The organism is Luteimonas salinilitoris (assembly GCF_041300785.1).
Taxonomy (GTDB): domain Bacteria; phylum Pseudomonadota; class Gammaproteobacteria; order Xanthomonadales; family Xanthomonadaceae; genus Luteimonas; species Luteimonas salinilitoris.
This window is the reverse complement of sequence record NZ_JBFWIB010000014.1, coordinates 1-92,928: the sequence shown is the minus strand read 5'-3', so window position 1 is coordinate 92,928 and position 92,928 is coordinate 1. Positions and strand designations below refer to the sequence as shown.

Here is a 92,928-nt window from a genome sequence, read left to right as displayed (position 1 = left end):
CTGGGGGGGTTCCCCCCCCCCCCCCCCCCCCACTCCCACAAGAGCAGGGGTGCGACGAGGACCGGGGAGCAGGCCAAAAAAAAGCCGGGGCGAGCCCCGGCTTCCGGATCGTATGGACGCCGCAGGGTCAGCCGACGGCGGCCCGGTAGCGCCGCTCGACCTCGTTCCAGTCGATGACGTTGAAGAACGCCGAGATGTAGTCCGGACGGCGGTTCTGGTACTTCAGGTAGTAGGCGTGCTCCCACACGTCCAGGCCCAGGATCGGCGTGCTGCCGGAGCCGATGCCCTTCATCAGCGGGTTGTCCTGGTTGGCGGTGTCCTCGACGGCGAGCTTGCCGTCCTTGCCGACCACCAGCCACGCCCAGCCGCTACCGAAGCGACCCTTCGCGGCATTGGTGAAGGCGTCCTTGAAGGCCTCGAAACCGCCCAGGTCGCTCTCGATGCGCGCAGCCACCTCGCCGCCCGGCTTGCCGCCGCCGTCGGTGGACATCACCGTCCAGAACAGCGAATGGTTGGCATGGCCGCCGCCGTGGTTGCGCACCGCCTTGCGGATCTTCTCCGGCAGCGCATCGATGTCGGCGATCAGCGCCTCGACCGGCGTGTCGGCGTAGTCGGTGTCCTTGACCGCATCGTTGAGGCTGTTGACATAGGTCTGGTGGTGCTTGCTGTGATGGATCTCCATCGTCTGCGCGTCGATGTGCGGCTCGAGCGCGTCGTAGGCGTACGGCAGTTCGGGGAGGGTGTGGGCCATTGCGGTCTCCGGTCCGGTGGAAGAAGTCGGTCATTGTGCTACGGATGGAGTAAAAACAGCATCAAGCCCGCGGGAACGGTCCATTGCACCGCGGACATGCAGGCCCGCTGTCGGCCGGTAGCGCCGGTGCGGCCATGCCGCCCGGACCTGCGACCACCGCTCCGGTCGACGGCAAGGCCGCTTCACGACGCGCACCCTTCGACGCACAGGGCCTGGCCGAGCGCGTCCGCCGCCGCACGCGGGCGGCGACATAGGGAAGCGCGTGCCGCATCGGCGGACGATCACCCGATGCCCTTCCGTAGGAGCGCGCCATGCGCGCGATAACGCGGGTACTTCGCCGCCACGGGATTCCGGGCACCGACGCGCCTTCCGGCTCGCGCAGGAACCGCCGATGGCCGACACCGGAAGCGCCCGCGGCATCGCGCGCATGGCGCGCTCCTACACGCCGTCCCGATCGCATTCGGGACGAACGCCACCCGCGATCCTGGATCCTAGTGCGGCACGTTCGGGCTCGGCTCGTCGCCAACCCCTTTGCTCCGGTCGCCGCGCGGAATCGGCGACAGCCGGTTTTCGACGCCCTCCACGCCCCGCATCGCCGACACGGCCCGCACCGCCTCCTCGAGCTCCGCTTCCGACACCTCGCCGCTCAACACCACGCGGCCGTCGTGCACCTTCACCTCCACGGCGCCGGATTGGTCGATCACATGGCCGAGCTTGGCGCGCACCCGCTCCTGCAAGCGATCGTCGTCGACCGGCTGCGCGGCCATCCTCGAGCGCGTCTCGGCGAGCACGCCGTGCACGCGATCGGCCGCGCGCTTGGACTTGGCGCGCGCGAAGTGCTCGGCGTCATGGCAGGCGGACACCGCCTGGTCGCGCGCCAGGGCGCGCCGGCGGCGGCCGACGGTGGGATCGAGGTAGTACATCGCGGCCGCACCGGCGGCGAAGGTGGCGACCAGTCTGAATACGGTATTCATGAATGTCTCTCCGATCGGAATGAATGGCACCGGCGAGCGGTCATCCATCGGCGGCGCAGGCATCTTGGATCGGCAAGCCCGCACCCGAGGCCGGCAATGACCGCACGTGCGACACGATCTTGCCAGCCGGTCCGAAAAAGCCGCGCGAAGATCGCTGCACCCGATCCCAGCGCAATGCGCACCAGGGTTTCCTAAACACGCCCTCCTCTCCTCCCGTCGCGTCGATAAACGGACGGCCGCCACATCCCGACCCTTCACCCCACGTTGTTGCGGCCGGGACTTAGATGACCATCGTCGACGACCCTGTGGAGGCCTCATGGCGAAGATCACTGGCGGTTTCCGACGCGGTTTGCCGGCGCTCGCGCTGCTGCCGCTGCTCTGGCTGGGCGAGGCGCTGGCCGAGCCCTCAAACAAGTGGCGGATCGAGATCAGCGGCGGCGCCCATTCCAACGGCGCGATCGTGCTGCGCGTGGCCCCGGTGGGCGGCGTGCCCACCGATATTGAGATCCTGATCCCCAGGATCGCCGGCGAGAACGAGGTCGCAGAGCTGATCCGCGACGGCCTGTATGCGCGGCTCGGCGAAGGCTATCGCGTCGAAAGCGACGACGGCGAAGACGTGCTGGTGAAGCGGCGCCGCGAGACGCCCTATTTCGACCTCATCCTCGTCAGCAACAGCGTCGAGGGTGTGAGCATGCGCCTGCAGCACGAATGAGCCGACGCGGCTATCCCGTCATCTCGACGGGTTCGCCCGTCAGGGTGAGGTAGCGCCCCATCGCGTCCGCGGTGAGACACGAGTGCACCGGCAGGAACAACAACGTCTCGCCGGGACGGGTGCGAGCGATCACCTCGTCGGGCGCAGCGACGATGCCGTGCTCCTGCGACAGCCGGACCAGCCGGATCTCGGGGCGCAGCGCGCCCCAGCCGTCGGGCGCGGCCTCCACCGCCAGGCCGAAGATGCGTTGCCCGTCGAAGTCCATCGCGTCCTTGGAAAAATGCACCGCGCCACCATGGACCACCAGCTCGCCGCGGGCCGGATGGCGCGCCACCACCGGACAGGCCATCGCCACGGCGATGTCCTCCACCGCGCAGGCGCCGATCTGCCACTGCGACAGATCGTAGAAGACGTAGTTGCCGGGGCGGATCTCGTCCACCCCCGGGAAAGCGCCGACCGTGGAACAGGTGGGCGTATCGCCCACGGACAGTTCCAGCGGGCCGGAAATGTCGGCCAGGTCATCGCGCAGGCGGCCGAGCAGGCCCAGCGTCTCGGCATGCACGGCGGCGATCGCCTGCCCGCCGCGCGCGTCGTAACTGTGGCCGGCATGGGCGAGCAGGCCGCGCAGGCGGATGTCGTCGCGCCCGGCGAGCGCCGCGGCCAGGTCACGCAGGACGTCGAGGTCCTCGGGATCGAAACCGGTGCGGCGGCTGCCGACGTCGATCTTCAGCCACGCGTCCACGCGCGTGGAAAATCGCACACCGTCCAACGCCTGCGGATCGGCCAGGACGATCCCGAATGCGGTGCGCGGGGCCAGCGCATCGACCCGATCGCGCATCCCCGGATGGAACGGAAACGCCAGCGTGATGTCGCGCCAGCCGTCGGCGACGAAGTATTCCGCCATGGACAGGGAGGAGACGGTGATCGCCTCGACCCCAAGCTCGCGGAACCAGCGGCCAACCGTATGGCTCTGGTGCGTCTTGAAATGCGGCCGAAGGCGGACCCCGGCAGCGGCGGCACGCTCGGCCATGCGCTTCAGGTTGTGGCGAACGCGCGCTTCGTCGAGCAGGAGAACCGGCTCGGACAGTGAGGACGGGAACGACATGGCCATGGCCATCTGCGGCGGCGGAGTGCAGAGTTTCACATACGTCGACGACGCATGTAGTCGCATAGGTCGGGACGGGCGCAGAGAACCCCGATACCGCGCCAACTCGCGCGATATCAGCTACGTGCGGCTTCTATCCACCATCGCGACGATGGTTGCGAAGAGTTCGTCCTTCGCCTGCTCGGCCGTGATCTCTCCGGCCGCGGCCGCATAGGACAGGGCCTCGGCCGCACCGAGCATCGCCCGCAGGCCCGCCGTTGCGATCGCCCCCGTCCCGGTGAACGGAGCGAGGACGGCCCGGCACTTGTCCATGAATCCAGTTTCCCATTCCCGCTTGACCCGTTCCAGTTCCGGCGAACCGGCCAGTGCCGCGGTCACGCCCGGGATTTCGCGGCCCTGGAGAAGCACGCAATCGACATAGGAAGACGCGATGACCCCTGCCCTGCTCGCCAGGGTCGGTTCGCTCGCGTGGAGCGCGGCGTCCATGAGCGCCGTCTGGCTTGCGTCGAACTCCAGGTAAAGCGCCGCCAGCAGGCCGGATCGTGTCTGGAAGTGGTCGTACACCACGGGCTTGGTCACCCCCGCCAGTTCGGCCAGCCGACCCAAGGTCAAGGCATCCGTGCCTTTCTCCCGGATCAACCGCCACGCCATGTCCAGGAGCTGGCGGTGCCGTTCCTCCCTGGACAGGCGGCGGCGCGGCGGCGGGTTCGCGGGGTGTTGTTTGTCCTGGGCGCTTGACACGATAACCTACTAAACGTAACTTACTATTGGTATACAAGCTTCGCGCTTGGCCCGCCATCCGTCAACAGGAGTCGCCCCGCATGCACGCGCTTATCGTTGTCGCTCACCCCGAACCCGCATCGCTCAGCCATGGCATCGCCGCGCAGATTGCCGAAGGCGTGTCGTTGTCCGGCCCCGGCCATTCCTATGAGATCGCGGACCTCGCGGCGGAAGGCTTCGACCCGAGGTTCACCGCGGCGGATCTCGCCGTCCACCGCAGCCAGGCGCTGCCGCCCGCCGACGTCGCTGCCGAGCAGGCGAGGATCGACCGGGCGGATGCCCTGGTGCTGGTCTACCCCGTCTACTGGTGGTCGATGCCGGGGCTTCTGAAGGGATGGATCGATCGCGTGTTCGCCAATGGCTGGGCTTTCGATTTCGGCCCGGAGACCGGGCTGGTGAAAAAGCTTCGCCACCTGCGGGTCGACCTCGTCGCCATCGCGGGGGCCGACGCGCGGACCTATGCGCGGCACGGCTATTCCGGCGCCATGAAGACGCAGATCGATCACGGGATATTCGACTACTGCGGCGCGTGCGTCGCAACGTCCGAACTCCTGCTCGAGTCCGAGACACAGGATCCGCGCGCGCATCTGGACGCCGCACGCACCATCGGACGTCGTCTCTTCAATGCACCCAGGCAATGCGAAGCAGCCTGAGAGCGGCGACACGTTGGGTACGCTGCGCTCACCCCAACCTGCACGCTCTCGCGGCGTTGCCGGAACCGGTCAGTTCGCCTCGGCGACCTCCACCCCGTCCAAGCCCTGCGACAGCGTGCGCGCGTCGCCGCCCTGGGCGAGCTTGATGCGCAGGCGGACCTCGTTGGCGGAGTCGGCGTAGCGCAGGGCGTCCTCGTAGGAGATCTCGCCGGCCTGGTAGAGCTCGAACAGGGCCTGGTCGAAGGTCTTCATGCCGAGGTTGGTGGACTCCTTCATGATGTCCTTGAGCTTGTGGATCTCGCCGTCGCGGATGTAGTCCTGCACCAGCGGGGTGCCGAGCATGATCTCCATGGCGACGCGGCGGGCCTTGCCGTCCGGGGTCGGGATCAGCTGCTGGGCGACGACGCCCTTGAGGTTGAGCGAGAGGTCCATCAGCAGCTGGCCGCGGCGGTCCTCGGGGAAGAAGTTGATGATGCGGTCCATCGCCTGGTTGGCGTTGTTGGCATGCAGGGTGCACAGCACCAGGTGGCCGGTCTCGGCGAAGGCGATGGCGTGATCCATGCCCTCGCGGGTGCGCACCTCGCCGATCATGATCACGTCCGGCGCCTGGCGCAGGGTGTTCTTGAGCGCGTTCTCCCAGCTGTCGGTGTCGATGCCGACCTCGCGCTGGGTGATGATGCAGCCCTCGTGCTTGTGCACGAACTCGATCGGGTCCTCGATGGTGATGATGTGGCCGGTCGAGTTCTGGTTGCGGTAGCCGATCATCGACGCCAGCGAGGTCGACTTGCCGGTGCCGGTGGCGCCGACGAAGATGATGATGCCGCGCTTGGTCATCGCCAGGGTCTTGATGATCGGCGGCAGGTTGAGCTCCTCGATGGTCGGGATCTTGGTCTCGATCCGGCGCAGCACCATGCCGACCTGGTTGCGCTGGTAGAAGCACGACACGCGGAACCTGCCCACGCCGGACACGCCGATGGCGAAGTTGCACTCGTGGGTCTTCTCGAACTCCTCGCGCTGCGGCGGCGACATCACGTTGAGCACCAGGTCGCGCGACTGCTGCGGCGTGAGCGGGTTCTGGGTGATCGGCGAGATCTTGCCGTGGACCTTGATCGACGGCGGCATGCCGGCGGTGATGAACAGGTCCGACGCCTTCTGGTGCGCCATCAGCTTGAGGAACGAGGTGAAATCGATGCTGCTCATGGAGTGCTCCTGCGGAGCCGGGAATCGGGAATGGAGAATCGGGAATCGTAAGAGCGGGAGCCCGGGATAGCGGAGGAAGGAAGGGCTACTGTTGCAGTTGCTTCAACCATTCCCGATTCCCCACTCCCGATTCCCGCGTCTTTTCGATCACTCGAAAAGACGCTTGTCCTTCGCATAGTCCTTGGCCTGCGCGCGCGTGACCAGGCCGCGCTTGACCAGGTCCTGCAGGTGCTGGTCGAGGGTCATCATGCCCATCTGCTGGCCGGTCTGGATGGCCGAGTACATCTGCGCCACCTTGTCCTCGCGGATCAGGTTGCGGATGGCCGGGGTGCCGACCATGATCTCCCAGGCCGCGGTGCGGCCGCCGCCGACCTTCTTCAGCAGGGCCTGGCTGATCACCGCGCGCAGCGACTCGGACAGCATCGAGCGCACCATCGGCTTCTCGCCGGCGGGGAACACGTCGATGATGCGGTCGATGGTCTTGGCCGCGCTCGAGGTATGCAGGGTGGCGAACACCAGGTGGCCGGTCTCGGCGGCGGTCAGCGCCAGGCGGATGGTCTCGATGTCGCGCATCTCGCCGACCAGGATGTAGTCGGGATCCTCGCGCAGCGCCGAGCGCAGCGCCTCGTTGAAGCCGTGGGTGTCGCGGTGCACTTCGCGCTGGTTGATCAGGCACTTCTGCGCGGTGTGCACGAACTCGATCGGGTCCTCGATGGTCAGCAGGTGCCCGTATTCGCTCTTGTTGATGTGGTCGACCATCGCCGCGAGCGTGGTCGACTTGCCCGAGCCGGTCGGGCCGGTCACCAGGATCAGGCCCTGCGGCTGGTCGATCAGCTGCCGGAACACCGGCGGGCAGCCGAGGTCCTCCAGCGTCAGCACTTCCGAGGGCACGGTGCGGAACACCGCCCCGGCGCCGCGGTTCTGGTTGAAGGCATTGACGCGGAAACGCGCCAGGCCGGGAATCTCGAACGAGAAATCGACCTCGAGGAATTCCTCGTAGTCGCGGCGCTGCTTGTCCGACATGATGTCGTACACCAGCGCGTGCACCTGCTTGTGGTCGAGCGCCGGGATGTTGATGCGGCGTACGTCGCCATCGACGCGGATCATCGGCGGAAGTCCCGCCGACAGATGCAGGTCCGATGCCTTGTTCTTGACCGAGAACGCCAACAGTTCGGCGATATCCATGCGTGTCCCCTGCACAGCAACTGTATCGATGAAGCCCGGACCAGCGCCAAGGCTGGCCCAGCCTACCCCCGGGCGGCAGTATAGCCCTCTACTCGCGTCACAAATCCAGCCCGCAAACAACTGGCCGGCCGCACGCCGGCACTCCCGCCGATGCCCCAGGACACCGAACTCGCCCAGCGGCTACAGGCCGTGACTCTCAGGATCGTCAACGCCGCCCGCCGTGCGGACCGGCCAGCGCCGGCGCTGCTGGCGGTCGGCAAGACCCGCGACGCCGGCGAGATCGACGCGCTGTGTGCGCTGCGTATGGCGCGGGGCGAGCCGCGTCCGGGCTTCGGCGAGAACTACGTACAGGAAGCGGCCGGCAAGATCCAAGCGCTCGCCGGCCGGCCGATCGAGTGGCACCTGATCGGCCATCTGCAGTCGAACAAGGCGAAGCAGGCGGCCGAGCTGTTCGACTGGGTACAGACGATCGACCGGCCGAAGCTGGCCGCCGCGCTGGCGCGCCATCGCCCGCCGCAGCACGCGCCGCTGAATGCGCTGGTGCAGGTCAACATCGACGATGAGGACAGCAAGCACGGCTGCCGCCCGGAGGACGTGCCGGCTCTGGCCGCCACGATCGCCGCCGAATCGGGACTGGCGCTGCGCGGGCTGATGGCGATCCCGGCGCCGCACCCGGATCCGGAGCGCCGCCGCGCCGCCTTCGCACGGATGAGGGCGTTGTTCGGTGCGCTGGCCGCAACGCATTCAGGCGTCGACACGCTGTCGATGGGCATGAGCGATGATCTCGAACAGGCGGTCGCCGAGGGCGCGACCCTGGTGCGGGTGGGGACGGCGCTGTTCGGGCCGCGTGGGAACGGCCGCACACGGTGAATCGCACCCGGCCCTCGTAGGAGCGCGCCATGCGCGCGATGCCGCGGGTGCCGGCAGGATCCGGTGGATGCCGCGCTTCTGGACCGGCAGGCGCGCCGGTCACCGGAATCCGCGGACGAAGACATGCCCGCGGTATCGCGCGCATGGCGCGCTCCTACGAAACGACCGGCGGTGTGCGTTCCCGCGGTCGGTCAGGCATTCTAGGCGGTCGGCACGTACCGGATCGCACTCCATGTCCACAGCAACCGACCACCGCCCTTCGCCCGCCGCGCCCGGCACCGTCGCCTTCATCGGCGGCGGCAACATGGCCCGCAGCCTGATCGGTGGATTGATCGCCAACGGCGCGGCGCCGGCGACGGTCCGCGTCGCCGAACCGAACGAGGCCACTCGCCAGGGCCTGGCCGCCGATTTCGGCGTGTCGGTGTTCGCCGATGCCGGCACGGCGGTCGACGGCGCCGACGCCTGGGTGTTCGCGGTCAAGCCGCAGGTGATGCGCGAGGTCTGCGCGACGCTGGGCGACAAGGCCCGCGCCGAGCGGCCGCTGGCGATCTCGATCGCCGCAGGCATCACCTCGGCGCAGCTCGACCGCTGGCTCGGCGGCGACATGGCCGTGGTGCGCACCATGCCCAACACCCCCGCCCTGCTCGGCGCCGGTGTCACCGGGCTGTATGCCAATCCGCTGGTCGATGCCGCGGGCCGCGCGCGGGCCGAGGCGCTGCTGGCGTCCGCCGGCACCACCGTCTGGATCGACGACGAAGCGAAGATGGACGCCGTGACCGCGGTCTCCGGCAGCGGCCCGGCCTACGTGTTCCTGCTGGCCGAGGCGATGGAAGAGGCGGCGAAGGCCGAAGGCCTGCCCGCCGACGCCGCCCGCACACTGGTGCTGCAGACGGTGCTCGGCGCCGCGCGCATGCTCACCGAGTCCGGCGAGTCGCCGGCCGAGCTGCGCCGCCGCGTGACCTCGCCCGGCGGCACCACCCACGCCGCGGTGGAGACGTTCGAGGCCGGCGGCCTGCGCGCGCTTGCGGCGCAGGCGATCCGTAATGCGACTGTCCGCGGCGGCGAGCTGTCGGCGGCCAATGACTGAGCTGAGCCGCGGTCGCATCGCAGCGATCAACACCGCTCTCGTAGGAGCGCGCCATGCGCGCGATGCCGCGCCAGGCAGCCTTCTCCGTTGCGGTGAGACAATCCCCGTCGCCACGGGCGGTGCAAATGAATAGCCAAGCTCGATGGACCAGAATCTCACCCGTTGGTTCGAAGTGCGGGCTATTCACCGACACCGCCCGTGGCGACGGCCCATGCTTCACTGCGGCGGAAAGGGCTGCCTGGCGCGGCATCGCGCGCATGGCGCGCTCCTACGGATCGGCGGCGGCGATCGGCCGAGTTGCGGTGGCCGCGATGCTGCTGGCGATGGCGCTGTCCGCCTGCGGCGTCGCGCCGGGGCCGCCTGACGATCGCGCTGCGCAGAGCCGCCGGGAGGCGGTGGTGCGCGCCGGCGACGTCACCGTCCGTGCCAGCGTGGTGCCCACGGCGACGTTGAACGAGGCCGTGGCACGACAGTACGGCATCGAACGCAGCCCGCGCAGCGTGTTGCTGCTGGTCGGCGTGCGCGAGGGGCCGGAGCGCCAGGAAACGGCGCTGCCGGCGCGGATCCGGGGCAACGTCATCGACCTCCGCGGCGTGCGCCAGCCGCTGGAGCTGCGCGAGGTGCGCAGCGGCGACGCCGGGTCGGATCCGGAACAGGTGCTGCTCGACTACGTCGGCATCGTCCGCGTTACCCCGCCGGATACCCTGCGCTTCGACCTGGAGATCGTGACCGAGGACGGCGTGCGCTCGGAGCTGCGCTTCAGCCGCGACGTCTATCCGCAATGAACGGACACGCGGCGGGTTCGCTCGACTGATCTGGAGCCGGGGGCTGGAGCAGCGGAGCAAGCTCCGCTCTACGCGCGGGCCGCCGTGACCGGCAAGCATCGATCCAAATCGGACCGAGCGGTCCGCGGCGCGGCCCGGGCGGCGTCAGCGCGCGTTGACCGAGAAGCGCCCGGGCCCCAGCAGCGCGACCGTGACCGCGGCGACCAGGAACATGGCCTGCAGTTCCAGCGCCCAGCCGCCCTGGGCGTTCAGCTGGCCGAGCTGTCCCAAGTGCACCAGCCAAAGCGCGAACAGCATGTGCAGCGCCACCAGCACCGCGCCGATGCGGGCATGGAAGCCGACGATCAGCATCAGCGGCGCCAGCACCTCGCCGACCAGTGCGCCGTAGGCGAAGAACGTCGGCCAGCCGTGCATCCGCAGCAGCGACTCGATCTGCTCGAGCCCGTTCTGCAGCTTGGCGATGCCGTGCAACAGGATCAACGCGCCCAGCGTAATGCGCAACAACAGCTTGGCCAGATCCTGCATTGCCGCCTGGTTCATCGCATCGCTCCGGGAAAGGAAGCGGCGATGATCGCAGGCGTGCCGGTCGATGGGAACTGCCTTGCGCGTCGGGCGGCCTGGGAATCGCAGGCAGGAGCCGGCAAGATTGCCCGCCATCCCGGCACGAGCTGGGGTCCATCCGTCTTTCCTGCCCAACAGGCACATTGATCTCAAGTGGACTCGAGGTCCTAAGCTGCGCACCTGTCTTTCCCGAGGTGCCGAATGCAGACGCAGGATGATGTCGAGGTGCCGGCGCCAGACGGCGCAGCCGCTCTCGGACGACCGGAAGGCGTGCTGTCGCCGCGCTACCGGACGTTGACGATCGGCATGGTAGCCCTGGTGTCGCTGGTGGCGTTCGAGGCGCTGGCGGTCGCCACCGCGATGCCGACCGTGGCCCAGGCGCTGGACGGACTGCCGCTGTATGCGCTCGCGTTCGGCGGCACGCTGGCGGCGAGCGTGGTCGGCATGGTCACCGCCGGACGCGGTGCCGATGCGCGCGGTCCGGCACCGGTGCTGTGGCGCGGGGTGGCCTGGTTCGTCGCCGGCCTGCTGATCGCCGGGCTGTCGGCGAACATGGCGATGCTGCTGGCCGGCCGGATCGTGCAGGGCTTCGGCGCCGGCGCGCTGTCGGTCGCGGTCTACGTGGTGGTCGGACGGACCTATCCGGTCGCACTGCGGCCGCGCGTATTCGCGGCGTTCTCGGCAGCCTGGGTGGTGCCGTCGCTGATCGGCCCGGCCATCAGCGGGCTGATGGTCCAGCACCTGGGCTGGCGCTGGGTGTTCCTGGCGGTGCCGCTGCTGGCGGTACCGGCGGCATGGTTGATGCGACCAGGGCTGCGCGGGCTGGCTGCCGCGCAGGCGGCCGATGCGCCGGACGGCGGCCGTCGCCTGCAATGGGCGGTGCTCGCGGCCGTCAGCGCCTGCATCCTGCACCTGGCGGCGCAGCGCCACGATGCGTTCGGCTTCGCCCTGCTGGCGCTGTCCCTCGGCGGGCTGCTGCTCGCGGCGCGGCGGCTGCTGCCGGCCGGCAGCTTCGGCCTGCGGCGTGGGCTGCCCAGCGTGATCGCGCTGCGCGCGCTGGCCAGCGCGGCGTTCTTCGGCACCGAGGTATTCATCCCGCTGATGCTGTCGCGCGAGTTCGGGCTGTCGCCGGCGTGGGCCGGGGTGGGTCTGAGCGTGGGTGCCCTGGGTTGGTCGCTGGGTTCCTGGTACCAGGGCCACACGACGCGGCCGTGGACGCGCGCCGCGCTGCTGCGGGTCGGCCTGGCACTGATGGCCGCCGGCATCGCACTGGTGCCGCTGGGACTGGTACTGCCCGGCGGCGTGGCACTGGCCCTCATGGGCTGGACGCTGACCGGCCTGGGCATGGGGGTGACCTACCCCAGCCTGTCGGTGCTCACTCTGGCGCTGTCGGCGCCGGCGGAACAGGGCCGCAACAGTTCCGCCCTGCAGCTGGCCGATGCGCTGGCCATCGCCACGGTGCTGGCGGTGAGCGGTTCGGTGGTGGCGACATTGCTCACGCGCGCGCCGGCGCTGGCATTCGGCCTGAGTTTCGCGCTGACCTGCGCGCTGGCGGCCGTCGGCGCCGCGCTCGCCGGGCGCACTCGCGCGCCGGCCTGATCAGCGCGCGCGGCGCGCGGCCCAGGCCTGCACGATGGCGGCGATCGCGCGCACGCCGTCGGTCAGCGCCGCCGGGCCGGGCTGCAGGATCAGCGGCGACTTGATCTCGTGCAGCTCGCCGTCGCGCACCGCCGGCACCGCCGCCCAGCCCGGCCGCGCGGCCACCTTCTCCGGCCGGAAACGCTTGCCGCACCACGACCCGAGCACGATGTCCGGCGCGCGCCGGGCCGCCTCGGCGCCGTCGGCGAGGATGCGCTGCTTCGCCAGCGGCTCGGCCGCCAGTTCCGGGAACACGTCGTCGCCGCCGGCGATGCGGATCAGTTCGGCGACCCAGCGGATACCGGTGATCGGCGGCTCGTCCCATTCCTCGAAGTACACCTTCGGCCGCCGCGGCAGACGCGCCGACTCCGCCGCGACCGCATCGAGTCCGCGCCGCAGTTCGTCCGCGTAGGCATCGGCGCGCGGCCCGGCCCCGACCAGCGCCCCGAGCCGGCGCACGTAGTCGAGGATGCCCTCGACGCTGCGGTGGTTGCTGATCCACACCTCAACGCCGTTGCGCACCAGCTCGGCGGCGATGTCGGCCTGGATGTCGGAGAACCCGATCGCCAGGTCCGGCCGCAGCTTCAGGATCTCGTCGATCCTGGCGCTGGTGAACGCGCTGACCTTCGGCTTTTCCTTCCGCGCCCGGGGCGGACGCACGGTGAAGCCGCTGATGCCGACGATGCGGTCCTGCTCGCCGAGCGCATACAGCGTCTCGGTCGGCTCCTCGGTCAGGCAGACGATGCGGCGCGGCCCTGCGGGCCGCCGGGATTCGGGATTGGGGATTCGGGATGGGGCAAGAGCGGAGCCTTCCGCATCCGGCCCTGCCACAGGCCGCCCGGACGACGCGCCGACGACCGGCCTCCCCCGCCTTTGCGAATCCCGAATCCCCAATCCCGACTCCCGGCTCTTCATGGATACAGCATCCGCTTGGACCACTCGCCGGCACGGTCGCAGACGTACAGCTGGCGCTCGTGCAGGCGGTACGCGCCGGCGTACCAGAATTCGATCCGCTGCGGGCGGACGCGCAGGCCGCTCCAGCGCGGCGGACGCGGCACCGCGCGGCCGTCGAATTCGCGCGTGCGGTCGGCCAGCTGCCGCTCGAACACCTCGCGCGTGTCCAGCGCTTCCGACTGTTTCGAGGCCCAGGCGCCGAGCTGGCTGCCGCGCGGGCGTTCGGCGAAATAGGCATCGGCTTCGGCGTCGTCGACCAGCGCCACCGTCCCCTCGATCCGCACCTGCACGCCGCCGCGCACGCGCGGCCAGTAGAACAGCAGCGCCGCGTGCGGGTTGGCCTGCAGCTCGAGCCCCTTGCGTCCGTCGAGGTGGGTGTAGAACACGAAGCCCCGCGCATCGTGCGCCTTCAGCAGCACGATCCGCGCCGACGGCCGGGCGTCGAGCGTGGCCGTGGCGAGGGTCATCGCGGTGCGGTCGGGCTCACCCGCGGCCTGCGCCTGGTCGAACAGCGCATCGAAGGTGGACAGCGCTTCGGCGTAGAGGTCGGCATCGGTCATTGCGCTATTGTGGCGCGATGGCGCCGTCCCCGCACCCGACGTCCGGCAACGGTTTCGCCGATGCCTTCGTGGCGCGGGTGCTCGACGACGCGCTGGCGTCCGGCGCCCGCATCTACGGCATCTGCGGACTGCAGGGCAGCGGCAAGTCGACGCTCGCCGCGCAGGTGACGGCACGGGCGCAGGCGCGCGGGATCCGCACGGCGACGGTCTCGCTCGACGACTTCTATCTCGACCGCGACGCCCGCGCCGCCCTCGCCCGCGATGTCCACCCCCTACTCGCCACCCGCGGCCCGCCGGGCACGCACGATCTCGCCCTGGCCTGCGCGACCCTGGACGCACTGCGCGCTGGCGCCGAGGTCGCACTCCCGCGATTCGACAAGATCGCCGACGCGCGCCTGCCGCGGGGCGACTGGCCATGCGTCGAGGGAGCGAGGCTGACGATCTTCGAGGGATGGTGCCTGGGCACGCCGGCCGAAGACGACGCGGCTTTGGCGGAACCGGTCAACGGGCTGGAACGCAACGAGGATCGCGACGGCGTCTGGCGGCGCCACTGCAACCGCGCGCTCGCACGCGACTATCCGCGGCTATGGCGCCGCATCGACCGCCTCCTGTTCCTGCGGCCGCCCGGCTTCGACATCGTGCCGGAGTGGCGGTGGCAGCAGGAACGGGCACTGCAAGCTGCGCAACCGCGGCGCCGGGCGATGTCGCGCGCGGAGGTCGAACGTTTCGTGCAGCACTACGAGCGCGTCAGCCGCCAGGCGCTGCGCACGCTGCCGACGATCGCGCAGTGGACGGTCGGGCTATCGGCCGACCGCGTCCCCAATGTCGCACCGTAGGAGCGCGCCGCGCCAGGCAGCCTCCTCCGTTGCGGTGAGACTAGCCCCGTCGCCACGGGCGGTGTCAATCAATAGCCAAGCCCTTCACGATGAGCCAAAACCTCACCCGTTGGCTCGAGGTGCGAGCTATTCACCGACACCGCCCGTGGCGACGGCCCATGCTTCGCTGCGGCGGAAAGGGCTGCCTGGCGCGGCGCTCACTCCACCACGAAGGTAATGCGCAGGTTCACCCGCCACTCCTCGATGTCGCCGTTGTCGCCGACTGCCGCCTTGATCTCGCTGACCCAGACGCCGCGGATGCGTTTCACTGACTCGGACGTCTTCTTCAGTCCCTGCTTGACGGCATCCTCGATGCTGGTGGCGGATGCGGCATTGATCTCGATGACTTTCGCAACAGACATGCGTCCTCCCGAACCGGATGTTGGCGGCGCCGGGCGCCAGAACAACCAAAGTGCACGCGCGTTCGTAACCATGGCGCGAATACGACGTGACGGCGACGCTAAAGTGTCCGCACGCTGCTAGCATCGCCTTCATGAACCCCGCTCCCAATCTCGTTCTGGTCGGGCCGATGGGCGCCGGAAAGTCCTCGGTCGGCCGACGGCTGGCCAGCCGCTTCGGCCTGGCCTTCGTCGACCTCGACCACGAAATCGAGGAACGCACCGGCGCCAGCGTCACCATGATCTTCGACTGCGAGGGCGAGGACGGCTTTCGCGAACGCGAGCGCGCCGCGCTGGCGGCGGTGCTCGAACGCGCCGGACTGGTGCTGGCCACCGGCGGCGGCGCGGTGCTCGATGCCGGCAACCGTGCCCTGATGCGCGAACGCGGCTTCGTGGTGCACCTGCACGCCGGGGTCGAGCGGCAGCTCGAGCGCCTGGCGCGCGACCGCTCGCGGCCGCTGCTGGCCGGTGACGATCGCGAGGACGTGCTGCGGCGCCTGGCCGGGATCCGCGAACCGCTGTACCGCGAGATCGCCGACCTGCGCTTCGACACCGAAACCCTGGAAGCCACCGCCGCGGTGTCGAAACTCGGGCGCCTGCTGCAGCAGCGCTGGCAGCGGCCCGACGCGCGCGACGGCCGGTCCCGGGCAGGGTCGGCATGAGCACTTCGGCACCCGGCAGGATCGAGGTGGAGGTCGCGGGCGCGCAGCCGTACCGCATCACCATCGCGCCCGGCCTGCTCGACGACGGCGCCGCGCTGGCGGCGCAGGTGCGCGGGCGCCAGGCGCTGGTGCTCAGCGACGACACGGTGGCGCCGCTGTACGCCGCCCGCGTGGCCGGGGCGCTGCGCGCGGCGAGGCCGGAACTCTCGCTGGCGCATTTCGCGCTGCCGGCCGGCGAATCCTCCAAGACGCTGCACTGGTTCGGCCGCGCGATCGACGCGTTGGCGGCGCTCGGCGCACGCCGCGACGCCTGCGTGCTGGCGCTCGGCGGCGGCGTGGTCGGCGACCTGGCCGGTTTCGCCGCGGCCTGCTGGATGCGTGGCATCGACTGCGTGCAGCTGCCGACCACGTTGCTGGCGATGGTGGATTCCTCGGTGGGCGGCAAGACCGCGGTCGACCTGCCGCAGGGCAAGAACCTGGTCGGCGCCTTCCACCCGCCGCGTGCGGTGCTGGCCGACACCGGCGTGCTGCGCACGTTGCCGCCGCGCGAGCTGCGCGCGGGCCTGGCGGAAGTGGTGAAGTACGGCGCGATCGTCGATGCGCCGTTCCTCGACTGGCTCGACGCCCACGCCGACGCGCTGCTGGCGATGGACGACGACGCCCTGGCCGCCGCCGTCGCCCGCAGCTGCGCGCACAAGGCGGCGATCGTGGAACGCGACCCGTTCGAGCACGGCGAACGTGCGCTGCTGAATTTCGGCCACACCTTCGGCCATGCGATCGAGACCGAGCAGGGCTACGGCGGCCTCAATCACGGCGAGGCGGTCGCGGTCGGCATGGTGCTGGCGGCGCGGCTGTCGGAGACGCTGGGGCTGTCGCGGCCCGAGGACGGCGAACGCCTGCGCGCGCTGTTGACGCGGTTCGGCCTGCCGGTGGCGCTTCCCGCCGGTCTCGACGCGGAATCCCTGCTCGCGCACATGCGCCTGGACAAGAAGGCCCAGGCCGGCGGGCTGCGCTTCATCGTCTGGGAGCGCGCCGGCCGCGCGCGGGTGCTGTCGGACGTGCCGGAGAGCACCGTGCTCGCCGCATTGCGCAGCTAACCGCACCTCCGTAGGAGCGCGCCATGCGCGCGATGCCGCGCCAGGCAGCCTTCTCCGTTACGACGAGACAAGGCCCGTCGCCACGGGCGGTACAAATCAATAGCCAAGCCCTTCACGATGGACCAAAACCTCACCCGTTGGCGCGAGGTGCGGGCTATTTCACTGACACCGCCCGTGGCGACGGCCCATTCTTCACTGCAGCGGATAGGACTGCTTGGCGCGGCATCGCGCGCATGACGCGCTCCTACGAGGGGAAGACCTTCATGACGACGCAGCGCACGCCGGGCACCTTACAATTGCGCCCATGCGCCTGCTGCTGCAACAACCCGCCGAAGGTCACGAAGCCCCGCGCTTCGTGCAGCTGATGCTGCAGCCGGACCTGCTGGGCGGCTGGACGCTGATCCGCGAGTCCGGGCAGATCGGCGGCCGCAGCCAGCTGCGGCGCGAGCAGTTCCTGGACCAGGCCAGCGCGGCGGCCGCGCTGGAGCAGGCGCGCGATACGCAACTCAAGCGCGGCTATCGCCTGGTCTATGCCAAGGGCGCCGACGCGCCGAAACCCTGATTCCCTGCCCGTCCCGTCGCCCGCGGCGCCCCGGCACGCGTCCGGCGGCACGCCTTGACCCGAGGAAAACCGTCTTGTCCGCACCGCTGAAGAACGAACGCCTGTTGCGCGCGCTGCGCCGCGAACCCGTCGACCGCACCCCGGTCTGGCTGATGCGCCAGGCCGGGCGCTACCTACCGGAGTACCGCGAGACCCGCCGCAAGGCCGGCAGCTTCCTGGCGATGGCCAAGAACCCCGAGATCGCCTGCGAGATCACCCTGCAGCCGCTGCGCCGGTTCCCGCTCGACGCCGCGATCCTGTTCTCCGACATCCTCACCATTCCCGATGCGATGGGCCTGGCGCTGTACTTCGTCGAGGGCGAGGGGCCGAAGTTCCGGCACCCGGTGCGCGACGCCGCGGCGATCGCGAAGCTCGGCGTGCCGGACATGGAGACCGAACTGCGCTACGTGATGGACGCGGTGCGCACCGTCCGCCGCGAACTCGACGGCAATGTTCCGCTGATCGGCTTCTCCGGCAGCCCGTGGACGCTGGCCTGCTACATGGTCGAGGGCGGCGGCAGCAAGGACTTCGGCCGCATCAAGGCGATGGCCCTGAACGAGCCGCAGGCGCTGCACGCGCTGCTGTCGGTCAACACCGACGCGGTGATCGCGTATCTCGCCGCGCAACGGGCGGCCGGCGCACAGGCGCTGCAGGTGTTCGATACCTGGGGCGGGGTGCTGTCGCCGGCGATGTACCGGGAGTTCTCGCTGCCGTACCTGACCCGGATCGCCCGCGAACTCGAGCGCGGCGACGACGCCCAGCGCACGCCGCTGATCCTGTTCGGCAAGGGCAACGCCGCCCACCTGGAAGCGCTGGCGGACTCCGGCGCCGAGGGCGTCGGCGTGGACTGGCTGGTCGGCCTGGAAGAAGCCGCGCGTCGTACCGGCGGCAAGGTCGCGCTGCAGGGCAATCTCGATCCCGCAGTCGTGTACGGATCGCCCGAGGCGATCCGCCGCGAGGTCGCCGTGGTGCTGGACGCCTACGCCGCCGGCAACGGCGGCTCGCGCGAGGGCCATGTCTTCAATCTCGGCCACGGCATGTCGCCGGACATGGACCCGGAGCACGTGGCGGTGCTGGTCGACGCGGTGCATACCCACAGCGCGCGCTGAACCCGAACCTGCGGGCGCGGCGCTTTCGCGCCAATGGCGGTGGCATGCCGCCGCCGGGAAGTCGCGACTCCGCGGGCGGCCCGTCGCGACTTCCGTCGCTCCCACAAGGGGGCCACCGGGCTTCGGCAAGCGCTTCGACTACCCTGGAGTCTCCCGGCGATCCCGCAGATCGAGCATCTCGCGAATGGTCGCCGCGAGCGCCTCGCCGGTGACCGGCTTGCGCAGGAAGGCATCGAAGCCGGCGGCGCGCGCCAGCGGCTCGGCCTCGGCGTCGGCGCGCGCGGTGACCGCGATCAACGGCCGTTCGAAGCCCTGCGCGCGTAACTGCCGCGCCAGCGCCAGGCCGTCGATGCCCGGCAGGTCCAGGTCCAGCAGCGCCAGGTCGAAATCGCCGGCGGCCACTTCGGCCAGGGCCGCCAGGCCATGGACGGCATGGGTCACCCGATGGCCCTGCAGGCGCAGCAGTCCGCCGATCACCTCGGCGACGATGGCGTCGTCCTCGACCAGCAGCAGCTCGCATCCCTGGGGCGCACATGTCGCCTCCGGTGCGGTTGCGGCACGCGCCGTCGCCGGCGGCAGCGGCAACTCCACCGTGAACCGCGTGCCCTCCCCCGGCGCGCTGTCCACCTCGATCCGCCCCTCCATCGCCGCCGCCAGCTCCTGGCAGATCGCCAGCCCCAACCCGCTGCCGCCGTAGCGCGCCGCCGTGCGCGCCCCCTCCGCCTGCTCGAATCGCCGGAACAACCGCTGCTTCTGCTCCGCGTTCAGGCCCGGGCCGGTATCCGACACCACGAACCGCACCAAACCTTCCCCCGGCTCCACCCGCAGCCCCACCTGCCCCTGCTCGGTGAACTTGATCGCATTGCCCAGCAGGTTCAGCAGGATCTGCCGGACACGGCCGGCGTCGCCGCGCACCCACTGCGGCACCCCCCGCACCACCTGCTCCCGGTAGTCCAGGCCGCGCTGCCGCGCCAGCGGCGCCATCAGCCCGCTCACGTCGTCCAGCAGCCCGCGCAGGTCGAACGGCTGCGGGTCCAGCTGCAGCTTGCCGGCCTCGATCCGCGCCAGGTCCAGGGCGTCGTTCACCAGCCGCATCAGGTGCTCGCCGGCGCGCCGGATCGACTCGGTGTAGCCGCGCTGGCGCCCGTCCAGCGCCGTCTCCAGCAGCAGCTCGCTCATCCCCAGCACCCCGGTCATCGGCGTACGCACCTCGTGCCCCAGCGTCGCCAGGAAACGCGTCTTCGCCTCCGACGCCTGCTCGGCCAGCTCGCGCTTGTGCTGCACCAGCTGCCAGGCGTTGCGCCGCCGCAGCCGCGTGCGGTACGCCGTCGCCGCCCACCACGCCAGCAGCAGGCCCGCCGCCACGAACAGCGCCAGCGCCCACGGCGTCTTCCACCATGGCGGCCTCACCTCGAACGACAGTTCGTGCGTCCGCGACCAGATGTTGTCGGCATTCCGTGCCCGCACCTGCAACGTATAGCGGCCCGGCGCCAGCTGCGAAAAGATCCGCTCCCCGGTCGCGGCCGCCTCCACCCAGTCCTCGTCGTGGCCATCGAGCCGGAACGCATAGACGTTGGCGGCGGTGTTGCGGAACGACAGCAACCGTGCAACCACCCGCAGGTCGCGATCGTCGTGGTCGATCGCGAACGGCCGCTCCGGCGCGAACCGGACCGCCCCGTCGCGCCCGCGCACGTCGATACGCTCGATGACCAGGCTGGGGGTGCCTCCGGAGATGGACATGCGGGCCGGATCGAACACCACCAGCCCGTCGGGGGTGGCGGCCAGGATGCGGCCATCGACCGGCCAGGCGACCGGCGAATGCACGAACTCCTGCCCCGGCAGCCCGTCCCAGGCGCTGAAGATGCGCACCGCGCGCGCCTCCGGATCCACGCGCACCAGTCCGCGGACGCTGGTCAGCCACGCGATGCCGTCCGCATCGACCGCCATGCCGCCGAACATCAAGCGCGGCAGGCCATCGTCCGGGCCCAGCCCCGGCTCGCAATCCAGCGCCCGGCCGTCCCAGCGGCACCGCTGCAGGGTGCCGACCCCGGACAGCCAGACGCGTTCCGCATCGAGCACCGCCAAGTCGGTGCGGACGTCGGAACCGGCGCCCGGCACCGGCGCCCAGCGCCCGTCCGCCGGCAGCAGGCGTTTCAAGCCCAACGTGGTGGCGAGCCAGGGGGCGCCGTCCGGTCCCAGGCGCATGTGCCTGATGATCTCGCCCGGTTCCAGGCCGTCGTCGGCACCGGGCAGGTATTCGCGCCGCACCCGGCCTTCCGCATCGCGCGCCTGTACCACGCCGCTTTCGAACGCCAGCCACAGCAGGCCATCACCGGTCTCGACGAAGAATTGCGCCTCGCCGCGCGCGGCATCCGCCGGCTGGCGACTGCTCCAGCGGCGGATGCGCCGGGTCCGCGGTTCGATCCGCGCCAGCCCGCCGCGCCAGCCGACCCATACCCTGCCGTGGCGATCCTCGTGCACGCCGCCGAGGAACATGCCCTGGCCCACGTCGGTCATGACATGCCGGATCGCACCGCTTTCCGGATCGAACCAGTCCAGCACGCCGCCCGACCCGACCAGCCACATGCCGCCATCGGACGCCGCCGCGATCGCACGCACGTGGGCGTTTGCCAGCGTGTCCGGATCGTCGAGTCGCCGGCTCAGCACCGCGAACTGGCTCCAGTGGGCCGGCTGGTACCACAGGCCGTGGCTGTTGCTCACCAGCCAGACGCCGCCCTCCCGATCCTCGTGGGCTGCGGTCCATTGCGGCCGCACCAGGCCCTGCGCCGTCTCGCTGTAGAGCGGCACGTTGCTCACCCGGCCGGCGCTGACGTGGCCGAGCCCCTTCGGCACGTCCAGCCAGCAGTCGCCGCGCGAATCGTGCAACAACACCTGAAACACCCGCAGATCGGGATCGGCCGCATCCCACGGCGCCGGCGACAGATGCCCGTCGGCATGCCGCACTACCACGCCGGCGGGCGTACCGACCCATAGCGTGCCGTCGTCGTCGACATGGAGATGGTTGACGCGGCCGGCGGCAGGGCCGTCGTTCGCCAGGCGTTCGAATCCGCTGCCGGTCCAGCGCGCCACGCCGCCGGTCGTACCGACCCACAGCGTGCCGTCGGGCGCGGCCGCCAGCGCGATCACGCCTTCGCCCGGCAGGCTGCGGTCGTCGCCCTGGCGCGGCATGAAGCGCGTCATGCGACCGTCCGGCGTCAGGCGATGCAGCCCGCCGGTCGCGGTGCCGATCCAGGCGGTGCCGTCGGGCATCACCGCCAGTGACCAGATCTCGCCATTGCCCAATCCGGGGGTGTTGGCGCGGTTGATGTAGCGGAAGCGATCCTCCTCCGGCTCGTACACCGCCAGTCCGCCGTACATGGTGCCGATCCAGAGCCGGCCCGCGGCGTCCAGCGCCAGCGACCAGACGAAGTTGTCGGGCAGTCCCTGCTCCTCGCGCCAGATGCGGAAACCGGTGCCATCGTAGCGGGCCAGGCCGTCGCTTGTGGCGATCCACAGGTAGCCGTGGCGGTCCTCCACCAGCGCGTTGATGCGGTTCGAGGGCAGCCCGTCGGCGACGGTGAACTGCCGCGGCCGCGGCGTATCGGGCAGGGCCGCGGCGGCGACCAGCGGCACCAGCCACAGCAGCAGCGCCAGGCAACCGACGCCGAGATCACGCAGACCCGTCATGTTCCCCACGAACCCCTCACCGCTTCCCGGACACGCAGGTTCGCCGGAATCAGGGCTGCAGGCAATGCATGCGATTCGGACCGCTCACGCCGCGGACACCGGCGCATCGCGCTGATCCAGCGCCACCTCGATCGCCGTGGCGAGCATCGTCCCGGTGACCGGCTTGCGCAGGAAGGCATCGAAGCCGGCGGCGCGCGCCAGCGGCTCGGCCTCGGCGTCGGCACGTGCGGTGACCGCGACCAACGGCCGCTCGAAGCCCTGTGCGCGCAACTGCCGCGCCAGCGCCAGGCCGTCGATGCCCGGCAGGTCCAGGTCCAGCAGCGCCAGGTCGAAATCGTCGCGTGCGACCTCCGTCAGCGCCGCCAGGCCATGCGCGACCGCGGTGACCCGGTGGTCGTGCATGCGCAGCAGGTCGGCGATGACCTCGGCGACGGTCGGGTCGTCCTCGACCAGCAGCAGGCGGCGACCCGTGGTCGTCCGCGACGCCTGTGCGTGAGAGGTGCCGGGGACCGCGGTCACCGGCGGCAGCGGCAGCGCCACCGTGAACCGCGTGCCCTCCCCCGGCGCGCTGTCCACCTCGATCCGCCCCTCCATCGCCGCCGCCAGCTCCTGGCAGATCGCCAGCCCCAACCCGCTGCCGCCGTAGCGCGCCGCCGTGCGCGCCCCCTCCGCCTGCTCGAATCGCCGGAACAACCGCTGCTTCTGCTCCGCGTTCAGGCCCGGGCCGGTATCCGACACCACGAACCGCACCAAACCTTCCCCCGGCTCCACCCGCAGCCCCACCTGCCCCTGCTCGGTGAACTTGATCGCATTGCCCAGCAGGTTCAGCAGGATCTGCCGGACACGGCCGGCGTCGCCGCGCACCCACTGCGGCACCCCCCGCACCACCTGCTCCCGGTAGTCCAGGCCGCGCTGCCGCGCCAGCGGCGCCATCAGCCCGCTCACGTCGTCCAGCAGCCCGCGCAGGTCGAACGGCTGCGGGTCCAGCTGCAGCTTGCCGGCCTCGATCCGCGCCAGGTCCAGGGCGTCGTTCACCAGCCGCATCAGGTGCTCGCCGGCGCGCCGGATCGACTCGGTGTAGCCGCGCTGGCGCCCGTCCAGCGCCGTCTCCAGCAGCAGCTCGCTCATCCCCAGCACCCCGGTCATCGGCGTACGCACCTCGTGCCCCAGCGTCGCCAGGAAACGCGTCTTCGCCTCCGACGCCTGCTCGGCCAGCTCGCGCTTGTGCTGCACCAGCTGCCAGGCGTTGCGCCGCCGCAGCCGCGTGCGGTACGCCGCCGCCGCCCACCACGCCAGCAGCAGGCTCGCCGCCACGAACAGCGCCAGCGCCCACGGCGTCTTCCACCACGGCGGATGCACCAGGATCCGCAGTTGCCGCCCGGGCGCCAGCGCGCCGCCGGCGGCGAGCCCCCGCAGGTGCAGCAGGTAGTCCCCGGCCGGCAATCCCGCGAACACCCGCTCGCCGCTCGCACCCTGCGACACCCAGTCGCTGTCGATGCCGTCGAGCTTCGACCAGTAGCGGTTCGCCAACGGGTCGTCGTAGGCCAGCAGGCGCGTCTTGATGCGGAACTCGCGCTGATCGCTGGCCAGTTCGATGCGGTCGGACTGCGCGACCGCCTGCCAGCGGCCCTCGCGCCGTACTTCGAAAGCGTCGAAGTCCAGGGTCGGCGACGACGGCGACGGATCCGGCGCCTCGGTGTCGATCATGATCACGCTGCCGTCCGCGGCGGCGGCCACCAGCATGTCGCGCTCGCTCAGCGCCAGCGCGCGATCGACGAACTCCTGGCTGCTGAAGCCGTTCTGGACGCCGTAGTGGCGCAGCGTGCGCGCCTGCGGATCCCAGCGATACAGCCCGCGCAGCGTCGACAGCCAGACCCGCCCGCGGCCGTCGACCCGCAGCGCGCTGGCGCCGATCGCCGGCACCCCTTCGGCGGCGCCGACGCGCGCGGTCAGCCGCCAGCCGTCGTCATCGCGCTGGTAGCGCGCCAGTCCCTCCATGCGCTGCAGCCACAACGCGTCCGCGCTTTCGAACGCGAGCGCGAACACGCGTCCGCCGCGGGTCGCTTCCACCAGCGTGAACACCGCCCGCTCCGGATCCAGGCGCGAGAGGCCTTCGTGCCCCGCCACCCACACGCCGCCGTCCGGCGCGATCGCCAGGTCCTCGATGTCGCCGGTGTTCAGGCCCGTCTCTGGGCGCGCCGGGATATTCGTCAGCACCGCGCCGCTGGCCGGATCGCGCTGCTGCACGCCCGCGCCCTGCATCGACGCCCATACGCTGCCGTCGGGCGCGATGCGGAGATGATCGGTCCAGCCGGGCAGGGTCGGCGCCCGCGCGTCGTCGGCGCGCCAGCCATCGACCGCGCCGGCGCCGGTGATCCGCAGCAGGCCGTTGGACAAGCCGAGCCAGAGATTGCCGATCCGATCCTCGGCCGCGGCATAGATGCGGCGGCCGGCGAGCGCGTCGTCGATGGCCTGCTCGAAGCGTTCGACGGTGCCGTCGACGCCGAGCCAGTTGAGCGCGCCGTTGTGCCCGCCCAGCCACACGCCACCGTCGCCCGCCGCGGCCACGGCGCGATAGATGTCGTCCGACAGGCCGTTCTCCTCGCCCCTGAACTGCGCCACCTGGCGCCAGTCCGAACGCAGGTAGCCCAACCCGATCCCGGGCATCGGCACCCACAGCGCGCCATCGTCCTGCAGCACCAGTGCGTGCAGGACCTGCTGCTTCATGGCCGATCCGAGCGCGACCGGCCTGGGCGCCTGCCCGGGCAGCCCGCGCCAGAGACTGCGCTGGCTGGCGATCCACAAGCCGCCGTCGACGTCGCGCGCGATCGCCATGACCGCGTTGGGATGTTCGAACATCGACGACCATGGCGGCTGCCGCCAGTCGCCGTCGCCGTCGCCGACGAACACGCCGGCCGCGGTGCCGATCCAGAGCTCCGGGCCGATCACGGTAATCGAGAAGATCCGCGGCGCCGGCTGCCCGCCCGGCAGGGCGATCCGCTGGATCTTTCCGTCCTCGAACTTCGCCAGGCCGCCGAAGCTGCCGATCCACAACCGTCCGGCGTCGTCGGCGGCCAGCGCGAACACGAGGCCCGGCGGCAGGCTCGCCGGATCGTCCGGATCGTGCGCGAACACGGTGATGGCGCCATCCGGCGACAACCGGTGCAGGCTGCCTTCGTAGGTGCCGAACCAGATCTCGTCGCCGCGATGGGTCAGCGAGAACACGTTGTCGCTGTCGATCCGCGGATCGGTCGCCTTGCGATAGTGGCGAAAGCCGCCGCTGTCGCGGTCGAGCATGCTGATGCCGAACTCGCCGGTCGCCACCCACACCCGATCGCGGCCGTCGACGTGGACCGCCTGCACGAAGCTCTCGCCGAGCGAATCCGGATCGTCCGGATCGTGGCGCCAGACCCGCGTGCCGCTGCCGTCATAGCGCGCCAGTCCGTCCGCGGTCGCGATCCAGAGATAGCCGGTGCGGTCGCGGGCGAGCCCGAGGATGTCGGTCGAAGGCAGCCCTTCGGCGACGCCGACGGCGCGGAACCGCGGCGTCTCCGGCACGCTGGCCGCGGCCGGCAGCGCGAGCAACAGCGCCAGCAACCCCGGCAACACCGGCTTGATCTCCATGTCCAGTCTCCCCGCTGTCCCTGCGCAGCCAGATGAATCCTCGCAACGCTGCGTTGCCGGCGCAAGCACGTCGCGGCGGCATCCGCGCGTCCGCGTGGCCTAGAATCGTGGCACCTCCATTGTATGGCCGATCATGTCGCGATCCGCGCCACGCCTGCCCGTTCCAGCGCTCGTACTGCTCGCCGGCCTCGCCTGCGGCGGCCATGTCCGCGCGCAGGCGCAGGCCTACGCGCTCGACCCGGTACATACGCGGGTGGTGTTCGCGGTCGATCATGCCGGGTTCTCCAGGGCCGTCGGCACCGTGTCGGGCAGCCGGGGCACGCTGCTGTTCGATCCCCACGACTGGACCAGCGCACGGCTCGAGGCGCTGGTGCCGATCGCCGCGCTCGACCTGGGCGACGAACGCTGGAACCGCGCCGTGCTCGCGCGCGGCCTGCTGGACGCCGAGCGCTACCCGGCGGCATGGTTCGTCTCCGAACGCGTCGAGCCGCTGGACGCCGACCGCGCCGCCGTCCACGGCAGCCTCACCCTGGCCGGGGTGACGCGGCCGGCCACCCTCGAGGTCACGTTCAACGCGCTCAAGCGCCACCCGATGCCGCCGTTCCGCCGCACCGTCGGCTTCTCGGCGACCACCACCCTCAGCCGTGCCGAGTTCGGCATCGACGCGTGGCGGTCGATGATCGGAGATACGGTCGAGCTGCGGATCGAGGCCGAGGCGACGCGTATCCGCGGCGGCTCCGGGCGCGCCATGCCCCCGCCCGCGGCGGCCCCCGGTGCGACCGTAGTGCCGGTGTCGCCCGGCGACCTGCCGCTGCCGCCACCGCCCGAACCCGAACCGGACCCGAATCCATGAGCTGGAAGAACAGCGAACACCGCTGGGGCGGCGTCAGCCAGCTGCTGCACTGGCTGATCGTGCTGCTGATCCTCGGCCAGGGGACGGTGGGGCTGCTGATGGTCGACATGCTCAACAGTCCGGACAAGATCCGCATCTACGCGCTGCACAAGTCGTTCGGCCTCACCATCCTGGCGCTCGTGGCGCTGCGGCTGCTCTGGCGCCTGTTCACCGGGGCGCCGCGCCCGGTGCCGGGCATGCCCCGATGGCAGGAGCGCGCCGCCGCATTCACGCACTGGCTGCTGTACGCGCTGCTGTTCGCGATCCCGCTCAGCGGCTGGCTGTTCAATTCCGCCGCCGGATATCCGCTGCAGTGGTTCGGTCTGTTCAACCTGCCGCCGCTCGCGGGCAAGGACGAAGCGCTGCGCGAAGCGGCCGTCGCCGCGCACGCATGGCTGTTCTGGCTGCTGGTCACGGTGGCGCTGGTACACGCGGCGGCCGCCTTCTACCACCATCTGTTCCAGCGCGACGCCACCCTGGCGCGGATGCTGCCGCGCGGCTGGCTGCGCACCGATGCCATCGACCCTGTCTCCACGCCCCCTGCCTCCACTCCCAAGGATCCTCGTGATGCGTAACGCCCTCCTGCTCGCCGCCGCTCTCCTGTTCAGCGCGCCGGCGCTCGCCGCCGACTACGTGCAGGCGCCGGGTTCGAGCCTGGTCTTCGCCGGCACCTACCAGGGCGAGGTCTTCAGCGGCCGCTTCCCGGGCTTCCGCACCACCTTCGCGTTCGATCCGGACGATCTCGCCGATGCGAGGCTCGATGTCGTCATCCCGCTGGCGAGCGCGACCACCGGCAACGCCGACTACGACGGCGAACTGCGCGGCCCCACGTTCTTCGACAGCGTGAAGTTCGCGCAGGCGCGCTACAGCGCGGATACCTTCCGCGCGCTCGACGACGGCCGCTACGCCGCCGACGGCACCCTGAGCCTGCGCGGCGTCGGCCGGCCGGTCACCCTGACCTTCACCTGGACGCCGGGCGAGCAGCCGGTGCTGACCGGCAGGGCCACGGTGAACCGGCTCGAGTTCGGCGTCGGCAGCGGCGACTGGGAGGACACCTCGGTGATCCCGGACGCGATCGCGATCAGCACCAAGGTGGTGTTCCAACCGGCGGAATGACGCCCTAAGCGAGATCCCAGCAGGCGCGTTCGCCGCGCGCGCCGTGCAGGCACAGCTCGTCGTCGGCGATGGCGAAGCCGTAGATGGCGCCCGAGCGCATCAGCAGCAGTCCTTCCCAGGTCGCGTTCTCGCTGCCGATGCGCAGCAGCGCCGGACGCAGGCGGCGCCCCGCGTGCCCGGCCCCTGCCGCCGCCGCCAGGAAGCGGCGCACGTTGGCCAGGTCGAGATCGCCGGGCGCGCTGGTGATCGCGCGGGTCAGGACGACGCGCTCCACCGCGCCCGCGTCCAGCACCTCCGGCAACGGCCGTCCGAGCCACGCCCCCGCCTCCGTTTGCGGCGCCGTCGCCTTGGCCAGGTTGAGATCGGCCTCGCCGGCATGCGCCGCCACGGCCGTCCACGGCAACACGGCGGCGACCAGCAGCGGCGACAGCCAGCGACGCACCGCATCGCTGTCGAACGGCCAGTCCAGTTCCGTGCCGCGGCGCGCATCGCGCAGCACCGGCACCCGCTCGCCGTAACGCGCCTCGAGCCCGGCGTCGCCGTCGATGAAGACGCTGTCGAACTCCGGCACGCGTGCCGCCGCCAGTTCGGCCAGCGCCAGGTCGCACAGGTGGCAGTCGTCGCGCTGGTACAGGATCAGGCTGGACATGCGGCGGACAGGGAGCGTGCGGGCGGGCGCGTAGAATAGCCCGATGGCCGTCAGCACCTTCGACCTCTACAAGATCGGCATCGGGCCGAGCTCCTCGCACACGGTGGGGCCGATGCGCGCCGCTGCGCGTTTCGTCGAGCGCTGGCTGGTGGAGGCCGGCCACCTGCGCGACGTGGCGCGGGTGCGTGCCGAGGTGTTCGGCTCGCTGGCGCTGACCGGGCGCGGCCACGGCACCGACAAGGCGGTGATGATGGGGCTGGAGGGCCAGCTGCCGAACCGGATCGATCCGGACGTCATTCCCGGCGCGCTCGAGCGCATCCGCGGCAGCGGGCGCATCCGCCTGCACGGCGAGCACGAGATCGCGTTCGAGGAAAAGCGCGACCTGGTGATGAACAAGCGGCAGAAGCTGCCCTACCACACCAACGGCATGCGCTTCGCCGCCTTCGACGCCGACGGCAACGAGATCGCCAGCCGCGACTACTACTCGGTCGGCGGCGGCTTCGTGGTCAACCAGGACGAGGCCGCCGAGGACCGCATCGTCGCCGACACCACCCAGGTGCCGTATCCGTTCTCCAGCGGCGACGAACTGCTGCGGCGCGCCCGCGACAACGGCCTCACCATCGCACAGCTGATGTTCGCCAACGAACAGTGCTGGCGCAGCGCCGACGAGATCCGCGACGGCCTGCGCGAGCTCTGGGCCGCGATGCAGTCCAGCGTGCAGCGCGGCATCCGCCAGACCGGCACCCTGCCCGGCGGCCTGCACGTGACCCGGCGCGCGCCGATCCTGTACGGCGAACTGTCCTCGCGCCCGGAAGCGGCGATGCGCGATCCGCTGAGCGTGCTCGACTGGGTCAACCTGTACGCGCTGGCGGTCAATGAGGAAAACGCCGCCGGCGGCCGCGTGGTGACCGCGCCGACCAATGGCGCGGCCGGCATCATGCCCGCGGTGCTGCACTACTACGACCGCTTCTGTCCCAAGTCCGACGAACAGGGCGTGTTCGACTTCCTGCTCACCGCGGCCGCGGTCGGGATCCTGTACAAGGAGAACGCCTCGATCTCCGGCGCCGAGGTCGGCTGCCAGGGCGAGGTCGGCGTCGCCTGCTCGATGGCGGCGGCCGGCCTGACCGCCGCGCTCGGCGGCGACCCGAGCCAGATCGAGAACGCCGCCGAGATCGGCATGGAGCACAACCTGGGGCTGACCTGCGACCCGATCGGCGGCCTGGTGCAGATCCCGTGCATCGAACGCAACGCGATGGGATCGGTGAAGGCGATCAACGCCTCGCGCATGGCGCTGCGCGGCGACGGCAAGCACAAGGTCAGCCTCGACAAGGTGATCAAGACCATGCGCGACACCGGCCGCGACATGCGCGACAAGTACAAGGAAACCTCGCGCGGCGGGCTGGCGGTCAACGTCATCGAGTGCTGATCGTCCGCCCGTACATGCGCTGATCCTGCCCGGCATGGCGGGCTGCCGACCGATTTCGCCGCAGCCGGACCGATCCTGTCCCGGCCACGTCCGTGCGCAACGCCGCACGGACCGCCGCAGAGTCCCGCCTGACCGCACTTGCCTCCGCACGAGACACGTCGCGTCCTTCTCCTGGCGTGTTTCGCGCCCCGCACGGACTCGTCCCGACCCGCGTGCGTGGCGGGAGTCATCGTTGTCACCGACATGTGTGATTCTCCTCTCACATCGCACAATTTCCCTTTGACAACGATGTCATCGGGCACGACCGTCTGCGCAGCCACCTTATTCGTGCGCGCCGTCTGCACCCGGTTTCCGATGCAGGCGGAACGCGACCTCCGCATCGGCCCTGCCAACGCCTCCCCCACCAGGCTGCACCACCGATCCGTCGGACAACCTGCATGCAGTGACGGACGACCGGCGTCTGCGGTCGCCCCGCTGCTTTCAGCTGCGGGATGACCGCTGGCGACCGTCCGATCCTTCGCCTTCATCGAGGCGCCGAATCCAAGGAGAGTCCGTCATGTATCGCAAGCACGCAAAACTGCTGCTGTGTTTCCTGCTCGCGTCCGCGTGGATCGCACCTGTCCAGGCACAGAGCGCGAGCTGCGCCGGGGTTCCGGCCTGGAACGCCGCCACGGTCTACGATCCGGGAGACCGGCTGGTCTACGAGAACCGGCTCTACCAGGCCCTGGTTCCGATCTGGAACGCACCGCCGACCCATTGCCCGTCCTGCGGCTGGTATCAGGACCTGGGCGCCTGCGGGACCGGCGGCGGCGAGAACCAGCCGCCGTCGGTGTCGCTGACCGCGCCGGCCAGCGGCGCGAGTTTCACGGCAGGCGGCACGATCGCCCTGGCCGCCGATGCGACGGACGGCGACGGCAGCATCGGCCAGGTCGAGTTCTTCAACGGCCAGGCGTCGCTGGGGATCGACACCACCGCGCCCTACGGCATCGACTGGCAGGGCGTTGCGGCCGGCAACTACGCGCTCGGCGCCGTGGCCACCGACGACGACGGCGACAGCACCGCCTCGGCAACCGTTTCGATCACCGTCACCGACCTGCCCGTCGACGACGACACCCCGCCGAGCGTCCCGACCGGCCTGCGTTCGCCCAGCCAGACCGCGAGCAGCATCACCCTCGCCTGGGACGCGTCGACCGACAACGCCGGCGGCAGCGGCGTGGCGGGTTACGACGTCTACCGCGATGGCACGCTGGTCGGATCGCCGGCGACCACCGGCTATACCGACAGCGCGTTGACGGCCGATAGCACCTACGCCTACCGGGTGCGCGCCCGCGATCACGCCGGCAACCCTTCCGGACTGAGCCCGCAGATCAGCGCCGGCACGTTGCCCGGCGGCGGAGGCGGCGGCAAGCACGTGATCGGCTATTTCACCCAGTGGGGCATCTACGGCCGCAACTACCAGGTGAAGGACATCGACACCAGCGGCTCGGCCGCCAGGTTGACGCACATCAACTATGCGTTCGGCAACGTTCGCAACAACCGCTGCGAGGTCGGCGTCACCCAGCCCTCGAATCCCAACACCGGCGCCGGCGGCGATGCCTTCGCCGACTACACCAAGTCGTTCGGCGCGGCGCAGAGCGTCGACGACGTCGGCGACACCTGGGACCAGCCGCTACGCGGCAACTGGAACCAGCTGAAAAAGCTCAAGGCCAGGCATCCCGGGCTGAAGGTGCTGATCTCGCTCGGCGGCTGGACCTGGTCGCGCGGATTCTCCGCGGCGGCGCGACCGGAAAACCGCGAAGCCTTCGTCGCCTCCTGCATCGACGCCTACATCCACGGCAACCTGCCGGTCACCGACGGCGCCGGCGGTCCGGGCGCGGCGGCGGGCGTGTTCGACGGCATCGACATCGACTGGGAGTACCCGGTCGCCTGCGGGCTGAGCTGCGGGACGCCGGAGGACCGCGCCAACTTCACCGCCCTGCTGGCCGAATTCCGCCGCCAGCTCGATGCGGTGCGTCCGGGGCTGCTGCTCACCGTGGCGGTCGGCGCGGGCATCGACAAGATTCGCGTCACCGACCCGGACCAGTACCACCCGTACCTGGATTTCATCAACGTCATGACCTACGACTTCCATGGCGCCTGGGATCCGCAGACCAACCACCACTCGGCGCTGTTCGACTCGCCGAACGACCCGTCCACCGGCGATCAGGCGCGGTACAACAGCAACGACGCGATCCAGGCCTTCCTCGACCGCGGGGTGCCGGCGTCCAAGCTCAACCTGGGCATCGGCTTCTACGGTCGCGGCTGGACCGGCGTGGCCGGCGCCGACAACGGCCTGTACCAAGGCGGCAGCGCCGCGCCTGGCACCTACGAGGCCGGCATTGAGGACTACAAGGTACTCAAGGACCGGCCCGGCAGCGTGCACACCGATCCGCAGGCGCGCGCCACCTGGAAGTACGACGGCAACACCTTCTGGTCGTACGACACCCCGGCGATGGTCGCCGAGAAGATGGAGTACGTGAAGGTGCAGGGCCTGGGCGGCGCGTTCTTCTGGGAGTTCAGCGGCGACGACGCGCAGGGTTCGCTGGTGGACGCGATCGGCGACGGGCTGGAGTAACCCGTCCCGCCAAACGCATCCGATGATCGGACGGGCGCCGGCCGCATGGCCGGCGCCTGCGATGTCGCCGCGAGTCGCGACTTGACTCACCGCTCCGCGGCTCGCTCTTCGAGCCGGCTTCGCCGTTAACTCGCTACGCTCGTTTCGTCGCTCCCACATGCAACGGCTGCCCATGATGCCGCAGGAGATGCATCGCGCTAGGATCGTGACGTCTCCCGCCTCCACGGACTTCCGATGCGCCGATTCCTCGTCATTGCACTCCTTGCCGCAGGCACGGCCCTGTCCGTGTCGGCCGCGGAGCGGCCGACCTACGGCCCGCAGCTGGAAGGCTTCGACTATCCGCACCCGGTCCGGCGATACGACCTCGATTCGCAACGGCAATCGCTGTCGATGGCCTATCTCGATGTGGCCCCGCGGGGCGAAGCGAACGGCCGCAGCGTGGTACTCCTGCACGGCAAGAACTTCTGCGCCGCCACCTGGGAATCGGCGATCGAGACGCTGACCGGCGCCGGCTACCGCGTCATCGCGCCGGACCAGATCGGCTTCTGCAAGTCGGACAAGCCGGAGCGCTACCAATTCTCGTTCGCGCAGCTGGCGGCGAACACGCAGGCGCTGCTGGCGTCGCTCGGAATCGAACGCGCCGCGGTCGTCGGCCACTCCATGGGCGGCATGCTGGCCGCGCGCTACGCGCTGCAGTATCCGGACGCGGTCGAGCGGCTGCTGCTGGTCAATCCGATCGGGCTGGAGGACTGGAAGGCCGAGGGCGCGCCCTGGCGGGACGTCGACGCCTGGTACGCCGGCGAGCTGAAAACCGATTTCGATTCGATCAAGCGCTACCAGCGCGAGGTGTACTACAGCGGCCGGTGGAAGCCGGCGTACGAACGCTGGGTCGAGATGCTGGCCGGCATGTACGCCGGGCCTGGCAAGCAGCAGGTGGCATGGAACCAGGCGCTGGCCTCGGACATGGTGTTCAACCAGCCGGTGGTGCACGAGTTCGGCGGCATCCGCGTGCCGACGACGCTGTTCGTCGGCCAGCGCGACCGCACCGCCATCGGCAGGGACCGCGCGCCGCCGGAGCTCGCGGCGCGGCTGGGCGACTATCCCGCCCTCGGCAAGCGCGCTGCCGCGGCCATCCCGGGGGCGCGCCTGGTCGAGTTCGACGATCTCGGCCATTCACCGCAGGTGGAGGCGCCGGCGCGCTTCAACGCTGCGCTGCTGCAGGCGCTGGAGGCGCGCTGAGGGAATGGAGGCATGACGATGGCCGCCGCGCTCGAGGCCCTGCAGGCCGACATCACCACGCTGCGGCTCGACGCCATCGTCAACGCCGCCAGCACGTCGCTGCTCGGCGGCGGCGGCGTGGACGGCGCGATCCACCGCGCGGCCGGTCCGGAGCTGCTGGCCGAATGCCGCACGCTCGACGGCTGCGACACCGGCGACGCCAAGCTCACCGGCGGCTATCGGTTGCCGGCCCGCCATGTCATCCACACCGTTGGCCCGGTCTGGCGCGGCGGCGACAGCCGCGAACCGGAGCTGTTGGCCTCGTGCTATCGGCGCTCGCTGGAAGTGGCGGACGCCCATGGACTGCGCAGCATGGCCTTCCCGTGCATCAGTACCGGCATCTACGGCTATCCGGCCGATGCCGCGGTGAATCTCGCGGTGACGACCGTGCGCGAGACCACGACGCGCCTGGACGGTATCGAGCGCGTGGTGTTCTGCTGCTTTTCGCCGGGAGACCTGCGGATCTACCAGCGCCTGTTGCAGGCGGAATGAGCCGGTCGCGCGCGCCGCGGCCGAAATCGCGACGGAGCGCGCTCCGCGCTGCGAACGACGGAGGTCACGCCGCTGCGCGCGCGATGCGCAGCACGTCATCGAGCAAAGCCGCCGCGGTGACCTCGGCACCGGCGCCGGGGCCGCGGATCACCAGCGGCTGCTCGCGATAGCGGCAGCTCCCGATCGCGACCAGGTTGTCGGTCCCACGGCCGGCGCACAGCGGATGCGCGTCGGGCAGCGCGCGCAGCCCGACGCTGATGCCGTCGTCGTCGAAACGGCCGACGAACCGCAACTGCGCGCCGTCGGCACAGGCCTGGCGCCGGCGTTCGGCGAGGTCGGCGTCGAGCAGGACGAGCCGTTCGTCCACCTGCGCGGGTGTGGCCTGCGCCAGCGCCTCGGGCAGCAGCGACTCGACCTGCACCGCATGCGGCTCCAGCGGCACGCCGGCGGCGCGCGCCAGGATCAGCAGCTTGCGGCGCACGTCCTCGCCGCCCAGGTCGTCGCGCGGGTCCGGCTCGGTGAAGCCGGCGTCGCGCGCCTCGCGCACCAGTTCCGAGAACGCGCGCGACCCGTCGTAGCGGTCGAACAGCCAGGCCAGCGATCCCGAAAGCACGCCTTCGATCATGCGGATGCGGTCGCCGCCGGCGACTAGCTCGCGGATGCTGCGCAGCAGCGGCAGCCCGGCGCCGACGGTGGCGCTGTCGCCGTAGTGCACGCCAGGGCGCTCGCGCTGCGCCGCGGCGATGGCCTGGGCGCGGGCGAGATCGGCGCCGTTGCCGAGCTTGTTGGCGGTGACCATATGGATGCCGCGCGCCAGCCACTCGCTGTGCCAGCCGGCGACGCCGTCGCTGGCGGTGGCGTCGATGACGATGTCGTCGCTGCGCAGGCCTTCGTTCTCCACCCACGGCGGCCGCCCGCCGGCGCGCGCGGGCGCCGCCCGCGCCTCCTCGACCGCACGTCGCGGATCGCCCTCGCCATTCACCAGCACGCGCGAATTCGACAGCCAGGCGAACGCAGGCAATGCCATGCCCTGCGCGCGCAGGCGCTCGCAGCGAGCGACGAAGGCACTGCCGACGGTGCCGGTGCCGAGCAACGCCAGCCGCGGCGCAGGCCGCTGCACCGGCGAACGCGCACCGCGCCGCGCCGGCAACGGCAGGCTGACGACCGTGCTCATGCATCCACCCGTTTGCGCGTGGCACTGCGCTGCGCGGCTTCGGCGCGCACCAGCGCCGCGGACAGGTCGGCCTGCAGGTCCTCGACCGCCTCGATCCCCACCGACAGCCGCAGCAGCCCGTCGGAGATGCCCGCCTGCGCCCGCGCTTCCGGCGTCATCGCCGCATGGGTCATGGTCGCCGGATGCGCGATCAGGCTTTCCACGCCGCCGAGCGATTCGGCCAGCGTGAAGCACTGCAGCCCGTCGACGAAGGCGCGTACCGCCTGCTCCTGCACGGCCTGCCCCTGCATGGCGTGTCCCTGCGCGGCGCTGCCGTCGCCGGCGAGCTCGAGGCTCAGCATCGCGCCGAAGCCCTTCTGCTGCCGCGCCGCGACCGCGTGACCCGGGTGCGACGCCAGGCCCGGCCAGTACACGCGCGCGACCGCGGGATGCGCGTCGAGCTGGGCGGCGATCGCGGCGGTGTTCTCCTGGTGCACGCGCAGCCGCGCGTCCAGCGTCCGCAACCCGCGCAGGGTGAGGAAGCTGTCGAACGGCGCGCCGGTGATGCCGAGCGCATTGGCCCACCAGGCGAACTGCTCGTGCAGCTCCGGCGTCGCCGCCACCAGCGCGCCGCCGACCACGTCGCTGTGGCCGTTGATGTACTTGGTGGTCGAGTGCAGCACCGCATCGGCGCCGAACGCGGCGATCGGATTCTGCAGCGCCGGCGACAGGAAGGTGTTGTCGACCGCGACCAGCGCCCCGGCGCGGTGCGCGGCGTCGATCACGAAACGCAGGTCGGTGATCCGCAGCAGCGGGTTGGAGGGCGTCTCGACCAGCACCAGCTTCGGCGCCTGCGCCAGTGCGTCGGCGAACGCGCGCGGATCGGTCAGGTCGGCGGTGACCAGCTCGAAATGGCCCTTGCGCGAAAGCGCATCGAACAGCCGCCAGCTGCCGCCATAGGCATCGTGCGGCACCACCAGGCGATCGCCAGGCTGCAGCAGCGCATGCAGCAGCAGGGTGATCGCCGACATCCCGGTCGAGGTGATCACGCCGCCGGCGCCGCCCTCGAGCTCGGCCAGCGCGTCGCCGAGCAGGTCTCTGGTGGGATTGCCGCTGCGGGTGTAGTCGTATTCGCGCTTGGCCGCGAAGCCGGCGAAGCTGAAATTCGACGACAGCACCAGCGGCGGCGTCACCGCGCCCCAGGCCGGATCGCGATCGATGCCGGCGCGCACCGCGCGGGTAGCGGCGCCCGGACAGGCGTTTGCGGGAGCGGTGTCTTCGATGATGCTCATGCGGCGTCTCCTTCGTTGTGCAGCGCCGATCGCAGCAGCGCGTCGATGCGGTCGGTTTCTTTCAGGAATGCGTCGTGGCCGTAGGGCGAGCGCAGCACGCGCAGCCGGCCGCGCCGGCCCAGCCCCTCCACCAGCGCCACCGAATCGGACAGCGGCACCAGGCGGTCGCCTTCCACGGCGACCACGGTGGTCGGCACGCGCACCGCGGCGGGGTCGATGCGATGCAGGTCGATCGATTCGGACAGCCGCAGCCACGCGGTCACGGGGGTGCGCGCCACGTACTGCGCACCGGCCGCGTCGAGGTAGTCCTCGGCGGCCACGCGCACGCGGCCGTTGACGATCTCCGGCGGCGCGTCGAAGCGCTCGCCGAATTCTTCCTCGGTGCGGTAGCTCAGCATCGCGAACTGCCGCGCCAGCGACAGCCCCTGCAGGTCGGCGCACTGCAGCTGCCCGAGCGCGACCGCGCGCCGTTGCAGCGCGCGCCAGGCGGCAGCGTAAGGATGGGCCCGGTGCGCACCGCTGACCGCGACCAAGCGCTCGAGACGCCTCGGATGACGTGCCGCCAGTTGCAACCCGACCAGCGCCCCATACGAGTAGCCGACGAACGCCTGCAGGCGGGGAATCCGCAGCGCGTCGAGCAGCACGGCGACCGCATCGGCCTGGTCGGCGGTGTCGATCGGCGCATCGAGGCGGCCGTCGGCGCCGACGTAGTCGAAGGCGAGGATGCGGCAATGCGCCGGATCGAGCGCGCGCCCGGCCGCGGCCAGGCCCTGCACCCAGCCCCGTTCCGGAAAGGTGGCGCTGGAGGCGACGTGGCGATGCGCCGAGATGCCGCCGGCGACCAGGACCACCGGCGCTTCGGCCGCGCCCTGGATCTCCCAGGCCAGGCGCACCCGCTGCGAACCGGCATGGCGCAACGCGAGTTCGACCTCGACGCTGCCGCGCACGGCATCGCCCGCCGGCGCGGCGGGTTCGGCCGACACGGGAAAACGTTGCAGGGGTTCGGGGGTGGAGACCGCGGGTTCGACCAGGCTCATGGCGCCTTCCGGAAGTGGAGGAGCCATCGATGCCTGCAGGGAGCCGGTCGGCGGAATTGCGCCCGCCGTGGGGGAGGCGGTTCGCAACCATCTTCCGGTGGACGCTCAGGTCCCCGCAGGACTTGGCACCTTTCACCCGGAGCCGCAATGCGGCTCCGGGTGAGGTTGCCCCGGCATCAAAGGGCCTGTCCCTCCGCCGGTCTCGATGGATAGATCGCAGGTTGCCAGCGGTTTTCCGCAATGTCAATCGCTTCATGCGGATTGAGAGATGAAATTTCTGTGACAGTCGCACCACATCCGGCACGCCCGTTTCGCGCACCGCTCCGCCATACTTCCGCGATGCCGACCGTCCGCCGCCTCGCCCTGCTGCTTTCCTGCAGCCTGCTTGCCGCCTGCGCCACCCTCGCGCCTTCGCCACAGCCGGAGTCAGACGAGCGCGTCATCGGCACGGCCCGCGACGCGGTCACCGTCGGGGAGGTCTTCGTCACGGAGGAGAATCACGCCGACGAGCTCGACTCGCTGACCACCTGGGCCCATCCGGACGGCGCCACCTGGGTGATCGCCACCGCCAAGTCGAGCCATCGGCTGGTCCTGTTCGACGGCGACAGCGGCGAGCGCCTGCGCACCGTCGGCGGCAAGGGCAAGGCGCTGGGCGAGTTCACCCGCCCGAACGGGCTGCTGGTCTATGGTGACCGGGCGTTCGTGGTCGAACGCGACGTGCCGCGTGCGCAGGTGCTGCGGCTTCCGGACTTCCGCCCGCTCGGCAGCTTCGGCGAGCAGCAGCTTCGCAGCCCCTACGGCCTGTGGCTGCACGAGGCGGCGCCCGGCGAACTGCAGGCCTACATCACCGACAGCTTCATGTACGGCGAGCGCTTCGACGTGGTGCCCCCGCGCGAGGAACTCGACCAGCGGGTTCGACGATACCGCCTGCAGTTCGACGACGACGGGACGTTCGAGGCCGAGTACCTGGGCGCGTTCGGCGATACCGGCGAGCGCGGCGCGCTGCGCATGGTCGAGTCGATCGCCGGCGATCCGCTGCACGACCGCCTGCTGATCGCCGATGAGGACCGCCGCAACGTCTCGACCCTGCGCGAGTACACGCTCGACGGCCGCTACACCGGCATCAGCCTTCCGGACGACAGCTTCGTCGGCGAGGCCGAGGGCATGGCGCTGTGGTCCTGCCGCGCCGACGACGGCTACTGGATCGCGGTCGACCAGCTCACGCCGCTGACCACCTTCCACGTCTTCGATCGCGCCGATCTCGCCCCGCGCGGCAGCTTCAGCGGTCGCCTGACCGCGAACACCGACGGCATCGCCCTGCATGCCGCGGCCACGCCGCGGTTTCCCGCCGGCGCGCTGTACGCGGTGCACGACGATCGCGCCGTGACCGCGTTCGACCTGCAGGATGTGGTGCAGGCGCTGCAGCTCGACCCCGGCTGCCTGCGCTGACCCGATGCGCCCGCGCGCACACCCGGCCGCGCTGCTGTTCGCGGCGCTGTTGACGGCGACATCCGCGCAGGCCGCGCGGGTCTATCGCTGGGTCGGCGCCGACGGCGTGGTGCACTACGGCGACCGCGTCGGCGAGGACGTCCGCGACCCCGGGATCACGGTCGTACCCATGGAAGTCGCGCCCGGTCCGGTCGCGCGGCTGCGACTGGAGCAGCGCGAAGGCGTCGTCCTCGCCTGGGCCGACAACCCGCTCGACGGTCCGATCGAGGTGATGCTGCACGCCACCGGTGATGCACGACCGCAGTCGGAACCGGCATTGCCGGCCCGCGCCACCGTCCCTGCGCGCGACAGCACGCTGGTCGCCCGGATCGCCGGCGACGCGTCCGGCCGTGCCGAGCTGCGCCTGGAGGCGGTGCCCGGCCACCCCAGCGCGCGCCCGCGGGATGTCGAATACGCCTGGCCGCTGCAGACCCGGCAGCTGTACGTCGAGCAGGGCTGGGGCGGCGCCTTCAGCCACGCCGACATCGAGAACCGGCACGCGGTCGATTTCGCGGTGGACGTCGGCACCCCGGTGCTGGCTGCGCGCGACGGCGCGGTGATGCAGGTCGAATCCGGATTCCGCGACGCCGGCACCGAGGACCGCTACGACACCCGCGCCAACTTCGTGCGGATCCTGCACGACGACGGCAGCATGGCGGTGTATGCGCACCTCGACGCCGACCGCGTGTTCGTGCGCGCCGGCGAGCACGTGCGCCGCGGCCAGCGCATCGCGCTGTCCGGTAACACCGGCTTCAGCAGCGGACCGCACCTGCACTTCGTGGTGCAGGTCAACCGCGGCATGCGCCTGCAGTCGATCCCGTTCCGCATGTTCGGCCCGCGCGGGATCCTGCGCTTCCGAGATCCGCGCCAGGCAGTTCCTTCCGCCGCGACGATGCAAAGCCCCGTCGCCACGGGTGACGTCACTGAATAGCTGCGTCAAACAGTTCCTTCTTCCATCTTGTTCCGGCCCGAGCGCAGTTGGCTCCGAAGCCCGCGCACCCCTGATCAAGAGCGACTTCGGTATAGCGCGCAGGGCGTGAGCCGCGCCGCGGGGATTGCTCCGCCCTTCGGTCCGGCCATCCATGGCCGGACTCAGGGCCGCTGCACATCCCTGTGCAGCTCTCCGCGATCCCCACGACACGTCTCCCGCTCCAACCCTCGTCGGCTTCGGTAGGAGGGCTTCCGCGCATCCGAAAGCGAATTGCCGGTGCGGCGCCCGGGCTGGGGTATGCGGAGAGCAGGCCATGGATGGCCTGCGGCGGCGAGTCCGCCATGGATGGCGGACCGAGCCGGGGAGCATGCCCCGGCCCGGGCGCCGCTCGTTCCGAAGCCGAAGATCTCTTCCGGAACCAGCATGACAACGGGGCTTGCCTGGTTGCGACGGCTGCCTGGAGCGGCTATTCACTGGGTGCCGCCCGTGGCGACGGGGCTACTTCGTCGCCACGGAAGGAACTGCCTGGCGCGGCCTGCGGCGGCGAGTCCGCCATGGATGGCGGACCGAGCCGGGGAGCATGCCCCGGCCCGGGCGCCGCTGTACCCGAAGCCCGCAAATCCAAGCACCGCCCCGGATGTCCGCCTTCAGCCATTGTCAAAAGCGCCCCGCTGCGCTGCATCCGGGCTACGCACTACAGCGCAGAACAACGGAGGAACTCTTATAATTGCGTCTTTCCGCCTCCCGAACGGCGCCCCTCGGCGCTACTCCCCATGTCCGACGTTTCCACAGAAGCCGCGCGCCGCCGCACCTTCGCCATCATCTCGCACCCCGACGCCGGCAAGACGACGCTGACCGAGAAGCTGCTGCTGTTCGGCGGCGCGATCCAGATGGCCGGCTCGGTAAAGGGCCGCAAGGCCGCGCGCCACGCCACCTCGGACTGGATGGCGCTGGAGAAGGAGCGCGGGATCTCCGTCACCAGCTCGGTGATGCAGTTCCCGTACGAAGGCTGCATCGTCAACCTGCTCGACACGCCCGGCCATGCCGACTTCGGCGAGGACACCTACCGCGTGCTGACCGCGGTCGACTCCGCATTGATGGTGATCGACGTCGCCAAGGGCGTCGAGGAACGCACCATCAAGCTGATGGAGGTCTGCCGGCTGCGCGACACGCCGATCATGACCTTCATCAACAAGCTCGACCGCGAGGGCCGCGATCCGATCGACCTGCTCGACGAGGTCGAATCCGTGCTCGGCGTCCAGTGCGCGCCGGTCACCTGGCCGATCGGCATGGGCCAGCGCCTCAAGGGCGTGGTGCACCTGGTCAGCGGAGAGGTGCACCTGTACGAACCGGGCCGCAACTTCACCCGCCAGGACTCGACCATCTTCGCCTCGATCGACGATCCCGCCCTGGAGGCGCGCATTGGCGCCGGAATGCTGGCCGAGCTGCGCGACGAACTCGAGCTCGTCCAGGGGGCGTCGCACCCGTTCGACGCCGAAGCCTACCTGGCCGGCCGGCAGACACCGGTGTTCTTCGGCTCGGCGGTGAACAACTTCGGCGTGCAGCCGCTGCTGGACTTCTTCGTGCAGCACGCGCCGTCGCCGCAGCCGCGCGCCACTACCACCCGCACCGTGCAGCCGGCCGAGGAGAAGCTGACCGGTTTCGTGTTCAAGATCCAGGCCAACATGGACCCGCAGCACCGCGACCGCGTCGCCTTCATGCGCGTGTGCTCGGGCCGGTTCGTCGCCGGCATGAAGGCCTTCCACGTGCGCAGCGGCAAGGAGCAGAAACTCGCCAACGCGCTGACCTTCATGGCCAGCGATCGCGAGATCGCCGCCGAGGCCTGGCCGGGCGACGTGATCGGCATCCACAACCACGGCACCATCTCGATCGGCGACACCTTCACCGAAGGCGAGGCGCTGGCCTTCACCGGCATTCCCAACTTCGCCCCGGAACTGTTCCGTCGCGCGCGCCTGCGCGATCCGCTCAAGCTCAAGCAGCTGCAGAAGGGCCTGGCGCAGCTGTCGGAGGAAGGCGCAACCCAGTTCTTCCGCCCGCTCATGTCCAACGACCTGATCCTGGGCGCGGTCGGCGTGCTGCAGTTCGACGTCGCCGCCTACCGGCTCAAGGACGAATACGGCGTCGACGCCGGCTTCGAGCCGGTCGGCGTGGTCACCACCCGCTGGGTGCGCTGCGACGACCCGAAGAAGCTGGAGGAGTTCCGCGAGAAGAACGCCTCCAACCTCGGCATCGACGCCGCCGGCCAGCTGGTCTACCTGGCGCCGACGCGGGTCAACCTGCAGCTGACGACGGAGCGCTGGCCCGACGTGCGGCTGCTGGCCACCCGCGAGCATGCGCACGCGGTGGCCGTGGACTGACGGCATCGCCATCACCTGCCGTTGCCGGCGGCGCCGCTAGGCTCCGCGCTTGCCCACGCACGGGAGCGAGCAATGAACGAAAAGCGGCATGCCGTGCTCTGCGCGACGCTGGTCCTGTCATGCGTCGCCTGCCAGCCGCGAGAGCCCTCCGGCGCCGAGGGCGCGACGGCCGACATCGAGACCGCGCCCGACGCGATCGCCCCGGTGGACCCGCCGGTCGCGGCCGACGACATCGCCGTCCGCTATCGCTGCGACGACGGCAGCGAGCTGCGCATCTCCTATGCCGGCGCCATCGCCGACGTCACCCTGCCCGACGGCCGCACCATCGCCCTGCCGCGTGCGGAGTCCGCCTCGCAGGGCGGCGACGACGCGTACGTCGGCGAAGCACTGAGCCTGATGGTCGAAGACCCGAACGTGCAACTGCACCAGGATGAGGGCCCGACACGGAACTGCAGCAAATTGTGATCCCCGCGACGACTGGGCCCATGGGCAACACCTGCGGTCGTGGCTGCGATCACGACCGGATCCGGTGATGCCTGCCATCGCAACGATGGCTTCTCCAGTCTGCCGTTTCCGCGTACGTCGCGAAAACCGAGCAATTGCTCCACGCGTCCCGCCGAAGGTGTCGCCATGATCCTGACCGCCGAACTGCGTGCGCAACGCGAGGAACTGGCGAGCGCGTTGACCCACGGCGTCGGCGCGGCCGCCGCGCTCGCCGGCGGCGCGGTGCTGATCACACTGGCGGCGCTGCACGGCAACGCCTGGCAGCTGGGCACATCGATCGTGTTCGGCCTCTGCCTGCTGCTGCTCTATCTCGCCTCCACCCTGTACCACGCCGTCGCCCATCCGGTGCTCAAGGGCCGGCTCAAGGTGTTCGACCATTGCGCGATCTACCTGCTGATCGCCGGCACCTACACCCCGTTCACCCTGATCCCCCTGCGCGGCACGCTGGGCTGGTCGCTGTTCGCCGCGATCTGGACGCTGGCCCTCGCCGGCGTGATCTTCAAGCTGTTCTTCACCGGGCGTTTCAAGCGGCTGTCGACGCTGATCTACATCGCCATGGGCTGGCTGGTACTGGTCGCGATCAAGCCGGTGGTCGCGGCGCTGGATGCGTGGACGTTCGGCTGGCTGATGGCCGGCGGCATCGCCTATACCCTGGGCACGTACTTCTACCACCGCGAGTCGGTGCCGTTCTCCCATGCCATCTGGCACCTGTTCTGCATCGCCGGCAGCGTCTGCCACTACATCGCGGTGATGGCCCAGGTGATCGCGCCCGTTTGACGCCGGATGTTTATCATCGGCGTCCGGCCATCCCGCGCCCGGAGGCGAACTCCCCATGACCAGACCCCTCTTCTGTCTCGCATTCGGCCTGTCGCTGCTCGCGACCTCCTGCCGGCAGCAGGTCGACGAAGCGCCTGCCGCCGCCGATGCCGCACCGGAGCCCGAACCGGCGACCGTGGCCGCGGTCGCAGACGAAGCCATCGACGCGCGCTACCGCTGCGACGGCGGCAATCGTGTCGACCTGGTCCGCGACGGGCACAGCGCCCGGGTCAGCATGAGCGACGGTCGCGTGGTCAACTTGGGCGCGATCACGGGCAGCAAGCCGAGTACCTGGTCCGACGTCGGCCTGCGCTTCGTCGTCGACGGCGACTATGCCGCGCTGAGCCAGGACGACACCGGCCGCACGCTGCGCTGCGAGCGGGCGGGCGAATAAGCCGGCCGCGGGAGGCTGCCTGGCCTCCCGCCGGGGCACGGGCGGCACAACCGCCGCGTCGCCGCGATTGAACCGGCGCCGACTGCATTCACTCCCGCTTGACCGGCGCATGCCGATGGTGCGGGAAACTCGAGCGCTGCGACCAAGCCCATGACGCCCGCTCCCCGACATCGGCCGCGACACCTCGCCGCGGTCGTCGATCATCCCTGGTGGACCGCGCTTGCCGCGGTGATGCTGGCCCTGATCGTGCTGTTCGCGCTATGGGACTGGAACTGGTTCAAGGGCCCGGTCGAGCGCGCCGTGGAGGCGCGCACCGGCCGCAGCTTCGAGATCGAAAGGCTCGACGTCGGCCTCGGCCGGGTTGCAACGGTCCGCGCCGACGCACTGCGGCTCGGCAACGCCGACTGGTCCGAACAGCCGCTGATGGCGAGCACGGAGCGGCTGGAGTTCGGCCTCGACGTGCCGTCGCTGCTGTTCCGCGGCGAGATCCTGATTCCGGACATCCGGCTGGCGAAGCCGCGCCTGCGCCTGGAGACCGGGCCCGAGGGCGGCAACTGGGAATTTGGGGAGAGCGACGACGACGGCACGCCGCCGCGACTCGGCCGGCTCTGGGTCGAGGACGGCCAGCTGCTGTTCGTCGATGCGGCGCGGGACACCGAGATCGAGGTCGACATCGCAAGCCGCGCGCCGCGCCGCGCGCATGCCGCGCCACCGGTCGTGCTCGACGGCGGCGGCCGCTGGCGAGGCAGCGATTTCCGCCTGCGCGGGCGCGCGGAGTCGCCGCTCGGCCTGCGGGACATCGGGCAGCCATATCGCATCGACCTGCGTGCGAGCGCCGGCGCAACACATGCGCATGCCCGCGGCGCGCTGGTAAACGTGTTCCGGCTGCGGGATTTCGATCTGAGCCTGGCCCTGTCGGGCGACGATCTCGAAGACCTCTACCCCCTGCTCGGCATCGCGCTGCCGCCGACGCCGCCGTATTCGCTGGACGGCCGCTTCCGCCGCGACGGCGACACCTGGCGCTACGACGGATTCACCGGGAAGGTCGGCGACAGCGATCTCGGCGGCGACGCCAGCGTCACCGTCGGCGGCGAGCGTCCGTTCTTCCGTGCGCAGCTGACCTCGAAACTGCTCGACTTCGACGACCTTGCCGGTTTCATCGGCGGCGACCCCCAGGCAGATGACGAGGGAACCGGGCAGCAGGCGCGGCAAGCCGCCGATGGCCGCGTGCTTCCGGACACGCCCTATCGGCTCGAAAAGCTGAACGCGATGAATGCCGACGTGCGCCTGCGCGCGCAGCGCATCGAGTCCCCGGCATTGCCGCTGGACGACATGGACGGCCGCCTGCTGCTCGAGGACGGCCTGGTGCGCCTGGAGCCGCTGAACTTCGGCGCCGCCGGTGGCGAGATCCGTTCCAGCATCCGCATGAACGCCCGCGACCAGCCGATCCGCACACGCATGGATGCCGAACTGCGCGGGCTCGACCTGGGCCGCCTGTTTCCGGATGCGGAACTGGCGCAGGAGGCGACGGGCGATATCGCCGGCCACGTGGCGATCGCCGGCAGCGGCAACTCGATCGCACGGATGCTCGGCAGCGCCGACGGCGACATCGCCATCGGCATGGGCCGCGGCAAGATCAGCAACCTGCTGCTGGAACTGGCCGGCATCGACATCGCCGAAGCGCTGGCCTTCCTGCTGACCGGCGACCGCGTCATCCCGGTCCGCTGCGCGTTCGGCGACTTCACGGTCCAGGACGGCGTGATGGAAGCGCGCGCGCTGGCGTTCGACACCACCGACACCATCATCGTCGGCGAAGGCCGCATCAGCCTGCGCGAGGAAACGCTGGACCTGCTGCTGCGGCCGCGCCCCAAGGACCGCAGCATCCTCACCCTGCGCTCGCCGCTGGTGGTGGACGGAACGTTCGCCGATCCCGACATCCGCCCCGACCTCGGCCGGCTCGGACTGCGCGGCGCGCTGGCGGTGACGCTGGGCAGCATCGCGCCGCCGGCGGCGCTGCTGGCGACCATCGAGATGGGCGGCGGCGAGGACAGCGACTGCGGCGGCGAATACGCGAAATAGGCGGGCAGTCCCGGATTCCGGCCTTCGGGCTGCAAGTTATCGCCTTGTAGGAGTGGCGGCGGCATGCCGCCGCCGGGAAGTCGCGACGGCTTTCCCTGTCGCGACTTCCGTCGCTCTCACACTACAGCCCACGTGCGTCCCGTTAGGACGAGATGTAGCGCTGCAGCTGGTCGAGTTCGAGCTGCTGGTCCTCGATCACCGCCTTGACCAGGTCGCCGATCGAGACCACGCCGAGCACGTTGCCGGTGGCATCGGCCACCGGCAGGTGGCGGATGCGCTCGCGGGTGACGATCTGCATGCAGCGCTGCACGTTGTCCTCCAGCCGCACCGTGATCACCTCGGCGGTCATGATGTCGCGCACCGGGGTGTCCTTCGAGGAGCGGCCCTCCAGCACGATCTTGCGCGCGTAGTCGCGCTCGGACAGGATTCCGGCCAGGCGGCCGCCCTGCATCACCAGCACCGCGCCGATGTGCTTCTGCGCCATCAGCCGGATCGCCTCGAGCACGGGAACGTCCGGCCCGACGGCGAAGATCTCAGGCGCCTTCGCTTCCAGCAGCTGTCTCACCGTACGCATGATGCTCGCCTCCGCTCGGCTGGACCTGGCGCGAGGATACTCCGGTCGCCGGCAGCCAGGTGTCGACGAGATACAGCGGCCGCTGCTTCGACTCGTCGTACAGGCGCCCGAGGTACTCGCCGATCATTCCCAGCGCGATCAATTGCACGCCGCCGAGGAACAGGATCACCGTCATCATCGTCGGCCAGCCGGCGACGCGGTCGCCCAGGAACAGGGCCTTGATCACGATCCACACGGCGTACACGAACGCCAGCGCCGCGGTTCCCAGGCCGACATAGGTCGCCAGCCGCAGCGGCGCGGTGGAGAAGCTGGTGATGCCTTCCAGGGCGAAGTTCCACAACCGCCAGAAGCCGAACTTGCTGGCGCCCGCCAGCCGCGGCTCGCGGAGATAGGGAATCGCCACCCGCTTGTACCCGACCCAGCCGAACAGTCCCTTCATGAACCGGTGGCGCTCGCGCAGCTGCCGCAACGCCGCCAGTGCCCGCGGCGATAGCAGGCGGAAATCGCCGGTGTCGACCGGGATCGGCGTCTTCGACAGCCGTTGCATCAGCCGATAGAAGACGTGCGCGGAGGCGCGCTTGAGCCAGCCTTCCCCTTCGCGCTGGAGCCGGGTGCCGTGGACGTCGTCGTAGCCTTCGCGCCAGCGCGCCACGAACTGCGGGATCAGCTCCGGCGGATCCTGCCCGTCGGCGTCGAGGATCAGCGCCGCGCCCTCCTCCACCAGGTCCAGGCCGGCGGTCAGCGCCGCTTCCTTGCCGAAGTTGCGCGACAGCCGCAGCAGCGACACGCGCGGGTCGGCGGCTGCGATTTCCCGCAGCACCTCCCAGGTGCGGTCGCGGCTGCCATCGTCGACGTAGAGCACGCGGCTGTCCACGCAATCGGCCGCCAGCGTATCGAGCGCCGCCGCGATCCGCGCCTGCAACACGGGCAACGCTTCGGCCTCGTTGTAGGCGACGACGACGACGGTCAGCTGGTCACGGGGCATTTTCACATCCTAACCCGCCTCCCCGGCATCGGCCCCCTCCTGTAGGAGCGGCTTCAGCCGCGACCGCGCCAGGCATGCCCTCAAGGCAGCTGCCATGATGAACGCGCCGCCGCGCGTTGCGACGGAGAACAACGACGACGGCTGTTCGTTGCCGCCTGTCGTGGTGATCTGGGAAGATCATGGCGCGCGCGGTCGCGGCTGAAGCCGCTCCTACAAAAGGCGGGGATCCCGGCTGCGAACATCGGCCTTCTCACTCCAGCTGCTCGAGATGCGCCACGCCCCCGATCTGCCGCATCTGCCGCTGGATCGCCTGCGTGCGGCGCTGCACATAGGGGCCGGGCCGGGCCGCACTGTAGCCCTTGGGATTGGGCAGCACCGCCGCCAGGCGCGCGCTTTCGGCGGTCCCGAGCGCGTCCGCGTCCTTGCCGAAGAAGGTCCGTGCCGCCGCCTGCGCACCGTAGACGCCGTCGCCGAACTCGGCGACGTTGACGTAGACCTCCAGGATCCGCTGCTTCGGCCACATCAGCTCCATCAGCAGCGTGTACCAGGCCTCCAGGCCCTTGCGCACCCAGCTGCGACCGTTCCACAGGAACAGGTTCTTCGCCACCTGCTGGCTGATCGTGCTGGCGCCGCGCAGCCGCCCGCCACCGGCGTTGTGCTCGCGCGCCTTCTCGATCGCCTCCAGGTCGAAACCGTGGTGCGCAGCGAAGTTCTGGTCTTCGGCGGCGATCGCCGCCAGCGGCAGCGTCGGCGCGATGCGATCGAAGTCGCGCCAGCGATAGGCGACGCGGAAGTCGCCGTCGCCCGCGGTCCAGGCCCGCAGCTGCCGCGCCACCATGAACATCGAGAACGGCGGGTCGACGAAGCGCAGTGCCAGCACCTGAAGGATGCTGAGCAGCACCAGCACCAGCGGCAACATCAGCAAGCGCCTGCGCCAGCGCCGCCACCGCGGCGCGCGAGCGCGTGCGCTCATCGCCAAGCCCCGGGCTTGCGCCTCGCGACCGCAGCCCCATCTATCACGTTCGTCTCTCCATTCTTGTCCTGCGTATCGCGCATTATCCGACATGATGGCGGTTCCGCCCCGCATCCTTCGTCCCGAGCATGACCGCACCCCGACCCGACAGCGACTGCCTGACCCGTTTCCTGCTGCCCGACGCCGGCGTGCGCGGCGTGCGCGTGCACCTGCGCGACACCTGGAGCGACATCCGGACACGCGACGACTACCCCGCCGCGGCCGCGGAACTGCTGGGAGAAGCGAGCGCCGCCGCCGCGCTGTTCACCGGCCACGCCAAGATCGACGGGCGCCTGTCGGTGCAGCTGCGCGGCGAGGGCGCCCTGCGCACCTTGTTCTCCGAGTGCACAGCGGCCGGCACGCTGCGCGGGATCGTGCGCCTCGCCGAAGACGCCACGACCCTCTCGCACGGCCTGCGCGAGGCGGGCGAAGGCGCCACCCTCGCCATCACCATCGAGAACCCGCGCGCCGGCGACCGCGAGCCGCAGCGCTACCAGGGGTTGGTGGCGCTCGCCTCGGACTCGCTGGCGGTCGCCTTCGAGGATTACTTCCGCCAATCCGAACAACTGCCGACGCGCGTGGCGCTGGCGGCCGACGATACCGCGGCCGCGGGACTGATGCTGCAGAAGCTGCCGGGCGACGACGGCGACGCCGACGGCTGGAATCGCGCCAGCGCCCTGTTCGACACCCTGACGGCACCGGAACTGCTCGCCTGCCCCACCTCCACCCTGCTGCAGCGGCTGTTCCACCAGGAGTCGCCGCAACTCCTGGATCGGCGGCCGCTGCGTTTCGGCTGCTCCTGCTCCCGCGATCGGGTGGCCGCGGTGCTGCAGTCGCTGGGACAGGACGAGGCCCGGGCCGCGCTGGTCGACGGCCGCGTCCACGTCCGCTGCGAATTCTGCGGCCAGAGCTACGCTTTCGACCACGCCGCCATTGACGCCTTGTTCACCGCCGGACCGGTTCCAATGTCGGCTCCGACGCGGTTGCAGTAGCCCCCGGCGGGGACCATCTCGACGGGAGCAGGGGATTGTTAAATAAACATAAACCGCGTAGAGTCGGATCCCGCCGTTCCGGGGAACTTCCGACTTCGTCTTCGAGTCGACCGTCCGCCATGTCTCTGCGTCCCGCAAAGCTCGCGCTCGCCGCTCTGCTCGCCTTTGGCGTTGCGGCGGGTGCGCACGCGCAGAACCAGCCCAAGCGTGACGATCAGACCGTGCTGCCGATCTGGAACAACGCCAGCGGCCAGTTGGAGGCGTTGCTGGTGCTCGAGCCCACCGACGACGATGCCGCCCGCTCCGGCGCCCGGCTCCGCTTCGGCGGCAACCGGCTCGATGTCGCGTTCGGCCTGGAAGCCGGCGATTCGCTGGCCCTGCTTTGCGATCACCAGAACGGCCTGTCGCATGCGCTGGGCAATCTCGCCAACAACTGCCTGCTGGCGTCGCTGGACGACGGTATCGGTGGTGACGGCGGCGCACGCCGCAACACCGCGACCGCCGCACTCAGCCGCCCCGGCGGGAGCGTCGGCGTATCGGTCGGCGAGAGCAGCGGCAGCCTGCCGCCCTGGCTGACGTCCAGTGGCGCCGCGCGTGGCGGCGGTGGCCAGGTGGACGGCAACGACCTCACCGTCTTCGTGCAGAAGAATATCCGCGACCAGGGCTATGTCTCGATCGCCGGCACGGTCGCCAAGGCCCGGCTCATTCCCTTTACCCAGGCTCCCGACGGGCTGGCCGACCGCTGGGACAGCAAATCGCTGAGCGTCGGCGGCGGCTTCGGCGACTTCGGCGCCAACGTCATCGGCCAGGTCATCGACACGCCCGGCCAGCCGCGCTGGGAAGGCCTGGGACTTGGCCTGACCTGGCGCACGCCCTGGAGCGGCCAGCTGACCGTGGGCGCCGAGAACGTCGTCACCCGCGGCAGGAACCCGTTCTCACCGCGTGGCGAGAACGGCGAGGACGAAGGCACCGTGCCTTACGTCCGCTACGAGCAAGACCTCTGACCGAGGCTGCTTTCCGCACTCGAAATGGCGTGAAGTTCCCGCTGTCCGCTCGCGTGTTAACGACACTTTAATTTTTCTCCAAGGGGGGCTACCATCGGCCCCGGCCTTGCCGAATTAGGCGTCTCGTTTGACGCCAACGGCGGGTTCCCATGGGAATTTCCCAAGACTCACTTGGAGAGAGAGATGACACTGAAGACCACCAAGCTCCGCGAGGCGATTACCTTCGCGCTCGCGGCGGGCGCGACCGCCCTCGGCGGTACGGGCATTGCGTTTGCCCAGGAAAGCGAGGCTCCTACCACCCTCGACCGCATCGAAGTCACCGGCTCGCGTATCCGCTCGGTCGACGCCGAGACCTCGCAGCCTGTTCTCGTCCTGGATCGCGCTCATATCGAAAAGACCGGCCTGACCTCGGTCGCTGAAATCCTGCAACGCATTTCCGCAAACGGATCGGCAATCAACCGCAGCTTCAACAATGGTGGTGACGGTTCGTCGGAGATCGCACTGCGCAATCTCGGCTCGTCCCGCACCCTGGTGCTGGTCGATGGTCGCCGCTGGGTTTCCACCCTCACCGGCTCCGTCGACCTCAACACGATCCCCGCTGCGATCGTCGAGCGCATCGAGGTCCTGAAGGACGGCGCTTCGTCCATCTATGGTTCCGACGCCATCGCCGGCGTGGTCAACATCATCACCCGCAGCAACTTCGAGGGCTTCGAGGCGCGGGCCCACTACGGGCAGTTCGGCCAGGGTGACGGCGAGCGCTCCTCGGTCGACGCAACGATCGGTGCCAGCAACGACCGCGGCAACGTGGTAGTCAGCCTGTCGCGCGTCGAGGAAAACGAAGTCATGGCGGGCCACCGCACCATCTCTCGTGACCCCGTCATCGGGCTTGGAGCTTCGCAGTACAGCGGCTATTCCAATAACGGTCGGATCTGGAATGCCGGCCCGAATGGCGAAATCGTCTCGCGAATCGTGCCCCCAGGCGCCACTGCTTCTGGCGTGCCAGGCGATCCTCGCTATGGTCTCGACCAGACCGTCCCCATGTCCCCCGAGTACACGTACAACTACGCCGTCGATAACTATCTGCTCACACCGCAGACGCGTACCTCGTTGTACATGAAGGGTCGCTACGACATCACCGACAGCATCAGTTTCCGTGCCGACGCGATGTACAACGAGCGGCGTTCGGAACAGCAGCTGGCTGGCTTCCCGCTCAATGGCGGCGTCAGCAATAATTTCCTCATGAGCGGCGACAGCTACTACAACCCGTATAACACCATTTATGGTGGCGACGGCCGGGACGTGATCTGGAGCCACCGCCTGACCGAACAGCCCCGCGTCTATCAGCAGAACGTCAAGACCTTCCACACCTATGTCGGTCTCGAAGGCGCGTTCGAATTCGGCAACCGCTTCTTCAACTGGGACGTCGGCTACAACTTCAACAAGTCGGACCAGGAAGATGCGCAGATCGGCGACGCCAATATGCTGAACGTGGCTGCCGGTATCGGTCCGTCGGAAGTTCGCGATGGCCGCGTCGTCTGCGTCGACGCGCCGGGCGGCGAAATCATCGACGGCTGCGTGCCGTTCAATCCGCTGTCGCCGGCCGGCGGCGTGACCCAGGAAATGCTGGACTACATCCTGTTTACCGCGCAGGACGCTTTCCAGGGCCGTAGCGAATCCTTCACGGCCAATATCAGCGGCGAGCTGTTCGAGCTTCCGGGTGGCATGATGGGCTTTGCGACCGGTATCGAGTCGCGCAAGGAGAGTGGCTTCGACCGTCCGGACGCGTTCGTAGCGGCCGGTTTTACTTCCGGCAACTCCCGCCAGCCGACCGAAGGTGCCTATGATCTCGACGAGATCTACGCCGAACTCGCGATTCCGCTGCTGGCCGATGTGACCGGTGCACAGTTGCTCGAGTTCTCGCTGGCGTCCCGCTACTCGGACTACAGCAACTTCGGCGACACCTTGAACAGCAAGTTCGGCTTCAAGTGGAAGCCAATCGACGATCTGCTCGTCCGCGGCAACTGGTCGCAAGGTTTCCGCGCCCCGCCGATCCAGACGCTGTTCCGCGGCCAGACCGACACCTTCACCCAGTTCGGCGACATCTGCTCCGAGGATTACGGCGGACGCAATGCCACCATCGCCGCCAATTGCGCGGCCGGTGGCGTACCTGCCGGATTCATCCAGCAGACCAACCAAGGCATGGGCTATTTCGGCCAGACCATCTTTCCATTCACACTGGGTGGCAACCCGAACGCTGGCCCGGAAAGCTCCACCAGCAAGACGCTCGGCTTCGTCTACAGCCCGTCGTTCGTGGACAACCTGGACATCTCGCTTGACTGGTGGAATGTCGAGATCGAGGACGCCCTCAACACTCCGTCGGCCGCGGACATCCTCAGGAAGTGCTATGAGGAAGGCGCCCAGGGGTTCTGTGACCTCCTGACCCGTCGTGCGGACGGCCTGATCGTCGACATGCAGCTCGTGCCGGCGAACTTCAGCATCATTGAAGTGGAAGGCTGGGACTTCAACGCCAGCTACCGCATGCCCGACACCGCCTACGGCAGCTTCAGCTTCGTCTTGGACAGCTCCTATACGTCTAAGTGGGAAGAGACCTTCGCGCCCGGGGACGAGCCCGAGAGCCTGGTCGGCCAATACCTGCAGTCGGATCCGTACTGGCGTCTGCGCGCCAATGCCACGATCGATTGGACGATGGGTGACATCGGTGTGGCATGGACGGCCCGCTATAACTCCGGCCTGACCGAGGACTGCCCGTTCATTGCTGACCCGGGTGAGCCGGCGGTCGGGCTTTGCTCGGACGAGTTCCGCCGCAATGACGCAGGTCCCGACGGACGCAACCGCCTGGGCGCGACCACCTACCACGACGTTCAGTTCCGCTATGAACTGCCGTGGAACGGTACGGTCAAGCTGGGTGCGAACAACGTGTTCGCGAAGGAACCGCCGGTCGCTTTCAATGCGTTTGCCAACAACTTCGACCCGCAGTACGACATTCCGGGCCGTTACACGTACATGGAGTACGTGCAGCGCTTCTGATCGGCATGTAACCAAGCAATACTACTGCGGCCCCGAAAGGGGCCGCAGTTTTTTGGTTAGAAGTGGTTCCAAGATTCGGCTTCAATTCGCGGCAATTTCCGAGAGTTGGAGGGCGACCTGATGACGAATCCCGCCGTGCGATTCCACCCAGATCGACCGCTTCTGCCGGGTGTTGGGCGAAGCGGGGAAGAAGAATTTCTGACCATGACGGTCGAAACTGCGATCGCCATCGAAACAGTGAAGCCGGAGAAGTTCGGGCAGGTATTGGTGTCGACACCACGGTGCGGGAGAAGGTCATCGCCTATCCGACTGGCGACCGCTTTCTGGAGGTGGCCCGCGCGAAGATCGCGCTGCTGGCCAAATGCGCCGCGAACTCAAGCAGACCTACGCCAAAGAGAGCAAGCAGCTACGCTGCCAAGCTGGTGGCTATGCGCATGCGGAGCAATTCAAGCGCCTGCGTCGGGTGCTCAAAAGGCAACGCACCCCTGAAGTCAATGTCCATCGTGATCGCGACCCGCCGAGCCATCATCTTGCGGCTGTACCAGTCGATCACCGCGGCCAGGTAGACGAACACGGGCCATCGGGACGTCACTGATATCGATGGTCTCGACCCGACTGGGCCGGTCGATCTTCAAGTGGCGCAGCACCCGGCTGCCGGGAAAGGGGCTTCCAGATGGAATTCGTCGACCCGGCGCATCAGTGCCAGATCCTCCGGCGAGGCCGGGTGGCAGACAGTACATGCTGCTGCGGATGATGCCACCGTCTGCCGGGCCAGTCTCAGTATTATTTGAGACGAACTCCGTGACCAGAGCAGCGAAGTTCCGTTCTTCAAGATGAGCCGTTTAACGAGGCTTTAATTTTCGTCAGGCCGAGACTACTATCGAGACGGCTTGCCGAATTTGGCGCCTGAATTGACTCCGTCGGCGAGCTTACTTGGGGGGACCTCAAACCACATTTCGGAGAGAGAAGAGAGATGACACTCAAGACCACCAAGCTCCGTGACGCGATCGTCTTCGCACTCGCCGTGGGCGCCACGACCATGGCCGGCACCGGCGTCGCCATTGCGCAGGACCAGCAGGAACAGACCGACCCCACCGTGGCCGAACTCGACCGGATCACCGTCACGGGCACCCGTATCCAGAGCCAGACGATCACCGCCTCGTCCCCTGTGGCCGAGATCCAGAAAGAGGAGTTCCAGTTCGCAGGCGCCACGCGTGTCGACGACCTGGTCAACCAGTATCCACAGTTGTCTCCGGTCTTCGACTCGTTCGAGAACAATGGCGCTACCGGCTATCCCACCGTCGATCTGCGCGGCCTCGGACCGCAGCGCACCCTCACCCTGGTCAACGGCCATCGCCTGCCGCCAGGCGGCCTGAACGTCGGATTCCGTGACATCAGCATCATCCCGGCCGCGCTGGTGAACCGGGTGGACATCCTGACCGGCGGCGCCTCGGCCGTGTACGGGTCGGACGCCATCGCCGGCGTGGTCAACTTCGTCCTCGACACCGAGTTCGAGGGCGTCAGCCTCACCGCCGGCCACAGCGCTTACCAGCACAGCAACGACAACGAGTACATCCAGGGGCTCATGGATGCACGCGACTTCGACTATCCCACGGGCAGCTCCGGCTTCGACGGCGCCTCCAACAACATCGACATCGCCATCGGCAGCAGCTTTGCCGACGGCGCCGGCCATGCGATGGCCTGGCTGACCTGGCGCAAGAACGATGCGCTGTTCCACGGAGAGCGCGACTATTCCTCCTGCGCCCTGACCGCCAACGGTTCCGGCTGCGGCGGCTCCGATACCAATGCCACCGGCAACTTCTACTTCTTCCAGACCGAAGATTTCCTCAACACGACCCCGGCCAGCCTCAATCCCGACGGCAGCTACACCAATGCCTATGGCGCACCCTACAACTATGCGCCTCCGAACTATTACCAGCGTCCTGACGAGCGCTACACCTTCGGCTCCTCGCTGAAGTACGAGGTCAACGAGCACTTCCGTCCCTACCTGGAGACCATGTACGTCAACAAGCAGGACTCGATACAGATCGCGGAGTCCGGCGCTTTCTTCACCCTCGTTGACGGGCTGGACTGCACTACCCCGTTTCTCGGCAGCGCATGCGCCGACCTCGGCCTCGATCCCGACCTTCCGGTCGGCGTCTATGTCGCCAAGCGCAATGTCGAAGGCGGCCCGCGCATCTTCGATAGCGAAACTTCCGCCTTTACCGTGATGGCGGGCGCCGAAGGCGACATCAACGACAACTGGTCCTACAACGCATCCTACTTGATCGGCCACAACAGCACGGACACGCAGGGCTTCAACGACTTGCTGAGCGACCGCATCGTCGACGCCCTGGTCGGCTGCCCGCCGGACGCGTTCAACGGTTGCATTCCCTACAATGTCTGGGAGCCCGACAGCGTGACGCCCGAGGCTGCGGCGGCGCTGGCGGGCGTCAGCCTGCTCAAAGTCAGCACCGACCTGAAGGTGGTCAACGCCTACGTCACCGGCGATCTCGGCTTCGGCTTCGGTTCGGCGAAGGGAGACACCGTGTCCCTGGTCGGCGGCGTGGAATGGCGCGAGGAGAGAATCGACGTCACCCCCGATAGCGACAGCCAGGCCGGCAACTTCGCCGGATCGGGCGGACCGACGCTGCCGGTCGGCGGCAAGATCAGCGTGACCGAACTGTTCCTGGAGAGCATCGTGCCGCTGGTCAAGGATGCCGGCTTCATCGACAACCTCAACCTGGATCTCGGCTACCGGCTGTCCGATTACAGGGACTCCGAAACGGCCAACACCTACAAGATCGGGTTCAGCATGACCATGCTGGAGAACTATCGACTCCGCGGCGGCTACAACCGCGCCATCCGCGAACCCGGCATCAACGACCTGTTCGCCATTCAGCAGCTCGCGCTGTTCGCCGGCCCCGACCCCTGCGCTGGTGCCACTCCCGAGTTCACGCAGGAACAGTGTGCCAATACCGGCGTGAGCCCCGGCCGCTACGGCTCGGTCCCGGCCGCCACGGCGGATCAGTACAACCAGTTCATCGGCGGCAATCTCGAGCTCGAGCCCGAAACGGCCGACACCTGGACCCTGGGCTTCGTGGCCACCCCGCTCGACAACCTGCAATTCAGCGTCGATTACTACGATGTCAAGATCACGGACACGATCGACCCGATCGGCGCCATCACCATCCTGCGTTTCTGCGGCCTGACGGGCGACCCGTTCCTGTGCGACAAGGTGCAACGCAACGCGGCCACCGGCGATCTCTGGCGCGGCAGCGATCCGAACAGCTCCGGCTTTGTCGAGAACCTGACCGACAACTTCGGCGAGCGGCGCGTCCGCGGCATCGACCTGGGCGCCTCCTATCGCTGGGACATGCTCGGCGGCCGGGTGTCGGCCTCGCTCATGGGTTCTCACGTACTGGAGAATGAGTTCAATCCGCTACCCGGCGTGAACGACGATGCCATCTACGACTGCGCGGGCAGGATCAACGTGGATTGCCAGACCCCGGAATGGCGCCATATTGCCAATCTCCGCTATGCCCGCGACATCTACACCGCAAACCTGCGCTGGCGCTATGTCGGTGAGATGGATTATGTCGACCATGACGGCAACCGGCTGGACACCGATGTCCTGCTGCGCGACAAGGGCAAGCTGGGCGCCCAGAACTACATCGACCTCTCGGGATCGATCCTGTTCGGCCAAACGGCGGAGGTGACGCTCGGCGTCAACAACATCTTCGATCGCGAACCGCCGATGGTCGGCGCCTCGCTGGCGCTGAACGCCAATGCACCGGGCGGCTACGACCAGGCGGGCCGTTTCGTCTTCACCAACATCACGTTCCGGTTCTAAGCAGGACACTGACGCGCGACTTCGAGCGGCGGGCTACGGCCCGCCGCTTTTTTTTGCCCCCACGTTGCGCGCCTGCGAGAATCTCGCGAAGCCTTCGGCAAGAATTGAAGGCTGACCAGTTCGTCGTCCGAACCGCACCTGCGTTCTTTTGCCCTCGGCAGTGTTGACGGCGCATCATGGGAATCGACCGCGCACCCCGCTTCGTGTGACGTGAACGGCCATGGGCAAAAGCACCCCCAGAGTCGGCATGGACGCATGCAAAGCACTTGATTACGTCGATGAACTGCGTAATTCTCCGGGAAAAGGGGGCATCGGATATGCCGTCCGTCAACCTCACCAGGGGAGTGTGTCGATGAACGTACGTATTCTGGTTTCGATTTGCCTGTTGGCGTTTCCTTTCGCCAGCAATGTCCAGTGCGCAGAGCCCGACGACGCGGCCGAAGCGGCGGAACCTGCCACGGCACATGCCGAACGCATCACCGACACGGGTGCGTATATTGCGGAAATCGAAGACTCCCTGGTGCTGGCGCGAAACGGCGACTACGGCCGACTCAAGCGTGGTTCCATGGGTCGTCTGGAGTCTTCGCGGGACCGTATCGTCGACCTTCTGGACGGTCATGAAAGCGCGCGGGAACTGCCGACCGAAGACCGCATCGCGCTTTACAAGGCCCAGGAACAGATCAGTTCGATCCTGCGCAACAACGACAAGGACCGCGTGGTTTGCAAACGCATAACCACGACCGGTTCCCGTGTTCCGGTTAACGAGTGCCTGACCGTGGCCGAGCGCGAAGTGCGTGCCCAGGTTGCGCGCGAAAACACCGAAAAGCTGATTCGCAACGTCTGCACCCCGGGCGAAGGCCAGTCTTGCGACTGAATTCGCCTATGTCCGGCCCGTACTGATCCCCGCCCGCATCAGTTGGTCCGCGAGCGGACGGAGGCCGGCCTCGTACCGACGCCATTTGCCGACGGAACTCGTGTAGACCGGTTCCCGGACCTGCGCGGCGCTGGCAGTGGTCGAGGGCGCATCGCTTTTCGCCGGCGACAGCACCTCGGGCCGCCAGTCCAGGCCGCACCAGGCGAGGAGGCGGCGGGCCTGTCCTTCGGTGTCGGTCACTAGGTCCTCGTAGCGCACGTCGAGGATGGCATCCGGCATGACGGCATGCCAATGCCGCATCAGCCGATGGTAGGTGATGTAGTACGCCCCCAGTTCCGCGAGGTCGTACGAAAAGTGGTACGCCTGGTTGAACAGCGTCTTGTACACCGCGTAGCAGCTGTCCATGGGATCGCGCACCAGGTGGATGATCCGCGCCTTCGGCAGCGCTCTCCTGATCAGGCCGCAATACATGAAATTGATGGGCATCTTGTCGATGAACATGCGGCTGCCGGGAGCCGCCTCGCGCGCGCTGCGCATGTAGTCGCGCCCGAGCGCGGCGAAATCCAGTAGCAGCGAAGCCTCGACCATGGTCTTGCCGGGATGGGCCGAGAGGCGCTCATGCGCCGCGGCCGCCAGCGCCTGGCCGTAATCCGGCAGCTCACCGGCCGAGGCCACTTCACCGTGTCGTCCCAGCAGGCGTTCCACCAGCGTCGTGCCGGTGCGTGGCATGCCGACGATGAAGATGGCGCCTTCCTCGCCATGGCCTGGAATCTCCGCCCGCATCGCCTCGGCGGTATAGGTCGCGCGAATGCCGTCGATCGCGGTGCGTTCGGCCGCGGCGTCGTAGCGGAGCGTCCGGCGCTTGAGCGCGGCGGCTTCGGTCAGAACGGTGAAGGAACGATCGGCATGGCCCAGGTCCTCGAGCTCCTTGGCGAGCGCATACAGGCAGGCAGCGCGCCTGGTCGCATCGGGAAATCCCGCCGTCAGTCGCGCCTGCAGGTCGTCGACGTGGTTGCGAACGTCCGTCTGCCGGCGCAGGGTGGAGCGCAGGTACAGCGCGTGCCCGATCGCGGGCGAGTCTGTCGGGAGCGCTCCGAGGCTCTTTTCCGCACCGGCGAAATCGCCGGTGAAGAACTGGGCAGTGGCAAGGTCGTACAGAAGATCCGGACTGCCGCACCCGACGGCGAGCGCCTGCTCGTACAGTTCGCGCGCACGCGCCGGATCGTTGCAGCCGCCGTAGATCTTGCCGATCGACCACAGTGCGCGCCCGTCGTCACCAGCGAGAGCAGCAGCCTCTGCAGCCACCTGCCGTGCCTCCGCCCGGCGCCTGAGCTGCAGCAGGATGCGGGCCTTTTTCAGCAGAAGCGCCACCTCGCCGCGCATGACGCCGATCGCTGCATCGATCAAGCCAAGCGCCGTCTCGGCATCACCGCCGGCAAGTCGGACTTCGCTGGCGAACAACAACACCTGGGGATCGCGCGTATGCGCCGCGAGCAGGCTTTCGCTCAATCGTGCGGCGTCTTCCATCCGATCCTGGCGCAGCAGTTCGAAGCCTTGTCCGATCTGCTGTCGTAGCGTGGCGCTTGCCGCAGTACTGCTCATCCGAGCGTCGATCATGCTGTGCCTCTACCTGTTTTCTTGCGCTTCCGGGCCGATGGGCCATCGCCTGTGGCGGCGGCTCCGTGGTCAAGAGCAGCCGAGCAAGCTCGGCTCTACGGCCCGTGAGTCCCTTGCGGCCTGCCGTCGGGTCGCTACCTGATTCTTCAGGCCTGTCCATGGAACTCGCGCGCCGCCGCGGACAAGGTCTTGACCATATCGCGCTCGCCCGGGGAAAGCAGCGGGTTCCATACGTCGAAGATCAGCACCACGCGCAGTTCGTCGCTGTCGTTGCGGGCCTCGTGCTCGATGCTGTCGTCGAAGATCAGCACCTCGCCGACTTTCCACCGCCGCTGCTCGAAGCCGACCCGGTAGAAGCAGCCCTCCGGCACGACCAGCGGCAGATGCACGATCACCCGGGCATTGGTCTCGCCCTGGTGCGGCGGGATCCGGGTATGCGGCGCGAGGGCGGAAAACATCGCATTCGGGCACAGGCCCCCGATGTCGGCCATGTCGACGGCCGCCAGCGCCTGCGCGGTCTGCGGACAGCGTTGCTGGTGTTCGGCAAGCGGCTCCCCGTTCTGCCACAGGAAGTAGCTGCTCCAGCGCCGGGAATGGTTGAGCTCCTGCCACTGGTTGACCGGGGCGCCCGGCTCGTAGGCCACGTAGGGCTTGAAGGCCTCCCGTTCCTGCGCCAGCACGACGTCCAGTTCCGATGCGATCGCACCGGTTTGCGCCTCCAATGCCTCGACCCAGTCGAAGGCGTCGCGCTCGAAGAACGGAATCGCCGGCAGCCGCGGGACATGAAGCCGGTTGCACTGCGACGGATACGGTCGCGACTGCCCGCTCAGGATCGCGCCGGCCTCGCGCCAGCGCTGGGCTTCGAACGGCGTGAGGGCCGCCAGTTGCGTGCCGGCCCGATCCGCCAGGAACGCGGCCAGCGCCCGCCCGTAACCCTGGACCTGGCTGTGCGCATGCGCCAGCTGACCGCGCAGCGCCGGCGGCCATTGCGGCTCGGACGGCGCCACCTGCAACGCATTACGGTAGACGGTCGCCGCCATCTTGGGCCGGCCGTGCCGTTCCAGGTGGTCGGCCTTGGCGAGCAGTCCGGGAAGAAAATACTGATCGGCGGCGAGCGCAGCGTCGAGCGCCTTCAGTTCACCGGCGCTGTCGCCCTGTTCGCGCAGGATCACGCTCTTGGACAGCAGCACCATCGGATCGCGCGGCGCCGCGGCATGCGCGGCCTCGACCAGCTGAAGCGCCTCGGCCAGTTCGCCGCGCCTGAACGCATGCACGCCCAGGCTGTGCAGCGCCTGCGGATGCCGGGGATCCCGGGCGCGAACTTGCTTCCACAACCGCTCCGCCTCGTCCCAGCGGCCCTGGCTGGCGGCGGTTCCGGCTGCATGGGCCAGCGACTTGAGCGTGTCGTTCATCGAAAGCTCCCGGACGTCCGAAGGAAATGGGCGTCCCCGGCCCGGCAAGAATACCGTGCAGCGAAGCGGGACCACCCGCTGGCCTCGTCATGTCGTCGTAGAGCGGAGCTTGCTCCGCTGCCGTCCGAGCAAGCGCAGCCGAGCAAGCTCAGCTCTACACCCGGACATCCCTCGCGGCTTGCCGCGATGCCATTTAGCGTTTGCCGTCGTGCGGGATCATGTCGAAAGCGATGGTGATGCGCGGCTGCTCGTCCTGGAACGGGACGGTACCGTGCCAGAGATAGGACGGGAACAGCGCCAGCTTGCCGGGTTCCGGCCGGATCAACCGCCGCGGCGCCAGCTCCAGCCCCAGCTCCAGCGGCGGCTGGCCGAACTGGATGCACCCGGCATCCCCGTCGTCCACCGCCGGCGCCCTGACCGACGGCGGCAACGAGACGTAATAGGCCGAACTCATCCAGCCCTCGGAATGGATATGGTTGACGTGGTTTCCGGACGACCACAGCCTGACCGACCACGAGCCGACGATGCGCACGCCGTCGGCCTTGCGCATCAGGAACGGGTGGCGGGGATCGGAAGGCAGCGTCGCCACCCAGCGTTCGACCGCCCGCAGCAGCGATGACCGCGCAGCCTCCAGCAGCGGATCCCGCCGGCCGAACAGGCGACCCGGCGTCTGCGAACCGCCGCGCAGGCTTTGCTGGACGGGTTCGCGTCCGGCCTGGTGCATCGGCGCCAGGGTCGCCGTCAGCGCATCCAGGAAGTCCGGCTGGCCGACGAACCCCGCGGGCGGCTCCACCTCGACCAGGGCGACCAGGCGCTCGTAGTCGCACAGCCAGAACTCGCGCGGGTCGTCCAGCAGTCGCCAGGCGGTCGCCAGGTGGGCCCAGGCCTGTTGGTTGGCCGGATCGATCCGGGTCGCCTCCGCAGCCCGCCCGGCCGCCGCATCCCATTTGCCGCGCCTGAGCAGGTGGCGCGTGTAGGCGTTGAGGAAATCGGCATCGCGGCCGCCCAGGGCACGGTGCACCCCGGCATACAGCGCACCGGCCTGCTCCGCGCGGTCCAGGGCTTCCAGCGCTTCGGCTTCCAGCCACGCGAACAGCGGGCGGTCATCCTGCGCACGCAGCATCCGGATCTCGTCCAGCGCCTCGTCCGCGCGGCGCGCCGACAGCAGGAATCGCGCGAACGCCGACCGCAGCGGGCCATTGCGCGGCTGGCTGCGCACAGCCGCGCGGAACCCGGCGACCGGATCCTCGTCCGACGCGAGCGCCGGGCCGTATTCCCACAACAGATGCGCGAGGGTGGTATGCCCGGGGACGAACCCCGGGTGTTCCCGGACGACACGCCGCGCCTGCTCCAGCGCTTCGCCGGGCCGGCCGTCGTCCAGCAGTACCCCGGCGCGCGCGTCGGACAGTTCGGCGCCGGCCTGTCCCGATTCGGCAGCCCGGTCGAAGCAGGCGATCGCTTCGCCGGACCGGCCGAGCAGCCGCAGGACCGCACCGAGATTGACCCAGGCCGATCCGTATCCCGGAACCAGCGCAAGCGCCTTCCGGAACGCCTCCTCCGCGGCCTCGAACTCGCCATCCGCGCGGCGCGCGTTGCCGAGCGCGTGCCAGGCGAGTGCGGAGCCCGGCTGCAACTGCACGGCGCGTTCGAGCGCCTTCAGCGCCTGCCGGCGCTGCCCGGCCCCGAGCGCGGTCATCCCCAGCTCGGTCCAGGCCTTGGCGAAGTCCGGCGCCGCATCGACGGCGCGCCGGAAGGTCGACAGTGCCTCTTCCGTCCGCCCGGCCTTGCGCAGCAGCGTCGCGTAGTTGACCAGGATCAGCGGATGCTCCGGCGCGAGTTCGAGCGCGCGCCGGAATGCCTGTTCGGCCGCCGCGACATCCCCCGCTTCGGCATGGCACATGCCCAGCAGTTGCTGGGCGTCCGGGGCAAGGGTCGCCTCTGCGGCGACGCGGCGACCGATCGCCAGGGCGTCGCTGGTGTTGCCGGCCTTGAGCAGCCGGAGCGCAGTCTCCAGTTGCCGGGCCTGTCCCGCGTCGAGAGCCTGGACGACGGTACGCGGCGCTGCCATGTCGCTACTGGATGCGCCGCGCCCGCAGCGCCCCCCGGCGTCCCGGGGGAACCAGGAGGTATGTTCCCAGGGCGGCCCTGCGGATGGTCACCCGGTCGCCCTTCTCGAGATGACCCCTGGACGTCACCTCGGGCAGCAGCCAGACCTGGCCGTTGTCCAGGGTGACTACGCGCCCGCCGGACGAGCGATGGATGACGTTCGCCAGCGTGGCCTCGATCCGGTCGAGCGCAGCGTCGCGCTGGCCTTCGGGCGCGCGGGCGCGCAGCTGCGTCCGGCTGAGGCCGAACTCCTGCTGCGCCGCGTCCCGTTCGGATTCATTGGCAGCGGCCGTCGTTGAAGCACCGGTCGCGGGCGGAAAGGCGACGTCGTAGCAGGCCAGGCGTTCGGCGGAATCCGCCACGGCGGCACAGGGGTGGGATCCCTCCGCCGGTTCGGCGGCCGACACGGCAATGGCCGCCCCCGCGATCAGCACGACTCCCGCGACGGCACGCAACAATGAGATCGACATGCGTCGCTCCTTACCCAAAGGTTGCAGGCATCGGCCACGCCGCCGGCGCATTCCATCGCCGCACCTGCACCGTGATAATCTTCTTCGCCCCTTCAGGAACATGCAAGCATTGAGCCGGGAGCCGTGGGAAACCTACTACCGCGGGGGCGCAATCGCGACCTGCCCGACGGCGCCGGACGGAGGTTACGACCTCGAGGTGCGCCAGGCGTGGGTCGAATTCTTCTCCACGCTGGCCGACGGCGCGCGGATCCTGGATGTGGGCACGGGCAATGGCGTGGTGGCGTTGATCGCATCGGAAACGGCTTCGGCAACCGGCCGGCACTGGGAAATCCACGGCACCGACCTGGCGCAGATCGATCCGCCGCGGCATGTCCCCGACGGCGCGCGCCGCTTTGCCGGGATCACCTTCCACGCCGGCGTGGCGACCGAGCGCCTGCCGTTCGAAGCGCAAGGCTTCGATGCGGTCTCCGGCCACTACGCGCTCGAATACACCGATACCGCCGCCGCGCTCGCCGAGATCCGGCGGGTGCTCAAGCCCGGCAGCGAAGCGCAGTTCATCATGCATCACGCGGATTCGGCGCTGGTGCATAGCGCGCGCTTGTCGCTGCGCGAATCGGAATTCGTGCTGAAGCGGACCAAGATCTACCGGCGGCTGCACCGGCTGGTCACCATGGAGCAGGTGACGCCAGGCACCACCGAACGCGTCACGGCGGAACTGCGTGCCGCGATCCAGGCACTGAAGCAGGCTCTGCAGCAGGCCAGGCAGGCGGGCGCGGGACAGGTGCTGAGCGTGGCCCTCGACGCCGTCCAGAAGCTGCTGGTCGCCAGGCGGGAGATGAAGCCGCAGGCGGCCGGGTTGGAAGTCGATCGCGCGGAAGCCGAGCTGCACGCCTCGGCCCGGCGCCTGAACGACCTCATCGCCCATGCCCGCAACGAAACGGACATGGCGGCCATCGAGCAGCAGGCGGCGACGGCGGGCTTCACCCGAATCGAGCGCCTCCCCCAGTTCCACGACGGCAGCAACCTCGTCGGCTGGCAACTCCTGCTCCATCGCCCATGACCGGCCCGAATGATGCGATGACCGATCAGCCCGAAGAACTGCTGCGCCAGGCGGCCAAGTTGCACCGCGAGGGCCGTCGCCCGGAAGCCATCGAACTCTTCCGGCAGGTGCTGGCCACCCGTCCGCAGGTGGCCGAGGGCTGGTACGAACTCGGCTACCTGCTCAAGGCCGAAGGCCGGCACGAGGAGGCGCTCGAGGCCTACGGCGAGGCGCTGGCGCGCGGCATCGGGCGGCCGCAGGAGGTGCACCTGAACCGGGCGGTGATCTATTCGGACCACCTGCGCCGCGACCAGGACGCGGAGCGCGAGCTCCGTGTGGCGCTGGCGATCGATCCCGACTACGTGCCGGCGCTGCTGAACCTCGGCAACCTGCACGAGGAGCGCGGCCGGCTGCAGGACGCCCTCGTCTGTTACGACCGCCTGCTCGCCGGCACGGACCAGCCCGATCGCCCATACCAGGATCTTCGCGGCGAGGCGCTGGCGCGCAGCGCGAACCTGCGTCCGCCCGCCGGCGTCGACGACCCGCTGTTCCACCGGCTGCGCGAGGCGGCCGCGATCCAGCCGAACAAGACCATGCGGGCCAACCTGCTGTTCGCGCTCGGACGCGCCTACGACAGGCTGGGGCAGTTCGATCCGGCGTTCGACGCCTGGGCCAAGGCCAACCGCTGCCTGCAGCGACAGGCGGGCCGCACCTACGAGCCTGCACGTGCCGCCGCATGGATCGACGACATGATCCGGACCTTCACGCCCGCCGGGCAGGAAAGCCCGGCTGCCATCGACGGCGGCAGCGCGGAACCGCTGTTCATCTGCGGCATGTTCCGCTCCGGTTCCACCCTGATCGAACAGGTGCTGGCCGCCCATCCGCAGGTGAGCGCCGGCGGCGAGCTCGACTACCTGCTGCGGCTCGCGTTCGGCTCGCTCGCGCCCTACCCCGCGTCGATGGCCACGCCCGATCCGGAGCGCGAGGCCAGGCTTGCCGACGGCTACCGCGCACACATGGCCAACCTGTTTCCCGAGGGCATCGCCGGCCGCTACATCACCGACAAGCGCCCCGACAATTTCCTGCTGATCGGCCTCATCAAGCGCCTGTTCCCGACAGCGAAGATCATCCACACCTGCCGTCACCCGCTCGACACCGGCCTTTCGGTGTTCATGCACCACCTCGACCTGCGCGTGGCCGGCTACTCGTGCGACCTGGGCGACATCGGCCATTTCTACGGCCAGTACCGCCGCCTGATGGCGCACTGGCATTCGCTCTACGGCGACACCATCCTCGATTTCGACTACGACGACTTCGTGCGCGCGCCGAAACCGGCGCTGGAGCGGCTGCTCGCCTTCCTCGGCCTCGACTGGGACGATCGCTGCCTGGAATTCCACCGGCTCGGCAACACGGTGAAGACCGCGAGCTACTGGCAGATCCGGCAGCCGCTGTCGGACCGCGCCTCAGGGCGCTGGCGCAACTACTCTTCGCACCTGGAGCCCTTGCGGCAGGCGTTACAGGAGGCCGGTGTCGATTTTGGAGGAAGCCAGAAGAACATGCTGTGAGGTATCCTGTTCTGGTTTGTTGCTTACGGCTCAAACGTAGGACGTTTGATAGAAGAAAGTGCACTCTGACTCCTGTTTTCCAGCAACAACTGCTGGGCTTGATCGACACCTTCATCACCGCAGAACAGAACCGACAGGGAACCAAGCCATGAAGCTCAAGAAGATCCTCACCATCGGCTACGAGGCTGCGGATTTCGGCGACTTCCTGGAGACCCTCAATGCCCTCGGCGTCAACACGCTGCTCGACATCCGTGAACTGCCGATCTCGCGTCGTCGCGGCTTCGCCAAGACCGCCCTGCGCGAGGGACTGGCCAGCGTCGGCATCGACTACCGCCACGAGCCACGCCTCGGGTCGCCGAAGGCCATCCGCCACCAATTGCGCGATGACGGCGACTACAAGAAGTTCTTCCGCGATTTCGACCGCTATCTCGACAAGCAGAACGACCTGCTCGAACAACTGGCCGAAGAGCTGAGCGGTACCGTGGCGCTGCTGTGCTACGAACGCGACCACACCACCTGCCACCGCCGCTCGGTGGCCGACGCACTCAGCAAGCTCTCGGGGATCACGCCCAAGCACCAGGGGGTACAGGGACATGCTCAGCGGCAAGCAGCAACGCGTGCGCGCGCGCATCTTGGTCAAGGCCTACCCGCAACCTAGCCACAAGTACGAAGAGACCGTCTGCGTGGCGGCCGCCAGCGAGGACGGCCGCGAGATGCTGCGGCTCTATCCGGTCCGCTACCGGCACCTGTCCAAGGATCGGCAGTTCGAACGTTTCGACCTGATCGAGATGGACGCCGGGCGGCCTCGCGACGATCACCGGCCCGAGAGCCGGCACGTGGACGAGGATTCCATCCGCATCGTCGGCCACGGCCGCGACCTGAGCGACGCCGCCAAAGTGCGGTTGTGGAAGCCGTTCATCGCGCCCAGCCTCAAGGCCCTCCACGAAGACAACAAGATCGCCAGCCGCAGCTTCGGCATCGTCAAGCCCGATCCGGGCAGCATGCAGTTCTTCCATAAGCCGGTAAGGCAGACCAGCGAACAGGAACAGGCGCTCAGCAGCTCGCTGTTCCAGCAGAACGCGCTCTTCCAGGATCCGCTCAAGCCGCTCGACAAGCCCGAGTATTCCTTCGGCTACCGCTTTACCTCCGGCGGCCACGCGCACACCCACCTGGTCCACGACTGGGAAGTGCAGGCAGCTTATTTCGCCTACCGTAAGCGCTACGGGGACAAGGCGCTGAACATGCTGCAGCAGGAGTACGGCGAGCGCATTCCCACCCGCAACCCGCACTTCATCATGGGCACCATGAAGGCCCACCCGCAGACGTTCATCGTCATCGGCATCCTACGCTCGGGCCTCGATCCTGCCGATCTCGACAGGCAAGCGGGCTTGTTCTGATGACCGACTACCACTACACCATCGAACCGATCCGCCGGGAACGGGACGACGATCCAGTGATCACACGTGTGATGGAAGAGGCTTGGCAAACGACATGCATGGAACCGGAACCGCTGGCGCCGATTGAGCCGCCAGTGATCGGTTGGCAGCTCACGCTGCGCCTCGATGGCGAGGCGGTCGAACAGCGCAAGTTCGCCGGTGGCGAAGATGCCTATGCAGCGGCGCAGGGCGCAGACTGCGCGTGGCTGGAGCAACATGGATGGGATTGCGTGCACACGTTCACCGCACGTGCCATCCAGGTCTGGCAACGCATGGCGTGGGGTCAGAGGCGCAAACGGAACTGGATGCCTTCGAGGCCGACTGGGGCGGCAAGTACCGTGCCGTGGTGCGATTGTGGCGCGGGAACTGGGACAGCATTATTCCGTTCTTCCAGTTCCTGCCGGAGATCCGCAAGGTGATCTACACGACCAACGCGATCGAATCGTTGAACATGGTCATGCGCAAGTACACCCGCAACCGCCGCATCTTCCCGAACGACGAGGCAGCGCTCAAGGGACTGTTCCTGGCGATCCGGGAGGCATCGAAGAACTGGAAATCGATCCATCACTGGAAGCCGGCCTTGCAGAGCTTCCAGCTGATGTTCGGCGAGGAGCGCGTGCCGCTGGATGCGCTGTGAAAACTGAGGTTACACAGTTCGTTTGACAGACCCAACTCAGTTACACAGTTCGTTTGACAGACCCGAAACTCGGTCGCCCAGATACTCCGCCAGTTCCTCGGTATCGCGCCTGACCGCCTGGCGTGCGCGTTGCAGGCGCAGCCGCAATGCCGTCGGCCATTGCGACTCGGGCGGCGGGCTTTCAAAGTGTCCCGAAATACCTTCGCCGCCGCCCTGGACTTGCGGTTCCTCTGGAAGAACCCGTCCTTGCCCAGCAGGGCGGGCAGAAAGTACGGATTGATCGCCAAAGTGGCGATGATCGCGTTCCCCTCCCGGCCGGGCTGCCCTGACTCGCGATGAAACCCGGCCAATGGTCAACGGGACCATCGGTTCGCGCGGCGCCTGCAGGCGCGCCGTCTCGAGCAGCTCCAGCGCACCGACGGAATCGCCGCGCTGGAAGGAGTGCACTCCCGAGCTGAATAATGCTTGCAGATGGCTTGGATCCAGTTGCGGATCCGGGTCCATATGCGTTCGGCTTCCTGCCAGCGGCCCTCCGCCGCTGCCGCAGCCGTCACGTTCACCAGCGCTGTCAGTTCCCCGCTCACCTGCAATTTCCCTTGCGACGCCCGTGGAGCCCAATCTTCAAAACCAGTGTCTCCAGGAGGTACGCGCGCGACAAAGCGGCTCGGCGGAGTATCCGCCGAGCCGCGCATAACATCACAAAACTCGCACCATTAAGAAACCAAAAGAAACAAAGCTGCCTAAAGCCGCCATGACTGCGCCAGATACTGACAGAGTTCTTTTGGTAGCAACATGCCCCTCTGCTAGCTCGTTCTTCAACGCAAGATACGACAGAACGAAAGCGGACACAGCCAGTAATCCAGTTAGCGCTAGCGCCATATGTGGAATGAGTGGCACAACAACAATTCCCTCAGGCGTGTCAGATATCGTACCAGTCGCGGAAACCGTAGACAATCCAAAAAGTAAAGAAAAAAAGCCGCATACTAATGACCAGACGGCCTTTGTCATATCAATTAAAGCCTTTGGTACATGTAATCCAGACACGGCCGTTCCTTTCCCCACCCTCGCACCTATAGGTTACGTTACCAGTTCCAATTAACGTGGAACCTGCCCCAAGATCTCCTGCATAGCCAATAAAGCGATACATTCCTCTCTCCCCTTGGAATCTCCATATTTTACTTGGAATTTCCTTAGCTTCCTCAGGAAGCTCATACCCACCACAAAGCTTCGCTGTTCCCGGGGTGACCTCAAGGTCCCGCTTGGCATAGTCATAGTGAAATCGTATGCTACTGCCATCGAGGAATACCCTGTGATTGCCCGTGTTCAAATAACGGTAATCTAGGCTGAATAATCCACCCACGAACGCCATTGCCGGCAGGGAATCGTAATAGAATCTATTTAGCCAATCAATTCTAGTCATTGAACCTTTTATTTCTGAGACCAACTGATTCTTGTACGCAGAATCTCTTATTACGTCGTATGCAGTCCTGACCGTGTCAGGAACATCTCGACAGTCGGGCTCTGAAGAGATCACTCCGTCTGCGAGAGTGTAGTTACTCCCCCCATCGGCTGGAGGAATATATCCATTCTCATCAAACATAAATTCTAGAGAGTTTCCGTTTCTCTGATATGCAGTTCGTGCGGCCGCAAAAGCATTTACAATGGCCGTTGGTGTGGTTCCTTTTTGAACAAACCAACGATACGGCCTACCCTCTTGGCCAGTTGCATACCAACCCACATAGTAGACATCAACCTTGTTGCCGTTGAAATCATAAACGGCGACATCGAAGTAGTCACCTGGGCGTGGGTAGGGCTTCAGAGCCTGCGCAACCTGCTTAGCTCTAGTTTCTTTTACGGTTTCACTGCAGCCTATGCATTCTGCGCTTGGCATAGGGTCTGCGTAAGCCGAAAACGCGGGGAACGCCGCAACAAAGAAAGAACAAAGATAAGGCAGGAAGCGCCGTTGGAAGCGAGGCGTTTCCACCTTTGCCATGTCATGTGACATATAATTCTCCTTACGTCCGAATGTAATTGAGAAGTAAACAGCCTGGCGTCGCCGAGGCCACTTTCATATATAGTCATGTACAGCTTTCATGTCAAATTCATAAAAGAACTGATCAAAAAGGATCCTGGGCCAGAGCAGAAGTGCGAATGCTTGCGGCACCTAGTCGAGGTACACGCACAGCCGCTGCGCCGATCCTGTGACTGCGTCGGGTTTTGCGGCGGCGTGGTAACGGCGCCGCTGGACGTGCCCCGCAGCCTTTCGAAATGGAACGATCGTCGACCAAGTACGGCGTGTGCTGGGAACCCATGCAACGCATGGTCTTCCGGATAACTCGACGGCGGGGTGCTCTGAGATGTAATTCGCAACCCGTGGTGCATGAGCGATCCCGGCATAGACCATCATCGGCACAGCCGACCACTTCGGTTCCGCAGCTAGGCATCCGAATGCAGTAGGTCCGCAGAAATACGCATGTGCTCTTCGGACAGCTCCCGTGGCAGCCGGGCGCCATAGCCCTCGAGATGCACGGCGAAGCCCTTGAGCTCGACGACCCAATCACCGTGATCCAAGCTCAGCAGCCGCTCCAGATTGATGGCTTCAAGCGGAAGCCCACCCAGATACAGATCCGTCGTGTCCGGCAACACACCTATCGGCGTCTGTACGCCTTCCGCCCGGCCCTCCACCCGGCCGATGATCCACTCCAGCACCCGCAGGTTCTCGCTGAAGCCGGGCCACAGGAACCTGCCATCCGCGTCCTTGCGGAACCAGTTGACGTGGAAGATCTTCGGCAGCTTGGCGCCCGGCTTGTCGAACGAGAGCCAGTGGGCGAAGTAGTCGCCGAAGTGATAGCCGCAGAACGGCTTCATCGCCATCGGGTCGCGACGGACGACGCCGGTCTTGCCGGCGGCGGCGGCGGTGGTCTCGGAGGCCATCGCGGCGCCGACCAGGACGCCGTGGGTCCAGTCGCGGGCTTCGAATACCAGCGGCACCAGCGAGGCGCGGCGGCCGCCGAACACGATCGCCGAGATCGGCACGCCCTGCGGATCCTCCGCATGCGGGGAGTACGTCGGACACTGCTTCGCCGAAACGGTGAAGCGCGAGTTCGGATGCGCGGCCGGGCCGTTGGCCGGATCGTACGGCCGCCCCTGCCAGTCCAGCGCCGGCACGCGATCGTCCAGGCCTTCCCACCACGGCTGGTTGTCGTCGGTGACGGCGACGTTGGTGAAGATGGTGTCGCGCGCGATCGTGGCGAGCGCGTTCGGATTCGACCTGGCCGAGGTGCCCGGCGCGACGCCGAAGAAGCCCGCCTCCGGGTTGATCGCCCACAGCCGGCCGTCCTCGCCCGGCCGCATCCAGCAGATGTCGTCGCCCACGGTCCAGACCTTCCAGTCGGCCTCGCGGTAGCGCTCCGGCGGGATCAGCATCGCCAGGTTGGTCTTGCCGCAGGCGCTGGGGAATGCGGCAGCGATGTAGTGCGTCTCGCCCTGCGGATTCTCGATGCCGACGATCAGCATGTGCTCGGCCAGCCAGCCTTCCTGCCGCGCCTGCCAGGAGGCAATGCGCAAGGCGTGGCACTTCTTGCCAAGCAGCGCGTTGCCGCCGTAGCCCGAACCGTAGGACTTGATCGCCAGCTCCTCCGGGAAATGCATGATGAAGCGCCGCTCCGGATCGAGCTCGCCGAGCGAATGCAGTCCCTTGACGAACGTGTCCGTCCGCTCGCCGCGAGCGGCCCCCTCGCGCTCGATCCGCGCCAGCGCCGCGGCGCCCATGCGGGTCATGATGCGCATGTTGGCGACCACGTACGGCGAGTCGGTGATCTCCACACCGCAGCGCGCCAGTGGCGAATCGATCGGGCCCATGCAATACGGCACCACGTACAACGTGCGCCCGCGCATGCAGCCCTCGAACAACGCGTCGATCTTCGCGTGCGCCTCGGTCGGCGCCATCCAGTGGTTGTTGGGGCCGGCGTCGTCGCGCTCGCGAGTGCAGACGAAGGTCAGGTGTTCGACGCGGGCGACATCGTCCGGATCGGAGCGATGCAGCCAGCAGTTCGGGTGCGTCTCCCGGTTCAACGGCGACAGGGTGCCGTCGGCCTGCATCCGCGCCAGCAGCGCGTCGTATTCCGCCTGGCTGCCATCGCACCAGTGGATGCGCTCCGGACGGGTCAGCGCCGCCACCTCCTCCACCCAGCGGTTCAGCGCCTCCAGGCGACTGCCGCGCGCAGGATCGGTGTCGTGCAACGGCGTGACTGCGTTCATGCGCCCTCCCAGGCGGTATTGTCCCGGGACATTCTAGGGATCGCCGCCGGCCGGGTCTTGCTGCACCTGCACCAGCGGCTGAACGAAGGGGCGACCGCAGCGCCCACGCCAAGCGACGCGCCGTGCGGGCGCACCCAGCCTGCCCCGAAAAAGCCGCGTCCGCGCGAGCCGGCATCGACACGGCCCGCGTATGGACGCCATGAAGACGTCAGCGCGTCAGCGAGGGATCAGCGTCGCCATCACGTGTTCGATGTACTCGTCGAACGTGTCGTGGTCGAGCCGCGACTGCGGCAATTGCAGCGACAGCTGCAGGAAGCCGACATACGCGGTGTAGGCGAGACGGGCACGGTGCTGGGCCGCGCTGCGGCCGAAGCCCACCTGGCGGAACGAGGCGGTGAGATATTCCAGCCGGCGCTCGGAAACGCGGCCGATCACCGGCTGCACGATCGGATGGTCCAGCGCCTGCAGCATGGCGCTGTAGATCACGTGCGACTTGATCTCGTGCGCGACCATGTGGATCAGCGCACGCAGCCGCTCGTGCGGATCGGAGATCTTCTCCAGTTCGCCGAACACCGCTTCCTGCTCCACGTTCTCCCAGCGCTCCAGCGCCGCCTGCAGCAGCGCGTCGCGCGAGGGGAAATGCCAGTAGAAGCTGCCCTTGGTCACGCCCAGGCGCCGCGCCAGCGGCTCCACCGCGACGGCGGCTACGCCCTGCTCGGCGATCAGGTCCAGGGCCGCCTGTGCCCAGTCCTCGGCGCTGAGGCGGCCGCTGCGTTCCGGCGGTTTCGGGGTCGGCTTGCCGGAAGCCGGGGCGGCGGCGGATGTCATGCCGATCAGTGTATCCATACGCCGGCGTGCGCAAAAGGTTCGTCATGCGCCGGGGACGTCCCGTCCGGCATCATTGACAGGATCGGACGGGCTTACCATACTTGAGCGTATGGTCAATGCCGCCCGCGCACGCCGGGGCGGCCACGACTCCATCCACCGAGCCTCGCCGTCCCTGGAGTGCCACATGAGCGTCGCGATTCCCTTCCTCGCCTTTCTCCTCGCCGGCGCCTTCGCCGCCTACCACCGGCTGCGGCTGGCGGTGTGGGCCGCGATCACCGCCACCCTGCTGGTCGCCTGCTGGCTGCTCGGCGCCAATGCGGTCGCAATCGCGATCGCGGCCGTGGTGGTCGCGCTGATCGCGATCCCGCTGCTGATCCCGGGCATCCGCCGGCCGCTGATCACCAAGCCGCTGCTGGGCTTCTACCTGAAGATCCTGCCGCCGCTGTCGGAGACCGAGCGCACCGCGCTGGAAGCGGGCACCGTCGGCTTCGAGGGCGAACTGTTTTCCGGCAAGCCCGACTGGCAGGTGCTGCTCGACCAGCCCAATGCGCTGCTGAGCGCCGAGGAGCAGGCGTTCGTGGACGGGCCCACCGAGGAACTGTGCCGGATGACCAACGACTGGGAGATCACCCACGTCGACGCCGACCTGCCACCGGCGATGTGGGCGTTCATCAAGAAGAACAAGTTCTTCGGCATGATCATCCCGAAGGAGTACGGCGGGCTCGGCTTCACCGCGCTGGCCAACCACAAGGTCATCCAGAAGCTGGCCTCGATCTCCAGCGTGGTCAGCTCCACCGTCGGCGTGCCCAACTCGCTCGGCCCCGGCGAGCTGTTGATGCACTACGGCACCCAGGAACAGAAGGAACATTACCTGCCGCGCCTGGCCGACGGACGCGAGGTGCCGTGCTTCGCCCTGACCGGTCCGTTTGCCGGCTCCGACGCCACCTCGATCCCGGACTACGGCATCGTCGCCATGGGCGAGTGGAACGGCGCGCGCGTGGTCGGGATCAAGCTCACCTTCGACAAGCGCTACATCACCCTCGCGCCGGTCGCCACCCTGATCGGCCTGGCCTTCCGCATGTACGACCCGGAGGGCCTGCTCGGCGAGAAGAAGGACATCGGCATCACCCTGGCGCTGGTGCCGCGCGAGACGCCCGGCATCGAGATCGGCCGCCGCCATTTCCCGCTCAACAGCCCGTTCCAGAACGGCCCGATCCGCGGCAAGGAGGTCTTCATCCCGCTCAGCCAGCTGATCGGCGGCGAGGCCTACGCCGGCAAGGGCTGGCAGATGCTGGTCGAGTGCCTGTCGATCGGCCGTTCGATCACCCTGCCGTCCTCGGGCAGCGGCGGCGCCAAGATGGGCGCGATCGTCACCGGCGCCTACGCCCGCATCCGCAAGCAGTTCGGGCTGTCGGTCGGACGCTTCGAGGGCGTGGAGGAGGCACTGGCACGCATCGGCGGCCGCGCCTTCGCGATCAGCGCACTGGCGCAGGCGACCGCGGCCGCGGTCGCGCGCGGCGAGAACCCCGCCGTGCCCTCCACCATCGCCAAGTACCACTGCACCGAGATGGCGCGCGAGGTCTCGCGCGACGTGATGGACATCCATGGCGGCAAGGGCATCATCCTCGGCCCGCGCAACTACGCCGGGCGCAACTGGCAGGCGGTGCCGATCATGATCACGGTGGAGGGTGCCAACATCATGACCCGCAGCCTGATGATCTTCGGCCAGGGCGCGATCCTCTGCCATCCGTGGGTGCTCAAGGAAATGAAGGCCGCGCAACTCGAGGACGCGCACGAGCGCCTGCACGAGTTCGACCGCAACCTGTTCGGCCATATCGGCTTCGCCATCTCCAACGCCGTGCGCAGCCTGTGGTTCGGCCTGACCGGCGCCAAGTTCGGCGACGCCCCAGGCGACGCCTACACCCGTCGCTACTACCGCAAGCTCAACCGCTACTCGGCGGCGCTGGCGTTGATGGCCGATACCTCGATGCTGCTGCTCGGCGGCAAGCTCAAGTTCAAGGAGTCGCTGTCCGGCCGCCTGGGCGACGTGCTCAGCCAGCTCTACATCGCCAGCAGCATGCTCAAGCGCTACGAGGACCAGGAGCGTCCCGTCGGCGACCAGCCGCTGCTGGCGTGGGCGTTCCACGACTGCGTGCACAAGATCGAGATGGCGCTCTCCGGAGCGCTGCGCAACTTCCCGATCCGTCCGGTCGGCTGGCTGCTGTGGGCGCTGATCTTCCCGTTCGGCCGCCGCGCAGTGGCGCCGAGCGACCGCCTCGGGCACCGCGTCGCCTCGCTGCTGATGAATCCCAACGACGCCCGCGACCGCCTGGCCGAGGACGTGTTCACCACGCCTTGCGCCAACAACCCTGCCGGTCGCATCAACAGCTACCTGGTCAAGGCGATCCAGGCCGAGCCGGTCGAGCGCAAGTTCCTCAAGGCGCTCAAGAACAGCGACATCGAGGCGCTGGACTTCGACACCCAGCTCGACGAGGGCGTGCGCGAGGGCTGGATCACCGCCGACGAGCGCGTGCTGCTGGAAGAGCTGCGCGAACTCACGCTCGACACCATCAGCGTCGACGATTTCGATCCGCACGAACTGGTCGCCGCGAGCCACTACGACCGGGCGCAGGGCAAGGGCTCGTCGCGCGAAGCGGCCTGAACCCATCCGCTGCGTGCTCATGGGCATGCCTTACGTCGTTACCTTGATTGCACGCCCCGCCACCATGGCGGGGCCTGAATGGAGCCAGCGTCGTGGGGGCATCGGTGCTGTCGCTCTACCGCAGGTTCGAGCGACAGCCGCTGGGGCGGTGGCTGTTCTCGCGGCTGGTGTGCTGGAAGGCGCCGTACTTCGCCGGCATCCGCCCCGCGCTGGTGTCGCTGGAACCCGGCCGCGGCGTGGCGACCATCCGCCACCGCCGCCACGTCACCAACCACCTGGGCACGGTGCACGCGATCGCGCTGTGCAACCTGGCCGAGTTCATCGGCGGGCTGACCACCGACGCCAGCATCCCGGCCGGCATGCGCTGGATTCCCAAGGGCATGCAGGTCGAATACCTGAAGAAGGCGCGCGGCACGATGCGTGCGGTCGCCACGCCCGGCTTCCCGCCGCACGCGGCAGATGCGGGCTACGAGCTTCCGGTGCAGGTGGTCGTCGGCGATCCGCAAGACGACGTGGTGTTCCGCGCCCGGATCTCCATGTGGGTCTCGCCGCGTGCCGCCGCGGGCGAAAGCGCCGCAACCACCGGATAGCGGAGGTCGCGCGATGTCGAACGAACGGTTGATCCTGCTCTGCGGGCTGCACAGCCTCGGCTTCGCGCTGTTCCACCTGGCGTTCTGGAAGCTGTTCGACTGGAAACACGAGTTGCGCAAGGTCGGCCTGCCCACCCGTGCGATCACCCAGATCCTCAACCTGCGCCTGGTCTATGTGTTCGCCGGCATCGCCGCGATCTGCTTCCTGTTTCCTGCCGAGCTGTACGGTACGCCGCTCGGGCGCGCGCTGCTGCTGTTCATGGCGCTGTTCTGGGCCGGCCGCACGATCGAGCAGTTCGTGTTCCTGCGCGTCAACCGGCCGATGGTGCATGTACTGACCGGGCTGTTCGTGCTCGGCGCAGTGCTGTTCACGCTGCCGCTGTTCGGATAAACGATCCGCTGCAAGCCACGGAACTTCCGCCCCGTAGAGCGGAGCTTGCTCCGCTGCTTTCGGCTCCGCTGCCGTGGTCGCGCGGCGTCCGGCTCCGGTGGGTTGCGCAGCCGAGCAAGCTCGGCTCTACGGGTGTGGGTCCAGACGGATACGGTGCGGTGCGGAGGGTGTGCGTGCGATGCCGGCATGCGGCGGGATGCATGACATTGCTTCACGTCGCTTCCGGTCATGCCTCCAGTCACGCCTCCGGCGCTGTCTCGCGCGCATGCCAGGCACGCAGCACCTCGGCCTCGCGCTCGGCCGACAGCCCGGCTTTCAGCCCCGCCCGCCGCTCCTCCGGCAGCGACCGCCACCACGCCAGTGCGGCACTCACGGTCTCGTCCAGCGGGCGGTGGCGCAGGCCGGCCTGCTGCGCCCGCTCGGTGCTGGTGCTGCCGAACCCGGCGTAGTCGCCCACGGCCGGGATCCACACTGGCATGTCCTGCCACGGGCTGACCGACTGCGCGGCCAGGAACTCCACCGGCACCCAGGTCAGCGTCGAATCGTGCCCGGCCGGCTGCGGGCACGGTGCGCGCACGCAGTTGATCGTGTTGGCGCGCCTGGCCGCCGCCTGGCAGCTGGCCAGCAGCGCGCCCATGGTCAGCGCGTCGGCCGGCGCATCGGCGTTGAAGACATCCACGGTGCCGGACTCGATCAGGTGCAGCATGAAGGCCGCCAGGTCGCGCACGTCGATGAACTGCGTGGGCTCCCCGGCGCCGCCCGGCGCCAGGATCTCGCCGCCGCGGTCGGCGCGTGCCGGCCAGTAGGTGAAGCGGTCGGTGGGATCCCCCGGCCCGACGATCAGACCCGGTCTCACCACCGTCACGCGTCCCGGCATGGCGGTCTCGGCGGCGCGTTCGCACAGGGCCTTGAGCCCGCCGTAGGTCTCGCCGGTGACCTCGGTCACCGTGGGATCTGCAAGCGTCGCGAGCGGGCTGTCCTCGTCGTTGGCGATGTCGTTGCGGGCATAGACCGACACCGTCGAGATGATCTGGTAGTGCTTCACGCGCGATGCCAGCAGCTCGGCGCTGCGGGTGACGTCGGCGGGGATGTAGGCCGAGGTGTCCAGCACCGCGTCCCACTCGCGATCGCCCTCCAGCGCCGACAGGTCGCTCTTGCGATCGCCGCGCAGCTGTTCTATGTCGCCGAATTCGGCGCCGTCGAACCGCGCCGGGTTGGTCTTGCCGCGGTTGAACAGCGTCAGCCGGTGCCCGCGCGCACGCGCCGCCTCGACGAAGTGCGGGCCGAGGAAGCCGGTGCCGCCGAGGACCAGGATGCGCAGCGGTTCGGCGGCGCGCCCGGAGGCGCTCCAGACTGAGGCCGGCAACGCGAACAGGCCGGCGGCGGACAGACCGGCGGACAGGAACTCACGACGACTCTGCATGGCGGCGGACCTCGCTGGCGTGTTCCGGCAGCCTGCGCTGCTCCCGCACCACCCGCCATGCGCCGAAGGTCATGCCTGCGGCGACCCCCAGGCCCGCCAGGAACACCACGCTGGAGCCGAACCCGGCCAGCAGCTTGTGCACCCAGACGAAGGTGACGTCGCCGCCACGGTAGACCGCGGTGTCGATCACCGCCTTGGCCTTGTAGCGCGATTCGCGCGCCATGCGCGTGTACAGGGTCTCGCGCGCGGGCTTGTTGAGCGAGAACTCGCTGGCCCGGGTGACCACCTGTACCACCGCCACCAGCAGCGGCAACGGCGAGGCCGACAGCAGCGAGAAACCGACCAGGATCGCCACCGCCGGCAGCAGCAACAACGGCGCCACGCCGTAGCGACGCAGCAGCCAGCGGGTCAGCAGCACCTGGACCACGATGGTGAGCGTGTTCACCGCCCAGTCGATGGTGGAGTAGTAGCGGGTCGCGGCCTCGGCGGTGGGATAGAACTCGCGCACGATCGCCGCCTGCTCGTTGTACAGCAGCGTGCCGACCCCGACGCCGAAGAACATCAGGATCGACAGCGCGCGCAGCAGCGGATCCTGCCAGGCCAGGCGCAACCCGGCCCAGACCGAGCCTCCCATCGGCCGTTCGCCGCTCTGCTCGTGGTGGGACCGCTCGCGGCGGACCGCCCAGGGCCGCAGCTTGACGATGCACAGCAGGCAGAGCGCCATGAATCCCGCCGACACCAGCAGCAGGTTGGCCACGCCCAGCGGCTCGACCAGCATCCGGGTGAGGGCCGGCCCCGACAACGCGCCGAGGGTGCCGCCGGCGCCGATGTAGCCGTAGACCTGCTTGGCCTGGTCGTTGTCGAACACGTCGGCCATGAAGCTCCAGAACACCGTCACCGCGAACAGGTTGAACACCGCGATGTACACGAAGAACAGCGCGCCGCGGCCCGACGCATCGGTGTCGAACGCCCACCAGAAGCCGCCGAGGCAGGCGATGAACACCAGGTACACCACCGGCAGGAACACCCGCCGCGGGAACCGCGCCACCAGCGCGCCGTACACCGGCTGCAGCAGCAGCATCGCGAAGAAGGTCCCGGTGAACAGGATCTGCAGCGTGTAGTCGCCGAGCGCGATGCCGCGCGCGCCGGCCAGGTCCAGCAGCCAGCGCGGGAACACGGCCGTCGCATCGCTCGAAGCGCCCATGGCGTCGCGCACCGGCCGCAGCACGTAGTAGCCGCACAGCAACGAGAAGAAGTACAGCAGCGCCCACCACAACGCGGGCGAGGCGACGAGTGCGGCGCGGAAGCGCGCGATGCGCTGCTTCGGGACTTCGGCGGTCATGAACGTGGCTGCGCGGCAGATGCCCCGGGAGCATTCCGCGGCACGTTAGCCGATGCCTGCCGCTTGCGCCAGCAATCCGAGCAACGCGCAGGCGGCCAGGGTCTTCAGCAGGCTGACCCTGAAGCGCAGCATCGCCAGCATCGCGAAGGCGCCGAGCGCCAACGCCGCAACGTCCAGCGAGGAAACGACCGGGAACGGCAGGCACAGGCCCCAGCCCTGCCAGCGGCCGACCTCGGCGAACAGCACGTGGACCGCGAACCACAGCGACAGGTTCACGATGACGCCGACCACCGCCGCGGTGATCCCGGTCAACGCGGCCGAGAGCAGGCGGCGGTTGCGCAGGCGTTCGATGTAGGGCGCGCCGAGGAAGATCCACAGGAAGCAAGGAACGAACGTGACCCAGGTGGACAGCGACGCGCCGAGCACGCCGGCAAGCAACGGATGCAGTGCGCCAGGGTCGCCGTAGGCGCCGAGGAAGCCGACGAAGGTGATCACCAGGATCAACGGCCCCGGCGTCGTTTCCGCCAGCGCCAGGCCCTGCACCATTTCGGTCGGGCCGATCCAGCCATAGCGCTCCACCGCCTGCTGGGTCATGTAGGCCAGCACCGCGTAGGCACCGCCGAACGTCACCAGCGCCATCTTGCTGAAGAACAAGGCCTCGTCGGCGAAGACATGACCGACGCCGAGCGTCGCCAGCAGCAACAACAGCGGCAGGCCCCACAGCGCCGCGCCGCTCAGCAGCACCCGCAGCGTCCAGCCCGCCGACGGATGCGCCTGCTGCGGAAGCATCGCCTCATCCGCCCCACCGGGCTGCGCCGGCAGGAACACCGCCGGACGCAGCCACGCGCCGGCGACGCCGGCGAGCGCGGCGCCAAGGATCACCAGGGGAAACGGCACGCCGAAGGCGAAAATCGCCAGGAACGACAACGCGGCGATGCCCCACAGCAGTCGATGCTTCAGCGCCTTCCGGCCGATCCGCAGCACCGCCTCGACCACGATCGCCAGGGTGGCGGCCTGCATGCCGAACAGCAGTCCCCGGATCACGCCCACGTCCCCGTACAGGACATACACGCCGGCGATGCCGAGCATCAGCACGAAACCGGGAAGCACGAACAGGATCCCGGCCGCCAGTCCGCCGCGGGTCCGGTGCAACAGCCATCCGATGTAGGTCGCCAGCTGCTGCGCCTCCGGCCCCGGCAGCAGCATGCAGTAGTTCAGCGCATGCAGGAAACGCGCCTCGCTGACCCATCGCTTCTCCTCGACGATCAGCCGGTGCATGAGCGCGATCTGCCCCGCCGGTCCGCCGAAACTGACCAGGCCGATCTTGAGCCAGACGCGAAGGGCGTCCTTGAACGAAGGCTGCATGCGTCGGCCGGTCACGGGAGTCCAGCGGAATCTGGACCGAACGTCCCCGCGCGTCAACGCCGACTGCGCAACGCCTGCCGATCGACACGGCGCCCGGCGGGTGCGGCTACCGGCCCGGCTCCGCGGCCATTCTTCGAACAGCCGGAAAGCCGGCGTCGGACGCCTGCGCCGGCAAGAGCATATGCTCTAGCGCCGCCGCTTAGCGTCGCACGATGCCCGTCCGTTCCGCCGCGCCCGCCTACGACTACATCATCATCGGCGCCGGTTCCGCGGGCTGCGTGCTCGCCAACCGGTTGAGCGAGGATCCCGACGTCCGCGTGCTGTTGCTGGAGGCCGGCCCGCGCGACTGGCATCCCTTCATCCACATGCCCGCGGGGCTGGCCAAGCTGGTCAACCGCAAGGGCGTGAACTGGGACTACGACACCGCGCCCGAGCCGCAGCTGGACAATCGCACGCTGTGGTGGCCGCGCGGCAAGGTGCTCGGCGGGTCCAGTTCGATCAACGCGATGTGCTACATCCGCGGCGTGCCGGCCGACTACGACGACTGGGCCGCGCGCGGCGCGACCGGCTGGCACTGGGACAACGTGCTGCCCTACTTCCGGCGCTCGGAAGGCAACGGCCGCGGCACGGATGCGCTGCACGGCGGCGACGGACCGCTGGCCGTCTCCGACCTGCGCCACGTCAATCCGCTGTCGCGAACCTTCATCGAGGCCGCGCAGCAGGCCGGATTGACACGCAACGACGACTTCAACGGCCCGCGGCAGGCCGGCGTCGGCCTGTACCAGGTCACGCAGAAGGACGGCGCGCGCTGCTCGGCCGCGGTGGCCTACCTGCGCCCGGCACGCGAACGCCCCAACCTTACCGTCGAGACCGGTGCACTGGTCAACCGCATCACCTTCGAAGGCGGGCGCGCCAGCGGCGTGGTGTACGGCGCCCGCGGCCACGCTTTCCACCAACCCGCCACGCGCGAGGTGCTGCTGTGCGGCGGCGCGATCAACTCACCGCAGCTGCTGATGCTTTCCGGCATCGGCCCGGCGGAGGAACTGCGCGCCCATGGCATCGCGGTGCAGGTCGACGCGACGGACGTCGGTGGCAACCTGCAGGACCATCTCGACATCTGCACGCTGTACCACGCCACCCAGCGCGTCACCTACGATCGCATCAGCGATGCGCGCATCGCCTGGGACTACTACCTGCGCAACCGCTCCGGCGCCGGCACCAGCAACATCGCAGAGGCCGGCGGCTTCGTGCGCTCGCGCCTGGCGCCCGACGACCGCGCCGACATCCAGTTCCACTTCGTCCCGGCGATGCTCGACGACCACGGCCGCAACCGCCTGGCCGGCGACGGCTACACCCTGCACGCCTGCTTCCTGCACCCGCGCAGCCGCGGCCGCATCCGCCTGGCGAGCGCCCGCGCCAGCGACAAGGCGCGCATCGAGGCGAACTACCTCAGCGATGCCGATGGCTTCGATCTGAAGATGATGGTCGAGTGCGCGCGCATCTCGCGCGAGATCCTGAAGCAGCCGGCATTCGCCCCATATCGCGGAGCACCGATCCATCCGGCGCGCGAGAACCTGTCCGACCGCGAGCTGGAAGCCTTCATCCGCGCCAAGGCCGAGAGCGTCTACCACCCCGCCGGCAGCTGCCGCATGGGCGAGGACGCGGCCTCGGTGGTGGACCCGCAACTGCGCGTGCGCGGCGTCGACGGCCTGCGCGTGATCGACGCCTCGGTGATGCCGGTCCTGCCCGGCGGCAACACCAATGCGCCGGTGATCATGATCGCCGAGCGCGCCGCGGACCTGATCCGCGGCCGCATTTCCTGACGCACCATCTCCTTTTCCGGCCGCTCAACGCTTCCGTGTACAGGCGAGACTCGCGGCGCCCCCGCTCTTCAGCCCCCTTGACTCAAGGGGGCGGCATCGGCGCGCAGCGCCGATGCGGGGGTTGTGGAAGCATGTCGCAAGCGCGCTTTGCAAAGCCAAAGCGCGCGCCCCTCCGGAGCCGCAACCCGGCAAGCACGCCACAAAGCCCCGAGTGGAGCGGGTGAAGGGAATCGAACCCTCGTCAGTAGCTTGGGAAGCTACAGCTCTACCATTGAGCTACACCCGCGCGTAGCGGAAGTCTAGGGCCGCGGGGGCCAATTTGCCAAGGCCCGACGCCCACGTCCGATGCCGCCGCAGACCGCGGCAGCACCGCATCCCGTAGAGCGGAGCTTGCTCCGCTGCCTTGGGCTCCGGAGCCGGGAGCAGCGGAGCAAGCTCCGCTCTACGCCCGGTTCGGCCCCGCGTCTAGAAGCCCTTGCCGAAGGTCGCGTGCACGGTCGTGTTGCCGTTGTCAGCGTGCGACAGCGTGGTGCTCAGGCCGAAGTTGGCGTCCAGGCCGAACAGGGTGGTGCGCGCGCCGAGCGCGACCGTGGCGTAGCTGTCGTCGTAGGCCATGCCGGGCACCGCGAACCAGTCCGTTCCCGGGATCGACTGCGCACGCGCGAACGCCTCTTCCGGCGCGTCCTCGAATTCCCGGTCCCAGGTCAGGCGCGCGTACGGGCGCAGGTGCCCCTCTGCCACCGCAAGCTGCCAACCGACGCTGCCGATCAGCGAGTCGAAGTTCTGGTCCGGGTACGCCAGCGAGGTGGACAGGTCGGCATCGCTCTCGGCGAAGCCGTCGACGTCGATCCGCTGCGAGACCAGGCCCAGCACCGGGCCATGGCGCAGGTTGCCGTGCTCGAAGTCCCAGCCGGCATTGACCGCAATGGTCAGGTTGTCGCCGTCGGCCGAGCCGTGGTGGGTGCGCCGTGCCGGGCCCAGCCAGACGTCGCGGTCGCTGTCGAAGTCGAGCCGCGAGTAGCTCACCTGGCCGTTGATCCAGCCGCCGCGCTCGCCGTACCAGCCGGCGAAGCCGCCGAGGGTGACGTCCGAATGCTCGAAGCTGCCGCGGCGGTTGCCCCAGTCCTGCTTGGTCACGCCGTAGCCGCCGAACACGCCGAACACCAGGTTGCCGCGGGTCCAGTCGACGCCGCCGGTCAATGCCGGCGCGAGTCCGTCGTAGGCATCGCCGTCGTCGTAGCGCTGGTAATCGCCGCGCAGGTCGACCCACCAGTTGGCGCCGTCGCCGGCAGGCTTGCCGTCCAGGTGCCAGGCGACGCGGTCGGCGCGGGCGCGCCCGATCACCGCCGCCGACTGCGGCAGCACCGCGATCTGCGCCGGCGCCTCGAGCACCGAGATCGCGAAGTCCGCCATCACCGCATGGCCGGCATCGCTCGGGTGCACGCCGTCGGCGAACAGGTAGGTCTTCGCCGCATCCGGCGTGACGTAGCTGGACGGGTTGCAGGTCAGCGACTGCGCGGTGATCTGCGGCTGGCAGGCGGTGCCGGTAACGTTGCCGAAGCCGTACAGCCCCGGATCGGCGACCACTTCCTGCAGGAAGCTGAAGGTGTCGAGCGGGATCACCCGCAGCCCGGCGCCGGCGATACCGCCGAACAGCGCGTCGTTGTAGGCCGTCGCCAGTGCGGTCAGCTGCGCCTGCGCCTGCGGGCCCTGCGCCCGCGCGGCGGGGGTGATGCCCATGTCGGGCAAGGTCGGCACCAGGATGTAGCGCGCGCCGGCGCCCTGCAACGCGCCGACCAGGCCGACCTGGCCGGCCACCGCGTTGCCCAGCGTTTCCTCCACCGGCGCGCCGGCGGCGATCGCGAAGATGTCGTTGGCCCCGGCCCAGATCGTGTACAGGGCATCGGGATCGGCGCCGCCGCTCGACGACAGGTAGGTGGACACCTGGGTGGTCACCGACGGCGTCGGCCCCAATGCGCCGGACCGGTCGTCGACCACCCATGCGCCGCCGACGGCGTAGTTGTCGCCGCTCTGGCCGTTGCCGTTGGCCGAAGCGTCGGTACCGTAGTGGTCGGCGACGAACTGCGCCCACACCCAGCCGGGATTGGTGGTGAACTGCCCGGTCACCGCCTGCACTTCCGGCGGCAGCAGCGGACGGAAGAAGCCCGCATCGGTCAGACTGTCGCCGAAGAAGATGGTCCGCGAGAACTGACCCTCGTCGGCGGCGGCGGAGCCGGCCGCCAGCGCGAGCGCGGTGGCGAGAGCGGCGGGAACAAGGCGTGGCAGGCGCATGATTCCTCCAGAATCGTGAAAGGCCGCCGGCAACGGACATACGGCGGCGGATGGTCGCGCATGGTTCCACGATCGGCATGGGCGCTCAAGCCGCAGCGCGTCATGTGGCCGGGAGGGGCTGAATGTCGCCGCGCGAGCGGCGACAATGGCGGCCATGGATATCCAGCTCAACGGCGATCGCGTCGCCCTGCCCGACCCGTCCACGATCAGCGACCTGCTCCGGGCCCGAGGCCTGGCCGAACGCCGCGTCGCAGTGGAGGTCAACGGAGAAATCGTGCCGCGTGGCCGTCACGATGCGCACGCGCTGCACGACGGCGACCGGGTGGAGATCGTGCACGCGCTCGGTGGCGGATGATGCCGGTCGTGCCGGCAGCGGATCGAGTAGCGCGCTAGGGTGAAAGCGTCGCGACTTCCGTCGCTCCCACAGGAACGCCTCGCAGCTTTCGTCGCCTGCGCCCTCTCGATTGCTCGTGTGGGAGCGACGGAAGTCGCGACGCCACGCAACTAGAAGTTGACATAGACTGGATTGCCGACCAGCAACAGCCGCCCGTCGGCGTCGCGCACGTCCACGCGCAGCCAGTGGCGGCCGCCGTCGCTGCGCCAGCGCCAGCGCAGGGGCTGCCCGGTGTCGCTCACGACGGGATCGGCGAGCAGCGGCGCGATTTCGCCGTCGACGATCACCTCCACGCGCGCATCCGCCACGCCGGCCAGGCGCAGCTCGAAATCGGCCTCGGCGCCGGCCGGCAATGCCAGCATGCCGCCCATGGCGACCTCGTTCGCGCGGTACCGCGCGACCAGGTCGAGCACGCGATCGCGGCTGCCATCGACGTCGACGAAGACGCGACCGGCGCGGATGCCGTCGAGGATCGCCTGTTGCGACAGCAACGCCGCATGCACCGCCGTCACCGGCGCGCCGATCCGGCTGCGGCCGAACTGCGACTGCGTCAATCCGGCATCGTGGTTGTCGCTACCGCCGACGCCTGTGAGCCGATGCCCGGCATCGAGCTGCGCATGCCAGAACGGAATGCCCGACATCGGCGTGCCGGCATCGGCGCCGTTGACGGCCTCCACCGCCGCGATCCGCGACCAGTCCGTCCCACCGCTCGGCGTCCAGCCGCACCCCATGCAGCGTTCGTCCGACGGCCGCACCGGATGGTTGACCGACAGCAGCAGGTCGCGCGCCTGCGCCTCCCGCAGCAGCGCGTTCCAGTCCGGCACGGTGTCGCCGACACGGAAATCCAGCGGCGCCTGCAGGCCGAAGACATTGGCGTGACCCTGGAACGTGGTCACCTCCATCCCCGGAATCAGCAGCAGGCGATCGAAGTACGGCTGCAGTCCGCGGATGTCGTGCAGGTGCGAGACCGTGTTGTGGTCGGTCAGGGCGACGAAGTCCAGGCCCTGCGCCGCGGCCGTCTGCAGGGTCAGGAACAGCGGGCACGGCACCCGCTCGCCGCCCTGGCTGTTGCAGCTGGCATCGCTGTGCGCGCTGTGCATGTGCAGGTCGCCGCGGTACCACCGCGCCTCCTCCCCGAGCACCGGCTGCAGCGACCCGGGCAGGCGCTCTTCCGCGCCGACCGGCGTGAAGCGGACCTCGGCCGTGTAGCTGGCGGATGCGTCGGCACGGATGTTGGGAATCCCCAGCAGCAGCCGCCACTCCCCGGCCGGCAACGCGCCCGGCAGGTAGGAGGGCGTGGCGTCGTACGCCGACACGGTGAATTCGCGCTTGTTGCCGCCGCTCCAGCCGCGGAACCCGTCCGGCCCCAGCAGGCCCAGGTCGATGGTGGTCTTGTCCTCGCGGCCGTCGTAGTCGAACGCCACGGTGATGCGCGCGGTGCCCGACGGCACGGTGAACGGCACCTCGCGGTAGCTCTGGTGGTCGCCGCCGTCGATCTCGCCACGCAGCACGAGCGGATCGCGTTCCGCGGCCGCAGCGGCCATGGCGAAAAAAGCCAGGACGACGGAACACAGGCGACGCAGCATGATCATTCCTCGATGGGCAGGCCGCCGCAGCGTCGCGCGGCGCGATGCGGATTGCAGCGCGCGATCGCACTGCCCGGCAGTCCGACCCGGTAATCGCCGAACCGCGGATCGGGTTCGATGTAGTCGGTGGAGACGACCTGCGCGCCGCCGGCCAGCGCGGCATCGCGGCGACGCGTGTCGTTCCGACGCGCCTCCCGCGTGTCGGCGTCGGCGCGGGTGCGGACCAGGAAACCGGCGGCCACGGCCCCGGCGATAGATTCCCCCTGCTCCACGGGCTCGTTGCGCGTCAGCCATGCCGCGGCCGGCGAGGACGCGTCGGCATTGACGAACAGCACCCGGCCTTCCAGCGCGCGTCGCCGGCCGCGATACAGCGCAACCTTCTCCGTGCTCTCGTCGAGCGTGAACAACACCCGCCCGCGCGCATCGCCCAGGCGCGGCCAGTTGCCGGCGAGCACCGCCTCGCGCAGGCTCGGAAAGTCGCCCTGCACCTCGTCCGGCACGATCAGCACCTCGTCCGGGAACACGCCGCGGATCTCGGCATCCAGCGCATCGAACGCCGCCGCGTCGAAACGCAGCGGCTGCACCGCGCCGGGCGCGGCGGGATCGTCCTTGGCATTGATCTGGATCAGCAGCGGGACGTGCCGCGGATGCGCACGCGACCAGTCGCGCACGATCTGCAGGCACTCGGCGAACGGCTGGCAGCTGCTGCGGTAGTCGATGTCAGACAGGTGCATGACCTTGAAGCCGGGGCGCTTCAGGGCGGCGCGCTGGTCGCGCGGCAGCGAATCGTGGCGATAGCGCCCGCCTTCCTGGTCGTGGTACACGTCGAGTTCCAGCGCGCGTACGCCGCGCTCGAGCTGTTTGCGCAGCGGCAGATGGCCGTAGTCGATGCCGTCCGCGCCCTGTGGATCGCGTTCGCGGTGCGCGGCCAGCAGCCGCGGCCAGGTGGGCAGCTTGTAGCTGTTGTGGGTGCCGATCACCTGCAGGTCGTTGAGGCGCAGGTTGGCGTCCATCCAGGCCTGGGCGCAGTTCGCGCCGGCGGCGCGGGCGTCGGGCGCTTCGAGGTCGCAGGCGGCCAGGGCGGGCGCCGCGAATGCCGACGCGACTGTCAACGCCACGAGAAGCTGCAAGGTCGTCTTCATCCTCACTCCATTTGCGCCAACACCGTAGAGCGGAGCTTGCTCCGCTGCTCCCGGCTCCGGAGTCGACGTAGCCGAGCAAGCTCGGCTCTACGGCCCCGGAGCCCCCAAGCTCGGCTCGTCAGAACCGGTACATCACCGCCAGGCGGAACGCCCGTCCGAGCACCGGCCGCGCGATGAAGCTGTTGGCGCCGGCGTCGCCGCTCTGCAGCTCGCCCGCGCGCGGGTTGCCCTCGGTCAGGCCCAGCGAGTTGCCGAGGTTGTCGACGTAGCCGTACAGCGCGAACTGCGGCGTCATCTCGAACCGGGCGCTGGCGTTGAACACGTCGTAGGCCGGCAGCTTCACCGAATTGGCGGTATCCACGTAGCGGTCGCCCTGGTATTCCCAGGCCACTTGCAGGCGCAGGCGGCCATCCAGCAGGTTCACCCCGGGTACGAGGCGCAGGCTGGTCTCCGGCACCCGGATCAGGCGGTTGCCGACGAAGTCGCGCAGCACCGGGCCATCGTCCGAATCCTCGGTGTACTTGAGGTCCCGGTATTCCGGGTTCTGCAGGGTGGCGGTCAGCTGCAGGTCAAACCAGTCCGCCGGGTACCAGCCGCCTTCCAGCTCCAGGCCGTAGGTGCGCGTGCTGGCGTAGCCCTGCTGCCGAATCGAGACACCGTTGTTGTCGAACACGTAGTTGCTGAAACCCACGTTGTCGTACTTGGTGTAGAAGCCGGTGGCGAACAGGCTGAACAGCGAGTCGCTGTACTTGTAGCCGATCTCCGCCAGGTCCATGGTCTGGGTGATGGCGGCGTCGTTGTTGGTGGCCTGCCGCTCGGCCACGCACTGGTCGAATTCCGCCCCGGTCCTGCCGTCGCAGGCGTTGTCGCCGCGGGTGACGTAGCTGCCAAGGCTGGGCAGGCGGAAGGCCGAGGTCCAGCGGCCGAACAGCCCCGAGTTGCGCCCGAACTGGTAGTTCGCGCCCAGGGTCCAGCCCACCTTGTCGGAACTGATGTCGTAGTGCAGGAACCGGCCCGAGCCGGTCAGCATCGAGGCCGTGGCCGGGGTGCCGCCGTCGGCCGTGGTGCGCACCTCGGTCCAGCCCTCGGCGGAGATCTCCTCCCAGCGCACGCCGGCGTCGATGCGCAGCGCATCGGTCACCTGCCACTCGTCCGCCAGGTAAAGGGCGTGGGTGGTGGATTCGCCCGAGGCGTTGCCCCACTCGTAGCCATGGCGCGAGACGCCGCCCTCGGTAAGGGTGGCCAGCACGTTGCCGTCGGCGTCCACCACGTCCAGGTCCAGCAGGCGCGCGTTGTCCTGCGCGTCCAGCAGCACGTTGGAGGAATAGCGGTCGAAGTCCTCGTTGGTGTTGGCGTAGTAGTAGCCCAGGGTCAGGTTGTGGTCCTGGCCGCCGACATCGAAGTCGCGCGACAGGCGCAGGTCGTTGACCAGCTCCTTCACCGGCATCTCCACGCCGCGCAGGCCGCCCACCATCATCAGGCCATTGCCGTTCTGGTCGGCGACGTCGAAGACGCCGCCGGGTGCGTTGGCGTAGCTCAGCTGCAGGCCGGCGGCGCCCGGGACCTGTGCGATCCGCGACGCGAGCGCGTCGGCCTGGTTCTCCAGGAAGCTCGACGCGCTCTGCAGGTTGAGCGCGAACACACCGTTGCGGGTGGTCTTGGTATGGGTGAGGCCGAGCGCGTCGGACACCTGCCAGCCCGCGCCCAGGTCGTAGTCGAACTTCACCGTCAGCTGGTCGCGCCGGACGTGGGTGCCCTTGGCGTTGTCGTAGTCCCACACGCCGCCGCCGTCCATCGGCATCGCCAGGCGGCGGGTTTCCGGGCCGGCCACGGTGCCGTAGTGGCCGTCGAAGCCTGGCACCGCGCGGATGTCGCCGTCGGCGTCGGTGCTCATCGGGATGCCCAGGTACAGCATGACCTTGTCGTCCAGGTGCTTGGCGTCGATGCTGATCCGGCCGCGCTCGAACTCGCGCGCCAGGTTGACGCGGAACTGGCCGCCGTCGTTGGCGGTGTAGCCGGGATCGCGGATGCCGTCGTCCTGGCGGTAGAAGCCGCCCAGGCCCAGCTTCCAGTCGCCGGCCACCGGCGTGCCGTACCAGAAGTCGAGGCGTTGCAGGCCGTAGTCGCCCACGGTGACCTTGGCGATGCCCTCGTCCTCGTCGCCGACCTGGCGCGGGATGTAGTTGATCGCGCCGGCCGGGGCGTTGGGATAGATCACCGACGACGGGCCGCCGCGCACCACCTCGATGCGCTCGATGGTCTCGTCCAGGCGGAAGGCCTGGTCGCCGTTGAGATAGCCCAGCGAGGGATCGTGCACCACCGGCACGCCGTCCTCCAGGATGTTGACCGAACCGAAGCCGTCCACCGGGATGCCACGGACGCGGACGTTGCCGCTGGCCTCACCGCCGGACGCCTCGACCCAGAAACCGGGCACCGACTTGAGCGATTCGGTCACGCTGGTGGGCGCCTGCAGGCGCAGCGCCTCCTCCTCGATGTTGGTGACCGAGTAGCTGGTCTCGGCCTTGGTGCGCACGCCGGTGCCGACACGGCCGGTCACCACGATGCCGTCGAGTTCGGTGGCGTCGGTGCGCCGGTCGGTGCCGTCCGTGGCGGATGCCGCGTCCTGCTGTGCCCATGCCGGGGCGGAAGCCATCGCGGCGCAGGCGCCGACGACGAGGGCACGGCGGATCGAGCCGCTGAGGCGGCGACGCTTCATCTGCATGTGAATCAATCCTGATACGGGGGAAGGACATCGCGGAGCTGCGCGACGGTCGCCGATGCTGCACGGCGAAGGTTCAGTTTTGATGACACGGCGCCGCGCAGCCCCGTCGGCGGCGGCGGCGATGAACGCGCCGCCGCGCGTTGCGAAGGGAAACAACGGCAGAACAGATCTGCCGTAATGTGCGGGGTCGGGGCTAAAGCCCCTCCTACAGAAGCGGGCGATCAGCGCATGTCTACATTTGGACGACGCGAACCGCCATAATCCCGTCATGAACGATTCGTCTGCGCACGACCCACTGGTCATCGCCGGCAAGCGCTACCGCTCGCGCCTGCTCACCGGCACCGGCAAGTTCAAGGATCTCGACGAAACCCGCGCCGCCACCGAGGCCGCCGGCGCCGAAATCGTCACCGTGGCCATCCGCCGCACCAACATTGGCCAGAATCCGGGCGAGCCCAACCTGCTCGACGTGCTGCCGCCCGACCGCTACACCATCCTGCCCAACACCGCCGGCTGCTACACCGCCGCCGACGCGGTGCGCACCTGCCGCCTGGCGCGCGAGCTGCTCGACGGCCACAACCTCACCAAGCTCGAGGTGCTGGGCGACGAGAAGACGCTGTTCCCCGACGTGGTGCAGACGCTCGAGGCCGCCGAGCAGCTGGTCGCCGACGGCTTCCAGGTGATGGTCTACACCAGCGACGACCCGATCCTGGCGCGCCGGCTGGAGGAGATCGGCTGCGTGGCGGTGATGCCGCTGGCCGCGCCGATCGGCTCCGGCCTGGGCATCCAGAACAAGTACAACCTGCTCGAGATCATCGAGAACGCCAAGGTGCCGGTGCTGGTGGACGCCGGCGTCGGCACCGCATCCGACGCCGCGATCGCGATGGAGCTGGGCTGCGACGGCGTGCTGATGAACACCGCCATCGCCGGCGCGAAGGATCCGGTGCGCATGGCGCGGGCGATGAGGCTGGCGGTGGAAGCCGGCCGCGACGCCTTCCTCGCCGGCCGCATCCCGCGCAAGCGCTACGCCAGCGCCTCCAGCCCGGTGGACGGTCTGATCGGCTGATGCAGGCGCTCACC

General features: G+C 68.9%; 75 protein-coding genes, 1 tRNA gene, 3 pseudogenes and 1 riboswitch. Of the genes and pseudogenes, 42 read left to right on the top strand and 37 right to left on the bottom strand.

Going from position 1 to position 92,928, the window contains the following annotated elements; genetic code table 11:
* Positions 1 to 127 precede the first annotated feature (127 nt).
* Positions 128 to 751, bottom strand: coding sequence for a superoxide dismutase (locus AB5T46_RS17175; RefSeq protein ID WP_370565279.1), 624 nt, complete (start codon positions 749 to 751; stop codon positions 128 to 130).
* Between the two features lie 491 nt (positions 752 to 1,242).
* The gene (locus tag AB5T46_RS17170; RefSeq protein WP_370565278.1) at positions 1,243 to 1,788 is read right to left on the bottom strand and encodes a BON domain-containing protein; all 546 of its coding nucleotides are present in this window, start codon (positions 1,786 to 1,788) and stop codon (positions 1,243 to 1,245) included.
* A gap of 253 nt (positions 1,789 to 2,041) precedes the next feature.
* Between AB5T46_RS17170 and AB5T46_RS17165 the strand changes: the two genes are divergently transcribed.
* Positions 2,042 to 2,437 (top strand): hypothetical protein, encoded by a 396-nt coding sequence (locus tag AB5T46_RS17165; RefSeq protein ID WP_370565277.1) that lies wholly within the window; start codon positions 2,042 to 2,044, stop codon positions 2,435 to 2,437.
* A gap of 10 nt (positions 2,438 to 2,447) precedes the next feature.
* Here AB5T46_RS17165 and AB5T46_RS17160 read toward each other — a convergent pair whose 3' ends face one another.
* Positions 2,448 to 3,548: an alanine racemase gene (locus AB5T46_RS17160; RefSeq protein WP_370565276.1), complete on the bottom strand. Its 1,101-nt coding sequence runs from the start codon at positions 3,546 to 3,548 to the stop codon at positions 2,448 to 2,450.
* A gap of 114 nt (positions 3,549 to 3,662) precedes the next feature.
* Positions 3,663 to 4,229, bottom strand: a complete 567-nt coding sequence (locus AB5T46_RS17155; RefSeq protein WP_370565283.1) for a TetR/AcrR family transcriptional regulator — start codon at positions 4,227 to 4,229, stop codon at positions 3,663 to 3,665.
* Positions 4,230 to 4,363: 134 nt separating this feature from the next.
* Here AB5T46_RS17155 and AB5T46_RS17150 point away from each other — a divergent pair, with 134 nt between their 5' ends.
* On the top strand, positions 4,364 to 4,975 hold the full coding sequence (locus tag AB5T46_RS17150) for an NAD(P)H-dependent oxidoreductase (protein ID WP_370565274.1): 612 nt from the start codon (positions 4,364 to 4,366) through the stop codon (positions 4,973 to 4,975).
* A 69-nt stretch (positions 4,976 to 5,044) separates the two neighbouring features.
* On the opposite strand, the gene AB5T46_RS17145 is transcribed toward AB5T46_RS17150, so the two are convergent.
* On the bottom strand, positions 5,045 to 6,175 hold the full coding sequence (locus AB5T46_RS17145; RefSeq protein WP_370565273.1) for a PilT/PilU family type 4a pilus ATPase: 1,131 nt from the start codon (positions 6,173 to 6,175) through the stop codon (positions 5,045 to 5,047).
* Between the two features lie 147 nt (positions 6,176 to 6,322).
* Positions 6,323 to 7,360 carry a type IV pilus twitching motility protein PilT gene (locus AB5T46_RS17140; protein WP_149194872.1) on the bottom strand — a complete coding sequence of 346 codons (1,038 nt, stop codon included), beginning with the start codon at positions 7,358 to 7,360 and terminating at the stop codon, positions 6,323 to 6,325.
* A 150-nt stretch (positions 7,361 to 7,510) separates the two neighbouring features.
* On the opposite strand from AB5T46_RS17140, the gene AB5T46_RS17135 reads away from it, so the two are divergent.
* The 3 genes from AB5T46_RS17135 to AB5T46_RS17125 all read left to right on the top strand — a co-directional run bounded on the left by AB5T46_RS17135 (position 7,511) and on the right by AB5T46_RS17125 (position 10,102).
* Positions 7,511 to 8,230 (top strand): YggS family pyridoxal phosphate-dependent enzyme, encoded by a 720-nt coding sequence (locus tag AB5T46_RS17135; protein WP_370565272.1) that lies wholly within the window; start codon positions 7,511 to 7,513, stop codon positions 8,228 to 8,230.
* Positions 8,231 to 8,462: 232 nt separating this feature from the next.
* The gene (proC, locus tag AB5T46_RS17130) at positions 8,463 to 9,317 is read left to right on the top strand and encodes a pyrroline-5-carboxylate reductase (RefSeq protein WP_370565271.1); all 855 of its coding nucleotides are present in this window, start codon (positions 8,463 to 8,465) and stop codon (positions 9,315 to 9,317) included.
* A gap of 257 nt (positions 9,318 to 9,574) precedes the next feature.
* A complete protein-coding gene (locus AB5T46_RS17125; protein WP_370565270.1) occupies positions 9,575 to 10,102 on the top strand; it encodes a DUF4426 domain-containing protein in 528 nt (175 codons plus the stop codon).
* A gap of 144 nt (positions 10,103 to 10,246) precedes the next feature.
* Here AB5T46_RS17125 and AB5T46_RS17120 read toward each other — a convergent pair whose 3' ends face one another.
* Positions 10,247 to 10,642, bottom strand: coding sequence for a DoxX family protein (locus AB5T46_RS17120; RefSeq protein WP_370565269.1), 396 nt, complete (start codon positions 10,640 to 10,642; stop codon positions 10,247 to 10,249).
* A gap of 222 nt (positions 10,643 to 10,864) precedes the next feature.
* Between AB5T46_RS17120 and AB5T46_RS17115 the strand changes: the two genes are divergently transcribed.
* A complete protein-coding gene (locus tag AB5T46_RS17115; RefSeq protein WP_370565268.1) occupies positions 10,865 to 12,262 on the top strand; it encodes an MFS transporter in 1,398 nt (465 codons plus the stop codon).
* Here AB5T46_RS17115 and AB5T46_RS17110 read toward each other — a convergent pair whose 3' ends face one another.
* Together AB5T46_RS17110 and pdxH are read right to left on the bottom strand one after the other, a co-directional pair.
* Positions 12,263 to 13,087: an ABC transporter substrate-binding protein gene (locus AB5T46_RS17110; RefSeq protein ID WP_370565282.1), complete on the bottom strand. Its 825-nt coding sequence runs from the start codon at positions 13,085 to 13,087 to the stop codon at positions 12,263 to 12,265. It abuts the gene before it with no gap.
* Between the two features lie 125 nt (positions 13,088 to 13,212).
* Positions 13,213 to 13,815: a pyridoxamine 5'-phosphate oxidase gene (pdxH, locus tag AB5T46_RS17105; RefSeq protein ID WP_370565266.1), complete on the bottom strand. Its 603-nt coding sequence runs from the start codon at positions 13,813 to 13,815 to the stop codon at positions 13,213 to 13,215.
* 17 nt (positions 13,816 to 13,832) lie between these two features.
* On the opposite strand from pdxH, the gene AB5T46_RS17100 reads away from it, so the two are divergent.
* The gene (locus tag AB5T46_RS17100; protein ID WP_370565265.1) at positions 13,833 to 14,651 is read left to right on the top strand and encodes a kinase; all 819 of its coding nucleotides are present in this window, start codon (positions 13,833 to 13,835) and stop codon (positions 14,649 to 14,651) included.
* A gap of 197 nt (positions 14,652 to 14,848) precedes the next feature.
* Here the strand turns inward: AB5T46_RS17100 and AB5T46_RS17095 are convergent, their stop codons facing one another.
* A complete protein-coding gene (locus AB5T46_RS17095; protein WP_370565264.1) occupies positions 14,849 to 15,052 on the bottom strand; it encodes a dodecin family protein in 204 nt (67 codons plus the stop codon).
* A gap of 131 nt (positions 15,053 to 15,183) precedes the next feature.
* Here AB5T46_RS17095 and AB5T46_RS17090 point away from each other — a divergent pair, with 131 nt between their 5' ends.
* The 4 genes from AB5T46_RS17090 to hemE all read left to right on the top strand — a co-directional run bounded on the left by AB5T46_RS17090 (position 15,184) and on the right by hemE (position 18,557).
* The gene (locus AB5T46_RS17090) at positions 15,184 to 15,750 is read left to right on the top strand and encodes a shikimate kinase (protein WP_370565263.1); all 567 of its coding nucleotides are present in this window, start codon (positions 15,184 to 15,186) and stop codon (positions 15,748 to 15,750) included.
* Positions 15,747 to 16,847: a 3-dehydroquinate synthase gene (gene aroB, locus AB5T46_RS17085; protein WP_370565262.1), complete on the top strand. Its 1,101-nt coding sequence runs from the start codon at positions 15,747 to 15,749 to the stop codon at positions 16,845 to 16,847. The genes AB5T46_RS17090 and aroB overlap by 4 nt, the downstream gene beginning before the upstream one ends.
* A gap of 304 nt (positions 16,848 to 17,151) precedes the next feature.
* On the top strand, positions 17,152 to 17,409 hold the full coding sequence (locus AB5T46_RS17080; RefSeq protein ID WP_370565261.1) for a WGR domain-containing protein: 258 nt from the start codon (positions 17,152 to 17,154) through the stop codon (positions 17,407 to 17,409).
* Positions 17,410 to 17,483: 74 nt separating this feature from the next.
* Positions 17,484 to 18,557 (top strand): uroporphyrinogen decarboxylase, encoded by a 1,074-nt coding sequence (gene hemE / locus AB5T46_RS17075; protein WP_370565260.1) that lies wholly within the window; start codon positions 17,484 to 17,486, stop codon positions 18,555 to 18,557.
* A 138-nt stretch (positions 18,558 to 18,695) separates the two neighbouring features.
* Here hemE and AB5T46_RS17070 read toward each other — a convergent pair whose 3' ends face one another.
* Together AB5T46_RS17070 and AB5T46_RS17065 are read right to left on the bottom strand one after the other, a co-directional pair.
* A complete protein-coding gene (locus AB5T46_RS17070; RefSeq protein ID WP_370565259.1) occupies positions 18,696 to 22,244 on the bottom strand; it encodes a hybrid sensor histidine kinase/response regulator in 3,549 nt (1,182 codons plus the stop codon).
* Between the two features lie 84 nt (positions 22,245 to 22,328).
* Positions 22,329 to 25,868: a sensor histidine kinase gene (locus AB5T46_RS17065; protein ID WP_370565258.1), complete on the bottom strand. Its 3,540-nt coding sequence runs from the start codon at positions 25,866 to 25,868 to the stop codon at positions 22,329 to 22,331.
* Positions 25,869 to 26,001: 133 nt separating this feature from the next.
* Between AB5T46_RS17065 and AB5T46_RS17060 the strand changes: the two genes are divergently transcribed.
* Genes AB5T46_RS17060 through AB5T46_RS17050 form a run of 3 tightly spaced genes read left to right on the top strand, consistent with a single transcriptional unit; the run spans position 26,002 to position 27,876 of the window.
* On the top strand, positions 26,002 to 26,721 hold the full coding sequence (locus tag AB5T46_RS17060; RefSeq protein ID WP_370565257.1) for a YceI family protein: 720 nt from the start codon (positions 26,002 to 26,004) through the stop codon (positions 26,719 to 26,721).
* Complete coding sequence (locus AB5T46_RS17055; RefSeq protein WP_370565256.1) at positions 26,718 to 27,335, top strand: cytochrome b; 618 nt, start codon at positions 26,718 to 26,720, stop codon at positions 27,333 to 27,335. Before AB5T46_RS17060 ends, AB5T46_RS17055 begins: the two co-directional genes overlap by 4 nt.
* A complete protein-coding gene (locus AB5T46_RS17050; RefSeq protein WP_370565255.1) occupies positions 27,328 to 27,876 on the top strand; it encodes a YceI family protein in 549 nt (182 codons plus the stop codon). The genes AB5T46_RS17055 and AB5T46_RS17050 overlap by 8 nt, the downstream gene beginning before the upstream one ends.
* Positions 27,877 to 28,300: 424 nt before the next feature.
* Here the strand turns inward: AB5T46_RS17050 and AB5T46_RS17045 are convergent.
* Positions 28,301 to 28,525, bottom strand: a pseudogene (locus AB5T46_RS17045) (glutaredoxin family protein); the annotation flags it as partial.
* A 43-nt stretch (positions 28,526 to 28,568) separates the two neighbouring features.
* On the opposite strand from AB5T46_RS17045, the gene AB5T46_RS17040 reads away from it, so the two are divergent.
* The 4 genes from AB5T46_RS17040 to AB5T46_RS17025 all read left to right on the top strand — a co-directional run bounded on the left by AB5T46_RS17040 (position 28,569) and on the right by AB5T46_RS17025 (position 34,335).
* Positions 28,569 to 29,951, top strand: a complete 1,383-nt coding sequence (locus AB5T46_RS17040; RefSeq protein WP_370565253.1) for an L-serine ammonia-lyase — start codon at positions 28,569 to 28,571, stop codon at positions 29,949 to 29,951.
* Between the two features lie 556 nt (positions 29,952 to 30,507).
* Positions 30,508 to 32,565 (top strand): glycosyl hydrolase family 18 protein, encoded by a 2,058-nt coding sequence (locus AB5T46_RS17035; RefSeq protein ID WP_370565252.1) that lies wholly within the window; start codon positions 30,508 to 30,510, stop codon positions 32,563 to 32,565.
* A 234-nt stretch (positions 32,566 to 32,799) separates the two neighbouring features.
* Positions 32,800 to 33,804, top strand: a complete 1,005-nt coding sequence (locus tag AB5T46_RS17030; RefSeq protein ID WP_370565251.1) for an alpha/beta fold hydrolase — start codon at positions 32,800 to 32,802, stop codon at positions 33,802 to 33,804.
* 18 nt (positions 33,805 to 33,822) lie between these two features.
* A complete protein-coding gene (locus tag AB5T46_RS17025) occupies positions 33,823 to 34,335 on the top strand; it encodes an O-acetyl-ADP-ribose deacetylase (RefSeq protein WP_370565281.1) in 513 nt (170 codons plus the stop codon).
* A 64-nt stretch (positions 34,336 to 34,399) separates the two neighbouring features.
* Here AB5T46_RS17025 and AB5T46_RS17020 read toward each other — a convergent pair whose 3' ends face one another.
* The 3 genes from AB5T46_RS17020 to metX are packed head-to-tail and all read right to left on the bottom strand — an operon-like array spanning position 34,400 to position 37,817.
* Positions 34,400 to 35,509, bottom strand: a complete 1,110-nt coding sequence (locus tag AB5T46_RS17020; RefSeq protein ID WP_370565250.1) for a homoserine dehydrogenase family protein — start codon at positions 35,507 to 35,509, stop codon at positions 34,400 to 34,402.
* Positions 35,506 to 36,780 carry an O-succinylhomoserine (thiol)-lyase gene (locus AB5T46_RS17015; protein ID WP_370565249.1) on the bottom strand — a complete coding sequence of 425 codons (1,275 nt, stop codon included), beginning with the start codon at positions 36,778 to 36,780 and terminating at the stop codon, positions 35,506 to 35,508. The genes AB5T46_RS17020 and AB5T46_RS17015 overlap by 4 nt, the downstream gene beginning before the upstream one ends.
* Positions 36,777 to 37,817 (bottom strand): homoserine O-succinyltransferase MetX, encoded by a 1,041-nt coding sequence (gene metX / locus AB5T46_RS17010; protein ID WP_370565248.1) that lies wholly within the window; start codon positions 37,815 to 37,817, stop codon positions 36,777 to 36,779. The genes AB5T46_RS17015 and metX overlap by 4 nt, the downstream gene beginning before the upstream one ends.
* An 84-nt stretch (positions 37,818 to 37,901) precedes the next feature.
* Positions 37,902 to 38,029, bottom strand: a riboswitch (SAM riboswitch).
* A 127-nt stretch (positions 38,030 to 38,156) separates the two neighbouring features.
* On the opposite strand from metX, the gene AB5T46_RS17005 reads away from it, so the two are divergent.
* The 7 genes from AB5T46_RS17005 to AB5T46_RS16975 all read left to right on the top strand — a co-directional run bounded on the left by AB5T46_RS17005 (position 38,157) and on the right by AB5T46_RS16975 (position 46,407).
* The gene (locus AB5T46_RS17005) at positions 38,157 to 39,266 is read left to right on the top strand and encodes a phytase (protein ID WP_370565246.1); all 1,110 of its coding nucleotides are present in this window, start codon (positions 38,157 to 38,159) and stop codon (positions 39,264 to 39,266) included.
* A gap of 4 nt (positions 39,267 to 39,270) precedes the next feature.
* The gene (locus tag AB5T46_RS17000) at positions 39,271 to 40,236 is read left to right on the top strand and encodes a peptidoglycan DD-metalloendopeptidase family protein (RefSeq protein ID WP_370565245.1); all 966 of its coding nucleotides are present in this window, start codon (positions 39,271 to 39,273) and stop codon (positions 40,234 to 40,236) included.
* 773 nt (positions 40,237 to 41,009) lie between these two features.
* Positions 41,010 to 42,614: a peptide chain release factor 3 gene (locus AB5T46_RS16995; protein ID WP_370565244.1), complete on the top strand. Its 1,605-nt coding sequence runs from the start codon at positions 41,010 to 41,012 to the stop codon at positions 42,612 to 42,614.
* Between the two features lie 72 nt (positions 42,615 to 42,686).
* Positions 42,687 to 43,079 carry an MliC family protein gene (locus AB5T46_RS16990; RefSeq protein ID WP_370565243.1) on the top strand — a complete coding sequence of 131 codons (393 nt, stop codon included), beginning with the start codon at positions 42,687 to 42,689 and terminating at the stop codon, positions 43,077 to 43,079.
* A gap of 165 nt (positions 43,080 to 43,244) precedes the next feature.
* The gene (gene trhA, locus AB5T46_RS16985; protein ID WP_370565242.1) at positions 43,245 to 43,895 is read left to right on the top strand and encodes a PAQR family membrane homeostasis protein TrhA; all 651 of its coding nucleotides are present in this window, start codon (positions 43,245 to 43,247) and stop codon (positions 43,893 to 43,895) included.
* 55 nt (positions 43,896 to 43,950) lie between these two features.
* Complete coding sequence (locus AB5T46_RS16980) at positions 43,951 to 44,328, top strand: hypothetical protein (protein WP_370565241.1); 378 nt, start codon at positions 43,951 to 43,953, stop codon at positions 44,326 to 44,328.
* Between the two features lie 150 nt (positions 44,329 to 44,478).
* Positions 44,479 to 46,407: an AsmA family protein gene (locus tag AB5T46_RS16975; protein WP_370565240.1), complete on the top strand. Its 1,929-nt coding sequence runs from the start codon at positions 44,479 to 44,481 to the stop codon at positions 46,405 to 46,407.
* A 142-nt stretch (positions 46,408 to 46,549) separates the two neighbouring features.
* On the opposite strand, the gene AB5T46_RS16970 is transcribed toward AB5T46_RS16975, so the two are convergent.
* From AB5T46_RS16970 to mtgA, 3 genes are all read right to left on the bottom strand, one after another.
* Entirely contained in the window at positions 46,550 to 46,981 is a 432-nt protein-coding gene (locus AB5T46_RS16970; RefSeq protein WP_370565239.1) for a CBS domain-containing protein, read from the bottom strand.
* Positions 46,941 to 47,966: a glycosyltransferase family 2 protein gene (locus tag AB5T46_RS16965; RefSeq protein WP_370565238.1), complete on the bottom strand. Its 1,026-nt coding sequence runs from the start codon at positions 47,964 to 47,966 to the stop codon at positions 46,941 to 46,943. Before AB5T46_RS16965 ends, AB5T46_RS16970 begins: the two co-directional genes overlap by 41 nt.
* 250 nt (positions 47,967 to 48,216) lie before the next feature.
* The gene (mtgA, locus tag AB5T46_RS16960) at positions 48,217 to 48,939 is read right to left on the bottom strand and encodes a monofunctional biosynthetic peptidoglycan transglycosylase (RefSeq protein ID WP_370565237.1); all 723 of its coding nucleotides are present in this window, start codon (positions 48,937 to 48,939) and stop codon (positions 48,217 to 48,219) included.
* 128 nt (positions 48,940 to 49,067) lie between these two features.
* On the opposite strand from mtgA, the gene hslO reads away from it, so the two are divergent.
* The 4 genes and pseudogenes from hslO to AB5T46_RS16940 all read left to right on the top strand — a co-directional run.
* Positions 49,068 to 49,970 (top strand): Hsp33 family molecular chaperone HslO, encoded by a 903-nt coding sequence (hslO, locus tag AB5T46_RS16955; RefSeq protein WP_370565236.1) that lies wholly within the window; start codon positions 49,068 to 49,070, stop codon positions 49,968 to 49,970.
* A 155-nt stretch (positions 49,971 to 50,125) separates the two neighbouring features.
* The gene (locus AB5T46_RS16950; protein WP_370565280.1) at positions 50,126 to 50,974 is read left to right on the top strand and encodes an XOO1806 family protein; all 849 of its coding nucleotides are present in this window, start codon (positions 50,126 to 50,128) and stop codon (positions 50,972 to 50,974) included.
* A gap of 183 nt (positions 50,975 to 51,157) precedes the next feature.
* Positions 51,158 to 54,022: a TonB-dependent receptor domain-containing protein gene (locus tag AB5T46_RS16945; protein ID WP_370565235.1), complete on the top strand. Its 2,865-nt coding sequence runs from the start codon at positions 51,158 to 51,160 to the stop codon at positions 54,020 to 54,022.
* A 133-nt stretch (positions 54,023 to 54,155) separates the two neighbouring features.
* Positions 54,156 to 54,506, top strand: a pseudogene (locus tag AB5T46_RS16940) (IS5/IS1182 family transposase); the annotation flags it as partial.
* On the opposite strand, the gene AB5T46_RS16935 reads toward AB5T46_RS16940, so the two are convergent.
* Complete coding sequence (locus AB5T46_RS16935) at positions 54,429 to 54,596, bottom strand: hypothetical protein (RefSeq protein ID WP_370565284.1); 168 nt, start codon at positions 54,594 to 54,596, stop codon at positions 54,429 to 54,431. The pseudogene AB5T46_RS16940 and the gene AB5T46_RS16935 overlap by 78 nt on opposite strands.
* Before the next feature lie 399 nt (positions 54,597 to 54,995).
* Here AB5T46_RS16935 and AB5T46_RS16930 point away from each other — a divergent pair, with 399 nt between their 5' ends.
* Together AB5T46_RS16930 and AB5T46_RS16925 are read left to right on the top strand one after the other, a co-directional pair.
* On the top strand, positions 54,996 to 57,875 hold the full coding sequence (locus AB5T46_RS16930) for a TonB-dependent receptor domain-containing protein (RefSeq protein WP_370565234.1): 2,880 nt from the start codon (positions 54,996 to 54,998) through the stop codon (positions 57,873 to 57,875).
* A 220-nt stretch (positions 57,876 to 58,095) separates the two neighbouring features.
* On the top strand, positions 58,096 to 58,749 hold the full coding sequence (locus tag AB5T46_RS16925; RefSeq protein ID WP_370565233.1) for a hypothetical protein: 654 nt from the start codon (positions 58,096 to 58,098) through the stop codon (positions 58,747 to 58,749).
* A gap of 6 nt (positions 58,750 to 58,755) precedes the next feature.
* Here the strand turns inward: AB5T46_RS16925 and AB5T46_RS16920 are convergent, their stop codons facing one another.
* The 4 genes from AB5T46_RS16920 to AB5T46_RS16905 form a co-directional block, all read right to left on the bottom strand.
* A complete protein-coding gene (locus AB5T46_RS16920; protein WP_370565232.1) occupies positions 58,756 to 60,366 on the bottom strand; it encodes a tetratricopeptide repeat-containing sulfotransferase family protein in 1,611 nt (536 codons plus the stop codon).
* Between the two features lie 146 nt (positions 60,367 to 60,512).
* Positions 60,513 to 61,778 (bottom strand): aspartyl/asparaginyl beta-hydroxylase domain-containing protein, encoded by a 1,266-nt coding sequence (locus AB5T46_RS16915; protein WP_370565231.1) that lies wholly within the window; start codon positions 61,776 to 61,778, stop codon positions 60,513 to 60,515.
* 193 nt (positions 61,779 to 61,971) lie between these two features.
* Positions 61,972 to 63,846 (bottom strand): tetratricopeptide repeat protein, encoded by a 1,875-nt coding sequence (locus tag AB5T46_RS16910; RefSeq protein WP_370565230.1) that lies wholly within the window; start codon positions 63,844 to 63,846, stop codon positions 61,972 to 61,974.
* Positions 63,847 to 63,850: 4 nt separating this feature from the next.
* Positions 63,851 to 64,354 carry a hypothetical protein gene (locus tag AB5T46_RS16905; RefSeq protein ID WP_370565229.1) on the bottom strand — a complete coding sequence of 168 codons (504 nt, stop codon included), beginning with the start codon at positions 64,352 to 64,354 and terminating at the stop codon, positions 63,851 to 63,853.
* Here AB5T46_RS16905 and AB5T46_RS16900 point away from each other — a divergent pair.
* From AB5T46_RS16900 to AB5T46_RS16880, 5 genes and pseudogenes are all read left to right on the top strand, one after another.
* Complete coding sequence (locus tag AB5T46_RS16900) at positions 64,296 to 65,414, top strand: class I SAM-dependent methyltransferase (protein WP_370565228.1); 1,119 nt, start codon at positions 64,296 to 64,298, stop codon at positions 65,412 to 65,414. The two genes, AB5T46_RS16905 and AB5T46_RS16900, sit on opposite strands and share 59 nt — an antisense overlap.
* A 17-nt stretch (positions 65,415 to 65,431) precedes the next feature.
* The gene (locus AB5T46_RS16895) at positions 65,432 to 66,958 is read left to right on the top strand and encodes a tetratricopeptide repeat-containing sulfotransferase family protein (protein ID WP_370565227.1); all 1,527 of its coding nucleotides are present in this window, start codon (positions 65,432 to 65,434) and stop codon (positions 66,956 to 66,958) included.
* Positions 66,959 to 67,106: 148 nt separating this feature from the next.
* The gene (locus AB5T46_RS16890) at positions 67,107 to 67,616 is read left to right on the top strand and encodes a DUF488 domain-containing protein (protein ID WP_370565226.1); all 510 of its coding nucleotides are present in this window, start codon (positions 67,107 to 67,109) and stop codon (positions 67,614 to 67,616) included.
* A complete protein-coding gene (locus tag AB5T46_RS16885; RefSeq protein ID WP_370565225.1) occupies positions 67,576 to 68,355 on the top strand; it encodes a hypothetical protein in 780 nt (259 codons plus the stop codon). Before AB5T46_RS16890 ends, AB5T46_RS16885 begins: the two co-directional genes overlap by 41 nt.
* Positions 68,356 to 68,680: 325 nt before the next feature.
* Positions 68,681 to 69,031 (top strand): annotated as a pseudogene (locus AB5T46_RS16880) (transposase); the annotation flags it as partial.
* A gap of 36 nt (positions 69,032 to 69,067) precedes the next feature.
* Here AB5T46_RS16880 and AB5T46_RS16875 read toward each other — a convergent pair.
* The 5 genes from AB5T46_RS16875 to AB5T46_RS16855 all read right to left on the bottom strand — a co-directional run bounded on the left by AB5T46_RS16875 (position 69,068) and on the right by AB5T46_RS16855 (position 74,119).
* The gene (locus AB5T46_RS16875) at positions 69,068 to 69,535 is read right to left on the bottom strand and encodes a hypothetical protein (protein ID WP_370565224.1); all 468 of its coding nucleotides are present in this window, start codon (positions 69,533 to 69,535) and stop codon (positions 69,068 to 69,070) included.
* Between the two features lie 192 nt (positions 69,536 to 69,727).
* Entirely contained in the window at positions 69,728 to 70,039 is a 312-nt protein-coding gene (locus tag AB5T46_RS16870) for a hypothetical protein (RefSeq protein ID WP_370565223.1), read from the bottom strand.
* A 1-nt stretch (position 70,040) separates the two neighbouring features.
* Complete coding sequence (locus AB5T46_RS16865; RefSeq protein WP_370565221.1) at positions 70,041 to 71,036, bottom strand: hypothetical protein; 996 nt, start codon at positions 71,034 to 71,036, stop codon at positions 70,041 to 70,043.
* A 431-nt stretch (positions 71,037 to 71,467) separates the two neighbouring features.
* On the bottom strand, positions 71,468 to 73,291 hold the full coding sequence (locus AB5T46_RS16860; RefSeq protein ID WP_370565220.1) for a phosphoenolpyruvate carboxykinase (GTP): 1,824 nt from the start codon (positions 73,289 to 73,291) through the stop codon (positions 71,468 to 71,470).
* Positions 73,292 to 73,507: 216 nt separating this feature from the next.
* Positions 73,508 to 74,119 carry a TetR/AcrR family transcriptional regulator gene (locus AB5T46_RS16855; RefSeq protein WP_370565219.1) on the bottom strand — a complete coding sequence of 204 codons (612 nt, stop codon included), beginning with the start codon at positions 74,117 to 74,119 and terminating at the stop codon, positions 73,508 to 73,510.
* Positions 74,120 to 74,303: 184 nt separating this feature from the next.
* Here AB5T46_RS16855 and AB5T46_RS16850 point away from each other — a divergent pair, with 184 nt between their 5' ends.
* The 3 genes from AB5T46_RS16850 to AB5T46_RS16840 all read left to right on the top strand — a co-directional run bounded on the left by AB5T46_RS16850 (position 74,304) and on the right by AB5T46_RS16840 (position 77,762).
* Positions 74,304 to 76,781, top strand: a complete 2,478-nt coding sequence (locus AB5T46_RS16850; protein WP_370565218.1) for an acyl-CoA dehydrogenase — start codon at positions 74,304 to 74,306, stop codon at positions 76,779 to 76,781.
* A gap of 92 nt (positions 76,782 to 76,873) precedes the next feature.
* Positions 76,874 to 77,371: a hotdog fold domain-containing protein gene (locus AB5T46_RS16845; protein ID WP_370565217.1), complete on the top strand. Its 498-nt coding sequence runs from the start codon at positions 76,874 to 76,876 to the stop codon at positions 77,369 to 77,371.
* A gap of 13 nt (positions 77,372 to 77,384) precedes the next feature.
* Positions 77,385 to 77,762 carry a hypothetical protein gene (locus AB5T46_RS16840; protein ID WP_370565216.1) on the top strand — a complete coding sequence of 126 codons (378 nt, stop codon included), beginning with the start codon at positions 77,385 to 77,387 and terminating at the stop codon, positions 77,760 to 77,762.
* Positions 77,763 to 78,000: 238 nt separating this feature from the next.
* Here the strand turns inward: AB5T46_RS16840 and AB5T46_RS16835 are convergent, their stop codons facing one another.
* Genes AB5T46_RS16835 through chrA form a run of 3 tightly spaced genes read right to left on the bottom strand, consistent with a single transcriptional unit; the run spans position 78,001 to position 81,907 of the window.
* Entirely contained in the window at positions 78,001 to 79,185 is a 1,185-nt protein-coding gene (locus AB5T46_RS16835) for an NAD-dependent epimerase/dehydratase family protein (RefSeq protein ID WP_370565214.1), read from the bottom strand.
* Complete coding sequence (locus AB5T46_RS16830; protein WP_370565213.1) at positions 79,169 to 80,527, bottom strand: NTP/NDP exchange transporter; 1,359 nt, start codon at positions 80,525 to 80,527, stop codon at positions 79,169 to 79,171. Before AB5T46_RS16830 ends, AB5T46_RS16835 begins: the two co-directional genes overlap by 17 nt.
* 45 nt (positions 80,528 to 80,572) lie before the next feature.
* Positions 80,573 to 81,907 carry a chromate efflux transporter gene (gene chrA / locus AB5T46_RS16825; RefSeq protein ID WP_370565212.1) on the bottom strand — a complete coding sequence of 445 codons (1,335 nt, stop codon included), beginning with the start codon at positions 81,905 to 81,907 and terminating at the stop codon, positions 80,573 to 80,575.
* Positions 81,908 to 82,104: 197 nt separating this feature from the next.
* Between chrA and AB5T46_RS16820 the strand changes: the two genes are divergently transcribed.
* Positions 82,105 to 83,715: a GMC family oxidoreductase gene (locus AB5T46_RS16820; protein ID WP_370565211.1), complete on the top strand. Its 1,611-nt coding sequence runs from the start codon at positions 82,105 to 82,107 to the stop codon at positions 83,713 to 83,715.
* A gap of 212 nt (positions 83,716 to 83,927) precedes the next feature.
* Here AB5T46_RS16820 and AB5T46_RS16815 read toward each other — a convergent pair.
* Together AB5T46_RS16815 and AB5T46_RS16810 are read right to left on the bottom strand one after the other, a co-directional pair.
* Positions 83,928 to 84,001, bottom strand: a tRNA-Gly gene (locus tag AB5T46_RS16815).
* A 179-nt stretch (positions 84,002 to 84,180) separates the two neighbouring features.
* Complete coding sequence (locus tag AB5T46_RS16810; RefSeq protein WP_370565210.1) at positions 84,181 to 86,007, bottom strand: autotransporter domain-containing protein; 1,827 nt, start codon at positions 86,005 to 86,007, stop codon at positions 84,181 to 84,183.
* Between the two features lie 154 nt (positions 86,008 to 86,161).
* Here AB5T46_RS16810 and thiS point away from each other — a divergent pair, with 154 nt between their 5' ends.
* Entirely contained in the window at positions 86,162 to 86,362 is a 201-nt protein-coding gene (gene thiS, locus AB5T46_RS16805) for a sulfur carrier protein ThiS (protein ID WP_370565209.1), read from the top strand.
* 149 nt (positions 86,363 to 86,511) lie between these two features.
* Here the strand turns inward: thiS and AB5T46_RS16800 are convergent, their stop codons facing one another.
* The 3 genes from AB5T46_RS16800 to AB5T46_RS16790 form a co-directional block, all read right to left on the bottom strand.
* Positions 86,512 to 87,987, bottom strand: coding sequence for a CehA/McbA family metallohydrolase (locus AB5T46_RS16800; RefSeq protein WP_370565208.1), 1,476 nt, complete (start codon positions 87,985 to 87,987; stop codon positions 86,512 to 86,514).
* 2 nt (positions 87,988 to 87,989) lie between these two features.
* Positions 87,990 to 89,129: a Ca2+-dependent phosphoinositide-specific phospholipase C gene (locus AB5T46_RS16795; RefSeq protein ID WP_370565207.1), complete on the bottom strand. Its 1,140-nt coding sequence runs from the start codon at positions 89,127 to 89,129 to the stop codon at positions 87,990 to 87,992.
* 118 nt (positions 89,130 to 89,247) lie between these two features.
* Positions 89,248 to 91,851 (bottom strand): TonB-dependent receptor, encoded by a 2,604-nt coding sequence (locus AB5T46_RS16790; protein ID WP_370565206.1) that lies wholly within the window; start codon positions 91,849 to 91,851, stop codon positions 89,248 to 89,250.
* Between the two features lie 268 nt (positions 91,852 to 92,119).
* Here AB5T46_RS16790 and AB5T46_RS16785 point away from each other — a divergent pair, with 268 nt between their 5' ends.
* Positions 92,120 to 92,914: a thiazole synthase gene (locus tag AB5T46_RS16785; RefSeq protein WP_370565204.1), complete on the top strand. Its 795-nt coding sequence runs from the start codon at positions 92,120 to 92,122 to the stop codon at positions 92,912 to 92,914.
* Positions 92,915 to 92,928 lie beyond the last annotated feature (14 nt).

Bases quoted from the DNA above. Each gene is read 5' to 3' on its own strand.
- AB5T46_RS17175 (WP_370565279.1), bottom strand. From the start codon at position 751: ATGGCCCACACCCTCCCCGAACTGCCGTACGCCTACGACGCGCTCGAG.
- AB5T46_RS17170 (WP_370565278.1), bottom strand. From the start codon at position 1,788: ATGCCTGCGCCGCCGATGGATGACCGCTCGCCGGTGCCATTCATTCCG.
- AB5T46_RS17165 (WP_370565277.1), top strand. From the start codon at position 2,042: ATGGCGAAGATCACTGGCGGTTTCCGACGCGGTTTGCCGGCGCTCGCG.
- AB5T46_RS17160 (WP_370565276.1), bottom strand. From the start codon at position 3,548: ATGGCCATGTCGTTCCCGTCCTCACTGTCCGAGCCGGTTCTCCTGCTC.
- AB5T46_RS17150 (WP_370565274.1), top strand. From the start codon at position 4,364: ATGCACGCGCTTATCGTTGTCGCTCACCCCGAACCCGCATCGCTCAGC.
- AB5T46_RS17145 (WP_370565273.1), bottom strand. From the start codon at position 6,175: ATGAGCAGCATCGATTTCACCTCGTTCCTCAAGCTGATGGCGCACCAG.
- AB5T46_RS17140 (WP_149194872.1), bottom strand. From the start codon at position 7,360: ATGGATATCGCCGAACTGTTGGCGTTCTCGGTCAAGAACAAGGCATCG.
- AB5T46_RS17135 (WP_370565272.1), top strand. From the start codon at position 7,511: ATGCCCCAGGACACCGAACTCGCCCAGCGGCTACAGGCCGTGACTCTC.
- proC (WP_370565271.1), top strand. From the start codon at position 8,463: ATGTCCACAGCAACCGACCACCGCCCTTCGCCCGCCGCGCCCGGCACC.
- AB5T46_RS17125 (WP_370565270.1), top strand. From the start codon at position 9,575: ATGGCGCGCTCCTACGGATCGGCGGCGGCGATCGGCCGAGTTGCGGTG.
- AB5T46_RS17120 (WP_370565269.1), bottom strand. From the start codon at position 10,642: ATGAACCAGGCGGCAATGCAGGATCTGGCCAAGCTGTTGTTGCGCATT.
- AB5T46_RS17115 (WP_370565268.1), top strand. From the start codon at position 10,865: ATGCAGACGCAGGATGATGTCGAGGTGCCGGCGCCAGACGGCGCAGCC.
- pdxH (WP_370565266.1), bottom strand. From the start codon at position 13,815: ATGACCGATGCCGACCTCTACGCCGAAGCGCTGTCCACCTTCGATGCG.
- AB5T46_RS17100 (WP_370565265.1), top strand. From the start codon at position 13,833: ATGGCGCCGTCCCCGCACCCGACGTCCGGCAACGGTTTCGCCGATGCC.
- AB5T46_RS17095 (WP_370565264.1), bottom strand. From the start codon at position 15,052: ATGTCTGTTGCGAAAGTCATCGAGATCAATGCCGCATCCGCCACCAGC.
- AB5T46_RS17090 (WP_370565263.1), top strand. From the start codon at position 15,184: ATGAACCCCGCTCCCAATCTCGTTCTGGTCGGGCCGATGGGCGCCGGA.
- aroB (WP_370565262.1), top strand. From the start codon at position 15,747: ATGAGCACTTCGGCACCCGGCAGGATCGAGGTGGAGGTCGCGGGCGCG.
- AB5T46_RS17080 (WP_370565261.1), top strand. From the start codon at position 17,152: ATGCGCCTGCTGCTGCAACAACCCGCCGAAGGTCACGAAGCCCCGCGC.
- AB5T46_RS17070 (WP_370565259.1), bottom strand. From the start codon at position 22,244: ATGACGGGTCTGCGTGATCTCGGCGTCGGTTGCCTGGCGCTGCTGCTG.
- AB5T46_RS17065 (WP_370565258.1), bottom strand. From the start codon at position 25,868: ATGGAGATCAAGCCGGTGTTGCCGGGGTTGCTGGCGCTGTTGCTCGCG.
- AB5T46_RS17060 (WP_370565257.1), top strand. From the start codon at position 26,002: ATGTCGCGATCCGCGCCACGCCTGCCCGTTCCAGCGCTCGTACTGCTC.
- AB5T46_RS17055 (WP_370565256.1), top strand. From the start codon at position 26,718: ATGAGCTGGAAGAACAGCGAACACCGCTGGGGCGGCGTCAGCCAGCTG.
- AB5T46_RS17050 (WP_370565255.1), top strand. From the start codon at position 27,328: ATGCGTAACGCCCTCCTGCTCGCCGCCGCTCTCCTGTTCAGCGCGCCG.
- AB5T46_RS17040 (WP_370565253.1), top strand. From the start codon at position 28,569: ATGGCCGTCAGCACCTTCGACCTCTACAAGATCGGCATCGGGCCGAGC.
- AB5T46_RS17035 (WP_370565252.1), top strand. From the start codon at position 30,508: ATGTATCGCAAGCACGCAAAACTGCTGCTGTGTTTCCTGCTCGCGTCC.
- AB5T46_RS17030 (WP_370565251.1), top strand. From the start codon at position 32,800: ATGCGCCGATTCCTCGTCATTGCACTCCTTGCCGCAGGCACGGCCCTG.
- AB5T46_RS17025 (WP_370565281.1), top strand. From the start codon at position 33,823: ATGGCCGCCGCGCTCGAGGCCCTGCAGGCCGACATCACCACGCTGCGG.
- AB5T46_RS17020 (WP_370565250.1), bottom strand. From the start codon at position 35,509: ATGAGCACGGTCGTCAGCCTGCCGTTGCCGGCGCGGCGCGGTGCGCGT.
- AB5T46_RS17015 (WP_370565249.1), bottom strand. From the start codon at position 36,780: ATGAGCATCATCGAAGACACCGCTCCCGCAAACGCCTGTCCGGGCGCC.
- metX (WP_370565248.1), bottom strand. From the start codon at position 37,817: ATGAGCCTGGTCGAACCCGCGGTCTCCACCCCCGAACCCCTGCAACGT.
- AB5T46_RS17005 (WP_370565246.1), top strand. From the start codon at position 38,157: ATGCCGACCGTCCGCCGCCTCGCCCTGCTGCTTTCCTGCAGCCTGCTT.
- AB5T46_RS17000 (WP_370565245.1), top strand. From the start codon at position 39,271: ATGCGCCCGCGCGCACACCCGGCCGCGCTGCTGTTCGCGGCGCTGTTG.
- AB5T46_RS16995 (WP_370565244.1), top strand. From the start codon at position 41,010: ATGTCCGACGTTTCCACAGAAGCCGCGCGCCGCCGCACCTTCGCCATC.
- AB5T46_RS16990 (WP_370565243.1), top strand. From the start codon at position 42,687: ATGAACGAAAAGCGGCATGCCGTGCTCTGCGCGACGCTGGTCCTGTCA.
- trhA (WP_370565242.1), top strand. From the start codon at position 43,245: ATGATCCTGACCGCCGAACTGCGTGCGCAACGCGAGGAACTGGCGAGC.
- AB5T46_RS16980 (WP_370565241.1), top strand. From the start codon at position 43,951: ATGACCAGACCCCTCTTCTGTCTCGCATTCGGCCTGTCGCTGCTCGCG.
- AB5T46_RS16975 (WP_370565240.1), top strand. From the start codon at position 44,479: ATGACGCCCGCTCCCCGACATCGGCCGCGACACCTCGCCGCGGTCGTC.
- AB5T46_RS16970 (WP_370565239.1), bottom strand. From the start codon at position 46,981: ATGCGTACGGTGAGACAGCTGCTGGAAGCGAAGGCGCCTGAGATCTTC.
- AB5T46_RS16965 (WP_370565238.1), bottom strand. From the start codon at position 47,966: ATGCCCCGTGACCAGCTGACCGTCGTCGTCGTCGCCTACAACGAGGCC.
- mtgA (WP_370565237.1), bottom strand. From the start codon at position 48,939: ATGAGCGCACGCGCTCGCGCGCCGCGGTGGCGGCGCTGGCGCAGGCGC.
- hslO (WP_370565236.1), top strand. From the start codon at position 49,068: ATGACCGCACCCCGACCCGACAGCGACTGCCTGACCCGTTTCCTGCTG.
- AB5T46_RS16945 (WP_370565235.1), top strand. From the start codon at position 51,158: ATGACACTGAAGACCACCAAGCTCCGCGAGGCGATTACCTTCGCGCTC.
- AB5T46_RS16930 (WP_370565234.1), top strand. From the start codon at position 54,996: ATGACACTCAAGACCACCAAGCTCCGTGACGCGATCGTCTTCGCACTC.
- AB5T46_RS16925 (WP_370565233.1), top strand. From the start codon at position 58,096: ATGGGCAAAAGCACCCCCAGAGTCGGCATGGACGCATGCAAAGCACTT.
- AB5T46_RS16920 (WP_370565232.1), bottom strand. From the start codon at position 60,366: ATGATCGACGCTCGGATGAGCAGTACTGCGGCAAGCGCCACGCTACGA.
- AB5T46_RS16915 (WP_370565231.1), bottom strand. From the start codon at position 61,778: ATGAACGACACGCTCAAGTCGCTGGCCCATGCAGCCGGAACCGCCGCC.
- AB5T46_RS16910 (WP_370565230.1), bottom strand. From the start codon at position 63,846: ATGGCAGCGCCGCGTACCGTCGTCCAGGCTCTCGACGCGGGACAGGCC.
- AB5T46_RS16900 (WP_370565228.1), top strand. From the start codon at position 64,296: ATGGCCGCCCCCGCGATCAGCACGACTCCCGCGACGGCACGCAACAAT.
- AB5T46_RS16905 (WP_370565229.1), bottom strand. From the start codon at position 64,354: ATGTCGATCTCATTGTTGCGTGCCGTCGCGGGAGTCGTGCTGATCGCG.
- AB5T46_RS16895 (WP_370565227.1), top strand. From the start codon at position 65,432: ATGACCGATCAGCCCGAAGAACTGCTGCGCCAGGCGGCCAAGTTGCAC.
- AB5T46_RS16890 (WP_370565226.1), top strand. From the start codon at position 67,107: ATGAAGCTCAAGAAGATCCTCACCATCGGCTACGAGGCTGCGGATTTC.
- AB5T46_RS16875 (WP_370565224.1), bottom strand. From the start codon at position 69,535: ATGGACCCGGATCCGCAACTGGATCCAAGCCATCTGCAAGCATTATTC.
- AB5T46_RS16870 (WP_370565223.1), bottom strand. From the start codon at position 70,039: ATGACAAAGGCCGTCTGGTCATTAGTATGCGGCTTTTTTTCTTTACTT.
- AB5T46_RS16865 (WP_370565221.1), bottom strand. From the start codon at position 71,036: ATGTCACATGACATGGCAAAGGTGGAAACGCCTCGCTTCCAACGGCGC.
- AB5T46_RS16860 (WP_370565220.1), bottom strand. From the start codon at position 73,291: ATGAACGCAGTCACGCCGTTGCACGACACCGATCCTGCGCGCGGCAGT.
- AB5T46_RS16855 (WP_370565219.1), bottom strand. From the start codon at position 74,119: ATGACATCCGCCGCCGCCCCGGCTTCCGGCAAGCCGACCCCGAAACCG.
- AB5T46_RS16850 (WP_370565218.1), top strand. From the start codon at position 74,304: ATGAGCGTCGCGATTCCCTTCCTCGCCTTTCTCCTCGCCGGCGCCTTC.
- AB5T46_RS16840 (WP_370565216.1), top strand. From the start codon at position 77,385: ATGTCGAACGAACGGTTGATCCTGCTCTGCGGGCTGCACAGCCTCGGC.
- AB5T46_RS16835 (WP_370565214.1), bottom strand. From the start codon at position 79,185: ATGCAGAGTCGTCGTGAGTTCCTGTCCGCCGGTCTGTCCGCCGCCGGC.
- AB5T46_RS16830 (WP_370565213.1), bottom strand. From the start codon at position 80,527: ATGACCGCCGAAGTCCCGAAGCAGCGCATCGCGCGCTTCCGCGCCGCA.
- AB5T46_RS16820 (WP_370565211.1), top strand. From the start codon at position 82,105: ATGCCCGTCCGTTCCGCCGCGCCCGCCTACGACTACATCATCATCGGC.
- AB5T46_RS16810 (WP_370565210.1), bottom strand. From the start codon at position 86,007: ATGCGCCTGCCACGCCTTGTTCCCGCCGCTCTCGCCACCGCGCTCGCG.
- thiS (WP_370565209.1), top strand. From the start codon at position 86,162: ATGGATATCCAGCTCAACGGCGATCGCGTCGCCCTGCCCGACCCGTCC.
- AB5T46_RS16800 (WP_370565208.1), bottom strand. From the start codon at position 87,987: ATGCTGCGTCGCCTGTGTTCCGTCGTCCTGGCTTTTTTCGCCATGGCC.
- AB5T46_RS16795 (WP_370565207.1), bottom strand. From the start codon at position 89,129: ATGAAGACGACCTTGCAGCTTCTCGTGGCGTTGACAGTCGCGTCGGCA.
- AB5T46_RS16790 (WP_370565206.1), bottom strand. From the start codon at position 91,851: ATGCAGATGAAGCGTCGCCGCCTCAGCGGCTCGATCCGCCGTGCCCTC.
- AB5T46_RS16785 (WP_370565204.1), top strand. From the start codon at position 92,120: ATGAACGATTCGTCTGCGCACGACCCACTGGTCATCGCCGGCAAGCGC.